General features: G+C 68.9%; 78 protein-coding genes, 1 tRNA gene and 3 pseudogenes (1 of these 82 cut by a window edge). 33 read left to right on the top strand and 49 right to left on the bottom strand.

Annotation, left to right across the window (positions count from 1 at the left end; translation table 11 throughout):
* Positions 1-118: 118 nt before the first annotated feature.
* On the bottom strand, positions 119-1,531 hold the full coding sequence (locus BLU84_RS02400; RefSeq protein WP_074862416.1) for a mannose-1-phosphate guanylyltransferase/mannose-6-phosphate isomerase: 1,413 nt from the start codon (positions 1,529-1,531) through the stop codon (positions 119-121).
* Positions 1,532-1,706: 175 nt separating this feature from the next.
* Between BLU84_RS02400 and BLU84_RS02395 the strand changes: the two genes are divergently transcribed.
* The 9 genes from BLU84_RS02395 to BLU84_RS02355 all read left to right on the top strand — a co-directional run bounded on the left by BLU84_RS02395 (position 1,707) and on the right by BLU84_RS02355 (position 11,170).
* Positions 1,707-2,549, top strand: coding sequence for a D-hexose-6-phosphate mutarotase (locus BLU84_RS02395; RefSeq protein ID WP_074862413.1), 843 nt, complete (start codon positions 1,707-1,709; stop codon positions 2,547-2,549).
* A gap of 177 nt (positions 2,550-2,726) precedes the next feature.
* On the top strand, positions 2,727-3,473 hold the full coding sequence (locus tag BLU84_RS02390; protein WP_074862410.1) for an electron transfer flavoprotein subunit beta/FixA family protein: 747 nt from the start codon (positions 2,727-2,729) through the stop codon (positions 3,471-3,473).
* A 112-nt stretch (positions 3,474-3,585) separates the two neighbouring features.
* Positions 3,586-4,527 (top strand): electron transfer flavoprotein subunit alpha/FixB family protein, encoded by a 942-nt coding sequence (locus tag BLU84_RS02385; RefSeq protein WP_074862407.1) that lies wholly within the window; start codon positions 3,586-3,588, stop codon positions 4,525-4,527.
* A gap of 277 nt (positions 4,528-4,804) precedes the next feature.
* Positions 4,805-5,428: a NeuD/PglB/VioB family sugar acetyltransferase gene (locus BLU84_RS02380; protein WP_074862404.1), complete on the top strand. Its 624-nt coding sequence runs from the start codon at positions 4,805-4,807 to the stop codon at positions 5,426-5,428.
* Positions 5,429-5,489: 61 nt separating this feature from the next.
* Complete coding sequence (locus BLU84_RS02375) at positions 5,490-5,840, top strand: GtrA family protein (protein ID WP_074862401.1); 351 nt, start codon at positions 5,490-5,492, stop codon at positions 5,838-5,840.
* A 4-nt stretch (positions 5,841-5,844) separates the two neighbouring features.
* Positions 5,845-6,966: a DegT/DnrJ/EryC1/StrS family aminotransferase gene (locus BLU84_RS02370; protein ID WP_074862398.1), complete on the top strand. Its 1,122-nt coding sequence runs from the start codon at positions 5,845-5,847 to the stop codon at positions 6,964-6,966.
* Positions 6,963-7,889, top strand: a complete 927-nt coding sequence (locus tag BLU84_RS02365; RefSeq protein WP_074862396.1) for a glycosyltransferase family 2 protein — start codon at positions 6,963-6,965, stop codon at positions 7,887-7,889. The genes BLU84_RS02370 and BLU84_RS02365 overlap by 4 nt, the downstream gene beginning before the upstream one ends.
* 61 nt (positions 7,890-7,950) lie before the next feature.
* On the top strand, positions 7,951-10,137 hold the full coding sequence (locus BLU84_RS26075; protein WP_074862394.1) for a hypothetical protein: 2,187 nt from the start codon (positions 7,951-7,953) through the stop codon (positions 10,135-10,137).
* Between the two features lie 67 nt (positions 10,138-10,204).
* On the top strand, positions 10,205-11,170 hold the full coding sequence (locus BLU84_RS02355; protein ID WP_139174569.1) for a DUF4214 domain-containing protein: 966 nt from the start codon (positions 10,205-10,207) through the stop codon (positions 11,168-11,170).
* A 60-nt stretch (positions 11,171-11,230) separates the two neighbouring features.
* Here BLU84_RS02355 and BLU84_RS02350 read toward each other — a convergent pair whose 3' ends face one another.
* The 12 genes and pseudogenes from BLU84_RS02350 to BLU84_RS28160 all read right to left on the bottom strand — a co-directional run.
* Positions 11,231-11,929: an FkbM family methyltransferase gene (locus BLU84_RS02350; protein WP_074862388.1), complete on the bottom strand. Its 699-nt coding sequence runs from the start codon at positions 11,927-11,929 to the stop codon at positions 11,231-11,233.
* Between the two features lie 53 nt (positions 11,930-11,982).
* The gene (locus BLU84_RS02345) at positions 11,983-14,397 is read right to left on the bottom strand and encodes a glycosyltransferase family 4 protein (protein ID WP_083382256.1); all 2,415 of its coding nucleotides are present in this window, start codon (positions 14,395-14,397) and stop codon (positions 11,983-11,985) included.
* Positions 14,398-14,435: 38 nt separating this feature from the next.
* Positions 14,436-15,464 (bottom strand): glycosyltransferase family 4 protein, encoded by a 1,029-nt coding sequence (locus BLU84_RS02340; RefSeq protein ID WP_074862380.1) that lies wholly within the window; start codon positions 15,462-15,464, stop codon positions 14,436-14,438.
* A 3-nt stretch (positions 15,465-15,467) separates the two neighbouring features.
* Positions 15,468-16,442, bottom strand: coding sequence for a GDP-mannose 4,6-dehydratase (locus tag BLU84_RS02335; RefSeq protein WP_211664499.1), 975 nt, complete (start codon positions 16,440-16,442; stop codon positions 15,468-15,470).
* A complete protein-coding gene (locus BLU84_RS02330; RefSeq protein WP_074862378.1) occupies positions 16,439-17,374 on the bottom strand; it encodes a GDP-mannose 4,6-dehydratase in 936 nt (311 codons plus the stop codon). Before BLU84_RS02330 ends, BLU84_RS02335 begins: the two co-directional genes overlap by 4 nt.
* A complete protein-coding gene (locus BLU84_RS02325) occupies positions 17,371-18,948 on the bottom strand; it encodes a methyltransferase domain-containing protein (RefSeq protein ID WP_139174567.1) in 1,578 nt (525 codons plus the stop codon). Before BLU84_RS02325 ends, BLU84_RS02330 begins: the two co-directional genes overlap by 4 nt.
* A complete protein-coding gene (locus tag BLU84_RS02320) occupies positions 18,905-20,128 on the bottom strand; it encodes an ABC transporter ATP-binding protein (RefSeq protein WP_074862372.1) in 1,224 nt (407 codons plus the stop codon). The genes BLU84_RS02325 and BLU84_RS02320 overlap by 44 nt, the downstream gene beginning before the upstream one ends.
* Positions 20,125-20,919: an ABC transporter permease gene (locus BLU84_RS02315; protein ID WP_139174565.1), complete on the bottom strand. Its 795-nt coding sequence runs from the start codon at positions 20,917-20,919 to the stop codon at positions 20,125-20,127. Before BLU84_RS02315 ends, BLU84_RS02320 begins: the two co-directional genes overlap by 4 nt.
* 6 nt (positions 20,920-20,925) lie before the next feature.
* Positions 20,926-22,353 (bottom strand): glycosyltransferase family 4 protein, encoded by a 1,428-nt coding sequence (locus BLU84_RS02310; protein ID WP_074862368.1) that lies wholly within the window; start codon positions 22,351-22,353, stop codon positions 20,926-20,928.
* Positions 22,354-22,389: 36 nt separating this feature from the next.
* Positions 22,390-23,571, bottom strand: a complete 1,182-nt coding sequence (locus BLU84_RS02305; RefSeq protein WP_074862364.1) for a cystathionine gamma-synthase — start codon at positions 23,569-23,571, stop codon at positions 22,390-22,392.
* A 374-nt stretch (positions 23,572-23,945) separates the two neighbouring features.
* Positions 23,946-25,316, bottom strand: coding sequence for a pyridoxal-phosphate dependent enzyme (locus BLU84_RS02300; RefSeq protein WP_074862361.1), 1,371 nt, complete (start codon positions 25,314-25,316; stop codon positions 23,946-23,948).
* Positions 25,317-25,395: 79 nt separating this feature from the next.
* A pseudogene (locus tag BLU84_RS28160) lies at positions 25,396-25,527 on the bottom strand (DUF6053 domain-containing protein); the annotation flags it as partial.
* Between BLU84_RS28160 and BLU84_RS28155 the strand changes: the two are divergent.
* Positions 25,469-25,948, top strand: a pseudogene (locus BLU84_RS28155) (DUF6053 domain-containing protein); the annotation flags it as partial. The pseudogenes BLU84_RS28160 and BLU84_RS28155 overlap by 59 nt on opposite strands.
* Here BLU84_RS28155 and BLU84_RS28150 read toward each other — a convergent pair.
* The 3 genes and pseudogenes from BLU84_RS28150 to BLU84_RS02285 all read right to left on the bottom strand — a co-directional run.
* Positions 25,911-26,048, bottom strand: a pseudogene (locus BLU84_RS28150) (HP1242/YdcH family protein); the annotation flags it as partial. The pseudogenes BLU84_RS28155 and BLU84_RS28150 overlap by 38 nt on opposite strands.
* A gap of 684 nt (positions 26,049-26,732) precedes the next feature.
* Positions 26,733-27,362, bottom strand: coding sequence for a hypothetical protein (locus tag BLU84_RS02290; RefSeq protein WP_139174563.1), 630 nt, complete (start codon positions 27,360-27,362; stop codon positions 26,733-26,735).
* Entirely contained in the window at positions 27,359-27,736 is a 378-nt protein-coding gene (locus BLU84_RS02285; RefSeq protein WP_074862354.1) for a DUF4398 domain-containing protein, read from the bottom strand. Before BLU84_RS02285 ends, BLU84_RS02290 begins: the two co-directional genes overlap by 4 nt.
* Before the next feature lie 103 nt (positions 27,737-27,839).
* On the opposite strand from BLU84_RS02285, the gene BLU84_RS02280 reads away from it, so the two are divergent.
* A complete protein-coding gene (locus BLU84_RS02280; protein WP_074862350.1) occupies positions 27,840-28,955 on the top strand; it encodes a PilT/PilU family type 4a pilus ATPase in 1,116 nt (371 codons plus the stop codon).
* A 186-nt stretch (positions 28,956-29,141) separates the two neighbouring features.
* Here BLU84_RS02280 and maiA read toward each other — a convergent pair whose 3' ends face one another.
* Both maiA and BLU84_RS02270 read right to left on the bottom strand, forming a co-directional pair.
* Positions 29,142-29,804 carry a maleylacetoacetate isomerase gene (gene maiA, locus BLU84_RS02275; RefSeq protein ID WP_074862347.1) on the bottom strand — a complete coding sequence of 221 codons (663 nt, stop codon included), beginning with the start codon at positions 29,802-29,804 and terminating at the stop codon, positions 29,142-29,144.
* A gap of 239 nt (positions 29,805-30,043) precedes the next feature.
* Positions 30,044-31,024: a fumarylacetoacetate hydrolase family protein gene (locus tag BLU84_RS02270; RefSeq protein ID WP_074862344.1), complete on the bottom strand. Its 981-nt coding sequence runs from the start codon at positions 31,022-31,024 to the stop codon at positions 30,044-30,046.
* Positions 31,025-31,266: 242 nt separating this feature from the next.
* On the opposite strand from BLU84_RS02270, the gene BLU84_RS02265 reads away from it, so the two are divergent.
* On the top strand, positions 31,267-31,770 hold the full coding sequence (locus BLU84_RS02265; RefSeq protein ID WP_074862341.1) for a GNAT family N-acetyltransferase: 504 nt from the start codon (positions 31,267-31,269) through the stop codon (positions 31,768-31,770).
* A 260-nt stretch (positions 31,771-32,030) separates the two neighbouring features.
* Here BLU84_RS02265 and BLU84_RS02260 read toward each other — a convergent pair.
* The 3 genes from BLU84_RS02260 to rplM form a co-directional block, all read right to left on the bottom strand.
* Positions 32,031-32,105, bottom strand: a tRNA-Gln gene (locus tag BLU84_RS02260).
* A 75-nt stretch (positions 32,106-32,180) separates the two neighbouring features.
* Positions 32,181-32,573 (bottom strand): 30S ribosomal protein S9, encoded by a 393-nt coding sequence (gene rpsI / locus BLU84_RS02255; protein WP_074862338.1) that lies wholly within the window; start codon positions 32,571-32,573, stop codon positions 32,181-32,183.
* 15 nt (positions 32,574-32,588) lie between these two features.
* Entirely contained in the window at positions 32,589-33,017 is a 429-nt protein-coding gene (rplM, locus tag BLU84_RS02250; RefSeq protein WP_074862335.1) for a 50S ribosomal protein L13, read from the bottom strand.
* Between the two features lie 184 nt (positions 33,018-33,201).
* Here rplM and BLU84_RS02245 point away from each other — a divergent pair, with 184 nt between their 5' ends.
* Together BLU84_RS02245 and coq7 are read left to right on the top strand one after the other, a co-directional pair.
* A complete protein-coding gene (locus tag BLU84_RS02245; RefSeq protein ID WP_170849071.1) occupies positions 33,202-34,428 on the top strand; it encodes a (Fe-S)-binding protein in 1,227 nt (408 codons plus the stop codon).
* 392 nt (positions 34,429-34,820) lie between these two features.
* Positions 34,821-35,462, top strand: a complete 642-nt coding sequence (gene coq7 / locus BLU84_RS02240) for a 2-polyprenyl-3-methyl-6-methoxy-1,4-benzoquinone monooxygenase (RefSeq protein WP_074862331.1) — start codon at positions 34,821-34,823, stop codon at positions 35,460-35,462.
* Positions 35,463-35,918: 456 nt separating this feature from the next.
* Here coq7 and speD read toward each other — a convergent pair whose 3' ends face one another.
* Positions 35,919-36,713, bottom strand: coding sequence for an adenosylmethionine decarboxylase (speD, locus tag BLU84_RS02235; RefSeq protein WP_057948915.1), 795 nt, complete (start codon positions 36,711-36,713; stop codon positions 35,919-35,921).
* A 240-nt stretch (positions 36,714-36,953) separates the two neighbouring features.
* Between speD and crp the strand changes: the two genes are divergently transcribed.
* Both crp and BLU84_RS02225 read left to right on the top strand, forming a co-directional pair.
* Positions 36,954-37,619 carry a cAMP-activated global transcriptional regulator CRP gene (crp, locus tag BLU84_RS02230; RefSeq protein ID WP_036148366.1) on the top strand — a complete coding sequence of 222 codons (666 nt, stop codon included), beginning with the start codon at positions 36,954-36,956 and terminating at the stop codon, positions 37,617-37,619.
* Between the two features lie 6 nt (positions 37,620-37,625).
* Positions 37,626-38,087, top strand: a complete 462-nt coding sequence (locus BLU84_RS02225) for a global regulator CLP-associated N-acetyltransferase (RefSeq protein ID WP_074862329.1) — start codon at positions 37,626-37,628, stop codon at positions 38,085-38,087.
* Positions 38,088-38,542: 455 nt separating this feature from the next.
* Here BLU84_RS02225 and BLU84_RS02220 read toward each other — a convergent pair whose 3' ends face one another.
* From BLU84_RS02220 to BLU84_RS02200, 5 genes are all read right to left on the bottom strand, one after another.
* Positions 38,543-39,295: a haloacid dehalogenase-like hydrolase gene (locus BLU84_RS02220; RefSeq protein ID WP_074862327.1), complete on the bottom strand. Its 753-nt coding sequence runs from the start codon at positions 39,293-39,295 to the stop codon at positions 38,543-38,545.
* Positions 39,292-40,083, bottom strand: a complete 792-nt coding sequence (trpC, locus tag BLU84_RS02215; protein WP_074862325.1) for an indole-3-glycerol phosphate synthase TrpC — start codon at positions 40,081-40,083, stop codon at positions 39,292-39,294. The genes BLU84_RS02220 and trpC overlap by 4 nt, the downstream gene beginning before the upstream one ends.
* Complete coding sequence (locus BLU84_RS02210; protein ID WP_074862324.1) at positions 40,080-40,421, bottom strand: antibiotic biosynthesis monooxygenase family protein; 342 nt, start codon at positions 40,419-40,421, stop codon at positions 40,080-40,082. The genes trpC and BLU84_RS02210 overlap by 4 nt, the downstream gene beginning before the upstream one ends.
* Before the next feature lie 53 nt (positions 40,422-40,474).
* Positions 40,475-41,509: an anthranilate phosphoribosyltransferase gene (gene trpD / locus BLU84_RS02205; RefSeq protein WP_074862321.1), complete on the bottom strand. Its 1,035-nt coding sequence runs from the start codon at positions 41,507-41,509 to the stop codon at positions 40,475-40,477.
* Positions 41,510-41,643: 134 nt separating this feature from the next.
* Positions 41,644-42,225 (bottom strand): anthranilate synthase component II, encoded by a 582-nt coding sequence (locus tag BLU84_RS02200; RefSeq protein ID WP_074862318.1) that lies wholly within the window; start codon positions 42,223-42,225, stop codon positions 41,644-41,646.
* Between the two features lie 496 nt (positions 42,226-42,721).
* Here BLU84_RS02200 and BLU84_RS28140 point away from each other — a divergent pair, with 496 nt between their 5' ends.
* Entirely contained in the window at positions 42,722-42,826 is a 105-nt protein-coding gene (locus tag BLU84_RS28140) for a DUF6053 domain-containing protein (protein WP_425479317.1), read from the top strand.
* A 40-nt stretch (positions 42,827-42,866) separates the two neighbouring features.
* On the opposite strand, the gene BLU84_RS02195 is transcribed toward BLU84_RS28140, so the two are convergent.
* The 10 genes from BLU84_RS02195 to BLU84_RS02150 all read right to left on the bottom strand — a co-directional run bounded on the left by BLU84_RS02195 (position 42,867) and on the right by BLU84_RS02150 (position 53,844).
* Positions 42,867-44,225, bottom strand: a complete 1,359-nt coding sequence (locus BLU84_RS02195; protein ID WP_074862315.1) for a sensor histidine kinase — start codon at positions 44,223-44,225, stop codon at positions 42,867-42,869.
* A 31-nt stretch (positions 44,226-44,256) separates the two neighbouring features.
* A complete protein-coding gene (locus BLU84_RS02190) occupies positions 44,257-44,931 on the bottom strand; it encodes a winged helix-turn-helix domain-containing protein (RefSeq protein WP_074862313.1) in 675 nt (224 codons plus the stop codon).
* A 326-nt stretch (positions 44,932-45,257) separates the two neighbouring features.
* Positions 45,258-45,464 carry a hypothetical protein gene (locus BLU84_RS02185; RefSeq protein ID WP_074862310.1) on the bottom strand — a complete coding sequence of 69 codons (207 nt, stop codon included), beginning with the start codon at positions 45,462-45,464 and terminating at the stop codon, positions 45,258-45,260.
* 213 nt (positions 45,465-45,677) lie between these two features.
* Positions 45,678-46,223, bottom strand: a complete 546-nt coding sequence (locus tag BLU84_RS02180) for an ester cyclase (RefSeq protein WP_074863277.1) — start codon at positions 46,221-46,223, stop codon at positions 45,678-45,680.
* Between the two features lie 463 nt (positions 46,224-46,686).
* The gene (trpE, locus tag BLU84_RS02175) at positions 46,687-48,162 is read right to left on the bottom strand and encodes an anthranilate synthase component I (protein ID WP_074862308.1); all 1,476 of its coding nucleotides are present in this window, start codon (positions 48,160-48,162) and stop codon (positions 46,687-46,689) included.
* A gap of 146 nt (positions 48,163-48,308) precedes the next feature.
* Complete coding sequence (gene yegS, locus BLU84_RS02170; RefSeq protein WP_074862305.1) at positions 48,309-49,262, bottom strand: lipid kinase YegS; 954 nt, start codon at positions 49,260-49,262, stop codon at positions 48,309-48,311.
* Between the two features lie 374 nt (positions 49,263-49,636).
* Positions 49,637-50,110: a ribonuclease E activity regulator RraA gene (rraA, locus tag BLU84_RS02165; protein ID WP_074862302.1), complete on the bottom strand. Its 474-nt coding sequence runs from the start codon at positions 50,108-50,110 to the stop codon at positions 49,637-49,639.
* A 101-nt stretch (positions 50,111-50,211) separates the two neighbouring features.
* The gene (locus tag BLU84_RS02160) at positions 50,212-52,668 is read right to left on the bottom strand and encodes a N,N-dimethylformamidase beta subunit family domain-containing protein (RefSeq protein WP_074862299.1); all 2,457 of its coding nucleotides are present in this window, start codon (positions 52,666-52,668) and stop codon (positions 50,212-50,214) included.
* Between the two features lie 90 nt (positions 52,669-52,758).
* Positions 52,759-53,439 carry a ribulose-phosphate 3-epimerase gene (rpe, locus tag BLU84_RS02155; RefSeq protein WP_074862296.1) on the bottom strand — a complete coding sequence of 227 codons (681 nt, stop codon included), beginning with the start codon at positions 53,437-53,439 and terminating at the stop codon, positions 52,759-52,761.
* Positions 53,440-53,505: 66 nt separating this feature from the next.
* The gene (locus BLU84_RS02150; protein ID WP_074862293.1) at positions 53,506-53,844 is read right to left on the bottom strand and encodes a J domain-containing protein; all 339 of its coding nucleotides are present in this window, start codon (positions 53,842-53,844) and stop codon (positions 53,506-53,508) included.
* Positions 53,845-54,126: 282 nt separating this feature from the next.
* Here BLU84_RS02150 and BLU84_RS02145 point away from each other — a divergent pair, with 282 nt between their 5' ends.
* The 3 genes from BLU84_RS02145 (at position 54,127) to BLU84_RS02135 (ending at position 56,403) form a co-directional block, all read left to right on the top strand.
* Entirely contained in the window at positions 54,127-55,056 is a 930-nt protein-coding gene (locus tag BLU84_RS02145) for a phosphoribosylaminoimidazolesuccinocarboxamide synthase (protein ID WP_074862290.1), read from the top strand.
* Positions 55,057-55,451: 395 nt separating this feature from the next.
* Complete coding sequence (locus tag BLU84_RS02140; RefSeq protein WP_074862288.1) at positions 55,452-55,787, top strand: DMT family transporter; 336 nt, start codon at positions 55,452-55,454, stop codon at positions 55,785-55,787.
* 121 nt (positions 55,788-55,908) lie between these two features.
* Positions 55,909-56,403: an Mpo1 family 2-hydroxy fatty acid dioxygenase gene (locus BLU84_RS02135; RefSeq protein ID WP_074862286.1), complete on the top strand. Its 495-nt coding sequence runs from the start codon at positions 55,909-55,911 to the stop codon at positions 56,401-56,403.
* 27 nt (positions 56,404-56,430) lie between these two features.
* On the opposite strand, the gene BLU84_RS02130 is transcribed toward BLU84_RS02135, so the two are convergent.
* Both BLU84_RS02130 and BLU84_RS27010 read right to left on the bottom strand, forming a co-directional pair.
* Positions 56,431-56,886: a hypothetical protein gene (locus tag BLU84_RS02130; RefSeq protein WP_139174561.1), complete on the bottom strand. Its 456-nt coding sequence runs from the start codon at positions 56,884-56,886 to the stop codon at positions 56,431-56,433.
* 210 nt (positions 56,887-57,096) lie between these two features.
* Positions 57,097-57,516, bottom strand: a complete 420-nt coding sequence (locus BLU84_RS27010) for a hypothetical protein (protein ID WP_170849070.1) — start codon at positions 57,514-57,516, stop codon at positions 57,097-57,099.
* 80 nt (positions 57,517-57,596) lie between these two features.
* Between BLU84_RS27010 and BLU84_RS02120 the strand changes: the two genes are divergently transcribed.
* The gene (locus BLU84_RS02120; protein WP_074862278.1) at positions 57,597-58,466 is read left to right on the top strand and encodes a DMT family transporter; all 870 of its coding nucleotides are present in this window, start codon (positions 57,597-57,599) and stop codon (positions 58,464-58,466) included.
* On the top strand, positions 58,388-58,627 hold the full coding sequence (locus tag BLU84_RS28135; protein ID WP_425479296.1) for a DUF6053 domain-containing protein: 240 nt from the start codon (positions 58,388-58,390) through the stop codon (positions 58,625-58,627). Before BLU84_RS02120 ends, BLU84_RS28135 begins: the two co-directional genes overlap by 79 nt.
* On the opposite strand, the gene BLU84_RS02115 is transcribed toward BLU84_RS28135, so the two are convergent.
* From BLU84_RS02115 to BLU84_RS28130, 5 genes are all read right to left on the bottom strand, one after another.
* On the bottom strand, positions 58,570-59,436 hold the full coding sequence (locus BLU84_RS02115; protein WP_074862275.1) for an NAD-dependent epimerase/dehydratase family protein: 867 nt from the start codon (positions 59,434-59,436) through the stop codon (positions 58,570-58,572). The genes BLU84_RS28135 and BLU84_RS02115 overlap by 58 nt on opposite strands.
* A gap of 9 nt (positions 59,437-59,445) precedes the next feature.
* Entirely contained in the window at positions 59,446-60,681 is a 1,236-nt protein-coding gene (nhaA, locus tag BLU84_RS02110) for a Na+/H+ antiporter NhaA (protein WP_074862272.1), read from the bottom strand.
* A gap of 73 nt (positions 60,682-60,754) precedes the next feature.
* On the bottom strand, positions 60,755-61,768 hold the full coding sequence (locus tag BLU84_RS02105; RefSeq protein ID WP_074862267.1) for a sodium:calcium antiporter: 1,014 nt from the start codon (positions 61,766-61,768) through the stop codon (positions 60,755-60,757).
* 118 nt (positions 61,769-61,886) lie between these two features.
* Entirely contained in the window at positions 61,887-62,543 is a 657-nt protein-coding gene (locus BLU84_RS02100) for a hypothetical protein (protein WP_074862264.1), read from the bottom strand.
* Positions 62,540-62,749: a DUF6053 domain-containing protein gene (locus BLU84_RS28130; RefSeq protein WP_425479295.1), complete on the bottom strand. Its 210-nt coding sequence runs from the start codon at positions 62,747-62,749 to the stop codon at positions 62,540-62,542. Before BLU84_RS28130 ends, BLU84_RS02100 begins: the two co-directional genes overlap by 4 nt.
* Between BLU84_RS28130 and BLU84_RS28125 the strand changes: the two genes are divergently transcribed.
* Positions 62,667-62,846, top strand: coding sequence for a DUF6053 domain-containing protein (locus tag BLU84_RS28125; protein ID WP_425479294.1), 180 nt, complete (start codon positions 62,667-62,669; stop codon positions 62,844-62,846). The genes BLU84_RS28130 and BLU84_RS28125 overlap by 83 nt on opposite strands.
* Here the strand turns inward: BLU84_RS28125 and hmgA are convergent.
* From hmgA to hppD, 3 genes are all read right to left on the bottom strand, one after another.
* Complete coding sequence (gene hmgA, locus BLU84_RS02095) at positions 62,789-64,117, bottom strand: homogentisate 1,2-dioxygenase (protein ID WP_074863275.1); 1,329 nt, start codon at positions 64,115-64,117, stop codon at positions 62,789-62,791. The genes BLU84_RS28125 and hmgA overlap by 58 nt on opposite strands.
* A 167-nt stretch (positions 64,118-64,284) precedes the next feature.
* Complete coding sequence (locus BLU84_RS02090) at positions 64,285-64,785, bottom strand: hypothetical protein (protein ID WP_074862261.1); 501 nt, start codon at positions 64,783-64,785, stop codon at positions 64,285-64,287.
* Between the two features lie 26 nt (positions 64,786-64,811).
* Positions 64,812-65,903 carry a 4-hydroxyphenylpyruvate dioxygenase gene (gene hppD / locus BLU84_RS02085; protein WP_074862258.1) on the bottom strand — a complete coding sequence of 364 codons (1,092 nt, stop codon included), beginning with the start codon at positions 65,901-65,903 and terminating at the stop codon, positions 64,812-64,814.
* A 189-nt stretch (positions 65,904-66,092) separates the two neighbouring features.
* Here hppD and BLU84_RS02080 point away from each other — a divergent pair, with 189 nt between their 5' ends.
* Positions 66,093-66,587: a MarR family winged helix-turn-helix transcriptional regulator gene (locus BLU84_RS02080; protein ID WP_074862256.1), complete on the top strand. Its 495-nt coding sequence runs from the start codon at positions 66,093-66,095 to the stop codon at positions 66,585-66,587.
* Positions 66,588-67,086: 499 nt separating this feature from the next.
* Here the strand turns inward: BLU84_RS02080 and BLU84_RS02075 are convergent, their stop codons facing one another.
* Entirely contained in the window at positions 67,087-68,625 is a 1,539-nt protein-coding gene (locus BLU84_RS02075) for a peptide MFS transporter (protein WP_074862253.1), read from the bottom strand.
* Between the two features lie 418 nt (positions 68,626-69,043).
* The gene (locus BLU84_RS02070; RefSeq protein ID WP_074862250.1) at positions 69,044-69,928 is read right to left on the bottom strand and encodes a tryptophan 2,3-dioxygenase; all 885 of its coding nucleotides are present in this window, start codon (positions 69,926-69,928) and stop codon (positions 69,044-69,046) included.
* A 250-nt stretch (positions 69,929-70,178) separates the two neighbouring features.
* Between BLU84_RS02070 and BLU84_RS02065 the strand changes: the two genes are divergently transcribed.
* The 9 genes from BLU84_RS02065 to BLU84_RS02025 all read left to right on the top strand — a co-directional run.
* Positions 70,179-73,448 carry a lamin tail domain-containing protein gene (locus tag BLU84_RS02065; RefSeq protein ID WP_083382251.1) on the top strand — a complete coding sequence of 1,090 codons (3,270 nt, stop codon included), beginning with the start codon at positions 70,179-70,181 and terminating at the stop codon, positions 73,446-73,448.
* 233 nt (positions 73,449-73,681) lie between these two features.
* Complete coding sequence (locus tag BLU84_RS02060; RefSeq protein ID WP_074862245.1) at positions 73,682-77,152, top strand: lamin tail domain-containing protein; 3,471 nt, start codon at positions 73,682-73,684, stop codon at positions 77,150-77,152.
* Between the two features lie 589 nt (positions 77,153-77,741).
* A complete protein-coding gene (gene pdhA / locus BLU84_RS02055; protein WP_074862242.1) occupies positions 77,742-78,812 on the top strand; it encodes a pyruvate dehydrogenase (acetyl-transferring) E1 component subunit alpha in 1,071 nt (356 codons plus the stop codon).
* Entirely contained in the window at positions 78,809-79,840 is a 1,032-nt protein-coding gene (locus BLU84_RS02050) for an alpha-ketoacid dehydrogenase subunit beta (RefSeq protein ID WP_074862239.1), read from the top strand. Before pdhA ends, BLU84_RS02050 begins: the two co-directional genes overlap by 4 nt.
* A gap of 3 nt (positions 79,841-79,843) precedes the next feature.
* The gene (locus BLU84_RS02045) at positions 79,844-80,185 is read left to right on the top strand and encodes an SH3 domain-containing protein (protein WP_074862236.1); all 342 of its coding nucleotides are present in this window, start codon (positions 79,844-79,846) and stop codon (positions 80,183-80,185) included.
* Between the two features lie 61 nt (positions 80,186-80,246).
* Positions 80,247-81,611 carry a dihydrolipoamide acetyltransferase family protein gene (locus BLU84_RS02040; RefSeq protein WP_074862233.1) on the top strand — a complete coding sequence of 455 codons (1,365 nt, stop codon included), beginning with the start codon at positions 80,247-80,249 and terminating at the stop codon, positions 81,609-81,611.
* Positions 81,612-81,949: 338 nt separating this feature from the next.
* Positions 81,950-82,747 (top strand): M23 family metallopeptidase, encoded by a 798-nt coding sequence (locus BLU84_RS02035; RefSeq protein ID WP_074862230.1) that lies wholly within the window; start codon positions 81,950-81,952, stop codon positions 82,745-82,747.
* A gap of 157 nt (positions 82,748-82,904) precedes the next feature.
* On the top strand, positions 82,905-83,738 hold the full coding sequence (locus BLU84_RS02030) for a M23 family metallopeptidase (protein WP_074862227.1): 834 nt from the start codon (positions 82,905-82,907) through the stop codon (positions 83,736-83,738).
* Between the two features lie 75 nt (positions 83,739-83,813).
* On the top strand, positions 83,814-84,523 hold the 5' portion of the coding sequence (locus tag BLU84_RS02025) for a HEAT repeat domain-containing protein (RefSeq protein WP_083382250.1). The gene runs 220 nt beyond the window's last position; 710 of the gene's 930 nt are visible here — the first part of the coding sequence; the start codon lies at positions 83,814-83,816; the stop codon falls past the right edge of the window.

The following is an 84,523-nucleotide window of genomic DNA, read 5'->3' as shown; positions in this document are numbered from 1 at the left end:
CGCGGTCGCGACTCGCGTCGCTCCTACAGGCAGATCGCGCAGATCGCTGGGCGCTGAAAAACGAAGACCGGCCTGAGCCGGTCTTCGTTCGCTTGCGGTTTCTACCTGCGCGCGACGCTTACGAGCGGCCGTACACGTCCTCGAGGCGGACGATGTCGTCCTCGCCCAGGTAGCTGCCCGACTGCACTTCGATCAGCTCGACCGGCTCGGTGCCGCGGTTGCGCAGGCGGTGCACGCTGCCCAGCGGGATGTAGGTGCTCTCGTTCTCGCGCAGCTCGAACACCTTGTCGTCGCAGGTCACTTCGGCCACGCCCGAGACCACGATCCAGTGCTCGGCGCGCTTGTGGTGCTTCTGCAGGCTCAACACGCCGCCGGGCTTGACCTCGATGCGCTTGACCTGGAACCGCTCGCCCATGTCGATGGAGTCGTAGTTGCCCCACGGACGGTAGACCTTGCGGTGGAACAGGTGCTCCTGGCGCCCGGCCTGCTTGAGCTTGTCGACGATGGTCTTGACGTCCTGGACGCGATCTTTGCGCGCGACCAGGGTCGCGTCGGGCGTGTCGACGATGACCAGGTCTTCCACGCCGATGGTCGCGATCATGCGCCGGTCCGACGCGCGCACCAGGCTGCCGCGGGTGTCCACCGAGATCACGTCGCCGTCGTAGCGGTTGCCGTCGTCGTCGCGCTCGGCCACCGCCCACAGCGACGACCACGAACCGATGTCGCTCCAGCCGCAGCTCACCGGCACCACCGCGGCGCGCGCGGTCTTTTCCATCACCGCGTAGTCGATGGAGTCGTTCGGGCTGGCCGCGAACTCTTCCTTGCCGACGCGGATGAAGTCCAGGTCGCGGCTGGCCTTGGCGTACGCGGCGCGCGCGGCGGCGAGGATGCCCGGCGCCAGCGTCTGCAGTTCGTCCAGATAGCGCTGGGCCTTGAACAGGAACATGCCCGAGTTCCAGGCGTAGGTGCCGGCGGCGACATAGCCTTCGGCGGTGGCCAGGTCGGGCTTCTCGACGAAGCGGCTGACCTTGAACCCGCCCTCGCCCAGGGCGTCGCCGCGGGCGATGTAGCCGTAGCCGGTCTCGGGATAGTCGGGGGTGATGCCGAAGGTGACCAGCCAGTCCTGCTCGGCCAGCACGGTGGCGCGCGCGACCGCGTCGCGGAAGGCGTCGACGTCTTCGATCAGATGATCGGCCGGCAGCACCAGCATGGTCGCGGACGGATCCTCGCCGACCAGATGCAGCGCGGCCAGGGCGATGGCCGGGGCGGTGTTGCGCGCGCTGGGCTCCAGCAGGATCGCGCCATTGGCCACGCCGATGCCTTGCAGCTGTTCGCCGACCATGAAGCGGTGGTCTTCGGCGCAGACCGTAACCGGCGCGCCGGTGTCGGGCAGCGCATTGGCGCGCAGCAGGGTTTCCTGGAACAGCGAGTGGTCGCCGATCAGCGAGAGGAACTGCTTGGGCTGATTCTGGCGCGACAGCGGCCACAGGCGCGAACCGCTGCCACCACTGAGAACGACGGGGTGAAGCATCCTGGCTCCAGATTTCGGAACGAAAAGGGGCGACAAGAATAGCCGAACCCCTGTTCCCCCGGGCTTCACAGCGCCTAAACCGCAGCGGCCGGGCGCCCGGTACTATGACCGGCGTGCCAGCTTGGCGCGGCCCGTGCCGCCATGCTGGCCCCCTTTCGCCGCCATGGACGGAACGATGAACGCGACTGCCCTGCCCGCTAGCCTGCAACTGAACGGACCCGGCGACTCGCGCGTCGAAGCCAGCGCCTTCGGCGCGCACGTGCTGTCCTGGCGCTGCCGCGGCCGCGAGCGGCTGTACCTGAGCCCGAACGCGAGCTTCGGCGCCGGCAAGGCGATCCGCGGCGGCGTGCCGGTGATCTTTCCGCAGTTCGCGCTGCGCGGCGGCGGCCCGCGCCACGGCTTCGCCCGCACCCTGACCTGGGAGGCCGACCCGCAGCCGACGCGGCTGTCGTTCCAGTTGCGCGACCGCGAGGAAACCCGCCGCCACTGGCCGCACCGCTTCGAGGCCGCGCTGGACATCGAACCCGGCGAGGACCGCCTGCGCATCGCCCTGACCGTGCGCAACAGCGACCGCGCCGCCTTCGAATTCAGCGCCGCCCTGCACACCTACCTGGCCGTGGGCGACATCGACGCGACCCTGGTGCACGGCCTGGAAGATCGCGGCTACGTCGATTCGGCCCACGGCGATGCCGCCTGCCCGCCCACCGACGCGCCGGTGCGCTTCGACGGCGAGGTCGACCGCATCTACGCCGACACCCAGCGCCCGCTGCGCATCACCGATGGCGAGCACATGCTGCGCTGCGAGGCCGAAGGCTTCGCCGACACCGTGGTGTGGAACCCCGGCGCCGGGCTGGCCGCCGGCATGGCCGACCTGGAACCCGACGGCCACCGCCGCTTCGTCTGCGTCGAAGCCGCGCAGGTGCTGCAGCCGGTGCGGCTGGAGCCCGGCCAGGCCTGGACCGGGGCGCAGATCCTGATCGTGGAAAGCTCCTCGGCGCAGTACCGGATCGGCGGCTGAGCCGGCCGCGCGAGCCGCGCCCGGCCCGCAACGACGGCCTCTAACGTCGGCGATCGGCGCCGAACGTCCGCTCCGGCGCCGGTTTCGCGGCCGACTGCGTCGGCTGGCCGTCTCCGCTACAATCGAGGGCTGCCGGCCGTTCCCGGCCGGGCACCCCCCACAAGGAAATCCCGCACGATGAAGATCCTCGTCGGCTACAAGCGCGTGGTGGACTACAACGTCCGCATCCAGGTCAAGCCGGACGGTTCCGGCGTGATCACCGACGGCGTCAAGCTGTCGGCCAATCCGTTCGACGAAATCGCGCTCGAAGAGGCCCTGCGCCTGCGCGACAAGGGCATCGCCACCGAAGTCGTGGTCGCCACCATCGCCCCCGCCGACGCCCAGGCGCACCTGCGCAACGGCCTGGCGATGGGCGCCAACCGCGCCATCCACGTGGTCAGCGACCAGCCGATCCAGCCGCTGACCGCCGCGCGCGCCCTGCTCAAGCTGATCGAGAAGGAACAGCCGGACATCGTCATCCTCGGCAAGCAGGCCATCGACGACGACGCCAACCAGACCGGCCAGATGCTGGCCACGCTGTGGGGCCGCCCGCAGGCGACCTTCGCCTCCAAGCTGGAAGTGGCCGACGGCAAGGCCACGGTCGTGCGCGAAGTCGACGCGGGCCTGGAAACCCTGGAAGTGGAGCTGCCGGCGGTGGTCACCACCGACCTGCGCCTCAACGAGCCGCGCTTCATCAAGCTGCCGGACATCATGAAGGCCAAGAGCAAGCCGATGGAGACGATCGCGTTCGCCGACCTCGGCGTCGACGCCGGCGACACGCTCAAGACCACCCATTACGCGCCGCCGCCGAAGCGCAGCAAGGGCGTGATGGTCAAGGACGCGGCCGAACTGGTCGCCGCACTTAAGCAGAAGGGGTTGCTGTAAGCCCCTTGAGTCAAGGGGCTGCTCCATCCTGCGCAGCGGGATGGAGCGGGGTTGTGGAAGCACGACCTTTTGCAGCCGAAGTTACCGACCTTCCAGTACAGGATATTTTTCAATGAGCAAGGTTCTGATCGTTGCTGAGCATCTCGACGGCAAGCTCAACGCCTCCACCGCCAAGTGCGTGTCCGCGGCGCAGGCGCTCAAGCCCGACTCCATCGACATCGTCGTGCTCGCCGCCGACCCGGCCGACGTCGCTGCCGAAGCCGCGCAGATCGCCGGCGTCGCCAAGGTGCTGGCCGTGGCCAACGCCGCCAACGCCAACGCCATCGCCCAGGTGCAGGCGCCGCAGATCGCCGCGCTGGCCAAGGGCTACAGCCACGTGTTCGGCCCCTCGACCACCTTCGGCAAGGACCTGATGCCGTGCGTGGCCGCGCTGCTCGGCGTGGCCCAGGTGTCGGACGTGATGGCGGTGGAAGCCAGCCACACCTTCAAGCGCCCGATCTACGCCGGCAACGCCATCGTCACCGTCGAGGCCCCGGCCGATCACACCGTGGTCGCGACCGTGCGCACCGCGTCGTGGCCGGAAGCGGCCAAGGGCGGCAGTGCGTCGGTGGAAGCCGCCTCGGCCGAGGCCGCGCTGCCGAGCCACACCCGCTACGTCGGCCTCGCCGCCGGCAAGTCGGACCGCCCGGACTTGCAGAGCGCCAAGCGCGTCGTCTCCGGCGGCCGCGGCGTCGGCTCGCAGGAGAACTTCAAGATCATCTACGACTTCGCCGACAAGCTCGGCGCGGCGGTCGGCGCCTCGCGCGCCGCGGTCGACGCCGGCTACGTGCCGAACGAGCTGCAGGTCGGCCAGACCGGCAAGATCATCGCGCCGGAGCTGTATGTCGCCGTCGGCATCAGCGGCGCGATCCAGCATCTGACCGGGATCAAGGACGCCGGCACCATCGTGGCGATCAACAAGGACGGCGAAGCGCCGATCTTCGAGATCGCCGACATCGGTCTGGTCGGCGATCTGTTCAAGCTGCTGCCGGAACTGGAAGCGGCGCTGGGCTGACCGCCCCGACGCGACCGGGATCGTTGCGCAGGGAAAAAACCCCGTCGGCCGACCGGCCGGCGGGGATCGTTTTGTAGTACGACGCACAAAATAAACACAATCCGTTGGCGGAACCGCCGACAGAATCTGTGTATCGCAGCCGATGCGGCTGCAGTGCCGTGTGCTCTAGGCCGCTTCCGACGCGGCGGTACGCACGACCTTGCAAACGCAGGCGGCCGGCCTCGGTTGACGCCGCCGACCGCGCCCATCCCCATTCAGCAGTCGACAGGATCTCAGCATGAAAAAACTCGCACTCTACGGCTCCGGCGGTTTCGCGCGGGAAGTGCTCATGTTGCTGGAGGACCTGGGTCTGGGCGAACGCGTGATGGCCCTGTACGAAAGCGACGATCTGTGGAAAGAGCGGATCGTCTCCGGCATCAATACCCAGCCGATCAGCCGTTTCGACCCTGCCACGACCGAACTGGTGCTGGCCGTCGGCAGCCCGCAGGCGCGACGTAAGATGCACGCCTCGCTGCCGGCCGACACCCGCTACCCGACCCTGGTCCATCCCGACGCGCGCGTGCACCGCAGCACCAGCGTTGGCGAAGGCAGCATCATCTGCGCCGGCAGCATCGTCACCTGCGACATCGTCATCGGCCGCCAGGTGCAGCTGAACCTGGCCACCACCGTCGGCCACGACTGCCGCCTGGAAGATTTCGTCACCACCGCGCCGGCGGTGAACATCAGCGGCAATTGCGTGCTCGGCACCGGCTCGTACTTCGGCACCAACGCCTGCCTGCGGGAGAAGATCAACGTCGCCGCCGATGCGGTGGTCGGGATGGGGGCGGTGGTGGTCGGCGACCTGGCGGAGCCCGGCGGCATCTACGTCGGCAGCCCGGCTCGGCTCAAGCCCTCGCGCTGATCACACGACGATGAAGCGGTTGCAACGCCTTTGGCGATCGGAAAAACACCGCTTCCTCGCGGTGGGTGCTTGGAACACCGTGTTCGGCTATCTCGCGTTCGTCGCCACCCATCTGCTGTTCGGCCACCTCTGGCATCCGACCGTGACCGTGGTGGTGGCCTATTGTCTGGCCCTGCCGCAATCGTTCCTGACCCAGCGCCTATTGGTGTTCCGCAGCGTCCAGGGCGACTGGCGGCGGCAGTTCCTGCGCTTTCTGGCCAGCAACAGCACGATCTTCGCCGCCAACCTGATCCTGCTGCCGCTGTTCCTCGCCTTCACCCATACCAGCCCTTTGCTCGGCCAGGCCTTGTTCATCGCTGCCTCGACCATCGCAAGCTATCTCGTTCACAAGCATTACTCCTTCGCCAGCTGACTCCATGACCACCATTCCCTTGCTCGTGCCCCACATGCCGCAGGCCGAGAGCCTGATGCCTTACCTCCGGCAGATCGACCACAACCGGCACTACACCAACTTCGGCCCGCTCAACGCCGAGTTCGAGCGCCGCATCGCTGCCGACGTGGGCCGCCAGTGGCTGCCCGAGCAGGTCACCACCGTGTCCAATTGCACGGTCGGCCTGGAACTGGCGCTGCAGGCGCTGGGCCTGCGGACCGGCGCGCGCGTGCTGATTCCGGCGATCACCTTCGCCGCGACCGTGACCGCGGTGCTGCGCGTGGGTATGCAGCCAGTGCTGTCCGACGTGGACCGCGACAGCTGGCTGTTGAGCCCGCAACTGGCGCGCTCCGCGCTCGCCGACGGCGGCATCGACGCAGTCATCCCGGTGTCGACCTTCGGCTGTCCGCAGGACCCGCTGGCTTGGGACGCGTTCGTGCGCGAGACCTCGGTCCCGGTGCTGGTGGACGCTGCCGGCGCCTACGGCAATCAGGGCCCGGGCGAGGACATCGATGTGGTCTACAGCTTCCACGCCACCAAGTCCTTCGGCGCGGCCGAGGGCGGCGCGGTGCTGTCGCGCTCGACCGAGCGGATCAAACGCATCCGCAAGCTATCGAACTTCGGCATCGATACCTCGATCGCGATGCTCGACTCGATCGGCACCAACGGCAAGATGAGCGAGTACCACTGCGCCATCGGCTTGGCTTCGTTCGACCAGTGGGAACAGACCAAACGCGACCGTCGCGACCTCAGCGCCCGCTACGCGCGCGCGCTGGCCGAACGCTGTCCGTACCTGGGATACCAGGACAAGCCGGCCGACGGCATCTATCCGCTGATGCCGGTACTGCTGCCCGCCGGCGCTTCGGCTGCGCGCTGGGCCGAGGGCCTGGCGACGCTGGGCATCCAGACCCGCCGCTGGTACTCGCCCTCGCTGCATAACCATCCCGCGTTGCACGATGTGGCCAAAGCCGGAGCGCTGGAGGTGGCCGTCGACATCGGCGAGCGCATCCTCGGCATTCCGTTCTTCATCGGCATGACCGACGAGCACATCGCCCGGGTCTGCGACGCGCTCGACCGCGTACGCACCGGGCAAGGAGAGGCGCCGTGAGCAAGATCAGCTACGTCATCCCCGTCTACCACAACGAAGGCTCGATCAAGCGCACCTGGGAATCGATCGTCGCGCTGTTCCGCGGCGACGGCCCGCTGGCCGCGCACGACTACGAGATCCTGTTCGTCAACGACGGCTCCAAGGACGGCTCGCAAGCCGAGATCGAGGAGGTCGCGCGCTTGGACCCGAAGGTCCGGCGCATCCGCTTCAGCCGCAACTTCGGCCAGCTCGCCGCGATCGTGGCCGGTTATCGTCATGCCAGCGGCGACGCCATCATCAACATGTCGGCCGATCTGCAGGACCCGGCCGAACTGACCGCAGACATGGTCGGCAAGTGGGGCGCCGGTTCGGAAGTGGTGGTGGCCTTCCGCGAGGACCGCGAGGACTCCTTCGGCGCCAAGTTCTTCTCGCGCCTGGCCTACGGCGCGCTGCGCGCGTCCAACCCGAACATCCCCGCGGGCGGCTTCGATTTCGTGCTGATGAGCCGACGCGCGCTGGAGCTGTTCCTCAGCTACCGCGGCCGCAACCGTTTCTACCAGGGCGACGTGATCTGGGCCGGCCTGCCCACCACTTACCTGCCTTACGTGCGACGCAAACGCGAAGTGGGCAAGTCGCAGTACAACTTCAGCAAGAAGATGAAGCTGTTCTACGACTTCCTGCTGGACGGCTCCTACCTGCCGATCCGGATCATGTCGATGTGCGGCGTGGGCTTCTCCCTGCTCGGCGTGGCCTACGCAGCGGTCATCGTCGTCGGCTGGATGCTGCACACCACGCCATTCACCGGCTGGGCGCCGATCATGGTCGCACTGCTGGTCATCGGCGGCATCCTGATGTTCATGCTCGGCATCATCGGCGAGTACCTGTGGCGCATCCTCGACGAGATCAAAGACAAGCCGCTGTACGTCATCGACGACGAAAAGTGATCCGCACCGCCGCGGGCCGCGCAGCGCGGACGCGGCCTAGAACGAGCCTGCGTCCGCATCCATGAACCGCCCCACCGCCAATCCGTCGCAACCTGGCCAGGCCGCGGCGATCAATATCGTCGCCTGCCTGATCGCCATCCTGGTGTCCGTAATCGTTTGCCGCTACGGCGTCGGCATGACCTACGGCCGCGCGGACGTTCCGTTCCTTTACGAGGGCGACTCGCTGCAGTACTCGTACGTGCTGGAGGCGCAGAAGGCCGGCAGCGTGGCCGACATCGATCTGGCCGGCGCCCCGATCGGCACCGACCACCTGGACTTTCCCAACGCCGACTACGCCAACCATGTCATGGCCAACGCCGTGGCCGCGCCCGGCGATTTCGGCGAGCGCTACAACCGCGTTTATCTGCTGGGCGTGGCGCTGACCGCGTTGGCGGGCTTCGCGGTCGCGCGAAGGCTCGGCATCGGCTTGGCCCTATCGATCGCCGTGTCGATCGCCTTCTCGGTGTTGCCGTTCCATTTCATGCGCGAAGCGCATCTGTACTACAACAATTACTCGGCGCTGGCCTTGAGCCTGCTGGTGGCGACCTGGACTTACCTGCCGCCCGCCCCCGACGCCCCACCGCGCAGCCGCGGCCGGCGCTGGCTGTCGATCGCCGCGCGCACCGCGATCTTGATCTGGATCGGCGCCACGGGCATCTACTTCGCCTTCTTCACCTGCGTACTGCTCGGGGCCGCGGGCGTGCTCAGCTTCCTGCAGTTCCGGTCGACCGCCGGCCTGCGGCGCATGGCGCTGTCGATCGCCGTGATCGTCTGCTGCACTTCGCTGCAGTTGGTGCCCACGGTGATGTACCGGATGGAGAACGGCAGCAACGACCAAGTCGCGGCGCGGGTGATGTCGGAAACCGAAATCTACGGACTGAAGATCGCGCAGATGCTGCTGCCGGTGCCGCAGCATCGCTTCGACCTGTTCGCCCGGCTGCGCAACAAGTACGACGTACTGGCGCCGCTGAACACCGAGAACTCCACCGCCGGCCTGGGCCTGGTCGGCGCATTGGGCTTCTGCTTGGCCTTGCTGATCCTGCTGGTGCCGGCCTACCGCAACCGCCTGCCGCAACAGGCCCAGTTCGCAGCGATGACGGTCGCGATCATGACCGTGTTCGCGACCATCGGCGGCTTCGCCACGTTGTTCGCGCTGATCGTGTCGCCGGAGATCCGCTCGGTGAACCGGGTCTCGCCGCTGATAGGCTTCGCCTCGCTGATCGTGCTGGCCTCGGTGGTGCAGACCCTGGCGACGGCGTACGGCCGGCGCTGGCTGGCGCCGCTGACGGCCGTGCTGATGGTGCTGGTCGCAATTCCCGACCAGGTCCCGGATCGCCGCAGCATGCTGAAGGCACGCGCCGTCGCCGCCGCCCAACGCTTCGATGCCGACCGCCAGTTCGTCGCCGAACTGCGCAAGCAGTTGCCGGCCGGCGCCAACGTGCTGCAGTTGCCGTTCGCTGAATACCCGGAGACCGATTCGCCGATCGGCCACTACACTCAGTTCCGCAATCACTTGCATGGGCTGGATCTGCACTGGACCTACGGCGCGATGAAGGGCCGCGCCGCATCGAACTGGCTGGCGCTGATGACCCGGCAGCCGGCGGCAGAGGCGGTGCGCCTGTTCGACGCCGCCGGCTACGCCGCCGTGGTCGTGGACGAACGCGGCCGCACACCGTGGATCGAAGAGTTCCTGCGAGAACTGGCCGCGACCCATGCGCTGACCGAGATCGTCTCCTCCGACAGCTCGCAGATCGGCTACGCGCTGAAGACCCCGCCGGCGCCGAAGCCGGCGCTGCTGCTGGCAGCGGGCGGCGGCTGGCATACGCCTGAAGACCAAGGCAGCGGACGGCTGCTGATGTGGTCCTCGGGCGACGCCGCGCTGCGCATCGCGCCGATCGCTGGCGGCGTCGCCGGTTGTTCGCTGAACCTGGACCTGGGCACCGTGGTGCCGCGCCATGTCGAGGTGACGGTCGACGGCGCACGCGTCGCCCAGGGCGACATCGTCCCGCAGCGACGCACCCAATTGCGGGTGCCGATGCCGTCGTCCGGCGCCCATGTGCGGATTACGACCCACCCCGATGCCGCGCCGCCGGGCAACGGCGATAACCGCAAGCTCGGCTTCTCGCTGGTGTTCGCTGGCCCCTTGCTGTGCGGCGGTCCCGACGACGCGCACCGAGTCGGCGCTGAGCCTGTACCGATGCGGCGCTGACCGCCGCTTCCGCAGCGCAGACGCAGGCCAAACCGGCGGAAAACGGGGCCCTGCTCGACCCAGCGGTGTGGCCACGCGCAGATCCACTCTGCGCGTGCCGTCACCATTCGTGCTGATATGGCCGGATAAGCACTCTTTCTATGCCGAGTCCATTGCAGCCTGGACACAGCGCTGGACCGATGGCGCAATGACTGCAAATCCACAGCCGATGCGCCAGACTGACCTCCCCCAACAGCAGGATCGGCTAATGGGCATCGTCAGCCGTTTGCAGCACATTCTTTCGCCGGCGCCCTCGCCCGAGCCGCCGCTGTCCGTCGAACCCGAGCCCGCTTTGGGGCTCGCGCCTGAGCCCGAGTTGCCGGCACCGCCGCAGGGACCGTGGTTGAACCTGGGCTGCGGCATGGATCTGCGCGAAGGCTGGATCAACATCGACCTGCACGAGTTCCACCACCCCGACATCGTCGCCGACATCACCAACATCGTTGCGCTGGCCGACAACTACGCCGGCTATGCGCTGGCCCAGGACATACTCGAGCACGTCCCGCGCGACTGCTGCTCGACCGCGCTGCGCGAGTGGAACCGCGTACTCAAGCACGACGGTCTGCTGGAAGTGCGCGTGCCCGACGTGATCGCACTGACGCGGCTGCTGCAGGAGCCCGAGCGGCAAACGCCAGAGGCCCAGGATGTCCTGCTGCGGTGCCTGTTCGGTACCCAACGCTACAATGGGGATTTCCACTACAACGGTTTCACCGAAGTCAGCCTGATTCACGCGTTGAACGATGCCGGTTTCGAAATCGCACGCATCGACCATCACGACGAATGGCTGTTCCAGGCGATCGCGCGCAAGGTCGCGCATCGGCCGCCCGAGGCGCTTCTGCGCGTGGACAGCGACACAGCCTTCGTCGACCAGGCCTATCGCGACATCCTGCATCGCGAGGCCGACCCGGGCGGCCGCGCGCACTACCTAGACAAGCTGGCCTCGGGCATTCCGCGCGAAGCGGTGCTGGCCAGCCTACGCGCGGCCAAGGAGTAAGCTCGTCCACGGCCGACGCCCCCGCCGATCGGGCGATTCGATCCGCCAGCCCACGGCGCGTCAGTCCGCCAGCCAGCGCGCGTATGCCGCCGCGTCGGATTCCGCAATGGCTGCGTAGTCCCAGACCTGCTGGCGTTCCGAACTGTCCTCGAACTCCGGCCGGTCCAGGCGCTTGCCGAGGATGTCGAACATCGCGTAGCCGTGCTCGGCGAAGAAGCGATGCACCTCGCCTGGATCGACGTCGTACTTGCGATAGGAGTTGGCGCCGAATTCGAAGGTGACCACCGGGTTCCAGCGCCGGATCGTGTCGGCGGCGCCCTGTATCACGTCCCACTCGCCGCCTTCGGTGTCGATCTTCATGTAGTGCACCGCCGGCAAACCGCGTTGCGCCACCACATCGTCCAGCCGCTGCACCGCGACTTCGATGTTGCGCAGCCGGGTCGGGCTGTCGTACACGCGCTCGCGCAGTCCGGAATACTCTAGCGCGTCGAGCGCCAGCACGAACGAAAAGCTGCCGGCCTGTCGGCCCAGCGCATGGTTGATCACTTCCACCTGGCTCAGGCCGTCTCTGTCGACGGCCTGCTTGAGTTCGGCTGCGACGAAATCGATCGGCTCGAACGCTAGGATCCGGCCCGATGCGCTGACAGCCTTGGCCAGCGGAATGGTGTGCCGCCCCCGGTGCGCGCCGACGTCGACGCAAACGTCGCCGGGTTTCAGCACCTGCGAATAGAACCGCTCCAACCTCGCTTCGTAATCCATGAGCCTCTCCCCTCACGATTGTCCGAAAACCAAGTGTCGGCGGATGTCGCCCGTCAGATGATGCGGCGCAGCACCTCGCCTACGATGATCGACCAGGAAAAATTCCGCTCCACGTAATCCCGCGCCAACGGTACCCGAATTCGGCGTTGCTCGTCGGAAGTAGCACAAAAAGCGCGCAATTCGCGTACAAACGACTCCACACTGTCATCGTAGAGCCACAGCAGGTCGTCGGCGCCGGCCACCCCGCGTCGCCCGTACTCGCTGGTCAGGACCGGCGCGCCTGAAGCCATGTAGTCGAGCAGCTTCAGGTTGCTGCCGCCGCCGGAGGCCATTGGATTGAGCGCGACCGTGGCCGCGCCCAGCAGCAGATCTTTTTCCTCGTCGCTGACCGCGCCGACCATGCTCACGTTGGCCGGCAGTTCGCGTCCGGCGAACGCACCGCCGGCGCTACCGACGACAACGAAGTCAACCTCGGGGAACGACGGCGCGGCTGTGAGCACGGTTTCCACCGCGTCTAGATTCGGCCCGTGCCAACTGGCCAGCACCAGCGCCATAGCCCGTCCGGACAGGCCCAGGCGCTGCTGCAGTTCGCGACGCTGGTCCGGGTCGCGATAGCGCACCGAATCCAGGTCGACGCCGTTGGCAGCGACGAAGAATTTGGAGCGATCGGCGCGGTAGCGCTGCGACAGCGAATCCAGGTCCGACTCGGACACGCAGATCACCCGCTGCGCGCGCTCGCACAGTTCGCGCTCGATCGCATCGATCGCCTGCACCAGCGCCTCGCCCTGCGCGGTAGCGGGGTACATCGCCTGCTTCATCCGGGTTTCGTCGTTGTGCGCCTCGTACCACAGCTCGCCGATGCGGACTCCGCGCACGGCCGGATAGGCATAAGGATGCGAGGCCACCACGATGTCCGAACGCGCGGCGTGGTCGCCGGCGACGCGCACGTAGTCGGGCGTGAGCTCCGGCGCCAGCGCGAAGGCGCTGTCGGCGCACGGCACCCAGTCGACCGAGGCCGAGACCTCCTGTTCGTGGCGGTCCTGCTCTACGGTCTTGGGAATCACGATCTCGCGCAGCCCCGGCGCCACGAACGCGTCCGACCCGGGCGAATCGGAGGGGCCGAGCGCAACGATGGTGACGTCGTGCTGCTGCGCCACTCGTCGCCACAGGTGGTAGATCCGGGCCTGGCCGCCGCCCTTGGGCGGATAGCTCGGGAAGGTGCTCAGCACAGTGATGCGCTTGCGCTCGCCGGCGCCGACGCCGCGCGGCGCCGCGACGGGCTCGGGTTCGTGGATCAGCGCTTCGCAGACCTTGTTCCAGGTCACCGCGGCGACCCGGCGCGCACCTTCCTGGCCCATGCGTTGGGCCAGTTCCGGCGAGTCCGTCAACGCCTGCAGCGCCCGCGCCAGCGCGGCCGGCTCAGGATCGACGCAGTAGCCGTTGACGCCGTCCTCGACGAACTCGGTCGGGCCGCCGGAGTCGCGCACGGTCACCACCGGCTTGGCTGCCTGCATCGCCTCGAAGGTGATCAGCCCCATGTCCTCGTCGTAGGGCACGTACAACACCGCGCGGGCGTCGGCGTACCAGCGCGACAGCGACTCGTCGTTGACGTAGCCGACAAAGCGGATACGGGGATCGTTCTTGGCCAGTTCCTTCAGGCGCGCTTCTTCCGGGCCGGTGCCGGCGATCACCAGCGGCACGTCGCCCCGCACTGAGGCCATCGCCCGCACCATCATCTCGATGCGCTTGGGGCCATCGAGGCGGCTGGCGGTGAAGAAGTAATCGTAGCGCCCGTGCGGCGCCACCGGCAGACCGCTGGGGTGGCTAACCGCATGCACCGAGGCACCGGCGGGGAAATAATCCTGGCGCCGCGCCACGGTCTTGGAAATGGCCGCGTAGCGGCTCACCTGCGAGGTCGCCAGACCGATCGAATCCAGGGTATGCACGGCCCGGCGTACGAACGGACTGGGCAGGGCCAGCCACGGCGCGAAGCCGTCCACCTCGGCGACCGCGCGCAGCGCCGCCAGCAAGGTGTCGAGGCTGTCGCGGCGGCCGCGGATGGTCGCCATCCAGTCCCACAGCGCGCGCAGCTGCGCCGGCGCGTCGACGGACAGATCGTCGGGCAGGCCGCAGAAATGATAAGTGTCGTAAAGCCCGCGCAGGCGATGCTGCAAGTAAACCACGTGATTGGGGTGGCGGATCATCCACGCTGGGTACTTGGTGCTGATGACCTGGTCGAAGTGCGACAGGTCCAGACGCGAGAACGCGGCGTAGCTTTCCACCAGCGAGCGGAAGTCCCCCTCCGGCGACGGCAGCTTGATCAGCTCGGCGCGATGCGGGGTGTTCTCGTTGATGTGGCGCAGCAGCGACCACCATAGGTTCTCGGCGCCGCCGATGACGAAAGGTACCGAACTGGGCGCCACCAGGGCGATGCTCATGCCCTTGCCCGCCGAGGAAACCGCACTCATTGCAAACAAACTCCTGCTGAAACGGCCCGCGCTGCGGCTCAGGCCAGAAGGGCGTTCAAGACCGCATCCCAGGAGATGCGCATGTCGCGGTAGCGCTGGCGCCCGGCGCGCCCCTGCGCCACCGCCAGGTCGGGGTCGGCAGCGTAACGCTCGATCGCCTCGGCAACCTGGTCGGCTTGGGGTTCGGTCACCGCGCCCGTGGCATCGTCGATGACGAACTCAAGCACGCCGCCGGCATCTTCGCAGGTGATCACCGGCTTCTCGGCCAGCATCGCCTCGAGCGTGACGTAGCCGTAATCCTCGCGGTACGGCCCGAAGAACACCGCGCGCGCGTTGGCGTAGTAGGCACGCATCTGTTCGTCGCTCAACCGCCCGACCAGGCGCACCCGATCGTGCACGCCGAGTTCGTCGATGCGCTGGCGCAGCGCGGCCTCGTGCCCGCCTTCTCCGGCGATGACCGCATGGATGCGGCCCTTGACCTTGGCCATCGCCTCCACCAGTAACATCTGGCGCTTCAGCGGTTCCAGGCGCGAAGGCGCGAAGATGTAGGGCAGCGATTCGCCGGTATAGAACAGCGCATCGTCCTTGGGCGGATGGTAGATCGGCACCGACTCCAGGCCGTTGTACTCCGACAGGCGGTCGGACACGGTGCGGGCGATCGTGTAGCGCTCCGGCATCCGCGCCAGCGATTCGGTGTCGAAGCGCTGGACCAGTTCGCGCACGCGCCGGTTCTCAGGATCGGCCGCCTGCGCCTCGTCCCACAGTTCGTAGTAGCTGCGGAACTGGTGCAACATCCAGGTGGTAGCGTTGGGATGGTGCGCGCCGTAACACGGGAACTTCAGATGAATCACCTTGTCGACCCGGCTGGCGCAGAACTGCTGCAGGTCCTGCTCGCCCCACCACTTCATCGCCGCCTCGACGCTGCGCGCCGGCGAGAAGCGAAAGGGGTTGGTGAGCACATCCACGCGATAACCGCGTCGGGCGATCTGCTCGCGAAGGTTCTCGGCCAGGATCTCTCCGCCGCCGCGGATGAAAGGCACCTGGACCGAGGTGATCAGAATGCCCATGGCTCAGGCGCGCGAAAGACGGCGCAGGTCCGCGTCGACCATCATCACGATGAGGTCTTCCAGCGAGGTCTTGGGCTTCCAGCCCAGCTTGGCGAGCGCCTTGGCCGGGTTGCCTAGCAGCACGTCGACCTCGGCCGGACGGAAGAACTTTTCGTCGATCACCAGGTGCTGGTCCATCGCCACGCCGGCGTGGCCGAAAGCGATCTCGCACATGCGCCGCACCGTGGTGGTCTGGCCGGTTGCGACCACGAAATCGTCGCCGCTCTCTTGTTGCAGCATCAACCACATCGCCTCGACGTAGTCGCCGGCGAAGCCCCAGTCACGCTTGGCGTCGATGTTGCCCAAACGCAGTTCGCTCTGCAGGCCGAGCTTGATGCGCGCGACCGCGTCGGTGACCTTGCGGGTCACGAATTCGATGCCGCGAAGCGGCGATTCGTGATTGAACAAAATGCCGCTGGAGGCATGCATACCGAAGCTTTCGCGGTAGTTCACCGTCGCCCAGTGCGCCATCAGCTTGGCCACGCCGTACGGGCTGCGCGGATAGAACGGCGTGGTCTCGTCCTGCATTTCGGCCTGGATCAGGCCGAACATCTCGCTGGTCGAAGCCTGGTAGAAACGCGCCTGCGGATTGACGATGCGCACCGCCTCGAGCACGTTCAGCGCGCCGACGCCGTCGACCTGCGCGGTCAGCAGCGGCTGCTGCCAGGACGAGCCGACAAAGCTTTGCGCGCCGAGGTTGTAGACCTCATCGGCCTTGGAAGCCTGCATCGCCCGGATCAGCGACGACAGATCCGTCAGGTCGCCGTCGAGCAGCGTCACCTCGTCGGCGATTCCCAGTTCGCGCAGCCGCCACAGCGTGTCGGTGCTGCGGCGCGCGAGGATGCCGTGGACCTTGTATCCCTTGGACAGCAGAAGCTGCGAAAGATAGGCGCCGTCCTGACCGGTGATGCCCGTGATGAGTGCGTTCTTGTTGATCACAGCGAGTTTCCTGCCTCTTGCAAAATATCGTTGAGAGTGGTGTCGATGCCGATCCGCGGCCGCCATCCGGTGTCGCGGGTCAGCTTGGAAGGATCGGCGCGCATCCGCCGCTGTTCGGAGGGGCGCAATTTGGCCGGATCCTGCACCACCTCGACCTGGACGCCGGCCAGTTTCGCCATCGCCTCCAGCAATTCGCGGATGCTGCGTTCCTCACCCGAGCCGACCACGTAGGTCTGACCGGGCTGGGCGGCGCGCAACAGGTCGCCATAGGCGCGCACGATATCCCGGACGTCTGTGAAATCCCTCGTCACATCGATGTCGCCGGCGTGCACCTGCGGCGGCGCAAGTCCGGCGCGGATCCGCGCGACCTGGTGGGCCAGCGACGGGATGACGAAGTCCCGGGCCTGGCCCGGGCCGATATGGTTGAACGGCCGGGCCACTACCACGTCCAGCCCTTCGGAACGGTTCCATTGCAGGCACAACTGCTCGGCGGCGACCTTGCTCGCGGCATAGGGATTGCGCGGCGCCGGCCAGATGTCTTCGTTCACCGGCATCGCGGCTTCCGCCACCTTGCCGTAGACGTCGCCCGAGCTCACGTACACCATCCGCCCGGCGAAACCGTTGCGGCTGAGCGAGCGCAGCAGGTTCAAGGTGCCCAGCACGTTGACTTCGAACGTCTCCACCGGTTCGGCGAAGGATCGCGGGACGAAGCTCTGCGCGGCCAGGTGGATCACCAGGTCCGGGCGCGCCTGCTCGACCATCGCGTCGACCGCCTGCGCGTCGCGCACATCCAGGCCACGCGGTCCCGGCAGCAATTCAACCGCTCCGAACTCGCCGCGCTCGATCGCCTGGCGCAGGTGGCCGCCGACGAAACCGCTCGCACCGGTGGCCAGCAGCCGCGCGGGCCGGCCGGAGACGCCGCCTTGGCTCATGCCTTCACGCCCACGATCGCGTAGTCGGTCGGCGCGGACACCAGTTCGACCAGTGCGTTGATCGTCGCTGCGCCGGGCACGGCGTCGTCGACCTTGGCCGGTGCGGTGGATTCGCGCGCATAGGTCAGCCGCTCGATCCGCGACACGCCGAAACCGCGCTGTTCCACCAGCCAGCGCAGAGCCAGCGGCGGGATCGGATTGCGGTGGGTCGGATCCATGTAGAACCAGTGCGCGCCGACCGTCAGGTTCTCGGGATTGGGCGTCTCCAGGGCCAGGATGCCGCCAGGACGCAACACTCGCAGCGCCTCGTCGATGAGCGCGATCATGACTTCGAACGGCAGGTGCTCGACCAGATGCATGGAGGTGATCGCGCCGAGCGATCCGTCCGGCAGGCTCTTCAGATGGGCCACCGCGTCTTCGCGCACCACATCCAGGCCGATCGAGCGGCAATACTCGACAAAGGTGCCGTTGAGGTCCACGCCGCGGGCGGCCCTGTGCTTGACCTTGAGCAGTTCGAGCCATTCGCCGCGTCCACAACCGATATCCAAGATCGGCGCGTCCGGACTGCCCGCGCCGCACCCGTCGACCCAGGCCACATACGGCTCGCAGCGCCGCATGATGGTTTCGCGCGAGCCGCGAAACGCGGCTTCGAACGCAGCATACAAAGGCTCCAGCGCCTGTTCCGAGCGCGCAGCCTCGCTCTTTTCGTTCTCCACGTCCTCGACGTAACGCGACAGCCCGCGCACGGAACTGTTGATGTCGTTCAACTCGGCGCTGAGGCGCGAGTCGTAGAACGCCATCCGAGACTCGACCGAATCGACCTTGGCGACCGCCTCCCACACGCTGCTTTCGACGTGGCGGCCCAGCTCCAGCATCTCGCGATCCTGGTTGTTGTCCATCATCGTCTGCCGGCGCTGGATCTCGCCGATGCGTACCAAACCGTGCAGCCAGCGCAGCATCGGCCCCAGCACCCGCTTGCGCTCCAGCGAATGTAGCTTGTAGGGCAGCAGCAGGCCGTCGATATGAACGCTGCGGGCCATGCCTTCGGGCGACCAACGCAGGCGACCGAGGATCTCGATCTTCGACATCTGCCCGCCACGCAGTTGTGCGAGATAGAAGTCGAAGCCTTCCGGATCCGGCGGACGCTTGAGCACGAAACGATAGGCGGCTTCGACGAATTCCGAGTCCGGGATCGGCAGCAACTCGTGCAGCGCGTATTGCGACTTGGGTTCGAGCCGCGATGCCAGCGGCTTCCACCGCGCCATGGCCGACGGCGAGGACGGGGCCGAGGCGCCGCCACGCCGGCCGGCGCCGCTGCTGGCCTGGGCATCGACGAAGCGGATGATTTCATCGAGCGAGGTCGGCGTTGCCGTCCGCGCGCCGCCGGATGCCCCAACGCGGGCGGCCTCGGCGCGAACGGCGTCCATCAACGCGGTGCTGTCCAGCGAAGACTGTTGACTGCTCACTTCGAACGCTCTCTGTGAAAAGGGTGGATAGGCGGACAAGCCGCGGCGACGCGCATTCCGGCGCTCATCGTCCCAGCACCTGGATCTTCGACGGCAGCCAGGCCACACCGACGAACGGCGCGCAGTCGACGTTGGCGACGGTGAAGATCAGAGCCAGGTCCTTCCATTGGTAGTTCTTGACCAAGTGGGTCTCGGTGCTGGAAAGCGCGACCGAGACCGAATAGGTGCCGGTGCCCAGGTTCATCGGGAACGCCACCTCGTACTCCACGCTCTCGCCCGCGGCGAGATCGCTGCACACCTGCCCGGTGTGGTGTGTGTTGGTCCCGAAGATCGGCTGGCCGAGGCGGTCGCGGATCATGTAGCCGAATACCAGCCGTTCGACCGCCTGGTTCGCGCGGACCTTGGCGCGCAGGCGCACCGGCTCGCCGACGGTGACGTACTCCACCGCTTCGCCGGCGGCGTTCTCCATGCGCAAGGACTCGAACTCGACCTCGCCGGTGCCCGACTCGGTGGCGATCTGGCCCTGCCCGGTGCGCTCGGTCCGTACCGTGCTGTTTTCCTTCTCGGCGATCAGCGCGTTGTAGTAGTCGAACACTTGCTGCGGATCGGCATCCAGGACCAGGCGGCCACGGTCGATCAACACCGCGCGGTCGCACAACGACTGCACCGCGGTCGGATCGTGGGAGACGAACAGCAGCGTGGTGCCGGCGTCGCGGAACTCGCGGATGCGGCGGAAGCACTTGTGCACAAAGTAGGCGTCGCCGACCGACAGCGCCTCGTCGATGATCAGCAGGTCCGGACGGAACGCCGTAGCCACGCTGAAGGCCACGCGCATCTGCATGCCGCTGGAATAGGTGCGCACCGGCTCGTCGAAGTACTCGCCGATCTCGGCGAAGGCCTCGATTTCGCCGATCACTCCGGAAATCTGCGACTCGCTGAAGCCCATCAGGCCGGCGGCGTGATAGGCGTTCTGGCGGCCGGTCAGGTCGACGTTGAAGCCCATGCCCAGCTCCAGAATCGCCGCGACCCGTCCCTTGACCCAGACATTGCCTTCGGTGGGCCGCGAGGTGCCGGTGATCAGCTTCAGCAGCGTGCTCTTGCCGGCGCCGTTCTGGCCGATGATGCCCACCGCCTCGCCCGGACCGACCGCGAAGCTGATGTCCTTGAGCACCCAATGCTCGGCGTGGGCGCGGAACGGCAGGCCCAGCCACGAGCCCACGCGCAGCCACTCGCTGCGCCATTCGCGATAAGCCTTGCCGAGCCGGTTGACCTTGAGTTCGCCGCTCATAGCACGTCCACCATTTCCGCGGAGGCGCGGCGGAACGCGAACAGCGCGACCGCCGTCAGCACCAGCGACGCCGCAGCCAGGGTGCCCAGGCCCGACCAGTCGGGCTCGGTGCCGAACACCAGCACGTTCTGGTAGCTGGTGATCAGCGGGTACAGCGGGTTGAGCTTGAATACGTTGCGGTAGGACTCGGGCAGGATGGTGATGCTGTAAACGATCGGCGTCATCCAAAACAGCGCCTGCAGCACCACCGGGATGATCTGGCCGATGTCGCGCATGAACACGTTGAGCACGCCCAGCAACAGGCCGATCGAACCGGCCAGCATCAGCGTCACCAGAATCAGCACCGGCAGCCACAGGACCTGTTCGTCGGGGAAGTGCCCCAACGCCGCGAACACAAGGAAGATCGCAAGCAACAGCAGCAGGTTGTTGACCAAGGTCGTACCGGCGGCGATCAACGGCAGGCAGATGCGCGGGAAAGCCATCTTGCGCATCAGGTTGCCGTTCTCGATGAACAAGTTGCCGAACTTGGTGACCGTCTCGGTAAACAATGCCCAGCCCAGGGTGCCGCCGAGCAGGTACAGCGCATACGCGTACTTGCTGTTGACGCCGGGCAGCTTGGCCGCCAACACCTCCGACAGGATCAGGGCGAAGATCAGCACCTGCGCGAGCGGATGGATGATCATCCACACCGCGCCGAGCTTGCTGCGGATGAAGCGCGCCCGCAGGTCGTTCTTGACCGAGGACAGGATGAAATAGCGATATCGCCAGATCGCCAACAACAGTTCGCGCATGGATGCCTACCTTGTATCGCGTCGCGGCGCCGGACCTTGGCCCTGGGCTTCGCGAATGAAAACGCCAGAATCGCCGGCCGCTGCGGCGTCGCCGCGCGCGATCGCATCGATCCGCTGGATCAACCGCTGCGCCGCGGCCTGCGGGCTCAGCTGGGCGGCCACGTCGGCCGCCGCCTTGGCGCCGAGCCGGCGTGCGAAATCGCGGTCGTCGGCCAGTCGCCGCATCTGCCGCGCGGCGTCGTCGACGTCGGCGTCGGCCCACATCGCACCGTCCGGGTGCGGATATTCGCCCTCGCCGACCGGCACCAGCCGGTACTGCACCAGGGCGCTGTTGGAGTCGTCCATGAAATCCACGTTGCCCGACCAGCGCGTGGCGATCACCGGCTTGCCCATCGCCATGCATTCGGCCAAGCCCAGGCCGAAGCCTTCGGCGCGGTGCAGCGAGACGTAGACGTCGCAGCAGCGCTGCAGAGCGTGGACGTGGGCGCGGTCGATGACTTCGTCGCGCACCACGATGCGCGGATCCTGGGCGCTGGCTTTGAGCAGGCGCAGCAACTTGTCGGGATGGCGGTGGCCGTTGCTCGACTTGACCAGCAGCTGCACATCGCTGCGTTCTGGCGGGAACGCACGGCGAAACGCCTCGATCACCGCGAACGGGTTCTTGCGGTGCACCCAGGAGTTGAAATCGAAGGTGCACAGATAAATGAAAGCGTTCGGGTCCAAGCCGAAGTCTTCGCGCTGCAGGCCGCTGTCCGGCGCTGGCGTCAGCGGTTGCGGCACGCAGAACACTGGCTTGTCGGTGACCCGTTCGAAGGCCTCCTGGACGAAGCTCGAAGCGACCATGATTCCGTCGACCAGGTCGATCGCCGGCAACCAGTCGTGCGGAATCTCTTGCAGTTCCCAGAACCAGCACGCGACCAGGCGATGGCCGCGCAGGCGCGCCGGCCCGATGTGCCGCAAGGCCGATTGCAGATAATCGGGATTGACGAAGATCACGCTCACCGGATAAGGCGTGTCCTGGCCCAGATGAGCATCGACGCTGCGATCCTCCATGCCGTGCGGCAGATCGATGGAGACGTCGAACAGCGCGGTCGGATAGCCGACGCCGATCAGCGCGCGCGCGTACATGCGCGCGCTCTCGGCCAGGCCGAACTGGCCGCGCAGGTAGCCGAACAGATTGACCCCGGCGCCGCGCATCGGCGGCGGCGGCGGCGCGACCGACGCGGCGGCGGGCGGCGTGCGCGCCCAGTTTTCGGTGCGCTGGAAACGCGAGCGCTTGCTCGCCCGCGACGCCAACCGGAACGACACCCAATTGCGCAAGGACTGAGGAAACCGGCGATAGATCGGCTGCAGCCACGACTGGCCGCGGATCCACGCCGACAGGCCCAGCAGGCGATGGGCGATGCCGTTGTCGAAGGAATTGATCGACGTCATGGCCGCCGGTTCCAGCGCACGCGCGCGTTCATGGCTTCAGGCACCCAGCGCCCGCTCGAGCTCGTCGCGCAGGTCCGCCACGTCCTCCACGCCCACGCTCAGGCGCACGAGGTTGTCGGTGATGCCCAGCGCGGCGCGGCGGTCGGGCGGGATCGAGGCGTGGGTCATCACCGCGGGGTGGTTGACCAGGCTTTCCACGCCGCCGAGCGATTCGGCGATGGTGAACAGGTGGCAGCGCTCCATCATCCGGCGCGCGCCGTCCATGCCGCCCTTGACGTAGATGCTGACCATGCCGCCGAAGCCGTGCATCTGGCGCTTGGCCAGTTCGTGCTGCGGGTGCGACTTCAGGCCCGGGTACAGCACCTTCTCGACGGACGGATGGGTTTCCAGCCATTCGGCCAGCGCCTGCGCGTTTTCGCAGTGCGCCTTCATGCGCAGGTGCAGGGTCTTCAGCCCGCGCAGGGCGAGGAAGCTGTCGAACGGGCCCTGGATGCCGCCGACCGCGTTCTGCAGGAAGGTCAGCTGCTCTTCCAGCTCCGGCGCGTCGCCGACCACGGCGATGCCGCCGACGATGTCGGAGTGGCCGTTGAGGTATTTGGTCGCCGAGTGCATGACGATGTGCGCGCCCAGTTCCAGCGGGCGCTGCAGGATCGGCGAGGAGAAGGTGTTGTCGACCACCACGATCAGCCCGCGCTTGCGCGCGATTTCGGCGATCTGGGCGATGTCGACCAGCTTCAGCAGCGGGTTGGTCGGGGTCTCGATCCACACCAGCTTGGTTTCCGGGCGGATCGCCGCTTCGAACGCGGCCACATCGCTCAGGTCGACCCAGCTGAAGTCCAGGCCGGCGCTGCGCCGGCGCACGCGCTCGAACAGGCGGTAGGTGCCGCCGTAGACGTCGTCCATGGCGATGACGTGGCTGCCGGCGTCGAGCAGTTCCAGGATGGTCGAGGTCGCCGCCAGGCCGGAGGCGAAGGCGTAGCCGCGGGCGCCGCCTTCCAGGCCGGCGACGCAGCGCTCGTAGGCGAAGCGGGTCGGGTTGTGGCTGCGCGAGTACTCGAAGCCCTGGTGCTGGCCGGGGCTGCTCTGGGCGTAGGTCGAGGTCGCGTAGATCGGCGGCATGACTGCGCCGGTGCTGGGGTCCGGCGACTGGCCGGCGTGGATCGCGAGGGTGCCCAGGCCGGGCTTGCGCGCTCCGTCTTGCGGCTGCTGTTGGCTCATCGGTTCGTTCCGTGCGCTGTATGGCCGGCTGTGTAGTCGGCCGATGGACGTAACCGCGAATTCTAACATCGCCGCTGCGAGCCCCCTGACCCGCGCGGGAGCCACGCCAACGGCACTTCAGGCGGGATGCAGGCAGGGCGCCATCATTCGTCGGGACGGCGCTGCGACGCAGCGCACGAATTGCGTGCCGCCCAAGCTGAACGCGGATTCATAAACAACTGACTGAATGCGCGTCTGCCGGCATAGCGCCGGCACCGCCAAGGCATGACGGCGGCGCCCACTCCAGCCGCCCGCGCACACGGGCGGCCACACCAGGGCTCAGCGCGGGGCCGGATTCAGCGGGCCCGGACTCGCCGCACCCGCCCCCGCCCGGCTCACTGCACCCGGCGACGCAGGTAGTTGAGCAGGTCGATCCGGGTGATCAGGCCGAGGAAGCGATCGCCGTCGGCGACGATGGCGACGTGGCCGCGCTCGAACAGCGGCAGCAGCGATTCGATCGATTCGCCGACCTGGATCTTGTCGAGCTTGCTGACCATCGCGGTCGACACCGGATCGCGGAAGCGCGACTCGTCGCCGTACACGTGCAGCAGCACGTCGCTTTCGTCGACGATGCCGACGAGGTTCTCGCCGTCCATCACCGGCAGCTGCGACACGTCGTACAGCTTCATGCGCTGGTAGGCGGTCACCAACAGGTCGTTGGGCCCCACCACCACGGTGTCGCGCTGCGAATACGGGCGCAGGATCAGGTCGCGCAGGTCGCCGTGCTGCTCGCGCTGGATGAAGCCGTTGTCGAGCATCCAGTAGTCGTTGTACATCTTCGACAGGTACTTGTTGCCGGTGTCGCAGACGAACACCAGCACCTTCTTGGGCTCGGTCTGCTCGCGGCAGTACTTCAGCGCCGCGGCCAGCAGGGTGCCGGTCGAGGAGCCGCCGAGGATGCCTTCCTTCTCCAGCAGCTCGCGCGCGGTCAGGAAGCTTTCCTTGTCGCTGATCGCGTAGGCCTTCTTGACCCGGGTGAAGTCGGAGATCGGCGGCAGGAAGTCCTCGCCGATGCCTTCGACCATCCAGCTGGCCGACTTGTCCGACAGCGTGCCGCGATTGATGTATTCCTCCAGGATCGAACCGACCGGATCGGCCAGCACCAGCTCGGTGGACGGCGAGAGCTTGGCGAAGGCGCGCGACAGGCCGGTCATGGTGCCGGAGCTGCCGCAGCCGAACACGATCGCGTCGAGCTGGCCGCCCATCTGCGCCAGGATCTCCGGGCCGGTGCCGAGCTCGTGCGCGGCCGGGTTGTCGGGATTGCCGAACTGGTTGATGAAGTAGGCGCCCGGGGTTTCGCGGGCGATGCGCTCGGCCAGGTCCTGGTAGTAGTCCGGGTGGCCCTTGGCCACGTCCGAACGGGTCAGCACCACCTGCGCGCCCATCGCCTTGAGGTTGAAGATCTTCTCCCGGCTCATCTTGTCCGGGACCACCAGCAACAGCTTGTAGCCCTTCTGCTGGGCGACCAGGGCCAGGCCGATGCCGGTGTTGCCGGCGGTGCCTTCCACCAGGGTGTCGCCGGGCTTGATCTTGCCGGCCTTTTCGGCCGCTTCGATCATCGACAGGCCGATGCGGTCCTTGATCGAGCCGCCCGGGTTCTGCGATTCGAGCTTGAGGTAGAGCTCGCACACGCCGGTATCCAGGCGCTGCGCCTTGACGATCGGGGTGTTGCCGATGAGTTCGAGTACGGAGTTATGGATGGCCATGCGATTCCTGCGAGCCGCTACCGTGCGGCGAATCGCGACATTCTAGCCGGGCGGCCGGCGGCGGTTCGCGCAGGGCGCCTCACCGCGCTTGTGGCAGCGGCTTCGGCCTGATGCCCCGCCGCTTGCGGGAGGGCTTCCTTGTGGGAGGAGCTTCAGCCCCGATGCCTTCCGCTCCGATCGCGGCGAGCCGACACGAAAGCATCGGGGCTGAAGCCCCTCCCACAAGAACGCCGAGGCGCAAGCCCCCGCCCAGACAGGCGGCGGCGAACGGCGAATGGATCGAAGTATCAGCCGCGGACGGCGGCGGCCGACGAGGATGGCCGCCGCCGCCCGCGCTGAGTCTGGAGGCCGCGCCGCGGGCGGGCGCCGGCTCCGTGGGCGGGGCCGTCGGCCGCACCCGGGTGTCGATGTTGCTAAATCAGGCCGGCTCCGCGCCGGCCGGCGGGCCTCCGGCAGCGCGCCGGGGGCCCGCACCCGCGCTGCGCCCTCGCGGGCGACGCGGGCGATGCCGATGCCTCAGTGGTGCTGGTCGTACAACTGGATCAGGCGATCTTTCGCCGCCAGCTTTTCGCGCTTCATCTGTCCGAGCGTGGTGTCGTCGATCGGCAACACGCCGAGCTCGGCGTCCATGACCTTCTTGTCGAGATCCTTGTGCCGCTGGTACAGCTGCTTGAACTCGGGGTTGCTCTTGATGAGCGCGTCGATTTCAGGCTGCGGTCGTTCTTCGAACATGAAAAGCCTCCTTCAGCGCGAATGCGAACGCCCCGGCCTTTCGACCAGGGCGTTGCGGGGGAGCGTGAGATGGTGGGTCAGGCGAGGCGCGGCGCCGGCTTCACGAAGTCCGGCCGCGCCCTCGTGGGCGGCACCGGAGTCTTGCGGAAAGGGCGTTTCAGTCATCGGCCTGGCTCTTCGCCGAGCGTTATTCGCACCGCTCGGATAACCGACCCTACTCCTGTGCCCCGGTTCCGGCAAGGGCGCGCTGCAAGCGGTTTCAGGTTCCGGCCATGTCTCCGACGAGTGGCTTGGGATGCTTGCAAGGCAATGATTTTGTTGATTTTTTATTAAGGCACACAAAACCTGGATCCGCGCGCCATGAAGCGCAAAGCCATGCCCCGCCTGGCTTTGGCCGCCCGTCGGGCGAAGCCCTCCGCCGGGTCGCCCGGCTCGGTTGTGGGAGGAGCTTCAGCCCCGACGACTTTCCAGTCGGATCACCGCGTCGGGCACAAAAGCGTCGGGGCTGAAGCCCCTCCCACAACCGCTGCCGCACTGGCCTGGAAAGTCGCCAGATGAGCCGGAACGGACGGCGGCGCTACGGCCCGCGCACCTTTGCCGTCCGCCCCTGAAACGCAACGAGCCGGGCGCTGGCCCGGCTCGTCGGCGATCCTGCGAACGCGCGGGGCCAAGCCCCGCCCGCGCTCACTTCTTCTTCGGCTTGGGCTTGGGCGGCGTCGCCGGCGGCGCGTCGGTACCGAGCAGCTCGGCTTCCTTGCGCGCCAGTTCGGCGTCGCGCTCGCGCGCGGCGCGCAGCTTGGCCGCCTGCTTGCCGGCGACGTCGTCGAGCAGCCCCTCGGCCTGCTGGCGCGCGGCGGCTTCCTGGTCGGCGGCCTGGCGCAGACGCTCGGCCTCCTCGGCCTGGATCTGCGCCTGCACGCGCAGACGCTCGGCTTCGGCGCGGGCGCGGTCGGCGTCGCGGCGGCTGGCTTCGACCAGCAGCTCGCTGCGTTCGCGATCCAGGCGGTCGAGCTCGCGCTGCGCCAACTGCGTGCGCACCACGATCTCGGCGGTTTCGACCCGGCGGTCGGCCAACCGCACCGCCTCGATGCGGTCGCGGCTGCGCGCCTGGCGCGCGTCCTCGATCGCCTGGCGCGCGCGGTAGCGCTCGAACGTGCCGACCTGGGCGGTGTCGGGGCTGGCCTCGAGCACGGTCAGACGCTGCGACAAACGGCCGATCTCCGGATCGTCCGGCGGCGCGGCGACCGCGCCGAACGCGGCCAGCGACAGCGCGGCGGCGAGGCCGGCGCGCAAGGCGAACTCACGCTGGCTCACTGGCCACCTCCCTGCAGACGGCGGCGCAGCTCGGCCACTTCGGCCCGACGCTGGTTGAGCTCGGCACTGGTGATCGCCTCCTTGCTGCGGGCGAAGGCCAGGTCGGCCTCGGCCGTGGCGCGCAACGCCAGGCGCCGGGCGTCCTCGTCCTTGCGCTGCGACAGCGCGCCCTGGGCCGCGCTGAGCGCGCTGCGGGCGGCGTTGAGGTCCTGCGGCGCATACTGGTCGGCGTCGGCGTCGTCGGCGCGCATGACCGCCTGCTGGGCAGCGGACAGCTCGCCGGTCGGCGGAGGCGTGGAGGCGCAGCCGGCCAGGACCGAAGCGAGAACTGCGGCCAGCAGCGGCAAACGAATTTGTGCGAAGCTTGCGGACATTCTGGGGAGTGCCGTGCGGAAGGGAAGACGCGCGGTGAACATTGTCGTCAAGCCGCCAGCCTGCTTGCAACGGCCGGCCGCGTCAACAACGGGGTGAGAACGCATGGACATCGGCTATTTCTTGAAGCTGATGACGGAAAAGAACGCGTCGGACATGTTTCTGACCACTGGCGCGCCGGTCTACATCAAGGTCGAGGGGCGCCTGTACCCGCTCGGCAACACCGGCTTGCCGCCGGGCATGGTCAAGAAGATCGCCTACTCGTTGATGGACGAAGGCCAGGTGCCGCAGTTCGAGCGCGACCTCGAACTCAACATGGCCCTGGCCCTGCCCGACGCGGGGCGCTTCCGCATCAACGTGTTCAAGCAGCGCGGCGAAGTCGGCATGGTGATCCGCGCGATCCGCAGCGTGATTCCCAGCATCGAGGAATTGCAGCTGCCGCAGGTGCTCAAGAGCATCATCATGGCGCCGCGCGGGCTGGTGCTGATCGTCGGCTCGACCGGCTCGGGCAAGTCGACCACGCTGGCCTCGATGATCGACCACCGCAACAGCAACACCGCCGGCCACATCCTCACCATCGAGGATCCGATCGAGTACCTGCACAAGCACAAGAAGTCGATCGTCAACCAGCGCGAGGTCGGCCTGGACACCCACGCCTTCCACAACGCGCTGAAGAACGCGATGCGCGAAGCGCCGGACGTGATCCTGATCGGCGAAATCCTCGACGCCACCACGATGGAGGCGGCCATCGCCTTCGCCGAAACCGGCCACCTGTGCCTGGCGACGCTGCACTCCAACAACGCCGACCAGACCCTCGAGCGCATCCTCAACTTCTTCCCCGAGGCCGCGCACAAGAACGTGCTGATGAACCTGGCGCTGAACCTCAAGGCGGTGATTTCGCAGCGTCTGGTGGTCGGCACCGACGGCCGCCGCATCCCGGCCGCGGAAGTGCTGATCAACACCCCGCACATCCGCGACCTGATGCGCCGCGGCCAGGTGCACGAGATCAAGCAGGCGATGGAAGAGTCGCTGGAAGACGGCATGGAGTCGTTCGACCAGTGCCTGTTCCGGCTGTACAAGGAAGGCAAGATCGAGATGGAGGAGGCGCTCAAGGCGGCCGACTCGCGCGACGGCCTGGCGCTGAAGTTCCGCCTGTCCGAAGGCGGCACCGGCGAGCACGATCCTTACGCCGACATGTACGACGCCTCGGCTACGCACTGAGCGCATCGCACGACGCAAAACGGCCGCCTTCGGGCGGCCGTTTTCGTTTGGGCGGCGCGGCTGTCTGAGCGGAAAGCGTCGGGGCTGAAGCCCCTCCCACAAGAGCAGAAGCCTTCGGGGCGGCACCGGAGCTGTTGTGGGAGGGGCTTCAGCCCCGACGCTCTTGTGCCAGATCGCGAGCCCCGCTCAAGCCGGCGGCCGGTCCGGCTGATTCTCCGGCCGCGCGCGATCGAACTCCGGCAGCTCCAGGCACGCCGCCTCGATCCGCAACAGAGTCGGAAACGCCTCCAGCGGCACGCCGAAGCGGCGCGCGTTGTAGAGCTGCGGAATCAGGCAGCAATCGGCCAGCCCTGGCGCATCGCCTTCGCAGTAGGTGCCGGTGGCCGGATGGTCGTACAACATCGCCTCGACCGCGGCGAAACCCTCGCTGATCCAGTGCTTGACCCAGCCGTCGCGCTCGGGCTGCGGCACGTTCCAGGTGCCGTCGAGGTATTGCAGCACGCGCAGGTTGTTGAGCGGGTGGATCTCGCAGGCGATGGTCTGGGCGATCGCGCGCACGCGGTGGCGGTCGCGCGCGGTCGCCGGCAGCAGGTTCGGGCGCGGCCAGACTTCGTCGAGATATTCCAAGATCGCGATCGACTGGGTCAGCGTGCGCGAGCCGTGCTGCAACACCGGCACCAGCCCTTGCGGATTGAGCTGGCGATAGGCGGGATCGTGCTGCTCGCCGCCGTTGCGGACCAGATGCACCGGAACGATCTCGTAATCCAGGCCCTTGAGGTTCAGGCCGATGCGCACGCGGTAGGACGCGCTGGAACGCCAGTACGAATAGAGACGCAGTTGATCGCTCACCGGAAGGCCTTGCTGGGAAACCGAATCAGGTTAACGGGGAAGCGGCGGCGGCGGGGTCGGCGCCGCGCGCGCTTGCGACGCGCGCCACGTTTGCGCGACGCGTGGCGCACCTTAGCCGGCGCCGGCGCAGCGCGGGCCGCCGTTCGTCACGCGCGCAGCGCCGCCAAGCGGACGCGCAACGAAAAAGGAACGGACGCGCACGCGCCCGTTCCTTCGATGAACACGCGGTGCGCGAGCGTTTACGGCTTCTCGATGCGCTGCTCGATCGCGCCGAACAAGCTGGCGCCGGCGGCATCGAACATCTCGATGCGCACGACGTCGCCGTAGTTCATGAACGGGGTCAGCGGCTTGCCGTGCTCCAGCGTTTCCACCGTGCGCTTCTCGGCGAAGCACGACGCGCCCAGCGAGGTGTCCTCGTTGGCGACGGTGCCCGAGCCGACGATGGTGCCGGCCGACAGCGGCCGGGTCTTGGCCGCGTGCGCCACCAACTGGGCGAAGCTGAACTGCATATCGATGCCGGCTTCGGGCGCGCCGAACCACTCGCCGTTGATGTGCGTGGTCAGCGGGCGGTGCACCTTGCTGTCGGTCCAGGCCGGGCCGAGTTCGTCCGGCGTCGCGAACACCGGGCTCAGCGCCGAACGCGGCTTGGACTGGAGGAAGCCGAAGCCCTTGGCCAGTTCGTTCGGGATCAGGTTGCGCAGCGAAACGTCGTTGACCAGGCCGACCAACTGGATATGGCCGGCGGCCTGCTCGGGCGTGACCGCCATCGGCACGTCGTCGGTGATCACCACCACTTCGGCTTCCAGGTCGATGCCGTAGGCCTCGTCCGGCACTCGCACCGGGTCGCGCGGGCCGTAGAAGCCGGCGCTGACCGCCTGGTACATCAGCGGATCGACGTAGAAGCTCTCCGGCACTTCGGCGCCGCGCGCGCGGCGCACGCGCTCGACGTGCGGCAGGTAGGCGCTGCCGTCGACGAATTCGTAAGCGCGCGGCATCGGCGCGGCCAATGCGGCGAAGTCGAGATCGAAAGCGCCGTCGGCGCGGCCTTCGTTGAGCGCGTCGGACAACGCGTTCAGGCGCGGCGCCGCGTTCGACCAATCTTCCAGCGCGCGCTGCAAGGTGTCGGCGATGCCGGTGGCGCGCACGGCGCGGGTCAGGTCGCGCGAGACGACGATCAGCGTGCCGTCGCGGCCGCCTTCCTTCAGGGATCCGAGTTTCATCCAGGCCTCGAGGTTCGGTGCAGTCGGTTCAGGGCGCCAGGAGGCGCCAATGGTTTCAATTGTAACGGATTTGCCGGGCGCGTCGGAGGGGGCCGGACGGCGCTCCACGACAACCGGGCGGCCGGCCATCGACGCGATTGTGGGCCAGCCGCGGCCGCTTGCCGAGGGGCGACTGAGCGATGGGGTGCATCCGCCAGAGTCGGGCCTCACCTCGCGCCCGCGGCGCTGGTTAGAGTTCGCGGATGAACGCCACCGCCTCTTCCGCCGACGCCGCACTGCGCGCGATCGAACCGCACGACCGCGAGCGGATCCGCGCCTTCCTGCAGCAACGCTGGGGCAGCACGACGATCCAGCTCGACGGCCGCGCCATCGACGCCGCCGCCCTGCCCGGCTTCATCGCCCGCGACAGCGAGGCCATCGCCGCGCTGATCACCTTGCTCGACGAAAGCGAGCACTGCGAGATCGTCACCCTCGACGCGGTCCGCGCCCAGGCCGGCCTCGGCACCGCGCTGGTCGAACGCGCCGCGCAGCGCGCCCGCGCGATGGGCCTGGCGCGGCTGCTGACGCGCACGACCAACGACAACCTCGATGCTTTGCGCTTCTACCAGCGCCGTGGTTTTCGCCTGCATCGGCTGGTGCCGGGCGCGATCGACCTGGAGCGCGAAGCCGACCCGGCGATCCCGCTGCTCGGCCGCCACGGCATCCCGCTGCGCGACGAAATCAGCCTGATCCGCGAACTCGCCTGACCTCGCCCGAAGCCCCTGTAGGAGCGGCGCAAGCCGCGACGCGGCCGCAACGGTCGCCGAGGAAAACGGACGCGCGCGATGCCGCCCGTTGTACTTTCCGGGTTCGACGCGGTTGCGCAGTGGATGCGGTGTCGCGGTCGCGACTTGCGTCGCTCCTACAGGGAGCTTCGGGCGGCATTCGCTGTCGCTGAAAACAAAAAACCCGCCTTTCGGCGGGTTTTTCGTGCGCCTGGAACCTTGCGGCTCTTAGCGATCTTGTTTGGCAGCCCCGGATGGATTCGAACCACCGCATGTCTGAGTCAGAGTCAGATGCCTTACCGCTTGGCGACGGGGCTATAAAACGGATTCTAGCGCAAAATTCCGCGACTGCAAAAACAATTTGAAGCCGCGGAACGACCAGCCTGCGAAGATTAGCGCTTCGAGAACTGGGTGGCGCGACGCGCCTTGTGCAGACCGACCTTCTTACGCTCGACTTCGCGCGCGTCGCGGGTCATGAAGCCCGCCTTGCGCAGCTCGCCCTTGAGCGATTCGTCGTACTCGACCAGCGCGCGGGCGATGCCCAGGCGGATCGCACCGGCCTGGCCGGTGATGCCGCCGCCGGCGACGGTGATGGTCAGGTCGAACTTGTCGGTCGACTGGGTCAGCTCGAGCGGCTGGCGCACGATCATGCGCGCGGTCTCGCGGCCGAAGAAGTCTTCGATCGAACGCTGGTTGATGGTGATCTTGCCGTCGCCCTTGCGCAGGAACACGCGAGCGGTGGAGGACTTGCGGCGGCCGGTGCCGTAATTCTGCTGGATAGCCATATTCGTGCCTTTACCTTAGATGTCCAGCGGCTGCGGCTGCTGGGCGGCGTGCGGATGCTCGGAGCCCTTGTACACCTTGAGCTTGCGGTACATGGCGCGACCCAGCGGGTTCTTCGGCAGCATGCCCTTCACGGCGATCTCGATCACGCGTTCCGGGTGGCGCTCGAGCGCCTGGCCGAGGGTTTCGCTCTTGAGGTTGCCGATGTAGCCGGTGAACCGGTGGTACATCTTGTCCTGCAGCTTGTTGCCGGTCACCGCGATCTTCTCGGCGTTGATCACCACCAGGTAATCGCCGGTATCGACATGCGGGGTGTAGACGGGCTTGTGCTTGCCGCGCAGGCGGCGGGCGAGCTCCGAGCTGAGACGGCCGAGCGTCTTGCCGGTCGCGTCGACGATGTACCAGTCGCGCTGGACGGTCTCGTTCTTAGCGGTAAAGGTCTTCATTGAGAGTCTGCTATGGATGCCTGGTCGGGCTGGTTCCGGTCCGCGGCCCAGGCGGGCACCTGCGGTGGAACTTCGCCTCGCGTTGTGGATTACGAAACGCAAGAGGCGGAATGATAGCGGCCGCCCGCGCGTCGTGCAAGTCGCCGGCTCAGACGGCCGGACCGCCCATGCTAGCATCCGGCGCATGCCCGCCGCTCCGTCGCCGCCCGCCCCGACCGGCGCCAGCCTGCCGCTGTCCGGCCCGCCGGCAGCGGCGCAGGCCGTCCCGGCGGCGCGCCCGGCCGACCCGCTGGCGGCGCTGGCCGACCGCTGCGTGCAATGCGGCCTGTGCCTGCCGGCCTGCCCCACCTACGGCCGCGAGCAGGTCGAAGCCGAATCCCCGCGCGGCCGCATCGCCCTGGCCCGGGCCTGGGCGCTGGACACGATCCCGGCCACCGCCGCTTCCGACGCCCACCTCGACCATTGCCTGGGTTGCCGCAGCTGCGAGGCGGTGTGCCCGGCCGGGGTCGAGTACGGTCGCCTGCTGGTCGCCGCGCGCAGCCGCCAGCGCGAGCGCCGGCCGGCCGGCTGGCGCCAGCGCCTGGCCGAAGGGCTGGCGGCGCGGCCGCGCGCCCTCGCCGCCGGGCTGGCCGTGTACCGCACCGCCTACCCGCTGCTGCCGGCCGCCTGGCGCCCGCTACCGCGGCCGCCCGGGCGAGTGCGCGCGGCGACCCGCCGCGCCGTCGCGCCGGCACCGCAGCGGGTCGCGCTGTTCGTCGGCTGCGTCGCCGATGCCTACGAGGCGCCGCTGCGCGCAGCGGTGGCCCGGCTATGCGCCGCGCTCGGGATCGAGCTGGAGATCGTCGCCGGCCAGGGTTGCTGCGGCGCCCTGCACGAACACGCCGGCGACACCGCGACCGCAGCCGCGCTGGCCGCGCGCAACCGCGCCGCCTTCGCCGGTCGCGGCCAGGTGCTGACCCTGGCCAGCGGCTGCCACGACAGCCTGCGCCGCAGCTTGCCTGCGGGCGTCGACGCGATCGATGCGCTGGCCTTCCTGGCCGACCGCGCCGGCGCGCTGCGCTGGCGGCGTACGCCACAGCGGGTCGCGCTGCATCTGCCGTGCACCCAGCGCAATGTGGTCCGTTCGGTGCCGGCGCTGCGCCGATTGTTGGCCGCGGTGCCGGGGCTGGAGGTGGTCGAGCTCGACGCCGGTCTGGGCTGCTGCGGCGCATCGGGCACGCAGATGCTGACCGAGCCGGCGCGCGCGGCGCAGTACCGGGCGCCGCTGCTGGAGCAGTTCGAGCGCAGCGGGGCGCAGCGCGTGTTGAGCGCGAATGTCGGTTGCCGGTTGCATCTGGGCAACGGGACTGGGGCGGTGGTGCAGCATCCGCTGGAATTTCTGGCGGAGTGTTTGGACGAAGCGGCGGGTTGAGGCGGCCCGACTGTACTGTGAGGCTGTCGGACGCTTGGCGGTTTTTACCTGGATGAAGCCCTGGATTCCCGCGTTCGCGGGAATGACGGTAGGTGGGTTTCGTGGCAGGCGAGACTCACGACAGATGGGTTGCGTGGTCGATGGTTTCGCGGTCGATGGATTCGGCAGTCGACAACCTTCGCAGCAGGCAGCCTTCGCCGCGCCACCACACCCCGTCATCCCCGCGAAGGCGGGGATCCAGGGCTCCATTGCGACATAGCGCCGAAGTCTCCACCCGCCTTCGCAGTGGCGACGCCCCAGCGAAGCGCCCCGCAAACCCAACCCACGCCCCCGGACGATTTGTCCACCCCGCTTAACCGACTTCTACCCCGCGCCCGCCGTAGAATCGGCGCATGAACGCCCGTGCCCTCAGCCCCCTGGATCGCGTGCTCAGCGAAACGCAGCGCGCCCTCGACACCGTGTTCGGCGCGCCGCTGGCCGAGCGCCCCAACCCGGCCGGCATCACCGCCGAACTGGTGCTGGAGCCGGCCGAGCGGCGCCACTCGGCCGGGCTGATGCGGATCAACCACGTCGGCGAGGTCTGCGCCCAGGCGCTGTACTGCGGCCAGGCCGCGGTCGCGCGCGACGAGGCCACCCGCGAACACCTGCTGCACGCCGCCCAGGAAGAGACCGACCACCTGGCCTGGTGCGCCGACCGCCTGCGCGAACTCGACAGCCGCCCGAGCCTGCTCAACCCGCTGTGGTACGCCGGCAGCTTCACCATCGGCGCGCTGGCCGGCCTGCGCGGCGACGGCTGGAACCTGGGCTTCGTGGTCGAGACCGAGCGCCAGGTCGAGGCGCACATCGACGAGCACCTGGAATCGCTGCCCGAGGGCGACCAGCGCAGCCGCGCGATCCTGCGCACGATGAAGGCCGACGAGGCCCGCCACGCCGCCAACGCCGAGGCCGCCGGCGCGCGGCTCCTGCCGATGCCGGTGCCGACCTTGATGGCGGCGGCTTCGAAGGTGATGAAGGCGGTCGCTTACCGGCTTTGAGCGCGGGGTTTTGCGCGCAGGGCGTTGCTGGGCTTGGGTCGACGGGGCCTGGGTCGTCCGGGTTTTGGATCGCGAGCGCCTGGGGGCCGGAGCGGAACCGTTGCCGGCGCCGGCCGCCGATTGGAGCGGTCGCGGCTTGCGCCGCTCCTACAGTCGGCTGCCGATCCGGCCGAAGCCCCTGTAGGAGCGGCGCAAGCCGCGACACGGCCCTGTGAGCGCCGAGGAGCCCAGCCCCGCGGCGCGGCCGCCCGATCCATCGGCCTGATCCCGCCGCCCCCTTCCCCGCCCGCCCCCTGACCCACGCCGGCCGACGAACGGCGCGTTCGCGGCTAACCTCATCCCCACAGCGGCTTCGGCCGACATCTGGCGCCCGGAAACGAAAAAGGCCGGCTTGCGCCGGCCTTTTTCGCGGTCCGCGCGGGACGGCCCTCGGGCCGCCCGGCGAGCAACCCGGCCTCAGTCGGCCAGATTGCGCCCGTGGTAGAGCTCCTCGATCTCGCGCTTGAGCCGCGCCTCGATCTTCATGCGCTCCTTGAACGAGAGGTTCTTGGCCTTCTCCTCGAACAGGTAGGTGTCGAGGTCGAATTCCTTCAGGTGCATCTTCGAATGGAAGATGTTTTCCTGATAGACGTTGACGTCGATCATCTCGTAGCGCGACTTGATGTTCTTGGCCAGGTAATCCTGGATCGAGTTGATCTTGTGGTCGATGTAGTGCTTGCGGCCCTTGATGTCGCGGGTGAAGCCGCGCACGCGGTAGTCCATCACCACGATGTCGGATTCGAAGCTTTCGATCAGGTAATTCAGGGCTTTCAGCGGCGAAATGACGCCGCAGGTGGCCACGTCGATGTCGGCGCGGAAGGTCGCGATGCCGTTGTCCGGATGGGTTTCCGGATAGGTGTGCACGGTGATGTGCGACTTGTCCATGTGCGCGACCACGGCGTCGGAGATGATCTCCTTGCCGGCGTCCTTCTTGTCGATCACCGGCTCTTCCGAGATCAGGATCGTGACCGACGCGCCCTGCGGGTCGTAGTCCTGGCGGGCGATGTTCAGGATATTCGCGCCGATGATCTCCGCCACATCCGTCAGGATCTGGGTGAGGCGGTCGGCGTTATACGCCTCGTCGATGTACTCGATATACCGTCGGCGCTCGTCTTCGGAGGCCGCGAAGCAGACATCGTAGATATTGAACGAGAGGGCCTTGGTGAGGTTGTTGAAACCCTGCAACCGCAGGCGCGGCAACGGCTTGACCACTGTAGGAAGATTCCGGTGAGACGGCGAGGGCCGCGATTATGAGGCAATTAGCCCCGGGGGGAAACGCACGCCGTTTTTGGGCGCTGTCGGTGACAAAAGCGTGACCGTCGCTGAACTTCCATCACAGGTCCCTATCGAACTGGGATTTTCGGCGGCAGGATTTGCCCCAGCGGCCGTATCGCCCTAAGCTCGGTCGAAAACAAAGCCCTAATCCCAATGTCCGCCAACCCGGTAGCCCCCTTGACCGCACTGCGCCGAACCAACAGCCCGTTGCTGCCTGACGGCGCGACGATCGAACGTTTCCTGGCCCACTGCCACCGCAGGCGTTATCCGTCCCGTACGGACGTATTCCGCCCCGGCGACCCGGCCAGCACCCTCTATTATGTCGTCTCAGGCTCGGTCAGCATCATTACCGAGGAAGAGGACGGCCGCGAACTGGTCCTGGGCTACTTCGGCCCCGGCGAGTTCGTCGGCGAGCTCGGTCTGTTCATCGAGAGCGACCATCGCGAGGTGATCCTGCGCACGCGCAGCACCTGCGAGCTGGCCGAGATCGGTCACGAGCGCCTCTACGACCTGCTGCTGACGCGGCTGTCGCTGGACGCGCCCAAGCTGCTGTATGCGATCGGCGCGCAGATTTCCCGGCGCCTGCTCGATACCAGCCGCAAGGCCGGCCGCCTGGCCTTCCTCGACGTGACCGACCGCATCGTGCGCGCCCTGCACGATCTGGCCAAGGAACCCGAGGCGATGAGCCATCCGCAGGGCACCCAGCTGCGGGTGTCGCGCCAGGAGCTTTCGCGCCTGGTCGGCTGCTCGCGCGAAATGGCCGGCCGCGTGCTCAAGAAGCTGCAGGCCGACGGCAAGCTGCACGCCCGCGGCAAGACCGTCGTGCTCTACGGGACCCGCTGAGCCCCGATGGGACGCGCCGCCCCGTCCGACCAGACCGCACCCACGGTGCGGCTGGCGGAACTGGGAGATGCCAGCGACGTGGCCGAGCTGCTGTGCCAGCTCGGCTACCCCTGCACCCGCGACGAAGCCGCCGAGCGGATCCTCGCGCTGCATGAAGACCCGCGCCATTACCTCCTGCTGGCCGAAATCGACGGCCACGCCTGCGGGCTGGTCTCCAGCCACACCCGCTATTCGCTGACCCACGGCGCCGACCTGACCCGGATCACCGCGTTGGTGGTGGCCGGCTCCTGCCACGGCCAGGGCATCGGCCGGCAGTTGCTGCGCGAAGTCGAGCGCCGCGCGCGCCGCGACGGCGTCAGCCGGGTGGAAGTGACCAGCAACGTCTCGCGCGCCGAAGCGCACGCGTTCTATCGGCGTTGCGGTTATTCCGATGGGTCGCTGAAGTTCGTCAAGACGCTGGGCGACTGAGCGGCTGCTTCGGGCAGCCTGATCCAGACCTCGCATTGCCTCGTCGGCCGATTGGCCGCGTCGCGGCTTGCGCCGCTCCTACAGTCGCCTTCGGCAGGTTCGAAAGCTCCCTGTAGGAGCGGCGCAAGCCGCGACCGCGACACTTCGACTACCGCGCCGGCTGCCGTAGCCCGTGTCGGGGCAGCCTGATCCAGACCTCGCACTGCCTCGGCCGCCGATTGGCCGCGTCGCGGCTTGCGCCGCTCCTACAGTCGCCTTCGGCAGGTTCGGGAGCTCCTGTAGGAGCGGCGCAAGCCGCGACCGCGACACTTCGACTACTGCGCCGGCTGCCGTAGCCCGCGTTCGGGCAGCCTGATCGAGACCTCGCATCGCCTCGGCCGCCGATTGGCCGCGTCGCGGCTCGCGCCGCGCCTACAGTCGCCTTCGGCTGGGCCGACCGCTCTTGCGGCTTGCGATCAATCGGCGGCGGAAGCGACAGGCTCGCCGCCGCGGCCGGGGCAACCCCAATTCAGGATCGGGGTGCCGGGCGGCAGCACCCGGCGGAACATCGCCACGCGTTTGGCCTTGGGGTTCACCACCACCGGCTTGCGCGCGGCCTGCAGCAGCGGCAGGTCGGCGCTGCTGTCGGAGTAGGCGGTTTCTACCGGGGCGGTGAAGCCGGCTTCGCGCAGCATGGTCATCTTCATGTGCGAGTGGCAGTGGCGGCGCGCGCCGAGCGCGCCCAGGCGCGGGCCGACCAGGGTGCCGACCACCGGCACGTCCTCGTGGGCGACGAAGGCCAGGATCGCGCGCGCCAGTTCCGGCGGCGCGCCGGTGGCGACGACGACCTGGTCGCCCTGCTCACGGTGATGGTGCAGCACGTCCAGGGCGATCGGCAGCAGCCGCGCGCGGATCTGTTCGGTATGGCCGGCGACGTAGCGGTCGATCGCGGCATTGAGGGTCCGCTCGCCGCCCATTCCGATCGTGCCGACCCAGACATAGGCCGAAATGCCGACCCGGCGCGTGCGCAGCCACGCCACCATCGGCCCGGCCAGCGGCGTGATCAGCAGCGCCAGCGCCATCCGCCACCACGAGCGCCGGATCAGCCACGCGAACAAGTGGCTGCCCGAATCGCCGTCGTACAGCGTGTGGTCGAAATCGAACACCACCAGCGGCGCGCCTTCGCGCACCGCCGGGAAGCGTGCGGCGACGGCCGGCCCCAGGCTCATGCGGCGAACAGGCGCTGCAGCGCCGTACCGGGGTCGCGTTCGCGCATGAAGCTCTCGCCGACCAAAAACGTCTGCACCCCCGCTTCGCGCATGCGCGCGACGTCGCCGACCGTGGCGATGCCGCTCTCGGTCACCAAGGTGCGGTCGCGCGGCACCGCATTGCGCAGCGCCAGCGTGGTATCGAGCGACACTTCGAACGTGCGCAGGTTGCGGTTGTTGACGCCGATCAGCTCGCAATCGGTCTGCAGCGCGCGCTCGAGCTCATCGATGTCGTGCACTTCCACCAGCACGTCCATACCCAGATCCATCGCCAGCCCGGCCATTTCGATCATCGGGCCGTCCTCGAGCGCGGCGACGATCAGCAAGATCGCGTCGGCGCCGATCGCGCGCGCTTCGTAGACCTGATACGGATCGACGGTGAAATCCTTGCGCAGCACCGGCAGCGCGCAGGCTTCGCGCGCTTCGGCCAGATAGGCGTTGCTGCCCTGGAAGAAATCGACGTCGGTCAGCACCGACAGGCACGCGGCGCCGCCGGCCTGGTAGCTGCGCGCGATCTCGGCCGGGCGGAAGTCCGGGCGGATCACGCCCTTGGACGGGCTGGCCTTCTTGACCTCGGCGATCACCGCCGCCTCGCCGGCGGCGTGCTTGGCGCCGATCGCGCGGACGAAGCCGCGCGCCGGCGCCTGGGCGCGCGCGCGTGCGCGCAGGTCTTCGAGCGAACGCACGCGCGAGCGCTGCTGAATCTCTTCGTGCTTGCGCGCGATGATGGTGTTGAGGATGTCGCTCATGCCTTGCTCTTGCTCCCGTACGCGCGTTCGACCTTGGCCACGCGCAATTCGAAATGGTCGTACCAGTGCTCGCGCCCGTAGGCGCGGGTGGCGGCGTGGTCGGCCTGGCGCTTCCAGGCGGCGATGGCCGCCTCGTCGCTCCAATAGCTTACGGTGATGCCGAAGCCGTCGCCGCCGCGCGCGGATTCCACCCCGAGGAAGCCGGGCTGCTGCGCGGCCAGTTCGACCATGCGCTGGGCGGCTTCGGCGTAGCCGGCGTCGTCGCCCGGGCTGCGCAGGGAGCTGAAGATCACCGCGTAGTACGGCGGCGGCGGCAGTTTGGCGAAGCTGGCGGACATGCTGGCTCCTGGGGGCGGGAAGTTTGCGGTTTTGGCGGGGGTGGCGTCGGCCTTTATTTTCCTGCCAGTTCCGTGGTGAGCGCGACGAACTCATCGAGCTTGGCCCGCGCCGCGCCGGAAGCCAGCGTGCGCCGCGCCAGCTCGATGCCCTCGGCGATGCTCTCGACCTTGCCCGAGACGTACAGCGCCGCGCCGGAGTTCAGCGCAACGATCTCGCGCGGCAGGCCGTCGCGGTTTTCCAGCGCTTGCAGCACCATCGCCTTGGATTCGGCGGCGTCCGCGACCCGCAGGTTGCGGCTGGCGGCCATGGCGATGCCGAAATCCTCCGGATGCACTTCGTACTCGCGCACCTCGCCGTCGCGCAGTTCGCCGACCAGCGAGCCGGCGCCGAGCGAGAGCTCGTCCATGCCGTCGCGCCCCCACACCACCAGCGCGCGCTGCGCGCCGAGTTCCTGCAGCACGCGCACCTGGATGCCGACCAGGTCGGGATGGAACACGCCCATCAGGATGCTCGGCGCGCCGGCGGGATTGGTCAGCGGCCCGAGGATGTTGAACAGCGTGCGCACGCCCATCTCGCGCCGCACCGGCGCGACCACCTTCATCGCCGGGTGGTGCACCGGCGCGAACATGAAGCCGATGCCGGCGCGCTCTATGCACTGCGACACCTGTTCGGGCTGCAGCTCGATCGCCGCGCCCAGCGCTTCGAGCACGTCGGCGCTGCCGGACTTGGACGAGACGCTGCGATTGCCGTGCTTGGCCACCTTGGCCCCGGCCGCAGCGACTACGAACATGCTCGCGGTGGAGATGTTGAAGGTGTGCGCGCCGTCGCCGCCGGTGCCTACGATGTCGACCAGATGGGTTCTATCGGCGACCGTTACCGGCCGCGCGAATTCCCGCAACACGGTCGCCGCGCCGGCGATTTCGCCGACGGTCTCCTTCTTCACCCGCAGGCCGGTGAGGATGGCCGCGGTCATGGTCGGCGAGACTTCCCCGCGCATGATCGTGCGCATCAGCGCGACCATTTCGTCGTGGAAGATTTCGCGGTGTTCGATGGTGCGCTGGAGCGCTTCTTGCGGAGTCAGGGGCATGGCGTCTTGAGTCGGGGAATGAGGGAATGGCGAGTCGCGCGAACGCAGGGACGGGGCCGCAACGCGGTCACCCTCGCCATCGCTGCCGCGGCTCTGCGATCGGGTTGTTCATTTCCCTCATCCCGCTCGCCCGCTCAGCGCTGCAGGAAATTGCGCAGCAAGGCATGGCCGTGCTCGGTCTTGATCGATTCGGGATGGAACTGCACGCCTTCGACCGGATGCTCGCGATGGCGCAGGCCCATGATTTCCTCGAAGCCGCCGTCCTCGTACTCGGTCCAGGCGGTGACTTCCAGGCTGTCGGGCAGGCTGTCGCGCTCCACCACCAGCGAGTGGTAGCGGGTGGCTTCGTAGCCGTCGGGCAAACCGGCGAACACGCCGCGGCCTTCGTGGCGGATCGGCGAGGTCTTGCCGTGCATGATCCGCTTGGCCCGGATCACCTGGCCGCCGTAGGCCTGGCCCAGGCTCTGGTGGCCCAGGCACACGCCGAGGATCGGGGTGTGCGCGCCGAGGCGGCGGATGACTTCGAGCGACACGCCGGCCTGATCGGGCGTGCACGGGCCGGGCGAGATCACGATGCGCTGCGGCGCCATTCGCTCGATCTCGTCGACCGACAACTCGTCGTTGCGGATCACCCGCACCTCGCTGCCGAGCGTCTGCAGGTACTGCACGAGGTTGTAGGTAAAGCTGTCGTAGTTGTCGATCATCAGAACGGACATGACGCGCCTCGGGTACGGGTGGTGCCTGGTTGCAAGCTGGAAGCGCGCCGGCCGGCGGGCCGGCGCGAGGACGGACGAGCGGACTGGCCCGCGCGCGGCGGCGCCCGTCCCCGGGGCATCGGGCCGGCATTATCGCGTGCGGGGATGACGCCCGGAACGCCCCGGCGCCGGGCACGGGTCGCGGATTCGGGATCGGGTTTCCTCGGCGGGACGCCCACGGGCCTGGCATCCCCGGGCCCGAAACACGGGAGCCGGAAGTTCAGGAGCGGGAAGTCGGACAGTGCGGTCGCCCGGAGCGGGAGAACCGTCGCGGCGCGGTCGTCGCGCCGACCGCGGTCAGCGGTCGCGAAGCAGGGAAGCGAAGGCGGGGTCACGCGGGAAATCCTCGAAAGACGGCAGCGGGCGGACGGAGGCGCTACGCCACCATCGCCAGCCCAGGCCGGCCTTCGGGGATTTCGTCGGGATCGCGCGGAGGATCATGGGGCTACTGTAACCGCTGGGCGGCGGGGGCGCGAGCGGGGGGATCGCTTGCTGCTGGGACAAGAGCGTCGGGCCTGAAGGCCCTCCCACAAGAGCGCTGCGATCCTGCGCCTTTGTGTGAGGGCCTTCAGGCCCGAAGCTTTCCTTCCAGTCCACCCGCCCTAACCGCCCGCCTCGCCCAGACTCACCCGCACCCGCAGCCCCGGCGCGTTGTCGAGCAAGGCGATGTGGCCGCCGTGCCGGTGCAGGATCGCCCGCACCAGGCTCATGCCCAGGCCGGTGCCGGGCGAGCCGCGGTGTTCTTCCAGGCGCAGGAAACGGTCGAACACGCGCTCGCGGTCGGCGGCCGGGATGCCGGGGCCGCGGTCGTCGATCTGCAGCACGATGGCGTGGCGCTCGCGCTGCACGCTCAGCGCCACTTCGGTGTCGGCCGGGGCGTACTTGATCGCGTTGTCGAGCAGGTTCACCAGCATCTGGAACAGTTGATCGGCGTCGCCGCGCACCGCGGCGGCGCCGGGTCCGGGCAGGTCCACGGTCAGGGCGATGCCGCGTTCGGCGGCGATCGGCGTGTACAGCTCGGCGGCATCGCGGGCGAGGTCGCTGAGGTCGAGCACCGGTTCGTCGTGCACCGGCGACTGCGCCTCGATCCGCGCCAATCGCAGCAGCGCGCCGAAGGAATGCAGCAGTTGGTCGGTCTCGCCGATGGCGGCGTCGAGCTGGGCGCCCGATTCCGCCCCGGGTTCGCGCCGGCGCAGCTCTTCCAGGCGGTTGCGCAGGCGCGTCAGCGGCGTGCGCAGGTCGTGGGCGATGTGGTCGGTGGCGTGGCGCACGCCGTCGAGCAGGTCTTGAATGCGGTCGAGCATGGCGTTGAAGCGCCGCGCCAATCGGTCGAACGCGTCGTCGCTGCCGTCCAGGCGCGCGCGCAGCGCCATCTCGCCGCTGCCGACGCGTCCGGCGGTGTCGTCCAGGTGGCTGAGCCGGTGCGAGACCCAGCGCGAGGTCAGCCAGCCGATCAGCGCGCCCAGGGTCGCCGCCACCAGCAGCGCCGCCAGCGCGGTGCGCAGCATCAGGCCGAGGAAGCGGTCCTGGCTGCGGGTGCGGGTGCCGGTCAGCAGCGTGGTGCCGTCGGGCAGGCGTTGCAGTTGCGCGACCACTCGCAGGTCGCCGTCGGCGCGGTGTTCGGTGAATTCGATCCAGCGCGCGCCGCGATGATGGCGCGGCAGGGCGACATTGCCGGCGACCACGCGCCCGTCGGGCGCGGTCATCGCGTAGACCGCGTCGGGATCCTCGTCGGCCTCGATGCGGTCGCGCAATTCGCCCAGCAGCGCGCTGCGGCCGTCGTCGGTGTACATCTCGACAAGGCCGGCGGCGTCGACCCGGACCAGGTCGCGCGCGTCCTGGATCAGCATCGCCGACACCGCGTAATGCACGCCGATGCCGAGCAACACGAACGCCAGCAGGAACGAGGCGGTGACCGCCAGCGCGAGCCGCGCGCTGGTCGAGCGCGGCATCAGCCGCATGCGCGCGGCTCCGCGCCGGCGCGCGCCGCGCTCATGCGCCCAACCGGTAGCCGGCGCCGCGCACGGTGTGCAGCAGCGGGCGCGGGTAGCCCTGGTCGATCTTCTGCCGCAAGCGGCTGATGTGCACGTCGATGACGTTGGTCTGCGGGTCGAAGTGATAGTCCCACACCGCCTCCAGCAACATCGTGCGGGTGACCACGCGCTCGGCCTGGCGCATCAGGTATTCGAGCAGGCGGAACTCGCGCGGCTGCAGTTCGATGCGCTTGTCGCCGCGGCGCGCTTCGCGGCTGAGCAGGTCGAGTTCCAGGTCGGCCACGCGCAGCCGGGTCGGCTCGCTGCCGCCGGCGCTGCCGCGGCGCAGGATGCTGTCCAGGCGCGCGGACAGTTCGGCGTAGGCGAAGGGTTTGACCAGGTAGTCGTCGGCGCCGGCGCGCAGGCCTTCGACCCGGTGGTCGACTTCGCCCAGCGCGGTCAGCAGCAGCACCGGGGTGCGGTTGCCGGCGCCGCGCACGGTCTGCAGCAGGGGCAGCCCGTCCAGGCCCGGCAGCATCCGGTCCAGGACGATGGCGTCGTAGGTTTCGGTGGTGGCCAGGAACAGGCCGTCCTTGCCGTTGCCGGCGTGGTCGACGCTGTGGCCGTCCTCGCGCAGGCCCTTGGCGATGAAGCCGGCAGTGTGGGGATCGTCTTCGACGAGCAGGACGCGCATACCGCCTCCGCGAACGCGACGGTGCATGAATGGGGCGCCGACAGGATAGCGCGCGGGCCGGTGGGCGAGGCGCGAATGCGGCGGCGCGGTCTGGGGTGCGGCGGGGGCGGGAGGGCCGATCGGCAGGCGCGCCGCGCCTGCGCGTCAGCGCGAACCCCACCCCATCGGCTCACGCCCGCGGCGAGCCTCTTGCTGAGAGGCCCCGCGCCGGCTCACACCGGCGGCGAGCGTCTTGTTGAAAAAAGATACCCCGCCGGCTCACGCCGGCGGGGTATCACCCCCACGCCGACGATGCGTGGGGCTCGGGGGAGCAGGCTCGCGAAGGATCAATTCGAGGCCGGCGCCGCTTCCGGAGCCGCTGCGGCCTTGGCGGCCTTGGCCTTCGAGGCCTTGTGGTGCTTCTTGTGCTTGTGATGCGCGGCCTTCGCGGCCGGCGCGGCGGCAGTCGAACCGGCGGTCGCCGGCGCGGCGGCGAAGGCGGAACCGGCGAACGCGGTCAGCGCGGCGGCGAGCAGGACGGTGCGGACGTTCATGGTGTGGCTCCTGGGCAATGCGGGGTGGGAGGTCTGGACCGGTGGGGTTGGCCCCCATCGCGGAGCCAGATTGCGCCCGCCGCCCTGCCCCGGCCCTTTCCGGCGCATGAACTTTTTTTAATCCGCGCCGGATGCATTTTTGCGACGACGGACGCGGACGCGGCGCACGGGCGGCGGCGTCGCGACCGCCGCCCGGTCCGTGCGGGACGCTGGTCACCGGCCGATCACGCCGAGCTGGCGCTGCAGGCCGAGGTTGTCCTCCAGGTGCCAGTTCTCGGCGATGCGGCCGTTCTCGACCCGGTACAGGTCGAAGGCCTGGAAATCCACGCGCTGGCCGCGGCCTTGGGTCGTCCCGAACCGGCCGGTGAAGCGGCCGGTGAATTGCAGGCGCAGGGCGACGCGGTCGCCGGCGGCGACCAGGTCGGCGATCTCGACTTTCAGATCCGGCACGGCGGCGCGGAAGTCGCGCGAGGCCTGCAACGGGCCGTCCGGCCCCTGCGCGCGGCCTTCCGGCAAGGTGCGGTCGGCGAAGTCCGCGGCGAGCGCGGCGCGCGCATAGCCCGGATCGCCGGTGTTCCAGAACGCGGCGTAGCGGCGCGCGGCGAGGACGACGGCGCGCGAACGCGCGTCGTCGCGGTCGACGAAGCGGCGCTGTGGGATGGGCAGGGTTGTATCGTCGGTGTTGGCGGGCGCGGCGTTTGCGGTTGCGGCGGCGAGCAGCAGCGCGGCGGCGGCCAGCGCGAAAGGTTTGGGAAACATGGCGACTCCGAGGACGTGCGGAAGGAGCCGCATGGTCGCGTCCGCGCGCGGACGCGGCATCGGGCCGCAGCACGAATCAGTTTTCGGCCGCGCTTGAAAATGGAAGTCCGACTGTAGGAGCGGCGCAAGCCGCGACGCGGCCGATCGGATGCCGAAGGCGCGCGACGCGCGACGCGGCTTCACGATTCGGAACGAATCGATTTACGGCGTTGTTTCATTGGCGCGGTCGCGGCTTGCGCCGCTCCTACAGGGAGCGAGCGCAGCTACACGGCGTCGGGGCGGTTGAAACGGAGGTCCGACTGTAGGAGCGGCGCGAGCCGCGACGCGGCCAATCGGATGCCGCAGGCGCACGAAGCGCGACGCGGCTTCACGATTCGAGTCGAATCGATTTGCGGCGTTGTTTCGTTGGCGCGGTCGCGGCTTGCGCCGCTCCTACAGGCGGCGGCGCGGCAACGGCGCGGGCTTACAGCCCGCGCGCGGCCTGGGCCACGGCGCGGAACAGCGCGCGGCCTTTGTTCATCGTCTCTTCCCACTCTTTCTGCGGGTCGGAGTCGTAGACGATGCCGGCGCCGGCCTGCACGTGCAGACGGCCGTCCTGGATCACCGCGGTGCGGATGGCGATGGCGGTGTCGGCGTCGCCGTGCCAGCCGATGTAGCCGACCGCGCCGGAGTAGACGTTGCGCTTGACCGGCTCGAACTCTCGGATCACTTCCAGCGCGCGGATCTTCGGCGCGCCGCTGACGGTGCCGGCGGGGAAGGTCGCGCGCAGCACGTCGGCGTAGCTCATCTGCGGCTTCAGCTGGCCGGTGACTTCGCTGACGATGTGCATGACGTGGCTGTAGCGCTCGATCACGAACTGTTCGCCCACTTCCACCGTGCCGGCCTGCGACACCCGGCCGACGTCGTTGCGGCCCAGGTCGATCAGCATCAGATGCTCGGCGCGCTCCTTCGGATCGGCCAGCAGTTCGGCTTCCAGCGCGTGGTCTTCATCGACCGTCTTGCCGCGCGGGCGGGTGCCGGCGATCGGGCGCACGGTGACTTCGCCGCCTTGCAGGCGCACCAGGATTTCCGGCGACGAGCCGACCACCTGGGTGCCGCCGACATCGAGGAAATACATGTACGGCGACGGGTTCAGCGCGCGCAGCGCGCGGTACACGTCGACCGGGCGCGCCTTGAACGGCACGCTGAGTCGCTGCGACAGCACCACCTGGAAGATGTCGCCGGCGCGGATCAGTTCCTTTGACTTCTCCACCGCGTCGATGAAGCCTTCGCGGGTGAAGCCGGAGACGAAATCGCCCTCGTCCAGGCCCACCGAATCCAGGGTTTCCGGATAGCCGGGGCCGCCGATGCGCAGGCGGTGCACGAGCTGGTCGAGGCGGCGGTTGGCGCGCGCGTAGGCCTGCGGCTGGCTCGGATCGGCGTGCACGATCAGATACAGCCGGCCCTTGAGGTTGTCGAACACCGCGACTTCCTCGCTCTGCATGAGCAGGATGTCGGGCGTGCCCAGTTCGTCGGGCTTGTCGCTGCCGGCCAGGCGCGGCTCGATGTACTGGATGCATTCGAAGCCGAACCAGCCGACCAGGCCGCCGGCGAAGCCCGGCAGGCCGTCGATCTTGGGCACGCGCTGGGCGCTGCGCAGGCGTTCGACTTCGGCGAAGGGATCGTCGACGACGCGGCTGTCGATCAGCTCGCCGTTCTCGGTGACGAACAAGGTGTGCCCGGCGAAGGCGTACACGCGCTGCGCCGGCAGGCCGATGATCGAATAGCGGGCGAAGCGTTCGCCGCCCTCGACCGATTCGAACAGATAGGTGTGGGGGCCGTCGGCGAGCTTGAGATAGACCGAGAGCGGAGTATCGAGGTCGGACAGGACCTCGCGCACGACCGGGATGCGGGTGTAGCCGTCAGCGGCCTGCTGCTGGAAGAGTTCGTGCGAAATCACGCGGGCATTCCTTCATGGACGAGTGGGCAGGAGCGGTGATGACCGACGGCCACCATCGCCAACCCACGTCGGCGCAGAAGGAATGCGGGTTCGCCCAGGCTTGCATGGCCGCCACTGTACCCGACTTCGCGCGCCGTGCGCGACGGTCAGGACGCCTTGCCGTGCGCGGCCGGGTCGGCCAGCAAGGGGCAGCCCGGCGGCAGGTGCATGCGCACCCGGCCGGGCACGCAGTCGATGCGGAAGTGGTGGGACTGCACCGGTTCGCCGTCGAGGTTGAGGTTGAGCGCGCGCGGCGACTCGATCTCGACCCAGCGCAGCTGCGCGCGCGCGGCGATGCGTTCCAGCGCGGCGTGCTGGCCTTCGGTCAGCAGCGAGCGCACGGTGGCGCCGACTTCGCCGGACAGGTCCGGCACCACGGTCACGTCGAGCAGGCCGTCGTCGATGCGCGCGTCCGGGCACAGCGCCTGACCGCCGCCGGCCTGGCGGCCGTTGCCGATGCCCAGGGCGATGAAGTCGCCCTCCCACTCGAAGCCTTCGCCGCGCACGCGTGCGCGCATCGGCTCGATCTTGCCGAGCTTGGCGATGCCGGTGACCACATAGGCCAGGCCGCCGAGCATTTTCTTCAGGCCCGCGTCGGTCTCCAGGGTGACCTGGGTGCCGAAGCCGCCGCTGGCCAGGTTCGCCGCCCAATGCACGCCGTCGGGCGCCTGCAAGCGCAGCAGGTCGATCGGCCGCGGCGGCTGGCGGTGGATCAGGTCCAGCGCCTGCAGCGGGTCGGTCGGGATCGTCGCGGCGGTGGCGAAATCGTTGGCGGTGCCCAGCGGCAGCAGGCCCAGGCTCGGCAGCGCGGCGGCGTCTTCGTCGCGATGGGCGAGCGTGGTCGCCACTTCGCTGAGGGTGCCGTCGCCGCCGCCGGCGATCACCGTGTCGACGCCGTCGGCGACCGCTTCGGCGACGTAGCGCTCGGCGTCGCCGCCTTCCCAGGTCACCCGCACGTCGAGCTCGACGCCGCGGTCGCGCAAGGCGGCGACGGCTTCGCGCACTGCATCGTTGCCGGCGGACTTGCCGTTGAGGATCAAGCGCCAGCGGGGACGGGTCATGCGCGGTTCCAGGGGGTGTGGGGCGGCGAGGCTAGCAGTGTCGCGCGAGGGCCGGATGAATGTTCGGATGCGCCAAGTCTGTCACACACCTGTCATCGCCTATCCGGAGTATAGGAGGCCATATCAGGGACGACGGGCGGAGGCTGGATTGCCTCCAAATCTTCCGGGACGCGGGCCGCAAGGTCCGCGTCTTTTTATTTGCGCGGCGGAATGCGGCGGTCGCTTACGGATTGGGTTCGTCGTAGTTGCGTTGGCGCGGTCGCGGCTTGCGCCGCTCCTACAGGGGCTGCGGCCGGTGCGTATCCGACTGTAGGAGCGGCGCGAGCCGCGACCGCGACACCAGGCCGACGACGCCTCTCGCACGCGGCGACGACTCACTCCAGCGCCGCATCCGCGAACACCACGCCATCCTCGTCCGCGCACACCCAATCGCCGGGCCGGATCGACACGCCGCCGAACGCGAGCGCGACATCGCGCTGCCCCTGCCCGTTCTTGTCGGTCTTGCGCGGACACGTGCCCAGCGCTTTCACGCCCAACGCCATCGCGCCGATCGCCGCGCTGTCGCGGATCGCGCCGAACACGATCACCCCGGCCCAGCCGTTCGCCGCCGCCTGCGCCGCGAGTTGGTCGCCGAGCATGGCCCGGCGCGACGAGCCGCCGCCGTCGATCACCAGCACCCGGCCCGCGCCGCGCTCGGCCACGGCCGCGCGCACCAGCGAGTTGTCTTCGTAGGCCTTGACCGTGCTGACGATGCCGGCGAAACCGACGCGGCCGCCGAAGTCGCGCAACGGCAGGTCGAGCACGCGCACCTGCGCATCGAAGCGGTCGCACAGGTCGCAGGTGTTCACGGCGGCGTCTCCGAAGTCCAGGCGATCTTGCTACCTTGCCACGCGCCGGGCCTATCCGCGGGCTGCGCCCCGGGATCGGGGCGCAGCATCGAGCGACGGCCTCAGCCGCGTCCGTACCAGGAGATCGCCGCGATGGCGCTGGTGAGTCCTCCATCGAGCACAGTCCACGCGGTCCAAGTGTTGCCGTTCCATTCGCGCAGATAGGGCCGTTTCTGCGCATCGACCGCCGCCACGGTGAGCCGGCGCGGGTGCCAGCAGGCGACGCCCACGCCCTGCGCGAACACGCCGCCGTGCGCCTGCCAGGCCTGCCAGCCGTTGTCGTGGCTGCGCTGCCACACACTGCCGTCGGTGCCACGTACGAACACTTCGATCTTGCCGTCGGCGCGCGCCACCGCCGCCGGCGCCGCGCCGAGGGCCACGCCCGGCCCGCCCAGCGACACCCAGCCCGACCATTGCCCTCCGGCGAGCAGGTTGTTCCAGAGCATGCCGTCCAGGCCGACGGCGAACACGATCAGCCCCTGCGCACCCCAGGCCGCGACCGCCGGTCCGGAGCCGAAGCCGCCGCCGAGCGACTGCCATGCGCCCCAGGCGCTGCCGTCGTGGCTGCGATGCCAGATCGGCGAATCGCTGCCGTCGCTGGCGCGCACGAACACGTCCAGGCCGACGCCATCGCGGCTCACCGCCGCCGGGTTGGAGGTCAGCGTGCGTCCGCTGGGAGCGCCCAGCCCGGTCCAGCCGGCCCAACCAGCGCCGTTCCACTGGTTGAGATAGAGCTGCCGGTCCAGGCCCACGCCGAATACCGAGAGCCGGTTGGCCGCCGTCGAAGCCACCGCAGGCGCTTCCAGGAAACCGCCGCCGAGCGACTGCCAGTCGCGCCAGACGCCGCCGGTGCGCGAGCGCCAGTACATGCCGCCATCGAGGCCGAGCGCGAACAGGTCGGTGCGGTTGCGGCTGCGCAAGCGTTCGAGCACGTTGCGGGTGATCTGCTGGGCCTGCGCGTTTTGCAACTGCGTGTCGATCGGCGCGCCGTTGATATCGGGATAGATCAGCGGATCCGCGTTGTAGTCGTCCAGGCCCCAGCTCCACTGGATCGTGCCGCTGGCGAATACGGTCGCGCCGGAGTCGACGTCGTGGGTGACGGTGTGTGCGGTGGTCTTGTTCGGGTTCGAATTCGTCGGCGACGCGCCGATGGTCCTGATCCCGGGGCGGCGCTCGGCGAGGATTTCAGGCAACGAATCGACCTCGTATCCCATCAAGGCTCGCAGCCTATCGCCGGTTTGCAGACCGGTGTCCTGGGTCACCCAGGTGCCGGCGTCGGCAACGACGAAATCGGCGCTGTAGTAATCGTGGGGATAGCCCGTCGGCGTTCCTGCGGTGTATTTCGGCAGGTCCTCATGGGTACGAAACGCGACGCCGAGCAATTGATTCTCGGGCCGTGAGATCGCCGGAGTTCGGAAGCCGCCCATGACGCTCATCACCCGGTCGGCACCGCTCGCGCCGATATCGATGAGAACCTGGATGAAGCACGTATTGGCCGAAAAGAATCCGAGATTGAGTCCTGCATCGCGCGCGGCTTCGACATTGTCGCGCATCGGCGCGGACCAGTATTCGTCGTGCCCCACCGACAGGAAGCCGCGGTGCTTCGCCAGCAGATTCGCCGAACGGTGCACGTCGACGTTGGTCGCGTAGGTCACGTCGTAACCTTCGCGCTCAAGAAAACGCACGAAGTTGTATTCCTGGCCCCGCCCGCTGGTGAAATAGGTATGGTTGAGCGTGGTCAGGAATTCGCCGGCGCCTACGCCGAAGCGCCCCGACGCGCTGCCGCTGTCGATCGCGCCCGCCGGCGCTCCGCTGGCGAGATACGAGGGGTTGTTGCGGATTCCGTAAGGCCGGTCGAAGGACAGCTTGACCGCAGGGACGCCGCCGTCCTTGGTGGGCTGCGCGTTGGGAAACGGATGGGAATTGCCATAGAAGGACTTGCCTCCCGCCACCGCGCCCGGCCAATTGTTGTAGGCGTGATACGTGGTCACGCTCTGCTGGAACAGGAAATCCGAAGCGCGCGCGTCGTCGCGCAGCGCGAACACGATGTAGCTTTGCTTGGCCGCGCGCGTCGCGTCGGCGACGACGCTCAGCCGCGCCAGGTAGATGCCGCTGACCCAATCGGCATCGCTGGCGAAGGCAGTGGAAAGACGAAAGGATTCGTTCCAGCGGCATTCGACCAGGCCGAAGTCTCGGTACCCCGGATTGGACGCATCCAGCGTCGGCATCGGCTGGGCGTAGCCGTCCAACACATGCGGCCCCGACACGCGGCGCGCGCCGGCGCCGCCGTACCAACCCATGCGGAACACTTCCAGCGTGTAGCGCGGGCAGGCGCCCGGCGCCGAACACACGGTTCCCGGCGCCGCGCCGTCCTTCAGGTTGACGAAGAACACGACCTCTTCGCCGCGGTTGTAGCTGGTGCGCGAGGCGTAGCCTTCGATCTCGCGCAGCTCGGCGGGGTCGGTCAGCGTCCAGTCTGAATGGCCGGGACGCTGGTTTTCTTGTTGGATCGGGTTCACGGCGACACTCCTGTCGTTGCCTGGGTCCCAATCTAATCGTGCGGCATCGCGCAGATTAGGACAGGCAACCGCGCGCGGAGCCGGCCGCGCTCAGCCCCTCGCCGCGTCCACCGCCGCCTTCATCCGCCCGATCACGTCGGCGTAGTCGGGCGCGTTGAAGATCGCCGAGCCGGCGACGAAGGTGTCGGCGCCGGCGGCGGCGATCTCGCCGATGTTGTCGGCCTTGACCCCGCCGTCGATCTCCAGCCGGATCTCGCGGCCGCTGCGGTCGATGCGCTCGCGCACGCGGCGCAGCTTCTCCAGCGCCGAGGGGATGAAGCTCTGGCCGCCGAAGCCGGGGTTGACCGACATCAGCAGGACCAGGTCCAGATCCTCCAGAACCCAGTCGAGCACGTCGATCGGCGTGGCCGGGTTGAGCACCAGGCCGGCCTTGCAGCCGTGCGACTTGATCAGCTGGATGGTGCGGTGCACGTGCGCGCTGGCTTCGGGGTGGAAGCTGATCGTGGTCGCGCCGGCCTTGGCGAAGTCCGGGACGATGCGGTCGACCGGCTCGACCATCAGGTGCACGTCGATCGGCGCGCTCACGCCGTGCTTGCGCAGCGCCTCGCAGACCATCGGGCCGATGGTCAGGTTGGGCACGTAGTGGTTGTCCATGACGTCGAAATGGACCCAGTCGGCGCCGGCCTTGATCACGTTGTCGACCTCCTCGCCGAGCCGGGCGAAATCGGCCGAGAGGATGGACGGGGCGATGACGGTGGATTGGGTGGCCATGGGCGGAACCTGGGAGAAAGGCGGCTATTGTCGCCCCGGTCCGCCCCACCTGCAAAAACCGAGCGGCTATTTGCGCTTGCGCAGCGTCTGGATCCGGTCGTACGCGCGATTGATATCGCGCGCCTTGGCCTCGGCGCGCTGGCGGATATCGGTCGGGTCGTTGGCGTAGCGGTCGGGGTGGTATTGCGAGATCAGGCGGCGATAGGCCTTGTCGATGTCCGCGTCGCTGGCCTCGCTGTCCAGGCCGAGCACGGCATAGGGATCGTCGCCGCGCAGCTTGAACCAGTCGGTGTCGAAGGCGTGGCCGATCAACAGGCCGACGATCGCGCCCAGGAACGGGTTGGCGCGCAGCAGCGCGGCCCCGGCGAAGAATCCCAGCAATTTGCCGTACCAGCGCTGCTTCATCGCGACCGCGACCCGCCCTGCTCCCGGGCCGGCGCGGCCCCTCGGCAGGCATCTTAACGGGGCTGGCGCGCGCGCAGGCGGCCCGGCGCGGCGCCGGCCGCGGGCCCAGGCCGCCCGGACCGCGACGCCGGGCCTGCACGGCGGCCGCAAGCGGCGTACACTGCCCGGCCCCGTCGCGCGCCCGCGCGCGAGTCCGGGCGGCCCGGAAGGCCCAGGCCCACGACCGTTCGGGCGCGCAAGACGCGGCGGGGAGTCGTGCCTTACGCCATCAGGGGTCCCACGTTGACGACCACGCTGCTGCAATCCGAACTGCCCGGCCTGCCTTTGCGCCATCGCGGCAAGGTCCGCGATGTCTTCGATCTTCCCGCCGACCGGCTGCCCGCCGGCGCCGCACCCGGCGGCGACTGCCTGCTGATGGTCGCCACCGACCGCCTCAGCGCCTTCGACGTCGTGCTGCCCGACCCGATCCCGGGCAAGGGCGAGATGCTGTGCCAGATCAGCAATTTCTGGTTCGGCAAGACCGCGCACATCATTCCCAACCACCTCACCGGCATCGATGTCGCCGCAGTGCTGCCCGAAGGCGTCGATCCGGCGCTGTACGCCAAACGCACGGTGGTGACCAAGCGGCTCAAGCCGGTGGCGATCGAATGCATCGCCCGCGGCTACGTGATCGGCAGCGGCTGGAAGGACTACCAGCGCACCGGCCGGATCAGCGGCATCGCCCTGCCCGGCGGCCTGCGCCAGGCCGAGCAGCTGCCCGAGCCGATCTTCACCCCCTCGACCAAGGCCGCCGTCGGCGACCACGACGAGAACATCGACTTCGACACCGCGGTGCGCACGGTCGGCGCCGAGCTGGCCGAAGCGGTGCGCGACGCGACCCTGCGCCTGTACCGCTACGCCGCCGACTACGCGGCCCAGCGCGGCATCCTGCTGGCCGACACCAAGTTCGAGTTCGGCACCGACGCCAATGGCCGGCTGTACGTCATGGACGAGATGCTGACGCCGGATTCCTCGCGTTACTGGCCGGCCGACCAGTACCAGCTGGGCACCAGCCCGCCGAGCTACGACAAGCAGTTCGTGCGCGATTACCTGGAAACGCTGGACTGGGACAAGACCCCGCCGGGCCCGAACCTGCCGGCGCAGGTGATCGAGCGGACCCGGGCGAAGTACGCCGAGGCGCTGCAGAGGCTGGCGGGCATTTCGGTCGACTGAGCCGGGACGCTGCGAGAGGAAGGGCCGCGCAAGCGGCCCTTCGTCGTTTTGGGCTGCGTAGTCGGATGCCGTGGCGTCGTGGTTCGGATTGGCGCGGTCGCGGCTCGCGCCGCTCCTACAGGGGCTGCGGCCGTCGCATGGGCTACCTGTAGGAGCGGCGCGAGCCGCGACCCGGCCAATGGGCAGCCGATGCAATACGCACGGGCGGCACCCTCGCCCGACCTCGCCCGACCTCGCACCGACCCCACCCACGCCAACCCGCCCCCCAACTGTCGCCCGCTTTACAGACCCCACCCACAACGCGCGCCACACTGGCCGCATCGCCGCCGACCGCGTCCCGCCGCCCGCCATGCGCGCTACCCTGCCGAACCCCCTCGCCGCAGACCCGCCCCCGCATGAACATCGGTTACCTGTACCTGGCCGTCGCCATCGCCGCCGAGGTCGTCGCCACCAGCGCGCTCAAGGCCTCCGAGGGCTTCACCAAGGCCGGCCCTTCGCTGATCGTCGCCGCCGGCTACGGGGTCGCGTTCTACTTCCTGTCGCTGGTGCTCAAGACCGTCCCGGTCGGGGTCGCCTATGCGCTGTGGTCGGGCGTCGGCATCGTGCTGATCTCGCTGATCGGTTGGCTGTTCATGAAGCAGCATCTCGACGCCGGCGCGATCGCCGGGATCGGCCTGATCGTGTCCGGGGTGTTGGTGATCCAGCTATTCTCGAAATCGGCGGCGCACTGAACGCCGTGGCGGGCCGCGCGCCCGCCGCAGCGCGCCCGCGCCGCTCCAGCCGCGCGCCGTCGCACGGCGCGTCAGCCACCGCGCGGGCCGCCGGCCCGTGCTTCGCCCACGGGAGCCGTCCATGAGCACCCTCGCCCACCCCGCCGCCACGCAGCGCCCGATCGACCGCTGGTTCGCCAGCTATTCCGGCGATCACCGCAACGCCACCAACCAGCGCATCCACGTGTTCGCCGTGCCGGCGATCCTGTGGAGCGTGATCGCGCTGCTGTGGTGCATCCCCTCGCCCGACGCCATGTTCCGCCCCGGCGTGTGGGCGGCGCTGCCGATGTTCGCGGCGATGCTGTTCTACTACCGCGCCTCGCGCCCGCTCGGGCTGGGCATGCTGGTCCAGTTCGTCGCGCTGTCGGCGCTGACTTACTGGATCGCGCAGCGCTTCGGCATCCGCACCCTGCTGTGGACCGCGATCGGCGTATTCGTGGTGGCCTGGATCGCGCAGTTCATCGGCCACAAGATCGAAGGCAAGAAGCCGAGCTTCCTGACCGACCTGACCTATCTGCTGATCGGCCCGGCGTGGGTGCTGGCCAAGCTCTACCGCAAGCTGGGTTGGGCGTACTGAGCCGGCACCGGCGGCGCGCCGGCCCGCTCAACCGACCAGCGGCACGTGCGGGCTGAAAAAGCCGAGCAGCAGCGGAACGCTCAGCAACAGGGCGGTGACCAGCCACCACATCAGCGCGGCCGGCAACGCCAGCGCGCCGGCGCTCGGCCACGACAGCGGCCGGTGCTCGCTGTCGCGCACCGCCAGGCGCACGCCGAGGGTCAGGCCCAGCCACGGCAAGGCGGCGACCAACGCGATCTGCGCCCACTGCGGCGCCTGCGCGCCGAACAACCCCCAGGTCAGCGCGGCCGGAATCATCGACATCAGCGCGAACTGCACCGCCATCATCTCAGAGCCCTCGCGCAGCGACCCGCCCAGCGCGTTCGGCGCCAGCCGCCGCAGCACCCAGGCCACAGGCTTGAGCCACACCAGGAACAAGGCCACGACCAAGAGCGCGATGCACAGCATGGCCAGGACCACTTTGCCGACCATTGCGATGTCCATGCGGTTCGTCTCCTTTGCGCTGGCGTTGGCGCCTGTTTCGGCGGGGTGGTGTTTCGGTTCGGCGAGTGGCGGCGTCGTTGTGTTGGCGCGGTCGCGGCTCGCGCCGCTCCTACAGGGGCGGCGGCCGGTTCGTATCCGACTGTAGGAGCGGCGCAAGCCGCGACCGCGAAAACCCAACGACCGCGCACCCGCCCTGCAACCGCCCCATACTCAGCCGATATCGAACCACCGCAGCGCCTGACGCAACACCACCGCCTCGCCCCACAGCAACGCCACTGCCGGCAACGCCGCCCACAACGCCCGCGGCCACGCCAGCTTGGCCCCGGCCGGATCGGGCAGATACAAACGCACGCCGACGCCCAGCGCCAGCCACGACAGCGCCACCGCCAATGCCGCGAACGGCGCGCCCGACCCCAGCGCCGTGCCGTTGGTGGCGATCAACCCCGTCACCGCCAGCATCGCCCACAACACCGCGCCGAACAGCACCGTCCACAGCGCCGCGCCGAACGCCGGCCGCGCGCCGACCGCGCGCGCGACCTGGGCGCGCAGCAGCCATGCCGCCGGCGCCAGCCCCAGCACCAGGATCGCCAGCAACGCCAATCCCCAGCCCACCGGTCCCGCCGTCTGCACCGCATACTTCACAATGTCCGCCCCGTCACGCCATTCGCGTCCGCCCGCAAGGCGGCCACGATAGCCCACCAGCCCCGGCCATGCCCGCCCGCGATCTGCTCCTGCTGCTGCTCGTCGTCCTGTCGTGGGCGATCAACTTCCTGACCTCGGCGCTGGCGTTGCGCGAGATCCCGCCGTTCCTGTTCACCGCGCTGCGCTTCGCCCTGCTGGCGCTGCCGCTGGCGTTCTTGCTCAAGCGTCCGGCGCCCGGGCAATGGCCGCGCCTGATCGCGGTGTGCCTGTGCATCGGCGTGATGCATTTCGGCCTGAGCTTCAGCGCGCTCAAGGCCGCCGGGGATTTGTCCTCACCGGCGATCGTGATGCAGAGCTATGTGCCGATGACCGCGCTGTTGGCGTGGTGGCTGCTCGGCGAGCGCTTCGCCTGGCGCACCGGCGCGGCGATCGCGGTCAGCTTCTGCGGCGTGCTGGTGCTCGGCTTCGACCCGATGGTGCTCGACCATCCGCTGGCGGTGGTGCTGATGCTGGTCTCGGCCGGTTTCCTCGCCCTGGGCACGGTGCTGATGAAGGGCCTGCGCGGGCTCGACATGTTCAGCCAGCAAGGCTGGACCGCGCTGATCGCGGTGACGCCGCTGCTGGCGATCAGCCTGTGGCTGGAGCCCGGCGGCGTGGCCGCGTTGCCGCAAGTCGGCTGGGTCGCCTGGGCCGGCGTGGCCTACGCCGCGTTCGTGTCCTCGCTGCTCGGCCACGGCTTGTTCTACGTGCTGGTGCAGCGCCATCCGGTCGCGCAGATCACCCCGTGGCTGTTGCTGGCGCCGGTGATCGCGATCGGCCTGGGCATCGCGTTCTGGGGCGACCGGCCGGGGCCGAGCCTGTGGCTCGGCGGGGCGATGGTGCTGGGCGGGGTGCTGATGATCGCGCTGCGCAATCTGGCCAAGGCGCGCGCGCGCTGACGTCGGCCGCAGCATTCGTAAGAGGGCCTTCAGGCCCGATGCTTTTGTCTCAGATCGCCGCGATCTGGCCGGAAGGCATCGGGCCTGAAGGCCCTCCCACGACTCAGCCGCGCGGCGGGTCGAACATTTCCGCGCTCGGCCGGAACGGCCGCGGCGCGTAGCCGAAATCGCGCTGCGCCGGCCCGATGTCGAAGGCCATGTCGCTGCGCATGCGCCGCACCGCCGCCTCGCCCAGGCCGGTGGCGCGGCCGGTGGCCTGGGCCGCGAGCAGGGCGAGGTTGAACAACGGCGACGGCAGCTCGATCAGCCGCACCGGCGGGCGTAGGCAGGCCAGGGTGCGCGCGACCATGTCGCGATAGCTCAGGGTTTCCCCGCCCGGCACCGCATAGGTGTGGCCGAAACTCGCCGGCGCCGCCAGCGCCGCGAACGCGGCCTGGGCCAGATCGTCCACATGCACCGGCTGGCGCAGGCCGTTGGCGCCGCGCGGCAGCGGGAAATAGCGCAGGCGCTGGGCCAGTTGCGCGATCCGGGTCAGGGTGGCGTCGCGGCCGGCGCCGTAGATCAGGGTCGGCCGCAGCACCGTGGCCGCATCGCTGCGCGGCTGCGCGGCGGCGAACAAGGTCGCCTCGCCCTCGCGCAGCTCGGCCGCGACCCGGCGCTCCTCGGCATCGGCCGAACCGCGCTTGGTCTCGGCGCTGGTCGAGCCGAACGCGACCACGCGGCTGGCCTCGACGCCCGAGCCGTCGTACCACTGGGCGAACTTGAGCAGCGGCCCGCAGCTGAAGATCGCGTCCACGCGCTTGGGCAGTTCGGGCATGTTCTGCAGATCGCCCTGCAGCCAGTGCAGGCCGGGCCGGTCGGTCTGCTCGCCGCGCGAAATCGCGGTGACCCGCCAACCGTTCTGATACAGCCGCTGCAGCAGCGGCAGGCCGATCTGGCCGCTGCCGCCGAACACCAATGCGTGCTTCATCCGTTCGTCTTAACCCTGGGCGCCGCCGCGCGCGGGCAATACCGCGCGCAGCCAGAAGTAACCGATCACTGCCGACAGCAGCGAGGCGCCGAGAATGCCGAGAACGGCTTCGTCGAACAAGAGCGGATCCTGGTAGGCCAGCGAGGCGATGAACAGGCTCATGGTGAAGCCGATGCCGCACATCAGGCCCAGGCCGACCATCGCCCGCAGGTCCATGCCGGCCGGGAACCGGGCCCAGCCCAGCGCGCGCATCGCCAGCGCCGCGCCGACGATGCCGACCGGCTTGCCGACCACCAGGCCGATCACCACGCCCATCGGCAGCGCCGCCAGCATGTCCTTCATCTCGATCCCGCTCAGCGACAGGCCGGCGTTGACGAAGGCGAACAGCGGCAGGATCGCGTAGGCCACCCACGGGTGCAGCGCGTGCTCGAGGGTTTCCAGCGGCGAGTGTTCTTTGTCGTCGTCGATGTTGTTGCGCTTGTCGACGTGCGGAATCATCAGGCCGGTGGCGACGCCGGCCAGGGTCGCGTGCACGCCGGACTTGAGCACGCACACCCACAGCACCACGCCCAGCGCCAGGTACGGCCCCAGCGATTTCACCCCGCGCCGGTTGAGCAGCCACATCGCCGCCAGCGCCACCGCCGCCCAGATCAGCGCGGTCACCGACAGGCCGTGCGAATAGAAGAACGCGATGATGAGGATCGCGATCAGGTCGTCGATGACGGCGATGGTCGACAGCAGCAGCTTCATCGCCGCCGGCACGCGCGAGCCCAGCAGCGCCAGCACGCCCAGGGCGAAGGCGATGTCGGTCGCGGTCGGCACCGCCCAGCCGCGCATCGCCGCGGCATCGCCGCGGTTGAAGGCATAGAACAGCAGCGCCGGCACCGCTACGCCGGCGATCGCGCACACCACCGGCAGCACCAGTTGCGAACGCTCGGCCAATTGCCCGCTCAGCGCTTCGCGCTTGATCTCCAGGGCCACGACCAGGAAGAAGATCGCCATCAGCCCGTCGTTGATCCACAGCAGCAGCGGTTTGCCGATGTCGAGCGCGCCGATGCGCACCTGCACCGGAATCTCGCGGAAGGCCTCGTAGGCCGCCTGCAGCGGCGAATTGGCGGCGATCAGCGCCAGCACCGCGGCGGCGATCAGGACGATGCCGCCGGCGGCTTCGAGGCGGAAGAATTCGCTGAGCGCGCGCAAGGCGCGTCGCGGCGTGCGCGGCGTAGGGGTGGTGATTTCGCTCATCCCGCCATTATAGGCGGGAGGTTTGCATGGAAATTGTGGACGCCGGGCCCACGCGGCCGCGCCCGGCGCGGGCTCAGCCCAGCATCGCCAGTTCCAGGCCGATCCAGGCCAGCAGCGCCAGCACCAGCACCGCGCCCTCGCGCCGGCTGATGCGCAGGTCGCCGCGCAGCATCGGATACAGCATCAGCGCGAACACCGCCGCGGCCGGCAATTCGAAGCGCACGAACGAGGCCGGCAGCGGCAGCGTGCGCAGCGCGGCCATGCCGCCGAGCACGAACAACAGGTTGAACAGGCTCGAGCCGATCACGTGGCCGACCACGATCTCGCCCTGCCCGCGCCGCGCCGCCGCAACCGCCGCAGCGGCCTCGGGCAGCGCGGTGCCGATCGCCACCGGCAGCAGGCCGGTCAGCAGCGGCGACAGGCCCAGCGCGGCGCCGATGATCGCCGCATTCGGCGAACCGAAACCGCCGGCCGCGGCCGGCAGCGGCGCGTGCAGGCTCCACAGGCCGTGGCCGCCGACGATGAGATACGCGCCCAGGTGCAGCAGCGCCGCGGCGATCAGCAGCCGGATCAGATTGAGGCCGAGATGGGTCTGGGTCTGCGCGTAGGCCGCGATGGCGTCCTGCACCTCGGGCTTCTCGTGGCGGGTGCGCACAGTGGCGTACGCGACCACGGCGACGAACACCACCAGCATCGCCACGCCTTCGCCACGGCTCAGCGCGCCGTCCAGGCCCAGGCCGATCACGCCCAGCGTTCCCAGCAACAGCACCAGCAACAGCGGCGCCAACGCGCGCCAGCGCACCGTCAGCGGCGCGGCCAGCGCCGCCAGGCCCAGGGTCAGGCCGAAATTGACCACGTTGCTGCCGACCGCGTTGCCCAGCGCCAGCGCCTGCTGGCCGCGCAACACCGCCTGCAGGTTCACCGCCAGCTCGGGCAGCGAAGTGGCGAAGGCCACCAGCACCAGGCCGGCGGCGAACGGCGAAATGCCCAGACGCTGGGCCAGCCCGGACGCGCCCTTGACCACCGAGTCGCCGCCCAGGGCCAACAGCAGCAGGCCCAGCACGAACAGGCCGACAGCTTCCAACATGGCATTTCCCCTTGCGTTGCGGTGGAGCCGTCAGGCCCGTTGGGTCGCGACCGGCGCGCGGGCCCGGCGTGGGCCGGGCGCGGATGGCGTCGCAGCGATTATGCCCAGCGAACCGGGCTCAGGAGCAGCCCTCGACATAATCGACCTGCGGCGGGACGCCGACGCGCCAGCGCGCCACCTTGCCGTCGCTGGAGGTCTCGAACACCAGCACGCCGCCGCCGGCGTCGCTGACGCGCAGCACCTTGGCGCCCTGCTCGTACTTGTGCGGCTGGGTTTCGATGCGGCCGGCGTAGAGCTTGCCGATCTCGTCCGCACTCATGCCTTTCTTGCCGCCGCCGGGCGCGATTTCCTTGTCGTTGCCGACATCCACGCGCACGAACTTTCCGTCTTCGACCATGAAGCCGAAGTCGCGCGGATTGCTGCCCCAGATCGGTTGCAGGTAGTAGCAGCCGCCGGGTTCGTCGGGCTTGCCTTTGAGCTCGCCGCCCCAGGCTTGCTTGGCCTGCTCGGCGGTCATGCCGAAGCGCAGGTCGCCGTAGCCGTCGAAGCGCGCCTGGCCGGCCGCGGCCGAAGGCGGCGGCGAGGACACCGGCGCGGTCGCCGGCGGCACGTTTTCGGCAGGTTGATCGTCGATCGGCGCGGGATTGACCGGCGGCGCGGCGGACGCCGATTCCTGCGGCGGCGGCGCGGCTTCGCGCTGGCACGCGGCCAGCGCGAGCAGCGCGGCGGCGAGCAGGCCCAGGCGGGCGGGCAGCGAGTTCGGCGCGAGGATCATGGGCGGACTCCGGCGCAAGAGCGCGTTGCGAATGGCCGGAGCAGCCTAGCGGTTTTGCGTGAACGCGGCGAGAAGCGCCTCAGTGGAACCGCAGCCGTCGTGCGTTGCGCGGGTTTCGGCATTGTGGGAGGGACTTCAGTCCCGACGCTTTCGTTCCAGACCTTCGCAATCGGGCCGCAAAGCGTCGGGACTGAAGTCCCTCCCACAAAAGCCGCGGCCGCGGGACTGCAGTCCCGCGGCCGCGCTCAGTCGCGCTTGGACGGATCGAAATGCTTCTGCAGCCCCGCCCAGCACGCCTGGTAATCGCGCTGGCGGTGCGCTGCGTCGAAAGCCTGCGCGGCCGGACGGATCACCGCGCGGGTTTCGAACATGAAGGCCATCGTGTCGACGATGACGTGCGGCTTGCTCAGGTCGGCGTGCGAGGCCTTTTCGAAGGTCTCCGCATCCGGGCCGTGGCCGGTCATGCAGTTGTGCAGCGACGCGCCGCCGGGCGCGAAGCCGCCGGCCTTGGCGTCGTACACGCCGTGCACCAGGCCCATGAACTCGCTGGCGACGTTGCGGTGGAACCACGGCGGGCGGAAGGTGTGCTGGGCCACCAGCCAACGCGGCGGGAAGATCACGAAGTCGATGTTGGCCGTGCCGGGCGTGTCGCTGGGCGAGGTCAGCACGGTGAAGATCGACGGGTCGGGATGATCGAAGCTGATCGAGCCGATGGTGTTGAAGCGGCGCAGGTCGTACTTGTACGGCGCGAAGTTGCCGTGCCAGGCGACCACGTCCAGCGGCGAGTGGCCGATGTCGGCGCGCCACAGATGGCCCTGGAACTTGGCGACCAGTTCGAACTCGCCGTCTACGTCTTCATAGGAAGCGTGCGGAGTGGAGAAATCGCGCGGATTGGCCAGGCCGTTCGCGCCGATCGGGCCGAGGTCGGGCAGGCGCAGCAGCGCGCCGAAGTTCTCGCACACGTAGCCGCGCGAGGCGCCGTCGAGCAGTTCGACGCGGAAGCGGATGCCGCGCGGAATCACCGCGACGTCCATCAGGTCGACTTCCAGCGCGCCCAGCTCGGTGCCGATCAGCAAGCGGCCCTGCTGCGGCACGATCAGCGTTTCGCCGTCGGCGTTGTAGAAGAACCGGCCCTGCATCGAGCGGTTGGCCGCATACAAGTGGATGCCGCAGCCGTGCTGGCCGGCGGCCGAGCCGTTGCCGGCCATGGTGTACAGGCCGTCGACGAAATCGACCGCGCCGCTGTCGGGCAGCGGCAGCGGATCCCAGCGCAGCTGATCCGGCGACACCGGGCCGTCGCCGAAATCGTTGTGGAAACGCGGCTGCGAGTACGGCGAGAACGCGCCGTGCATGGCCGCCGGACGGATCCGGTACAGCCAGCTGCGGCGGTTTTCCTGGCGCGGCGCGGTGAAGGCGGTGCCGCTGAGCTGTTCGGCGTAGAGCCCGAACGGCGCGCGCTGCGGCGAGTTCTGCCCGTCCGGCAAGGCGCCGGCGACGGCTTCGGTGGCGAATTCGTTGCCGAAGCCGCTCATGTAGCCGCGCGGAAGCTGGCGCGAAGAGTCGGTGCTGGGCATCGGGATCACGTTGTCGATGTCGTTGGCTGCGGTACTCATGCGGACTCGCTATGCGGTTGGACGCCGCGCGCATCGGCGGCGTGGCGCCGTCGTGCGACCGCGCCGTTTCGAATCTTCGCGGCCGCGGCGCCGGCGCTCGGGCACCGGCGCGGCGCGGCCGCCGCCCTTCAAACTATCGCGCGGTAGCCCGACGAACGCTCGGTCGACGACTCGATCGCCAACCCCAGTTCGCTCGCCAGTTCCAGCACCCGCGCAGTGTCCTTGCGCCAGACCAGCAAGGCGTTCAACTGGTCGCTGAAGCTGTCGTCGAGCAACAGCAACCTGTAACCGCCGCCATGCTTGCCGCGTTCGGCTAGCAACGGATCGAGCCAGGCGAAATAGTCGTCCGGCAAGTACCCGCGCCCGTTGGCGTGGCGCGGGAAATCCGTCAGCGGCTCGGCGAAGAAATCGCTGATCTGCTGGTGCACCTCGTCGACCTTGTCGCCGACGGCCAGGTGGTTCACCAGCTTGAACACGATCGCGTTCTGGATGAGCTCTTCCGGCGACGGATCGTCCAGCCAGTCCAGGTCGGGATCGTCGCCGGCGTTCTCGATCGCGGCCGTCAGCGATGCCAGTTCTTCTGGATCCAGCTCCCGGCAGGTCAACAGGTCGACGAGTTCCTTGAGCATTTCCAAAGCCTTGCGATGAGAGGCGCTTATAGTACGCCGCGGCGCATCTGGTCGCGTTCGATGCTCTCGAACAGGGCCTGGAAGTTGCCTTCGCCGAAACCTTCGTTGCCCTTGCGCTGGATGATCTCGAAGAAGATCGGGCCGATCGCGTTCTGGGTGAAGATCTGCAGCAGCTTGCGCTGGTGGGTTTCCGGGTCGGCGTCGATCAGGATCTTGTTCTTGGCAAGACGCGGCACGTCTTCGCCGTGGTTCGGCACGCGCATGTCGATCACGTCGAAGTACGTGTCCGGCGTATCCAGGAAGTCCACGCCCTGCGCGCGCATCGCCTCGACCGTGTCGTAGATGTTGTCGGTGAAGCAGGCGATGTGCTGGATGCCCTCGCCCTTGTAGGCGTCCAGATACTCGTTGATCTGGCTCTTGGGGTCGTTGGACTCGTTGAGCGGGATGCGCACGATGCCGTCCGGCGCGGTCATGGCCTTGGACACCAGGCCGGTCTTGGCGCCCTTGATGTCGAAGTACTTGATCTCGCGGAAGTTGAACAAGCGCTCGTAGTAGTCCGACCACTTCTGCATGTTGCCGAAGTACAGGTTGTGGGTCAGGTGGTCGATGAAGGTCAGGCCGAAGCCGGCCGGGTTCTGATCGGCGCCGGCGATCGGCTCGTAGTCGGCGTAGGCGTCGCCCTGGCCGCCGTACTGGTCGACCAGGTACAGCATGCAGTCGCCGATACCCTTGACCACCGGCGCGTCGATCACGCGAGTGTCGGCGCGATCGGTCACCGCTTCGCCGCCGTTGGCGAGCACGGCCTTGAGCACTTCGCCGGCCGGCTGCTTGAAGCGGATCGCGAAGCCGCTGGCGCAGGGGCCGTGGGCGTCGGCGAACGCCGAGGCGAAGCTGTCGGGGGTCTCGTTGACCAGGAAGTTGACCCCGCCCTGGCGGTAGACGGTGACCGGGCGCGACTTGTGCTTGAGCACGGCGGTGAAGCCGAGCTTGCGGAAATAGTCGTGCAGCAAGGCGCCCTGGCCCTTCGGGGCGGCGAATTCGACGAACTCGAAGCCGTCGATGCCGAGCGGATTTTCGAAGGTGGTGACCTGCATGCCGAGGTTGGGCTGTGCATTCATGGCATTGTTCTCGGGTGGCGGCCGGATCCGCTACGGACGGCCTCAGGGAAAGTGGTCGTTATAGTTTCACATGAAACCATAATCAAGACACAGTGCAGCATGACTCGACCGAATTCCCATTCCGGGGCGCCCGCCCCGTCCGACCCGGCCGCGGCTGAACCGCCGTCCGGCCGCCCCGTCGCCGCGCCCGTGCGCGCCGGCGCCCGTGCCGGCGGCCGCCACGCCGAGCTCGACCTCGACCACTTCCTGCCCTACCGGCTGTCGGTGCTGTCGAACCGGGTCAGCGGCGCGATCGCCCGGGTCTATTCGCAGCGATACGCCCTGAGCGTGACCGAATGGCGCGTAATGGCGGTGCTGGGGCGCTTCCCCGGCCTGTCGGCCAACGAGGTCGCCCAGCGCACGGCGATGGACAAGGTGGCGGTGAGCCGCGCGGTCGCGCGCCTGACCGAGGCCGGCCGGCTGGAGCGCGACACCCACGACGACGACCGCCGCCGCTCGGTGCTGCAGCTGTCGCCGGACGGCTACAAGATCTACGACGAGGTCGCGCCGATGGCGCTGGCGTTCGAGCAGCGGCTGCTGGCCGGGATCGAGACGGTCGAGCGCGAGGCGCTGTTCCGGCTGCTGGACCGGCTGGACGAGCTGGAGATGCAGGCCGAGGCGGAGATGGCGGCGGAAACGCGCTGAGGCGTCGCTTCTCGCACCGCTCTCCGCCATCCCTTCTTCCACCGTCATTCCGGCGAAAGCCGGAATCCATTTTTGCCGTTGCGCTGAATGCCGGTTACGAGCAGCAACAAGATCAAAATGGATTCCGGCGTTCGCCGGAATGACGACGGGATGGGGGACGTGGCCAGGAAGGCGGCGCCGCAGGCGCGGTTTCGCGGTCGCGGCTTGCGCCGCTCCTACAGGGGGCGGCCGGGGCGGTCGCGGTAGTTCGGCTGGGCGCTTATTTGCGCTGGTTGGCGAGCAAGACGATCAGCGCCACTGCGCCCACGGCGCCGCCGACCAGCACCAGCAAGACCAGCCAGTGGAAGATGCTCACGCTGCCCATCGTCGTCGCTCCCGGCGATCCTCGCCGCTGGCCTACTATCGCGCATCCGGCCTGCGCGCGTTTCGCATCCGCGCAGCGCACAAACGAAAACGGCGGCCCAAGGCCGCCGTTTTCGCATTCGAACCTGCTGCGGCTTTATTTCACGCCGTGCATCAGCTTCTGCACCAGCGGCGCGATCAGGAACAGCAGCGCGCCGGCGCCGACCAGGGCCCAGAAGCCGAAGGTGTAGCCGCTCAGCGCCGAGGTCGTGGTCATGCCGCCTTCGCCGCTGACGTGGCCGGCGAAGATGCCCGAGAGGTTGTTGCCGATGCCGGTCGACAGGAACCAGCCGCCCATGCCGAAGCCGACCAGGCGCACCGGCGCCAGCTTGGTCACCATCGACAGGCCGATCGGCGACAGGCACAGCTCGCCGATGGACTGGATCCAGTACACCGCGAACAGGGTCCAGAAAGGGATCTTGCCGTCGCTGAGCAGGCTGCCGAGGGCGAACATCAGCAGCAGGAAGGCCAGGCCGTTGAAGATCAGGCCCAGGCCGAACTTGCGCGGGATCGAGGGATTGGCCCGGCCCATCGCCACCCAGATCCAGGCGATCAGCGGGGCCAGGGTGATGATCGCGATCGAGTTGACCGACTGGAACCACGCGGTCGGGAACACCCGCTCGCCGCTGAGGCTGAAGACCAGGTCGGCCACGGCGCCGCTGAAGATGTCGCGGTCGACGATCTTGTCGGCGAGGAAGGTGAAGGAGCTGCCGGCCTGTTCGAAGAACATCCAGAACAGGATGTTGAAGGTGAAGATGATCAGCATCGCGACGACCTTGTCGCGCTGCTGCGAGCCTTCGCGGAAGCCTTCCACCAGCAACAGGCCGCACAGGCCCAGGAACATCGCGGTCAGCACGCCCTGCAGCGCGGTGGCGCCCATCGCCAGCAGGAAGTACACCGCCGGGATCGCGACCAGCGAGCCGAGGAACACGTACACGACCTTGCGCGGATCCTGCTGGCCTTCCGGCGGCACGCCGATGCCCTTGAGGCCGGCGCGGCCGAACCAGAACCACACCAGGCTGATCAGCATGCCCACGCCGGCGGCGATGAACACCATCTTGTAGTCCGGCAGCGCTTCGCTGCCGAAGATCTTCTTGGCCAGGTACTGGGTCAGCAGCGGCGCCAGCATCGCGCCGAGGTTGATGCCCATGTAGAAGATGGTGAAGCCCGAGTCGCGGCGCTCGTCGGCGACCGCGTAGAGCTTGCCGACCATGGTCGAGATGTTCGGCTTGAACAGGCCGTTGCCGCAGATGATCGTGGCCAGGCCGAGTTTGAAGATCTGCTCGTTCGGCAGCGCGATCATGAACAAGCCGGCCGACATGATGACCGCGCCGAGCAGGATCGAGCGCTGGTAACCGAGCACGCGGTCGGCGATGTAGCCGCCGAAGATCGCCGCGGCGTAGACCAGGGCCAGGTAGGCGCCGTAGATGCGGTTGGCCGGCGCTTCGCCGGCGGAGTCGCCGCCGTGGAACTGGTGGACGATGTACAGCACGAGCGCCCAGCGAATGCCGTAGAAGGCGAAGCGCTCCCAGAATTCGGTCATGAACAGCATCCACAGCGGCTTGGGATGGCCCAGTCGCTGCGAGAATTCGGGAATGGGCGCCTGGCCCTGGGTCGGTGTCGCGGCTCCGCTCATGCGGTGTCCCCTGATCGGTATGGAAACTGAATGAAAATCCCACGCCGACGGCACGGGCCGGGGAGATTTACCGGCACAGGCGGGCTGCGTCAAACATTCGTGAAAGTGCGGACAGCATGCTGCGTCGCAACATTTACCCGCGCAAGTGCCTGAATGGGGAAGATTTTTGCGTGTCTATAACGCGAAAGTCGCGCTAATGGCGGGCTTCATGCCGCCATCGGGTGACAACTGTCATGGTTCGCCCGAAAAGTCGGTAGCTCCCTGTAGGAGCGGCGCAAGCCGCGACCGCGAAACCACACTTACGCCGCCCCTCGCCCGTAGCCAGCGCCCTGTCAGCCCAACTTGAGCCGTAACGCTCGTCGTAGCCGAGGGTTCGCAGTCGCGGCTCGCGCCGCTCCTACAGGAGGCTGCGGGAGCGTCACTCGTGCGGCGCGGCGCCGTAATCCCCGCCGGGGCCGATGCTGGTGCGCACCGAGAACAGCTCCGGGAAGAACGTCAGCTCCAGCGCCTGCTTGAGGAAGCCGACCCCGCTGGAGCCGCCGGTGCCGCGCTTGAAGCCGATGATGCGCATCACCGTGCGCATGTGGCGGAAGCGCCACAGCTGGAACTGGGTTTCCAGGTCGACCAGGTCCTCGCACAGCGCGTACTCGCGCCAATACAGGTCGGTGTTCTCGTAGATGCGTTCGAACACCGGCTGCAGTTGCGCGTCGGCCACGTGCGGCTGGCGCCAGTCGCGTTGCAGGTGCGCGGCCGGCACGGCGTGGCCGAAGCGCGCCAGGTACATCAGGAATTCGTCGTACAGGCTCGGCGCGGCCAGCGCGCGCTCCAGCTCCGCCTGGCCCTGCGGGTCGTGGGCGAACACCTTGAGCATCGCCTCGTTCTTGTTGCCGAGCATGAATTCGATGGTGCGGTACTGCAGCGACTGGAAGCCCGAAGACGGCCCCAGGGTTTCGCGGAAGCCCATGTACTCCGACGGCGTCAGCGTCTCCAGCACCGACCATTGCTCGATCAGCTGGCGCAGCACCTGCTTGCAGCGCGCCAGCACCTTCTGGCAGCGCCAGACTTCGTCGCGGCGCAGGTGTTCGAGCGCGGCGCTGAGCTCGTGGATGATCAGCTTCATCCACAGCTCCGCCACCTGGTGCTGGACGATGAACAGCATTTCGTCGTGATGGCCCGGCTGCGACAGCGGGCGCTGCGCCGACAGCAGCTTGTCCAGTTGCAGATAGCCGCCGTAGGTGATGTGCCCGTGCAGGTCGGTATGGATACCGCTTTCCAGTTCGCGCTGGTTCTTCTCTACGGACATCGTCGGCGGCTCGGGCAGGGGCGCAAAGCGTAGCGCATCCGGGCACGCGCCGCGCCGGCGCGCCTCGGCCGCGACCGGCCCGTACGCAAACGCGCGCGACCAGCGCTCGGCGCGGCCGCGACAGCGGTCACGCAGTCGCGAGGTGTGCGACGCCCGCGCGCGACAATGGCGACGCCTGCCCGCCACCGCGCGCAGCGGCGCACGACCGGCCGCAGGCTCATTCTGCAGGCTTCATTCTCAAGGGGACTTCATGCACTCACTCGCTAGCCGCGCTCTCGCGGCCGGTATCGCTTTGTCTCTGGCCGGCACCGCCCAGGCCGAAATCGTCGTCAGCCAGATCTACGCCGGCGCCGGGTCGGTCTCGGCTTCGCCCTATCGCAGCAACTACGTCGAACTGCACAACACCGGCGACCAGCCGGTGTCGCTGGACGGTTGGTCGCTGCAGTACAACCCGTCCGCCACCGCCAACAACTGGCAGCGTTCCTCGCTGAGCGGCAGCATTCCCGCCGGCGGCTATTTCCTCATCGCCACCGGCAGCCCCACCAGCGGCCTCGCGGCGCTGCCGACGCCCGATCTGCAATTGGGGCTGAGCCTGTTGGCCAGCACCGGCCGCCTGGCCGTGGTCAGCGAAAACCGCACGCTCAGCGGCCAATGCCCGGCCGGCGCGCGCGATCGCGTGATCTACGGCAGCGCCGTGCGTTGCAGCAGCGCCGCGGCGCTCGCGGCGCCGGGACGCGACGCGCTGCTGCGCGGTCAGGAAGGCTGCTTCGACAGCGGCACCGACTCGGCCGACTTCAGCGTCGGCGCGCCTGCGCCGCGCAATTCGAAATCGCCGGCGAAGCCGTGCGTCGCGTTGCCGCCGCTCACGCTGAGCGTGGCCGACATCGCCAAAGTCGAAGGCGACAGCGGCCGCAGCGCATTCGTTTTCACGATCAAGCTCAACCGCCCCGCGCCGGCCGGCGGCGTGACGTGGCGCGCCAACACCAACCCCGGCAGCGCGAGTGCGGGCCAGGACTTCGATGCGATCGCGCCGGTCAACGGCACCATTCCCGCGGGTGCGAGCTCCGCCGCGTTCGTCGTGCAGGTGATCGGCGACCGCGTCGTCGAAGCCGACGAGACCTTCGAACTGCACGTGCAGGCGCTGACGCCGGGAGTGCTGACCGACGCCGACGGCGTGCTCAAGGCCACCGCCACCATCCTCAACGACGATTACCCGATCGTGCCGATCGGCGCGGTGCAGGGTCGCGGCGCGCAATCGCCGCTGCTCGGCCAGCTCGCGTCGGTGCAGGGCACGGTCACCGCCGTCGCCGCCGACGGCTTGTTCGTGCAGAACGGCGCCGGCGAGGCCGATGCCGATCCGGCCACCTCCGACGCGCTGTTCGTGCTGACCGGCCAGGCCGGCGATGCGTCGTTGATCGGCCAGCGCGTGCGCGTGTCGGGCACGGTGCTCGAATACGCGTCCGACCCGACCACGCCGACCGCCACGCTGACCGCGATCGGCGGCACGCCGGACATCCAGGTGCTCGGCGCCGGCAGCCTGCCGATGCTGCAGACGTTGTGGGGCCTGGCGCCGGACGCGGCGCAGGAGCTGGAACGTTTCGAAGCCATGCGGATCCGACTCGGCGGCGATCTGCGCGTGGTCGGCCCCACCGGCGGCCGCCGGGTTCCCGGCCAGGACACCACGATCAGCGACGGCACCTTCCAGGTCGTGTTCGCGCCGCCGGTGTCGCCGCAGCCGGCGCGTCCGCAGCGCGAACCGGGCCTGCGCGTGCGTCCGCAGAATCAGGGCGATTCGGCCAACGGGCCGTTGTTGCCGCTGTGGGACGGCAATCCGGAAGTGATCGCGATCGACAGCTCGGCCTCGGGCTCCGGCCCGCTGCAAGTCGCCGGCGACGCGCGGATGCGCGATGCCGGCGGCGTGCTGAGCGTGCGCAACGGCCGCTACACCTTGCTGATGAGCAGCGAAGGCAAGCCGCTGCTGACCGCGCCCGGGATGACGCCGCGCAGCGCCGACGACGACCGCGACAGCGCAACCAGCACGACGATGCCGCTGCCGCCGTTGCCGGCCGATCGCGCGCTCAGCATCGCCTACTACGATCTGGAGCGGATGTTCGATATCCAGGACGATCCGCGCTACGCCGACGAGGTGATCACCGTCGCCGCGTACGAGCGCAATCTGCGCAAGGCCGCGCTCGGCATCCGCCGCTCGCTCGGCGCGCCGGACGTGGTCGCGCTGGGCGGCGTGGAAAACGCGCAAGTGCTGCAGAACCTGTCGATGCGCATCGACGCCGACGCCGACGAAGCCCACGAGCCGCGGCCGCAGTATCAGTTCGCGTTGTTCGAAGGCCGCGATCCGCGCGGACTCAATCTGGCCTATCTGTACAAGACGGCATCGGCGCAGGGCGGCGGTTTCCCGCGCCTGAGCGATGTGCGGGTGCAGCCGATCGGCGCCGACGCCACCTGGGACGGGCCCGGCCCGCTGTACCGGCGCGCGCCGCTGGCGCTGGACGCGACCGTCCACCTCGGCGACGGCAGCGTCGCGCCGTTGAGCGCGGTGCTGGTCGGCCTGGACGGCCGCGCCGACAGCGAAGGCCCATCGCCGGACGTCGAAATCGTGCGCATTCGACGCCAGCGTCAGGCCGAGTTCCTCGCCGGTTACGTCAATCAACGTCAGAACCAGAGCGTGGACGGGATCAAGCCGCCGCTGCTGGTGCTCGGCGATTTCGACAACTTCGCTTTCAGCGATGGCTATGTCGACACGGTCAATGTCGTCGCCGGCACGCCGGGCGACGACATGGCGACCTCGGTGCACGACGGCCAGGACTGGGTGCAGCCCGACCTGATCCAGGCCGACAGCATGATCGAGCCACAGCGCCGCTATTCCTCGCTCGACCAAGGCAATGCGCAAAGCACCCGGCATGCGCTGCTCAGCGAGGAATTCGTGCTCGCCAGCGAACAGCTGCGGGTGCAGCGCGCGCGCATCAACGCCGATTTCCCGGCGATCCTGCACGACGATGCGAGCACGCCGGCGCGCGCGGCGAGCAGCGACCCGCTGCGCATCGCCTGGGTGCCGCGGCGGCGCGCCGACCTGTCGTTGCAGGTCGACGCGGACGGCGCGGCCTCGGTGGCGCTGGGCGAACGTCTGCGCTATCGCGCGTGGCTGCGCAACAACGGCCCGCAAGCCGCGAACGCGGTCGGCGTCGCCTTCGCATCGGCGACGGGCGACGGCGATCTGGAGGTGACGCCGCCGTCGTCCGACTGGACCTGCGCGGCGCCGACGGTCAGCGACAACGCCACCACGGTGACCTGCTCCGCGGCGAGTCTGCCGATCAACGCCGGCTATCCGTTCCAGATCGCCTCGGCCACCTACGCCGGCATGGTCGGCCTGTCGATACCGCTGGCCGCCTCGGCGAGCGCGCAGTCCTACGATCCCACGCCCGGCGACAGCCGCGCGGTCGGCTCGCTGTGGGTGACGCCGCCGCCGGAGCAGCCCGGCACGGGCGGCGCGCCGACGCCGTGACCCTGAGCGCGATCGCCTGATCGCCCGCCCGGCCCCGGCCTCCCGCCGGGGCCGGCGCGGGTTCGGCGTTGGCCCGGCAGGCACGGCTCGCGGCGCCTGTTCAGCCGCGCAACGCGCTGATAATCACGGCGATTTCGCCAAGGTCATCACATTGCAATCCCGCCTCGGCACTCTTGGGGCACAATCGTCTACCTGCCGAAGGGGTTCGGCAGGTACTCAATACGGGGAGCAACATGGACAAGTTACGGGGCCGCCTGCTGGCGGTATCGGTGTTGGCTTTCGCCGTCGCCGGTTCGGCGCAGGCGCAGGTCGTGATCAGCCAGGCCTACGGAGGCGGCGGCAACAGCGGCGCCACGTTGAAGAGCGACTTCATCGAGTTGCACAACAACGGCTCGACCGCGGTCGACCTGAGCAACTGGAGCGTGCAGTACAACTCCGCCGCGGGCACCGGCAACTGGCAGCGCACCGCGCTCACCGGCACGATCGCGCCGGGCGGCTACTTCCTGATCAAGCAGGCCGATGGCGCCGGCGGCACCGCGGCGCTGCCGACGCCGGACGTCGTCGGCACGATCAACATGGGCGGCACCGGTTTCCGCATCGCCCTGGTCAACAACACCAACACCGCGCTGCTGACCGGCGCCTGCCCGCTGTCCGCGGCGGTCGTCGATTTCCTCGGCGCCGCCTCGTCGGCGTGCTCGGAAGGCACCACCTCGGCGGCGCCGTCGAACACCGCCGCGGTGATCCGCAACAACGGCGGCTGCGCCGACACCGACAACAACGCCGCCGACTTCAGCGTCGGCCCGCCGACGCCGCGCAACAGCGCCAGCAGCGCCAACGCCTGCGGCGCGCCGACCCTGCCCAGCCTCACCATCGCCGGCGTCGACAAGCTCGAAGGCAACAGCGGCACCACGCCGTTCGCCTTCACCCTGACCCTGAGCGAACCGGCCGGCGCCGGCGGCGTCAGCTGGACCGCCTCCACCGTCGACGGCACCGCCGCCGCCGGCAGCGACTTCGTCGCCCTGACCAACGCGGCCGGCTCCATCGCAGCGGGCCAGACCAGCGCGACGGTCGTGGTCAACGTCAACGGCGACACCGATCCGGAAGCCTTCGAAACCTTCAAGCTGCGCATCGCCAACATCGTCGGCGCGCGCATGTCGGCGCCGGAAGCCAGCGCGACCATCGTCGACGACGATACGCCGGCGGTGCCGATCCACGACATCCAGGGCAACGGCGCGACCTCGCCGCTGGTCAACCAGATCGTCACCACCGAAGGCGTGGTCACCGGCCGCAAGACCAACGGCTTCTACCTGCAGACCACCGACGCCGAAGCCGACGCCGATCCGGCGACCTCCGAAGGCATGTACGTGTTCACCAGCACCGCGCCGACCGTCGCCACCGGCGACCGCGTGCGCGTGTCGGGCACCGTCACCGAGTACGTTCCGGCCGGCGTCGGCCAGCTGCCGCTGACCGAACTGACCCGCGCCAGCTACGCCAAGATCGGCACCGCCGCGCTGCCGGTGCCGGTGGTGCTGCCGGTGGTGTTGCCGACCTCGCCGCTGGACGCGCTGGAACGCTTCGAGAACATGCGCGTGGCGATCCAGAGCTTCAAGGTGACCGCGCCGACCAAGGGCAGCACCGACGAGCCCAGCGCCACCGGCACCAGCAACGGCATCTTCTACGGCGTGATCGGCGATGTGCCGCGTCCGTTCCGCGAACCGGGCATCCAGCCGGGCGACAACCCGCCGGCCGGCAGCATTCCGCCGATCCCGCGCTGGGATGGCAATCCGGAACTGATGACCGTCGACAGCAAGGCGCTCGGCGCGCCGCGGCTCGACGTCGCCACCGGTTCGGTGATCACCGGCATGACCGGCCCGCTGGACTACGGCTTCCGCCGCTACACCCTGCTGATCGATCCGACCGCCGCGGTCGTCGTCACCCCGGGCCCGCAGCCGCGTCCGGCGGTGGAAACCGTCGATCCCAACGCCGTCTCGGTGGCCGCCTACAACATGGAGCGGTTCTTCGACACGGTGCGCAACTCCGGCGACGACGCGGTGCTGACCCAGGCCGCCTACACCAAGCGCAAGCAGAAGGCGTCGCTGGGCATCCGCGATTATCTGAAGCTGCCCGACATCCTCGGCACGGTGGAAATGGAGAACCTGGCGACGCTGCAGGACATCGCCAACACCGTCAACAACGACACCGTCGCCGCCGGCCAGCCGAATCCGAACTACGTCGCCTACCTGCAGGAAGGCAACGACATCGGCGGCATCGACGTGGGCTATCTGATCAAGACCGCCGAGGTCGCGCCGGGCAAGCCGCGCGTGCAGGTGACCGCGGTGGCGCAGATCGGCAAGGACGAGACCTGGGTGCAGCCCGACGGCACCTCGGCCAAGCTCAACGACCGTCCGCCGCTGGCGCTGGACGCGGTGGTGAACTACGCCGACGGCCGCAGCTTCCCGATCAGCGTGGTGCTGGTGCACCAGCGCTCGCTCAGCGGCGCCGAAGAGGCCACCGACAACGGCAACCGCGTGCGCCTCAAGCGCCAGCGCCAGGCCGAATCGCTGGCGACTTACCTCAACGGGCGTCAGACCAGCAACCCGGCCACGCGCCTGATCGTGCTCGGCGACTTCAACGCCTTCGAGTTCAACGACGGTCTGGTCGACGTGATGGGCACCGTGGCCGGCACGCCGAGCCCGGACGACGCCACTGCGGTGACCGGCGACGGCGCCGATCTGGTCAATCCCGACCTGATCAACCTGGCCAGCATCTCCGAGCCGAGCGAGCGCTACTCGTTCGTGTTCGACGGCCACGCGCAGAGCCTTGACCACGTGCTGGTCAACGAAGAGATGGTGGTCAACACCGCCTCGATCCACATGGCCCACGCGCGCATCAACGCCGACTACCCGGAGACCAACCGCAACCTGGCCGACTCGCCTTCGCGCCTGTCCGACCACGACCCGGTGGTGGCCTACCTGGTGCCGCGCGAAGTCGCCGACCTGGGCGTGACCGCGGCCGCCAACGCCGCCTCGGTGGAAGTCGGCCAGAGCCTGGCCTACACCGCGACCGCGACCAACAACGGCCCCGGCCGCGCCGACGCGGTCGGCGTGGGCTTCGCCCTCGACGCCGAACTGCCGGCGCTGAGCGTGACCCAGCCGGCCGGCTGGAACTGCGATGCGCCGCAGGTGAGCACCGGCAAGACCTCGGTGGCCTGCCACACCGCCGTGCTGGCCAACGGCGCCAGCGCCAGCTTCGCGCTGAGCGCCGTCGCCGGCGCCGACCTGGCCGGCAAGACGGTCAAGCTGGCCGTGGCCGGCAGCACCGACTCGCTGGACAAGGTCGCCGGCAACGACAGCGCCGAGGCCTCCATCGCGGTGACCGCGGCGAGCAACGTCACCCCGATCGCCGACCGCCAGATGCTGATCGTCGACGGCGCCGCCAACGAAGCCAAGGTGTTCCGCATCGAGGTTCCGCAAGGCACCCGCGCCCTGCGCGTCATCACCCAGGGCGGCACCGGCGATGTGTCGCTGTACATCAAGCGCGGTTCGCCGGCGAGCGCGTCCAACTACGACCAGCGTTCGGTCCGCGCCGGCAACAACGAGTCGGTGACCGCGGTCGCGCCGGCCGCCGGCACCTGGTACATCACCGTGTTGGGCGGCGCCACCGCGTTCGCCCGCGTGGGCGTGTCGCCGACCCTGGTTCCCTGATCCACCGCTAGCAGCGACACCCAAGACCCCGGCTTCGGCCGGGGTCTTTTTTTGTCCGGACCGCGCAGTCCGCGCCGGAACCGTCGACGGTATCGATATCCATACGTCGCCGTGCTGACGACGAATGCACACACGCGGACAAGCCGTCGCGCGCGTTCGGCACGCCCGAGCGCGCACGCCGCGATGAACAGGCGTCCGCCGCTGGCGAAACTTTGTCCACCCGCCAACCCGCCGCACAATCCGAAAACTCCGCGCCGGCGGGGATTTAGCGCGCGATCGCGCGATCGCGGCCGCGCGCCCGAACCGCTCCAGCGCGCACACTTTCGCGGCGACGCATAGCGTGTTTCGCCCGCCAATGCATGCCGCAGCGCGCAACGGCGCTTAACACCGCTTTCGGTATCATCCGCGCCAGACGCAGCGCCCCCCATGTTGGATCGCGGGGGCGCCGCGGCTTTAGCCCGGCCCGGAACCTCCGTCGCTTTCCGACGGTCTCCGGACCCAGCCGTCTGAAGCTGACCAGCGCGCCCGGCACTGGATCCGGGACCGGAACGATTCGGACCTCATCCCCACCCGTGAGGACCTTCTCCCGATGACCGTCGCCGCGACGTTCGAAATCGAGTATCTCCAATACCTCGGCCCCGACGGCAAGCCCGTCGCCGAGATCCCGGCCGCGTTCAAGGACGCCAACACCCTGCTGCCGCTGTTCAAGCAGATGCTGTTCGTGCGCACCTTCGACAGCAAGGCCATCGCCTTGCAGCGCACCGGCAAGCTCGGCACCTATGCCGCCTGTCTGGGCCACGAGGCCACCCATGTCGGCATCGGCGCGTCGATGAAGCCCGACGACGTGTTCGCGCCGAGCTATCGCGAATACGGCGCGCAGTTCATGCGCGGCGTGCAACCGCGCGAAGTGCTGCTGTACTGGGGCGGCGACGAGCGCGGCAACGACTTCGCCGGCCCGCGCAAGGACTTCGCCTGGTCGGTGCCGATCTCGACCCAATGCCTGCACGCCGCCGGCGCCGCGCTCGCGTTCAAGCTGCGCAAGGAAAGCAACCTCGCCGTGGCCTGCTGCGGCGACGGCGGTTCGTCCAAGACCGACTTCTACGCCGCGCTCAATTCCGCCGGCGCTTACCAACTGCCGCTGATCCTGTGCGTGATCAACAACGGCTGGGCGATCTCGGTGCCGCGCAAGGCGCAGACCGGCGCCAAGACGCTGGCGCAAAAGGGCCTGGCCGGCGGCCTGCACTGCCTGCAGGTGGACGGCAACGACCTGATCGCCGTGCTCGAAGGCATGCGCCGCGCGGCGGAACTGGCGCGCAGCGGCGAAGGCGGCAGCGTGATCGAGTTCATGACCTATCGCCTGCACGACCACACCACCGCCGACGACGCGCGCCGCTACCGCGACGACGCCGAGGTCAAGGACGCGTGGACGCGCGATCCGGTGCCGCGCCTGCGCACCTACCTCACCGACCAGGGCGTGTGGAACGACGAACTGGAAAAGGCCTGGATCGAAGAGTGCGGCAAGAAGGTCGACGTCGAGATCAACGCCTACCTGGAAACGCCGGTGCAGCCGGTCGAAGCCATGTTCGACTTCCTCTACGCCGACATGCCGGCCGACCTCGCCGCGCAACGCGAGCAGGCGCTGCAGGAGAACCGCCGATGAACGCCGCCACGCAGAGCAAGATCGACACCGCGCAGGCCGCTGCCACGCCGGCCGCGATCACCCTGATCGAAGCGATCACCCAGGCGCTGGCCTTTGAAATGCGCAACGACCCGAGCGTGCTGGTGCTCGGCGAGGACGTCGGCGTCAACGGCGGCGTGTTCCGCGCCACCGCCGGCCTGCAGCAGATCTTCGGGCCCGAGCGCGTGCTCGACACGCCGCTGGACGAAACCACCATCGCCGGCCTCAGCGTCGGCCTGGCCGCGCAGGGCATGAAGCCGGTGGCCGAAGCGCAGTTCGACGGCTTCGTCTATCCGATGCTCGATCATCTGATTTGCCACGCCGCGCGCCTGCGCCACCGCACCCGCGGCCGCCTGACCTGCCCGCTGGTGCTGCGCGTGCCGTGGGGCGGCGGCATCCGCGCGCCGGAACACCACAGCGAAGCCAACGAATCGCTGTTCACCAACGTGCCGGGCCTGCGCGTGGTGCTGCCGTCGTCGCCGGCGCGCGCCTACGGTCTGTTGCTCGCCGCGATCCGCGATCCGGACCCGGTGATCTTCTACGAGCCCAAGCGCATCTATCGCCAGTACAAGGAAATCGTCGCCGACGACGGCGAGGCGCTGCCGCTGGACGTGTGCTACGTGCTGCGCGACGGCAGCGACATCACCCTGGTCAGCTGGGGCGCGCAGGTCAAGGAAGCGCTGGAAGCCGCCGACAAGCTCGCCGGCGAAGGCATCAGCGCCGAGGTGATCGACGTGGCCACGCTCAAGCCGCTGGACTTCGCCACCATCGCAGAATCGGTGGCCAAGACCGGCCGCTGCGTGATCGTGCACGAGGCGCCGAAGACCGCCGGTTTCGGCGCCGAGATCGCCGCGCGCCTGGCCGAGGAGTCGATGTACGACCTGCTCGCGCCGGTCGAGCGCGTCACCGGCTTCGACACGCACATCCCGCTGTTCCGCCTGGAAATGAAGTACCTGCCCAGCGTCGACAAGATCGTCGCCGCGGCCAAGCGCACGCTCGGCCACGGCTGATCGATGCGCCGCGCCCGGGTCATCGCGCCGCACCGCGCGCCGGATCGCCCCGCGATCCGGATCGTGCGCGGCGACGCCTTGACCCTGGGCGAGCGCGATGTCGACTGGCCGCAGTTCGTGTGGGCGGTGCAGACAGACGGGCTCGGCGGCTGGGCGCCGGCGTCGCTGTTCGACGCGCAACGCGGCCCGGCCGTCGCACGGGCGGATTACGACACGCGCGAACTCGACGCCGATGCGGGCCAGCTCCTGCATCTGCGCGAGGAACGTTCGCAGTGGTGGTGGGCGCGCGATGCGCGCGGCCGCGAAGGCTGGATTCCGGCGCGCGCGCTGGAACTGCTGGACTGAGCCGCCTGCGCCACCGACTTTCCAGAATCCAACATTCAAGAATCTTTAGGGACGACCGGCAATGAGCGATACCAAGACCTTCCTGCTTCCCGACCTCGGCGAAGGCCTGCCCGACGCGACCATCGTCGAATGGGCGGTCAAGGTCGGCGACACCATCCGCCTCGACGACACCCTGGTGTCGATGGAAACCGCCAAGGCGGTGGTCGAAGTGCCCTCGCCCGTGTCGGGCAAGGTGCTCAAGCTCGCCGGCGGCGCGGGCGATGTGATCGTCACCGGCACCATGCTGGCCGAGTTCGAGATCGATCCGAACATGCCGCAGCGCGCGGACGGCCAGGACACCGGCCACCATCACGGCGGCGGCCACGCCGCGCCGGCCGCGCCCGCACCGGCGAAATCCGAAGAAGCGCCGGCCAAGGCCGAAGGCGGCGAACGCGCCGACAGCGGCACCGTGGTCGGTGCGATGCAGTCCTCCGACGCCGTGCGCAGCGAGCAAGCCGTCGCGGTCGGCGGCGTCAAGGCGATGCCCGCGGTACGCGCGCTGGCGCGCAAGCTCGGCGTCGACCTGAGCCGCGTGCGCGCCACCGGCGCCGACGGCACGGTCAGCAGCGACGACGTCAAGCGCGCCGCGGCCGATGGTTCGGCCAAGGTCGGCTCGGCGCCGGCCGCCGCGGTCGCGCCGCGCGCCGCTGCGGTGGCCGAAGCGCCCGCCCCAGCCGCTGCGCCCACGCGCAGCACGCTGTCGCAGTCGGGCCGGCCGATGCGCACCCAGCCGCCGGGCGCGGCCGTCACCGGCCAGCCGGAGCAGCTCAAGGGCGTGCGCCGCAACATGGCGCGGGTGATGGCCGACGCGCACAGCAAGGTCGTGCCGACCACCCTCGCCGACGACGCCGACATCCACGCCTGGCTGCCGGGCAACGACATCACCGGCCGCCTGGTGCGCGCGATCGTGGTCGCGTGCAAGACCGTGCCGGCGCTCAACGCCTGGTTCGACGGCGACAAGCTCACCCGCACCCTGCATCCGCAGGTCGACATCGGCATCGCCGTGGACACCGACGACGGCCTGTTCGTGCCGGCGCTGCGCAACGCCGACGTGCTCGACGCGCGCGGCGTGCGCGAGGCGATCAACCGCCTGCGCGTGCAGGTCGAAGACCGCAGCATTCCGGCCTCGGAACTGACCGGCTACACCATCTCGCTGTCGAACTTCGGCATGTTCGCCGGCCGCTACGCCACGCCGGTGGTGGTGCCGCCGACGGTGGCGATCGTCGCCGCCGGCAAGGGCCGCCACCAGGTGACGCCGGTGATGGGCGGGTTCGAATCGCACAAGGTCATTCCGTTGTCGCTGACGTTCGACCATCGCGCCTGCACGGGCGGCGAGGCGGCGCGGTTCTTGAAGGCGATGATCGACGATCTGGCTCGGGCTAGCTGAGGGGGGCGGTCGGCCCTCATCCGGCCCTTCGGGCCACCTTCTCCCGCAAGCGGGAGAAGGAACAGCGCGCAGCGCCGCTGCTTGAGCCCCTCTCCCGCTAGCGGGAGAGGGGTTGGGGTGAGGGATTCCCCAACCGCGACCGCCATCACGGCGGTTTTTTCTTGCCGATCAAAGAATAAAAAATTCCGCCAGGAAGACGACAGGGAATATCGCTAGCGTGGCGCATGCGACTCCGGCGCCCGCCAGCCCGCGCCCTCTCAACCGGGCCGGCGCGGCGCCGGAGCGCTTCGCCCGGCTCCGCCGGCGCGGATGCCGCTCCATCGTCACGAGGAATCGTCATGAACCACCGCTCACGCCGCGCGCTCGCGCTGGCGTCGCTCGCCGCCGGCGTCCTGGCCGCCGGCGCCGCCCAGGCCGCGCCGGACTTCCAGATGCCGTTCGCCTGCAACAACGTCTGGGTCGCCAACACCTGGGACGGCCACAGCCCCGCCAACTCGGTCGACATGAACCGCCCGGCCGGCGGCGGCGCCACCGCCGGCGCCACCGTGGTCGCCTCCGCCGCGGGCACCGTGCAGACCTCGATGTACTCCACCACCACCGGCTACGGCCACTACGTGGTCATCGACCACGGCGGCGGCTGGAAGACCCTGCACGCGCACCTGCAATCGCGCGCGGTCGCGGCCGGCGACAAGGTCAAGCAGGGCCAGAAGATCGGCCTGGTCGGCAACTCCAGCGCCAAGTACGACCTCGCCCCGCACCTGCACTACGAACAGATCTACAACGGCGCGGTGCAGAAGGCGAAGTGGAACGGCGTGGCGCTGAGGTACTTCGAGAAGAAGAACTACACCAGCAAGAACAGCTGCGGCGCCAGCAGCGGCGGCGCGCCGGGCACGGTCGGCACCAGCGGGTCGGCGCTCAACGTGCGTTCCGGCCCGGGCACCAGCTACAGCGTGGTCGACACGCTCGCCAACGGCAGCGCGGTGACCATCCGTTGCCAGAAGAGCGGCGAAACCATCACCGGCACCTACGGCACCAGCAACCTTTGGAACAACGTCGGCGCCGCCGGAACCAACAAGTACATCCCCGACGCCTACACCCAGACCGGCTCCGACTCTCGCGTCGCGCCGGACTGCTGAGCGCTGCGGCGCATGCACCGACAAGACGCGCCGCAGCGCGCCGGTGCCGACGCCGCGAACCGACACGCAAACGCAACGCAACAGCCCCACCCGCCTCGGCACCCACGTAACCGGGGCCTCTACGCACCAACCCCATCACGCACACGAGGTTTCCGCCATGCCGATTCCGCACTCCACGCCGCGCCGCCGCGCGCCGCGCATCGTTCCGCTCCTGGCGCTGCTGGGCATCGGCCTGTGCGCCAGCGCCGCGCACGCCGCGCGCCCGAATTTCCAGATGCCGTTCGCCTGCAACCAGACCTGGTACGGCGACACCTACCCCGGCCACGGCCTGCGCTACGCGGTCGATCTCAACCACAAGCCGCGCCCGCTCAGCGACGCCGACCTGGGTTCGCCGATCGTCGCTTCCGCCGCCGGCAAGGCCGCCACCTACAACCCGCATCCGGGCACCGGTTACGGCAAGCTGGTGGTGATCGACCACGGCGGCGGCTGGACCACCTGGTACGCGCACCTGGACAGCATCGCCATCGCCAACGGCGCCAACGTCGCGCAAGGCCAGAAGATCGGCACGCTCGGCAAGACCACGCGCCCGGGCAACAGCATCTCCGCGCATCTGCACTACGAACAGCGGCTCAACAACGACGACCAGAAGATCGTCTGGAACGGCTCGACCATCGTCTACGACCAGTACGAAGTCGCCTACAAGAGCCGCAACAACTGTGGCACCGCGCCCGGCGGCGTCGCCGGCACCGTGCGCACCAGCGGCGCGGCGCTCAACGTGCGCTCCGGCCCGGGCACCACGTATTCGGTGGTCGACTCGCTCGCCAACGGCAGCGCGGTGACGATCCGCTGCCAGAAGACCGGCGAGACCATCACCGGCACCTACGGCACCAGCAACATCTGGAACAACGTCGGCGCCGCCGGAACCAACAAGTACATCCCCGACGCCTACACCTTCACCGGTTCCGACTCCCGGGTCGCGCCGGACTGCTGATCGCCGCCACCGTTGCACCGAGCTCGCGGCGGCCTCCGCCGCCGCGAGACCGCCGGGCCCGCGCAGGAGACACGCATGAAGAACCCATTGCAATTCGCCAGCGCCCTGCTCGCCGCCGCCGTGTTCGGCGGCATCGTCGGCAGCTCGCTCACCCGCGCCTCGGTCGCGCCGCAGGCCGCGTCCGCGCATCCGCGCAACGCCTCCGCGCGCGCGACGCCGGCGATCGCCGCGCAACGCGGCGCCGATCTGGCCGCCTACACCTATCCCGCGCGCGGCGGCGACAGCTTCGACCGCAACATCCAGCGCGCGCGCCGCGACCCGGCGTACTTGCGCGAACTGCTCGGCAACTACCGCTTCGAAACCGAACTCGACCGCCGCGGCGCCCTGCTCGCGGTGCTGCAGGGCGTGGCCAACCAGGACGTGCTGCGCGCCGGCCGCGAGCTGGCCGACAGCGGCGATCCGCGCCAGCGCCAGCTCGGCCTGGACCTGCTCAAGGCCTTCCCGCTGGACGTGGCCGAAGTGCGCGAACTGCTGCAGCGGCAACTGCAGGACGAGCGCGACCCGGCCATGCTCAAGCAACTGGTCGACATGCTCGCGCCGACCGTGATCGCCAGCGAAGACGCCGCGCCCGTGCTCAACCGCCTAGACGCGCTGCGCCGCCATCCCGACCCTTCGGTCCGCGCCAGCAGCGTGTTGCAGTCGGTGCAGTGGAACAAGGCCGGCGACAACGAGGACATCCTGCACCGCGCCATCCTCGATACCGATGCGTCGGTGCGCCAGGCCGC

The organism is Lysobacter enzymogenes (assembly GCF_900106525.1).
Taxonomy (GTDB): Bacteria; Pseudomonadota; Gammaproteobacteria; order Xanthomonadales; family Xanthomonadaceae; genus Lysobacter; species Lysobacter enzymogenes.
The sequence above is the reverse complement of the archived record's forward strand: the minus strand, read 5'-3'. Positions and strand labels throughout refer to the sequence as shown.

Bases quoted from the DNA above. Each gene is read 5' to 3' on its own strand.
- BLU84_RS02400 (WP_074862416.1), bottom strand. From the start codon at position 1,531: ATGCTTCACCCCGTCGTTCTCAGTGGTGGCAGCGGTTCGCGCCTGTGG.
- BLU84_RS02395 (WP_074862413.1), top strand. From the start codon at position 1,707: ATGAACGCGACTGCCCTGCCCGCTAGCCTGCAACTGAACGGACCCGGC.
- BLU84_RS02390 (WP_074862410.1), top strand. From the start codon at position 2,727: ATGAAGATCCTCGTCGGCTACAAGCGCGTGGTGGACTACAACGTCCGC.
- BLU84_RS02385 (WP_074862407.1), top strand. From the start codon at position 3,586: ATGAGCAAGGTTCTGATCGTTGCTGAGCATCTCGACGGCAAGCTCAAC.
- BLU84_RS02380 (WP_074862404.1), top strand. From the start codon at position 4,805: ATGAAAAAACTCGCACTCTACGGCTCCGGCGGTTTCGCGCGGGAAGTG.
- BLU84_RS02370 (WP_074862398.1), top strand. From the start codon at position 5,845: ATGACCACCATTCCCTTGCTCGTGCCCCACATGCCGCAGGCCGAGAGC.
- BLU84_RS26075 (WP_074862394.1), top strand. From the start codon at position 7,951: ATGAACCGCCCCACCGCCAATCCGTCGCAACCTGGCCAGGCCGCGGCG.
- BLU84_RS02350 (WP_074862388.1), bottom strand. From the start codon at position 11,929: ATGGATTACGAAGCGAGGTTGGAGCGGTTCTATTCGCAGGTGCTGAAA.
- BLU84_RS02345 (WP_083382256.1), bottom strand. From the start codon at position 14,397: ATGAGTGCGGTTTCCTCGGCGGGCAAGGGCATGAGCATCGCCCTGGTG.
- BLU84_RS02340 (WP_074862380.1), bottom strand. From the start codon at position 15,464: ATGGGCATTCTGATCACCTCGGTCCAGGTGCCTTTCATCCGCGGCGGC.
- BLU84_RS02330 (WP_074862378.1), bottom strand. From the start codon at position 17,374: ATGAGCCAAGGCGGCGTCTCCGGCCGGCCCGCGCGGCTGCTGGCCACC.
- BLU84_RS02320 (WP_074862372.1), bottom strand. From the start codon at position 20,128: ATGAGCGGCGAACTCAAGGTCAACCGGCTCGGCAAGGCTTATCGCGAA.
- BLU84_RS02315 (WP_139174565.1), bottom strand. From the start codon at position 20,919: ATGCGCGAACTGTTGTTGGCGATCTGGCGATATCGCTATTTCATCCTG.
- BLU84_RS02310 (WP_074862368.1), bottom strand. From the start codon at position 22,353: ATGACGTCGATCAATTCCTTCGACAACGGCATCGCCCATCGCCTGCTG.
- BLU84_RS02305 (WP_074862364.1), bottom strand. From the start codon at position 23,571: ATGAGCCAACAGCAGCCGCAAGACGGAGCGCGCAAGCCCGGCCTGGGC.
- BLU84_RS02300 (WP_074862361.1), bottom strand. From the start codon at position 25,316: ATGGCCATCCATAACTCCGTACTCGAACTCATCGGCAACACCCCGATC.
- BLU84_RS02285 (WP_074862354.1), bottom strand. From the start codon at position 27,736: ATGTCCGCAAGCTTCGCACAAATTCGTTTGCCGCTGCTGGCCGCAGTT.
- BLU84_RS02280 (WP_074862350.1), top strand. From the start codon at position 27,840: ATGGACATCGGCTATTTCTTGAAGCTGATGACGGAAAAGAACGCGTCG.
- BLU84_RS02270 (WP_074862344.1), bottom strand. From the start codon at position 31,024: ATGAAACTCGGATCCCTGAAGGAAGGCGGCCGCGACGGCACGCTGATC.
- BLU84_RS02265 (WP_074862341.1), top strand. From the start codon at position 31,267: ATGAACGCCACCGCCTCTTCCGCCGACGCCGCACTGCGCGCGATCGAA.
- rpsI (WP_074862338.1), bottom strand. From the start codon at position 32,573: ATGGCTATCCAGCAGAATTACGGCACCGGCCGCCGCAAGTCCTCCACC.
- rplM (WP_074862335.1), bottom strand. From the start codon at position 33,017: ATGAAGACCTTTACCGCTAAGAACGAGACCGTCCAGCGCGACTGGTAC.
- BLU84_RS02245 (WP_170849071.1), top strand. From the start codon at position 33,202: ATGCCCGCCGCTCCGTCGCCGCCCGCCCCGACCGGCGCCAGCCTGCCG.
- coq7 (WP_074862331.1), top strand. From the start codon at position 34,821: ATGAACGCCCGTGCCCTCAGCCCCCTGGATCGCGTGCTCAGCGAAACG.
- BLU84_RS02225 (WP_074862329.1), top strand. From the start codon at position 37,626: ATGGGACGCGCCGCCCCGTCCGACCAGACCGCACCCACGGTGCGGCTG.
- BLU84_RS02220 (WP_074862327.1), bottom strand. From the start codon at position 39,295: ATGAGCCTGGGGCCGGCCGTCGCCGCACGCTTCCCGGCGGTGCGCGAA.
- trpC (WP_074862325.1), bottom strand. From the start codon at position 40,083: ATGAGCGACATCCTCAACACCATCATCGCGCGCAAGCACGAAGAGATT.
- BLU84_RS02210 (WP_074862324.1), bottom strand. From the start codon at position 40,421: ATGTCCGCCAGCTTCGCCAAACTGCCGCCGCCGCCGTACTACGCGGTG.
- trpD (WP_074862321.1), bottom strand. From the start codon at position 41,509: ATGCCCCTGACTCCGCAAGAAGCGCTCCAGCGCACCATCGAACACCGC.
- BLU84_RS02200 (WP_074862318.1), bottom strand. From the start codon at position 42,225: ATGTCCGTTCTGATGATCGACAACTACGACAGCTTTACCTACAACCTC.
- BLU84_RS02195 (WP_074862315.1), bottom strand. From the start codon at position 44,225: ATGCGGCTGATGCCGCGCTCGACCAGCGCGCGGCTCGCGCTGGCGGTC.
- BLU84_RS02190 (WP_074862313.1), bottom strand. From the start codon at position 44,931: ATGCGCGTCCTGCTCGTCGAAGACGATCCCCACACTGCCGGCTTCATC.
- BLU84_RS02185 (WP_074862310.1), bottom strand. From the start codon at position 45,464: ATGAACGTCCGCACCGTCCTGCTCGCCGCCGCGCTGACCGCGTTCGCC.
- BLU84_RS02180 (WP_074863277.1), bottom strand. From the start codon at position 46,223: ATGTTTCCCAAACCTTTCGCGCTGGCCGCCGCCGCGCTGCTGCTCGCC.
- yegS (WP_074862305.1), bottom strand. From the start codon at position 49,262: ATGACCCGTCCCCGCTGGCGCTTGATCCTCAACGGCAAGTCCGCCGGC.
- rpe (WP_074862296.1), bottom strand. From the start codon at position 53,439: ATGGCCACCCAATCCACCGTCATCGCCCCGTCCATCCTCTCGGCCGAT.
- BLU84_RS02150 (WP_074862293.1), bottom strand. From the start codon at position 53,844: ATGAAGCAGCGCTGGTACGGCAAATTGCTGGGATTCTTCGCCGGGGCC.
- BLU84_RS02140 (WP_074862288.1), top strand. From the start codon at position 55,452: ATGAACATCGGTTACCTGTACCTGGCCGTCGCCATCGCCGCCGAGGTC.
- BLU84_RS02135 (WP_074862286.1), top strand. From the start codon at position 55,909: ATGAGCACCCTCGCCCACCCCGCCGCCACGCAGCGCCCGATCGACCGC.
- BLU84_RS02130 (WP_139174561.1), bottom strand. From the start codon at position 56,886: ATGGACATCGCAATGGTCGGCAAAGTGGTCCTGGCCATGCTGTGCATC.
- BLU84_RS02120 (WP_074862278.1), top strand. From the start codon at position 57,597: ATGCCCGCCCGCGATCTGCTCCTGCTGCTGCTCGTCGTCCTGTCGTGG.
- BLU84_RS02115 (WP_074862275.1), bottom strand. From the start codon at position 59,436: ATGAAGCACGCATTGGTGTTCGGCGGCAGCGGCCAGATCGGCCTGCCG.
- nhaA (WP_074862272.1), bottom strand. From the start codon at position 60,681: ATGAGCGAAATCACCACCCCTACGCCGCGCACGCCGCGACGCGCCTTG.
- BLU84_RS02105 (WP_074862267.1), bottom strand. From the start codon at position 61,768: ATGTTGGAAGCTGTCGGCCTGTTCGTGCTGGGCCTGCTGCTGTTGGCC.
- BLU84_RS02100 (WP_074862264.1), bottom strand. From the start codon at position 62,543: ATGATCCTCGCGCCGAACTCGCTGCCCGCCCGCCTGGGCCTGCTCGCC.
- hmgA (WP_074863275.1), bottom strand. From the start codon at position 64,117: ATGCCCAGCACCGACTCTTCGCGCCAGCTTCCGCGCGGCTACATGAGC.
- BLU84_RS02090 (WP_074862261.1), bottom strand. From the start codon at position 64,785: ATGCTCAAGGAACTCGTCGACCTGTTGACCTGCCGGGAGCTGGATCCA.
- hppD (WP_074862258.1), bottom strand. From the start codon at position 65,903: ATGAATGCACAGCCCAACCTCGGCATGCAGGTCACCACCTTCGAAAAT.
- BLU84_RS02075 (WP_074862253.1), bottom strand. From the start codon at position 68,625: ATGAGCGGAGCCGCGACACCGACCCAGGGCCAGGCGCCCATTCCCGAA.
- BLU84_RS02070 (WP_074862250.1), bottom strand. From the start codon at position 69,928: ATGTCCGTAGAGAAGAACCAGCGCGAACTGGAAAGCGGTATCCATACC.
- BLU84_RS02065 (WP_083382251.1), top strand. From the start codon at position 70,179: ATGCACTCACTCGCTAGCCGCGCTCTCGCGGCCGGTATCGCTTTGTCT.
- BLU84_RS02060 (WP_074862245.1), top strand. From the start codon at position 73,682: ATGGACAAGTTACGGGGCCGCCTGCTGGCGGTATCGGTGTTGGCTTTC.
- pdhA (WP_074862242.1), top strand. From the start codon at position 77,742: ATGACCGTCGCCGCGACGTTCGAAATCGAGTATCTCCAATACCTCGGC.
- BLU84_RS02050 (WP_074862239.1), top strand. From the start codon at position 78,809: ATGAACGCCGCCACGCAGAGCAAGATCGACACCGCGCAGGCCGCTGCC.
- BLU84_RS02045 (WP_074862236.1), top strand. From the start codon at position 79,844: ATGCGCCGCGCCCGGGTCATCGCGCCGCACCGCGCGCCGGATCGCCCC.
- BLU84_RS02040 (WP_074862233.1), top strand. From the start codon at position 80,247: ATGAGCGATACCAAGACCTTCCTGCTTCCCGACCTCGGCGAAGGCCTG.
- BLU84_RS02035 (WP_074862230.1), top strand. From the start codon at position 81,950: ATGAACCACCGCTCACGCCGCGCGCTCGCGCTGGCGTCGCTCGCCGCC.
- BLU84_RS02030 (WP_074862227.1), top strand. From the start codon at position 82,905: ATGCCGATTCCGCACTCCACGCCGCGCCGCCGCGCGCCGCGCATCGTT.